Below are 115,343 nucleotides of genomic sequence, written 5' to 3'. Positions count from 1 at the left end.
GCGAGAACAGGATCGGATCTGTGGACATGAGTTGGAGCTGCTCTTCGCTGACATGTCCGCGCGAGAGTCCGATGAAAACGTCGGCTCCCATCAATGCAGATTCAATGCCGCCGGATAGTCGTTCCGAGTTGGTAATCCGCGCGAGCTCCTGCTTCACAGAATTGAGCGGGGTGCGGTCGGGGTGGATGATGCCACGGGAATCAACCATCACGATATTTTTCACACCGGCCGCGATCAGCATTTTCGCCGTCGCAACGCCTGCGGCACCCGCGCCGGTGATGACGACCTTGAGGTCAGGCAGTTTGCGTCCTAGTAGTTCAGCGGCGTTGCGCAATCCAGCTGTGATGACTACAGCGGTGCCGTGCTGGTCATCATGCATGATTGGAATATCCAAGGCCTTGATCAAACGACGTTCGAGTTCGAAGCAGCGCGGGGCAGAAATATCCTCGAGGTTGATTGCCCCGAAAGAAGGTGCGAGGCGGACGATGGTGTCAAAAAGCTCGTCGACGTCCAAAGTATCCAACACAATCGGCACGGCGTTGAGACCCGCGAAGCGCTGAAACAGCTGGGCCTTGCCCTCCATAACAGGGAGGGCCGCTTGTGGACCGATATCTCCAAGTCCGAGCACGGCAGTGCCGTCGGAAATGACAGCGACAGTGTTCGCCGTCCAGGTGTATTCGCGAGCTAGGGCTGGATCTTCGTGGATCGCTTCGCAGACCCGAGCGACACCTGGGGTGTACGCAATGGAGAGATCATGGGTGGTTTCGAGTGGGCGAGCCGATGCAACAGTCAGCTTGCCGCCACGATGGGCGTCAAAGATTTCTTGGTCGCTGATCATTTACTTAGGTTACTGCAGTTGAGCTAGCTTTTCGTAGTGTTTAAAGCGCTGTTCGCGGCCTACCCGCTGTGGAAAGTGATCAAGTTCCCACAATGTGTGGCTGATCGTGGTCAGAACGCGGTCAATGAAGGCCTCTGGTTCGTCAGCAGCGTCTGTGACCTCGGGAATTATGCCGTCCACTATGCCCGCCCGCAGCAGTGCAGCTGCGGAGACGTCCTGTTCCTCCATCATTTGTGCCGCGTGTTCCGTGTCACGGTAGATGATGGCGGAAGCCCCTTCCGGGGGCAGGGGAGAGAGCCAGGCATTGCTGGCTGCCAGGACCCGATCAGAAGGGAGCATCGCAAGTGCTCCGCCACCGCAGCCCTGGCCGAGGATGATGGACACGGTGGGAACATCGAGGTCCACGAGCTCGCCAAGCGTTCGTGCGATGGAGCCTGCCATCGCGTGTTCCTCTGCGTACTGGGAAAGCTCAGCCCCAGGCGTGTCGATGATGCTGACAAGTGGAAGCTGTAGTTGGTGCGCTAGATCGATGCCGCGGCGGGCGATTCTTAGTGCTTCGGTTCCGAGGGGAAACTCGCCGATCGGAGGCTGCTCATGACGGTCTTGTCCAATGATGACTACTGGCCGTCCGTCAATTTGCGCGAGCGCAACCGTTACAGCGGGAGAGCGTCGGCCATCACCACTGCCGGATAGCATAATTAACTTGGCACGCAGCTTCTTCACGATGTCTCGCATGCCCGGTCGCTCGGGGCGGCGGGTGCGCACAATTGCTTCCCACGCTGAGTGCATTGCGTGCTTTTCGACGGCGGGCAACTCCGGTTGCGAAGTCGCCACATCGGACAACAGCACCTCATGGATCTTCATCACGGCTTCGCGGAGCTTTTCGGGGGAAACTACCCCGTCGATGACACCACATTTTGCCAGGTTCTCACCGCTTTGCACCCCTTCCGGCATGGGCACACCAGTAGTGAGTTCAACAACGCGCGGACCGAGGAATCCGAGCAGAGCGCCAGGTTCCGCGAAGGTGAAGTGGCCTGCCGACCCCCAGGAGGCCATGACACCACCGGTGGTGGGGTTGCGCAGGTAAACCAAGAACGGCAAGTGCTGATCTTTATGCCGATACACAGCGGTGGTAATAGACACCATGAGCGCAAAAGCAGGGGATCCTTCCTGCATGCGAGTTCCGCCTGAGGATGGGGAAATCAATAACGGGAGACCTTCGGCGGTGGCTCGATGGATGCCGTCGATAATGCGACGGGCTGTGGCCGCGCCAATCGAACCGCCGAGGAAGCCGAATTCGGAGAGGATGGTTGCAACCCGTCGTCCTGCGATCCTGCCCTCACCAGTGATAACCGATTCGTCGCAGCCACTTCTCTCACGTGCCCGGGCGAGGGCAGCGCGGTAATCCTCGGAGATGTCGCCGTACGCGGGTGGAGTGTCCCAGCTGATGAAAGAATCCTGGTCAAGGACTTGAGAAATGAGATCATGTGCGCTCGTGCGGGTCATGGGTTTCAAGTTACCAAACCCACATTCGCCCATGATCGGATTTGGGGCTGCCGGAGCTTCCGGGGGTGGCTAGTCCTCGTCGGACTTGTTCCAGGCGAGAGCGAGTGCCGGATAACCGCCAACGGTCAAAGTGACTAGCAGTAGCAGGTAGCCGAGGGATACCCCCACGCGCGTGGGGGACCAAGAATCGGCAGCGATGCTGTCCCACATCATCGAGCCGAAGATCAAGATAAATGCGATGAGCGATGCGAAGAAGCCGTAGAGCTTGAAAGCGAAAGCTCGGTAGGCTTCCAAGCGGGCGAACTGGTATTCATCGAGCGCCGCGAGGGGGGCCATGTCCTCGGAATCGATGGTGATACGGATGATGGTCCACAAAATTGCGAGTGCGCCGAATCCGGACACAATAGCGAGCAGATACTTGGGGCTGGCTGGGATGAGCAGTGCCGAGATTGCGGTGAGCGCCGCGAGTACGAGGAAGCCTGACACTAGCAGCCGGCGTCGCTTTTGCGTTCGCCATCCACGAAGCATGCGGGAGTTCTGTTCCTGTTGTTTGTGAAAAGTTTCGAGTTTCATTACTGGTCTCCTGCGTAGATTTGGGTTGAGAGGGGGGTGAATTCGGTGCGAGAGAATATTGCTTCGATTGGCAAGCCGAAAGTCTCGGAGAGATTCAGTGCTAGATCGAGGCTGGGGTAGTGGTCGCTGCGCTCGAGGGCGCCGATGGTCTGTACATTGACGCCAATGGCGTCGGCAAGCTGCGCCCTACTGAGGTTGCGCTCGGTACGTAACAGTCGGATTCTATTGAAGATTGGTTTTGTAGGTTTCTTTGCTGGGCTCACGCAAGTAAGTGTTGTATAAACACAACAGTTTGTCAAGGGTTGGAATGTTTAAAGGATGTATATCCATGCTTAGCTGCGGTTTCCCTGCGGGGTGACGGCAAATTGCGTTTAATGGAAGTTATGACTAGCGCCACTGAGAACCCCACCCTTAGCTTTCGAGACGGCACAGAATTTCCACAATTTGGATTAGGTACCTGGCAGCTCCGCGAGGAGGAAGCTGAAGCCGCGGTCCGCGCTGCAATTGAGGTTGGTTATCGCCATATTGATACTGCGGCGATCTACCAAAATGAAGAAGCGGTGGGAAAAGCCATCAGGGACGCTATTAAGGCAGGCGACGTTACCCGAGACGAACTGTTTGTGACTTCGAAACTGTGGCATAACCAGCAAGGAGAGCAAACGAGTGTTGCCTTCAACCAGTCTCTGGAACGTCTGGGGCTGGAGTACTTGGATCTCTATTTGATTCACTGGCCGTGGGCTACTGCAGGGCTCTTCGTTGAGTCTTTCCAAGCCATGGCCAAAATGCAGGGGATGGGGAGGGTGCAATCCATCGGGGTTTCCAACTTTTATCCTGAGGTGCTGGACACTCTTGTACAAGAAACTGGCATCACCCCGGTGTGTAACCAAATTGAGCTACATCCTGGGTTTTCCCAACCGGAACTACGTCAATATCACCAGGAACATGGCATTGTGACTGCCGCCTGGTCTCCGCTCGGTTCTGGAAAAGTGCTCGATTTGCCGGAAATCTCTGAGATTGGACGCACATTGGGCAAGAGCAATGCCCAAGTAATCCTGCGATGGCAGTTGCAGCTAGGAAATATGGTTATTCCGCGCTCAAAGAACGCCGAGCGTATCGCCCAAAATTTTGAGGTCTTTGACTTCCAGCTTTCCCAAGAACAGATGCAGGCGATCACCCAGCTTGATGTCAGCGCTGGAATAGCTCGTATTGGTGGCGATCCGCTACATTTCCCAGAGCCAGTAGGAGAACACTAAATGAGTAGTCTGAGGCAGGAAGCTGATGGGAAGGTTCTCATCCTAACGATTGATCGTGATGAAAAGCGCAACGCCTTAAACACCGAACTATGCATGGCCATTGCTGATGCCGTCAATCACATCACCCTAGAAGATGAAGCCCCAATTCGTGCGGTACTCATCCGAGGCGAGGGGCGTGCCTTTTGCGCCGGCGCCGATCTGAGCGGCGAAGGCGGTGGTGTCTACGGGGATGGTTTCCTTGCCGCACTGCAGCACATGCTGACCTCACTTTTGCACTGCCCAGTGCCGGTGATTGCAGATATTCAAGGCCCTGCAATCGGGGCCGGAGCCCAACTATCCTTGGCGTGTGACCTGCGTGTTGTTGGCCCGGATGCGTGGTTTGCCGTCCCGCCAGCCAAGCTCGGGTTTGCGCTGGACAACTGGACTATTCGCCGAGCTGTGTCTTTGTTAGGAGGCTCTGTGGCCCGCGGCTTGCTGCTTGCCGCACAACGAATTGATGCGCAGCAGGCACACAATGTCGGCTATGTGCACGTGCAGGGAGACTCAGCTGCAGCACTTGATTTTGCGCACGAGGTTTCTGGCAATGCGCCGCTATCCATGCGCCAGCTCAAGAGTGTCCTCAATGATGAAGGCTTCGGTTTCGATCTCTCTGTGAAGCAACAAGAGGATTACCGGGCTGCCTGGAACAGTGAGGATGCGAAGGAAGCCCGAGCTGCTCGCAGCGAGAAACGGGCTCCGGAATTTAAGGCGCGTTAGCCAACTAGACTAAGCTCCCATGAGCTATGTGACCTCCCCCAACGGCCTGAATCAGGCTGAAGTAGCTGAACGTCTCGCCCGCGGCGCCACTAACAAAGTGGTTCGCAAAACTGGGCGCACCGTAGGGGAAATCGTACGCGCGAACGTGTTTACCAGGATCAATGCCATTTTGGGGATCCTGTTCGGCATCGTAATGTTCACCGGTAGCTGGATCAACGGTGCCTTCGGGCTGCTCATCCTTGCAAACTCTGCGATCGGAATCATTCAAGAGGTGCGGGCAAAGCGTACGCTCGACCGCCTCACAATTCTGAATGAAAGCCAGCCTCGAGTCATCCGGGAAGGGAGTTTGTGTCCCCTTCCGCAGGATAGCTTGGTAATAGATGAATTAGTGGAGCTCGGTGCGGGGGAGCAGCTCGTTGTTGATGGCGTCGTCCGATCCGCCATTGAACTTAAAATCGATGAGTCTATGTTGACCGGCGAATCCAAGCCGGTACTGAAGACGGTCGGTGACCAGCTACTCTCCGGATCGTTCGTTGTCGCTGGTTCGGGGACCTACCAAGCGACCGCGATCGGCTCTGATGCCTATGCGGCGAAGCTCATTGCTGCTGCGGGGTCTTTCTCTCTAACTGATTCGGAGCTGCAGCGAGGCATCGATAGGATTTTGAAGTTCATCGGCTGGCTGATGATTCCCACCGGTGCGCTTACCATTTGGACTCAACTTGGGCGCACCGAGGCGCCGCTCAACGATGCCATCCTGGCCATGGTTGCAGCCCTTGTGCCTATGGTCCCAGAAGGGCTGGTGCTGATGACCTCGATTGCCTTCGCAGTCGGCGTTGTGCGGCTCGGCCGACGTGGGGCTTTGGTTAACGAGCTTGCCGCCATCGAGGCGCTAGCGCGTGTCGACGTCGTTTGCGTAGATAAGACGGGAACGTTGACGGAAAACCGAATGGAGCTGGTGGACGTCGATATGCTCGCTAGTGGTGGGGGAAACGCCGAGCTTGAACAGGTGAAACGGGTGCTGGCCGCGATGGTTTCAGCTGACAAGCATCCCAATGACACGATGCAAGCTATCGGGGAATCCCTTGCCGGATACGCCGCCCCGTCAGTTACTCGTGTCGAGCCCTTCGACTCAACGCGAAAATGGTCGGGTGTCGCGCTCGGGGAGGAAGGCTCCTGGGTAATCGGTGCCCCAGACATGGTCACTACGGCGGAGGATGTGCTGCATAAAGTGCAGTCGTTGTCGGAACAGGGGATGCGTGTACTTTTGCTCGCTAGTGTGGCGGAGCTATCTGCCACTGTGAGTGATCCTCGGCCAGTAGCGCTGATAACGCTGCAACAAAAGGTGCGTGCTGATGCGGCCGAAACCCTGGACTTTTTCGAGCATGAAAATGTGAATGTCAAAGTGATTTCGGGCGATAACGCGGTGTCGGTGGCGGCCGTGGCGCGGCAGGTGGGCATCGATGGCGAGGTGGTGGATGCGCGGTCCTTAACGCCAGAAAATACGATGGAAAAGGTGACCGGCGCCTCCGTGTTTGGTCGCGTTACTCCAGAGCAGAAGAAAGAAATGGTGGAGGCGCTGCAGGTGGCAGGGCACACGGTGGCAATGACGGGGGACGGCGTCAATGATGTGCTGGCTCTTAAGGCTGCGGATATTGGCGTTGCCATGGGGACCGGAGCGCCTGCTAGTCGCTCGGTAGCGCAGGTAGTACTGCTTGACAATAAATTCGCTACTTTGCCACACGTTGTTGTAGAAGGACGACGAGTAATTGGCAACATTGAGCGAGTAGCCAACCTATTTTTGACTAAGACGATTTACTCGGTTCTGGTCGCGGCGTTCATGGCCTGTGCAGGGTTGTCTTATCCCTTCCAGCCCATCCATGTGACCATGATTGGCTGGTTTACGATCGGAATTCCGGCCTTCGTGCTTTCGCTCGGACCGAACGCGGAGCGGGCCCGGACAGGTTTCGTGCGACGTGTGCTGTGGTTGGCCATTCCTTTTGGCCTGCTTATCGCAGTGTTCACCATTGGATTCTGGCTATTGCACTATCCAAGCGAGCTTGGTGGGGTGGAACATCGCCAGGTATCGACGGCCACGCTGGCAGTTCTTCTCATCATGGCGATGTGGGTCCTGGGGGTTGTGGCGCGACCGTGGAATTGGTGGAAGCTAATCCTGCTGGGGACGGGTTGCGCCGCGTATGTGCTCATCTTCTTGCTGCCACAGATCTCTCATTGGTTACTGCTTGATGCCGGGAATAGCACGCTGCTTATCGACGCCGTGGTAGTAGGTGCCATCGGAGCTGGCAGTATCGAAATTATGCGTGTGGTCTTCAGCGCTGTGGAGCGTCGCCGATCGGTTAAGTAGGGCAACGCAAGATTGGCTTTTGTGGCACTTGTGAAGCCAAATTTTGCCATGTCTACAGCATTAACAACCTTTGCAAAACGGAAAACTGTGTGAATATGGGGGTACTTTTCTTTCATTCATATCCGCTGTTGAGGGGCGTTCTTGGGGGTGGGTGTGAAGTTGTGAAGCAAATATTTTTGCCAACTGCTTCGCAATTGCAATGTGAGCTGGGTAACTTTTCATGCATGCGGAAATTGTGACCATACGCACAGTTGCAAACCCTTGCCCTGTGAGTCACGACCGTAGTGACTTTTCAGCAATCAATAGAGAAAGCGAGATGACTTCTTCAATGAGCACAAGTCCTCACGCCCCAATCCGCCGTGAACCGACGGCAGCGGAGTTTCGCGCCATGCAGTCAAGCCCCCAGTTCCAAGAACTACGCTCGACTTTCCGTAGCTTTACGTTCCCAATGTCCATCGTCTTTTTCGTATGGTTCATCGGTTATGTACTGGTCGCAACGTACATGCCAGACCTCATGGGAAAGATCATCTTCGGCAACGTCAACCTGGGCATCATTCTCGGATTGCTGCAGTTCTTGACTACCTTCTTGATCACCTGGATCTACATCAAGTTTGCCAATAAGAATATCGAGCCGCGCGCTGCCGCGATTCGTCAAGCAATGGAAGGCTAGGTAACGGGATGAACAACTCTTACCTTCTGGCGGCCGAGTCGAATACCGGCAACCCAGTTCTAAACATCATCGTCTTTGTTATCTTCATTGTCGTCACCATGGCAATTGTGATGCGCGTAGGCAAAAAGACGTCTGAAGCTTCCGATTTCTACACCGGTGGCGCTTCCTTTACCGGCACCCAGAATGGCCTCGCTATCGCAGGTGACTACCTGTCAGCAGCTTCCTTCCTGGGAATCGTTGGAGCGATTGCGGTAACCGGCTACGACGGATTCTTGTACTCCATCGGATTCTTTGTCGCATGGCTGGTAGCCCTCCTGCTGGTGGCTGAGCCACTGCGAAACGTTGGCAAATTCACCATGGCTGATGTGCTGTCCTTCCGCCTGAAGCAAAAGCCAGTCCGCATGGCTGCAGCAATGGGTACCCTCTTTGTGTCGCTGTTCTACCTCATCGCTCAGATGGCGGGCGCCGGTTCCCTCGTCGCCGTGCTGCTGAACCTGCACGGTAAGACTGAACAGGCGATTATCGTTGTGATTGTTGGCATCATCATGATCGCCTACGTGCTCATCGGTGGCATGAAGGGCACTACTTACGTGCAGATGATCAAGGCAGTTCTTCTTGTTGGAACCGTGGTCATCATGACCGGATTGGTGTTCGTGGCCGTCAAGGGCGGCTTCTCTGAGCTATTCACCAAGGCAGTTGCCGCTCACGACGGCAATGAGGCACTGCTCAAGCCGGGTATGAAGTACGGCAAGACGGAGATTTCCAAGCTCGACTTCGTGTCCTTGGGCCTGGCACTGGTGCTGGGTACTGCAGGCCTGCCACACGTGCTGATGCGCTTCTACACCGTGCCGACCGCTAAGGAAGCCCGTAAGTCTGTGACTTGGGCGATCATCCTCATCGGCGCTTTTTACCTGATGACCCTGGTCCTCGGCTATGGTGCAGCTGCGCTGGTTGGACCTGATCGCATCAAGGCCGCGCCAGGTGGCGCGAACGCGGCAGCGCCGCTGCTGGCGCTGGAACTCGGTGGTTCCTTCTTTATGGCGATCATCTCCGCAATTGCCTTCGCTACTGTTCTCGCAGTGGTCGCCGGCCTGGCAATTACCGCCTCCGCCTCTGTTGCACATGACGTCTACCACTCCATCATCCGCAACGGTCAATCCACGGAAGAAGAGCAGGTGCGCGTCTCCCGCATCACCGTGGTTGTCATCGGCGTCGTCGCGATTGTCCTCGGTATCCTGGCCATGAGTCAGAACGTGGCCTTCCTGGTTGCCCTCGCCTTCGCTATTGCAGCGTCCGCGAACCTGCCAACCATCTTGTACTCGTTGTACTGGAAGAAGTTCAACACCACTGGTGCAGTGGTTGCGATTTACTCTGGCCTCGTTTCCGCACTGGTGTTGATCGTGTTTTCCCCAGCGGTTTCTGGTTCTGCCACCGCGATGTTCCCGAATGCGGACTTCGCATGGTTCCCATTGGCTAACCCAGGCATCGTTTCCATCCCGATGGGCTTTATCGGCGGCATCATCGGCACGTTGGTAGGCAAGCCAGACAACATGGATGACCTGCAGGCTGAGATGGAAGTTCGTTCCCTCACCGGTGTTGGCGTGGAAGCCCCCGTCGACCACTAAGCAATCGCTACAAGCGTGACAGCCCGGATGCAAGCTATGGCTTGCACCCGGGCTACACTGCTTTCTATGCTTTTTCGCGCTATTGTGCATCCGTTGCCGGTGCTGATGGTATCTGGGGTGGTGGCCTGCTTAGCGGGCTGCGCAGCGTCCGCGGAAGCGCCGGAACGGGCGTCGGCAAGCACTGCAGCGCCTGCGATCGCACTGCCAGAAGCCGATAATGACTACCTTTCGCCCGAACAAGTGGCAGATATTACGGGTTTTCCCGGCGGAGCGCAGTTGAGCTTTGAGCGGCTATCCGACGGCACCCATACCGGCAGTGCCAACGAACGTTTCCCACGTCCCGCACTCAGCCTGATCAAGCTTTACATCGCTGACTTCGTGCTGGCGCAGGATAACGAAGATGATAAAGACCTGGCAAGAATCATGATCTCAGATTCAGACGACTATGCTGCGGACACGCTCTATGCCAAGTATCCGGAGTCTATCGCCACCACGGTAGCGCACTACGGCCTGTGGTCCACCCATGACGCGGAACTGTGGGGAAATAGCGTGACGTCGACCTATGACGCGGTGAAGTTTATCCGGATTAAATTGCAGCGGGATCCGGATTCCCCAATTTTGGCCGCGATGCGGGAGAAGCATGAGGTTGCCGCGGATGGGTATGCGCAAAATTTTGGTACCTCGGTGCTGCCAAGGGCCGAGGGGACAAAATGGGGATGGTCCGATGACCTGATGTTGCATTCCTCCATTAGTTTCGGCGACGACTATGTGGCAGCCGCCGCCGTAATGGGCAGTGCGGAGGACCTCACTGCGCTAGTGGAACGCCAGCTAGGGCCGGCGCTCGCTGCACCCTAGCTAGATGCGATGCCTCGTACTTGGTTGACTAGGGCGATGGCATCGTTGATTTGTTGCTGGCTGGGCAACTGCACGCCCTTTAGATCGGCTGGCAGCAAAGCGGAGAGCTGATCGGTGTTAGGGATGGCTGGGATCGTCTCTGGTGTCGGGGAAGGGCCATAGCCGGGCTTCCATTGGCCCCAGTCGTGCGCGTAGACATTGTTGACGTCCACTTCGATACCGTTGATGGTTTCCTTCCAACCCGATTTTTGATGAATCGTGGTGCGGGGATGGATACGGCCGTCGGAGCCCCAGTCGTGCATCCAGAAGAACTCTCCCAGGCCATCCTGAACTGCCCATTCGATGGTGTTGTAGTTACCGTACACACCGAGCTTTAGGCCTGCGGATTCTAGGGCCGATTTGAATGCCTGCAGGTAGGGACGGATCTGGCCGTCGTACTGCTCACGAGACGGGTTGTCGTCGATAGCGACGTAGATTGGTCGTCCGGTTGCTCCGCCCGCGGCAGAATGAAGTGCTATGGCTTGGGGTGCGTGCAGTGCGGCTCCCGCAGCGCCTTGCAGCCAATCGGCGTTCGATGCGCGCCCGAATTGGTACACGGATGCTACCTCGAGGCCTGCGGCGGCAAAGGCCTTGGTTTCGGCAATTTTTACTGGCTTGCCCTTCATCCAGCTCGCCGCGTCTGGGCGTGCCTCGGAAACGTATCGGACAGCACCTAGGTGGCCCTGCGCTTGCACTGCCTTCGCATCAGGAACGCCACCGGAATAGTCAATAACGGTGCCGATCGGCGCGCTGAGTGCATGAGCTTGCGGCAGCTTTGCGACGGCATTAAGCGCAAGCGGGGCAACAGCGGCAAGCGCGCCAGCTTTGAAGCCAGCTTCCAAGAACGAGCGACGAGACAGTTGGGAAGACATACTACTCCAGAGGTAATTGTGAACTCATGAGTTATTTTGTAAAACAATTGTCACAATAGCAAGGATTTAAGGATTTGGGCGAGGGGGACCGCAATGGGGTACGGGTCACATCGCTAGCGCCTAATGAAAACAAGAAACCCGCCGCCAGTAGATTACTGGTCGGCGGGGTTAAAAGTGCCCCCGAGAGGAATCGAACCTCCGACACCGGCTTTAGGAGAGCCGTGCTCTATCCACTGAGCTACGAGGGCAATTGAATTGACTCCAAAAGTTTAGCCTACGCGTCCGCGAAGCCAAATAACCGGGCAGGGGGACACGTTTGGGGGACAAAAATACGAGTTTGCGAGCGAAAGAGGGGTAATCCCGCCTAGGCTATATAAAGAGACTTATTCGCAACTTAGAAGAGACAGGTGTTCGCCATGGCCGAACTCAAGCCAACCTTTACCGATGTTAACCGTCGCAACATCCAGGTACACGTTGTCACCAAGAACGACGTTCCTGCACTCGCTATTGAGGAGATTTTGGAAGACGGCACCACCAAGCGCCTCTTGCTGCTGAACAAGTATGATTCCAAGCAGCTTTCTGCCGCTTGCGATATGTTCCTGCAGCAGGTTTTCTCTGCGCAGTTCACCAACATGGTTAGCGGTTTGTCGCCACATGAGATGGCGGTGCTCTTCGCTGACGAAGACGAATAGCCTCATCTAGTTAATCGCGGCGCCACCATTTTTGGTGGCGCCTTTTTTGCGTGTTAGATAGGAATCATGCAGCACATTGAAGTCATTGGCATCGGCGCCGGGAATCCGAAACACCTCACCCTGCAAGCTATTGAAGCCTTGCAAAACTCTGACGCGGTGCTTGCTCTGGACAAGGGCGACACCAAATCGGATCTGCTCATGCTGCGGCAGCAGATCATTGATGCTCATGCTCTTGGCACTCCGCTCATCACCGTCGCGGATCCAGAGCGGGATCGAAACCCAGTTGACTATAAAGCTGAGGTGGAACGCTGGCATCAGGCGCGGGCTCAGCTGCTTATTGACGCCATGCCGGCCTCCGGCACCGTTGCTTTTCTGGTCTGGGGGGACCCCTCGTTGTACGACTCAACGCTTCGCATCATCGAGCGGATGCGTGGACTTGGTCTGGAAGCGACGCTAAGAGTCACCCCAGGTATAACGGCCGTACAGTCTCTTTGCGCTGAACATGGATTACTCATCAACCGGATAGGCGAGGATATCCGAATCACTACGGGAAGAGCCCTGCTTGAAGGTCCCATTACTAATGCCGTCGTGATGCTTGACGGGGGAGCCGCCTGGCTCGACGTATCGGAGGCTCACATTTGGTGGGGAGCCTACCTTGGCACCGAGAAACAAGTCCTGCGTTCAGGGCTAGTCTCCGAGATCGGGGAGCAGTTAGCAGCCGAAAAGGCCGCTTTACGCGCCCAAAACGGCTGGATCATGGACATCTATCTGCTGCGGCAATAGGAATTTCTCGGCAGCGTCGCTAGGAGGAGAGTTCCTCAAGCTTCCGGCGGACCTCCGAGGCTGGCGGATTAGTGGCGTAGGTGCCATCGGAATACTTCACGGTTGGCACAACACGGTTACCGTCGTTGACGGACTCTACCCAGGATGCGGCTTCAGCATCTTCCTCAACATCGATCCTCGTGAAGGGCGTCTCGGTACGATTCAAAGCCTTAACAAGACGCTGGCAGAAGGGGCACCATTCGGTGGTGTACAACGTGATGTGTTCCATGGTTTAAGTCCTTTCGTAGTACAAGAAACGATAGCGCACGGATTCCTTGTTTGGATCGCCTAGCAGGTGGCCGGCCTGCGATGTCTGCCAGTCAGTGGCGTCGACAAGCGTGAAGCCCGTGAGCGGAGGCGCGAACACTGCGTGCGGTATTCCCGCTAACTCAGCATCCACCTCGGTGATCACGGCCCGCTGTACCTGAGTCAACGTATCGGCGTAAACCCGACCGCCTCCCATGATCCAGGCATCAATGGCTGGGATTTCCTGGATTACAGTGGCCCCTGCGGACCACTGGCCGGGAGTACGATGGGACAGCACATAGTTCTCGCGGCCAGGCAAGGGACGAAACTTCTCCGGGATTGACTCCCACGTGGCCCGGCCCATAATCACCGGCTGCCCCATAGTCGTGTGCTTGAAATGTGCCAGATCCTCCGGCAGATGCCAAGGCATATCGACGCCATCGCCGATCACACCGTCGCGTGACTGTGCCCAAATGGCCTGCAGCACTAGACTGCCACCGCGCCCTTAATTGCCGGGTGCGGATCGTAGCCCTCCAGCTGACAGTCTGCAAAGGTGTAGTCGAAGAGAGACGCTGCCTTGGACAAACGAAGCTGCGGGTAGGGGCGTGGCTCACGCGAAAGCTGGGTGCGCACCTGCTCGACGTGGTTGTCATAGATGTGGCAATCACCACCCGTCCAAATAAACTCGCCCACCTCTAAGCCTGCTTGCTGCGCGAACATGTGGGTAAGCAGAGAATAAGAAGCGATATTAAACGGCACACCAAGGAACATATCTGCAGAGCGCTGGTACAGCTGACAAGACAGTTTGCCCTCTGCCACGTAGAACTGGAACAACAAGTGACACGGTGGCAGAGCCATGTTCTCCAATTCCGACACATTCCATGCGGAAACAATATTGCGGCGGGAATCCGGATTGCTCTTCAGCATCTCCAAGGCGCCGGAAATCTGGTCCACATGGCCACCATTAGGAGTAGGCCAAGAACGCCACTGGACACCATATACCGGCCCTAGTTCGCCGTCCGCTGCAGCCCATTCATCCCAAATGCGGATGTTGTTGTCTTGCAGCCATTTCACGTTAGAACTGCCCTGTAAGAACCACAGCAGTTCTCCGACAACTCCCTTCCAGTACACCTTCTTTGTGGTGATCAGTGGGAATTCATCGGCCAGGTTAAAGCGAATCTGCTGTCCGAACAGGCTCGTGGTGCCGGTTCCGGTGCGGTCCGATTTCTTAGAACCTTCGGCGAGGATCTTGGCCAACAAGTCTTCATATGGAGTGGCGATCATGCCTCATAGCGTAACCGAAGGCCTGCAAGTGGGCCTACTTTGGATCCGCGACACTGCAAGGTACTAGAGGTGCTTGAGAGCCTCGCGCTTGGAAAGCGGTTGCAGTTCATGTGAGCTCACAAATTCGCGCACCCACTCTGGGTTTGCCCGCGCGTAGTCGCGCAATGCCCAGCCGATAGCTTTGGCGATGAAAAACTCACGGTCGTGCAGATTCGGCTCAATACACTGCGTAAGTAGTGCTGTATCCAGCGAATCGCGGGCTTGTAATTGGTGGATAATCGCGTACCTGCGCACCCACATGTTCTTATCCACGGCCCAAAGGCGCATTACTCTTGCAGACTCCTCGGGAAACCGAGCACGCAAAAAAGACTGTACTTTCACCACGGCGTCCACTAGGTCCCACCAAGCGCCTTCGGTGACGATCTGCTTGATCAGCGGCATCACAGCCAATGAAAGGGTGCTGCAATACCGGGGGATAGTCAGGGTGAAAATAGCGCTTCGGCGCTCGTCACGAGTTTGGGCTCCAGTCCACAGCGCGCTGACTTCAGCGATCAGTTCCGCGTCCGAGGGGGCGGGCCCCAGCACTGCTAAGGCGTGGATATTGACCAAGCGCCTGAGATCCGCTGTCACCAGCCCGACCATCGCTTCGGTGGTCTTCAAGTAGCGCTGCTGGCCAGCAGCGCGCTCCGGGTCTGCGAGTTCCGCAAACGCCGGGCGCAAAGCCGTCGCTAAGCGGCTAGTAGGAACCATGGCTTTCCAGGTAGGCCGTTGCATGGCTAATGATGTCTTCAGCCAGCTCCGGGCGACAAACCAGCAAATCCGGCATGTAGGTATCGCGGTTGTTGTAGGTCAGCTCATCGCCATTCAAGCGAGAACAGTGCAGCCCTGCCGCCCGTGCGACACCCACAGGCGCGGCAGAGTCCCACTCGTATTGACCGCCGGCGTGGACATAAGCATCGGAGTCGCCGAGGAGAACGTGCATTGCCTTGGCTCCAGCAGATCCCATAGGGCTGAGTTCAAAGCCCATAGAATCAGCGATGTGCTGCGCAACCTTTGGGGCGCGGTTACGGGAGACAACGATCTTGTGGGACATCGGCCCCATCACAGCCTTGGTCTCTTCGGCGCTGAAGACAACTCCCAGGTCAGGCAGTCCGACGGCGGCGTGGATCGGCTGGCCGTTTTCCACGAGCGCAATGTGAACAGCCCAGTCCTGGCGACCACCGGCGAACTCTTTGGTGCCATCCAGCGGGTCAATGATCCAGACGCGCTCTTTGCTGAGACGGGATTGATCATCGGCGGCCTCCTCCGACAAGACGCCGTCTTCTGGCCGGTGCTGTGCAATAACACGGGCAATCCAGTTTTGCGCGAGTTCATCGCCAGCGTCGCCGAGCGCGCGGTCGCGCAGTAGTCCCACGCCACGGACACCTTTCAAAATCTCACCTGTTCCCAGGGCGAGTCGGTACGTGAGGCGGGAGTCATCAATCGAAGCAGTCATGCTTTTCATGGTAGTTGTTTGGTTACATGGAAGCATGACATCCACCATCCTTGATCGCTTCCGCCCGCAAGTGAGGACGTGGTTCGAGGACGTATTCGCAGCTCCCACGGCAGTTCAAGAGCAAGCTTGGCAGGAAATCTCCGCAGGATCGCATGCCCTGGTCGTGGCACCGACTGGTTCCGGTAAAACCTTGGCGGCGTTTCTGTGGGCGATTAATGCGCTCGTGGAAGAACCTGAGCAGCCCCCTTTGCCGGCGCTTATCGACGCCCCTTACACATCTTCCCGCAGCAATGCCAAAGTCAAAGTGCTTTATATTTCTCCGCTCAAAGCCCTGGGAGTGGACGTGGAAAACAATCTCCGGGCGCCGCTTGTGGGCATTTCGCGGGTGGCAGCTCGGCTCGGGTTTGCGGAGCCAACAGTGTCGGTTGGTGTGCGCTCAGGAGATACCCCGGCCGCAGAGCGCAACCGACAATTGCGACAGCCACCGGACATCCTCATCACGACGCCGGAATCGCTATATCTGATGCTGACTTCTAAGGCTGCTACGATCCTCGACCAGGTAGACACCGTCATCATTGATGAAATCCATGCCATGGCGGGCACAAAGCGTGGAGTGCATTTGGCACTTTCTTTAGAAAGGCTCGCGGCGCTGGCAGGGGAGTTCCAACGCATCGGTCTTTCAGCTACAGTCCGGCCGCTTGAGCGGGTGGCTGCGTTTCTAGGGGGATCTCGTCCCGTTGCGCTGGTTGCGCCGGAGAGTTCTAAACAATGGCAGCTGGATATTCACGTTCCGGTAGCTGATCTCTCCGATTTACCGACTGCTGAGCAAGGTTCACCGATTGGGGAAGCAGTGCTTGATGACCCATACGGGTTCGGCGGGGCGACTCCAGCGCAGGAATCGGCGTTGCCACAGCAAAAGTCCATTTGGCCTTTCATCGAGGAAGAGCTCTACGCGGAAGTGATGGCGGCGCATTCGACGCTGGTATTCGTCAACTCTCGGCGCACCGCTGAGCGTCTCACCTCTCGCCTTAATGAGTTGTACGCCTTAGAGCAAGATCCGGCAGCCTTGTCTCCTGAACTGCGACGCAACCCGGCCCAGTTGATGAAGTCCGTTGACGTCGCGGGGAAAGCTCCCGTCGTCATCGCGCGAGCCCATCACGGGTCAGTGTCCAAAGAGGAAAGAAATCGAACTGAAACGGCCCTCAAAGCTGGCGAACTCAAATGCGTTATCGCAACCTCCTCGCTGGAGTTGGGCATCGATATGGGTGCGGTCGATCTGGTTATCCAAGTCGAATCTCCGCCCTCCGTAGCTTCTGGTCTGCAACGAGTAGGCCGCGCAGGGCACTCCGTCGGTGCTGTCTCGCGGGGCAGCTTTTATCCTAAGCATCGCTCAGATCTCGTCCAATCAGCGGTGACCGTTGATCGGATGCGAGCGGGGCGCATTGAAGAGCTGCGAGTTCCGCAGAATGCATTGGATGTCTTACTTCAACAAACCATCGCTGCTACGGTCTTGCAGGATCTCAACGTCGAGGAATGGTTCGATACCGTGCGCCGGGCTTACCCCTATCGTGACCTTGCGCGTGACGTCTTTGATGCGGTCCTCGATCTGGCTTCGGGCAGTTACCCATCTACCGATTTCGCGGAGCTACGCCCGCGGGTAGTGTACGACCGTGCTGCGGGAGTTCTTTCAGCTCGTCCTGGCGCGCAGCGTGTCGCGGTGACCAGTGGTGGCACCATCCCGGATCGTGGGATGTTCGGTGTCTTTTTGACAGGATCAACGCAAGATCGAGCTCCACGCCGGGTGGGTGAGTTAGACGAAGAAATGGTCTACGAATCCCGCGTCGGTGATGTGTTTACCCTGGGCGCCACGAGTTGGCGCATCGAGGACATTACCCGTGACCAGGTCTTGGTTTCTCCCGCGCCGGGCCACACCGGGCGGCTGCCGTTCTGGACTGGTGACCAGGCGGGACGCCCCGCTGAGCTTGGTGTTGCGCTCGGAGAGTTCCGGCGGGAGGTGCGTCGCGACGCCGCGGTGTTGGACCACATCGGGCTGGATGCGCGAGCGCGAAACAACCTCATCCAGTTCCTACAAGAACAAGAAGCAGCGACCGGGCTCGTCCCAGATGAAAAGACCCTGCTCTTAGAGCGCTTCCGTGATGAGATGGGGGACTGGCGGGTAGTGTTGCACACGCCTTTTGGTCGCGGAGTAAATGCGGCTTGGGCACTGGCTGTAGGGGCTCGTATTGCGGCGGACACCGGCATGGATGCCCAAGCAGTTGCCGGAGACGATGGGATTGTACTGCGGTTGCCGGAGTCGGACTCAGAGCCTGGTGCTGCGCTGTTCAGCTTCGACGCGGAGGAGATCCGGGACATCGTCACCGAGCAGGTGGGCAATTCCGCCTTGTTTGCGTCGAGGTTCCGCGAATGCGCTGCCCGTGGTCTGCTGCTGCCACGTCGAAATCCGGGAAAGCGCGCTCCGCTGTGGCAGCAACGGCAACGGGCAGCCCAGCTACTCGACGTCGCTAGGAAGTATCCCTCGTTTCCCATCATCTTGGAAACCGTGCGTGAGTGCTTGCAAGACGTCTATGACTTGCCCGCCCTGCAGCAAGTGCAGCGTGATCTCGGGTTGCGGAACATCCGTATTGCAGAGGTGACCACCGAGCAGCCGAGCCCGTTCGCCTCGACTCTGCTGTTCAACTACACGGGCGCGTTCATGTACGAAGGGGACTCTCCGCTCGCGGAAAAGCGTGCCGCCGCGTTGGCTCTTGATCCGAACCTCTTAGCCAAGCTTCTCGGCACCGTTGAACTGCGAGAACTCCTCGACCAAGAGGTTATCGCGCAGGTGCATGCCGGACTACAACGCATAGCGCCAGAACGACGCGGGCGAACCCCAGAAGAGCTGGCTGACATTTTGCGCCTCATCGGCCCAATTCCCCTTGCAACTTTGGAACAGCATGTGAGCTTTCCTCGTCCCTTGGAATCCGCCCTAGGCAGCCTGGGAAATCGAGTGATGCAGGTGCGTATCGCTGGCCAAGAACACCTTGCCCAGAGCATAGATGCGCCTTTGCTTCGCGATGCGCTAGGAATCCCCGTGCCTGCTGGGGTTTCAGCACAATCCACTCCCATCACTGATGCCTTAGCCCAGTTGGTGCACCGCTTTGCGCGAAGTCGTGGCCCCTTCACAGTGGCAGAATTGGCGAATACTTTCGGCCTAGGGCATTCAACTGCACTAGTAGCTGTACAGACCGCCCTGGCGCAGAAAGTGGTGGTGGAGGGGCACTATCGCACGAGTGTAGTGGAGGTCGAATACTGCGCAGTTGAAGTGCTGAAGCGGATCCGGTCGATCAGCTTGGCCCGGGCTCGTGCCGAATCGGAGCCGGTTTCCGCCAGTACTTTCGGGCGGTTCTTACCCGAATGGTTGGGGGTTGCGGCCGTCGGCAAGCAGCCTGAGCTCAGTGGCGCTGATGGGGTATTTCAAGTGTTGGAGCAGCTAGCAGGGGTGCGACTTCCAGCCAGCGCCTGGGAGACTCTTGTGCTGCCTGCGCGCGTGGCAGATTATGCCCCTGCGCTGCTAGATGAGCTGACATCCTCTGGCGAGATTCGCATTCTGGGCGCGGGTGTTGCGGCAACAAAGGATCCGTGGGTGATGCTTTTGCCTGCAGACTACGCGGCAGAATTGGCCCCGCAGCTGCAGGAACCCGCGCTTTCTCCGCTCGAAGAACAAATACTAGAAATACTTCGGCGCGGTGGTAGTTTCTACTTTGCGGACTTGGTCACGGAGATCCAGGTGCCAGTCGCGGAACTGCGGGACGCGTTGTGGTCGCTGGTCGACCAAGGCTTAGCGACGCCGGATAGCTTCGCTGCACTACGCGCCAGGCTTTCCGGGGCAGGAAGCAAGGGAACTGCACATCGTGCACAGCGACGCCCTACCCGGGGACGACTAAGAATGGGGCGCACCTCCTTTGCCCAGAGCCAACAACAGGGAGTACCGCCAGACATGCTGGGCAGGTGGAGCCTGAGTGTTCAGCCTTCCAACGAGGCGACGGCGCGGTCTGTTGCCCACGGTGAAGCCTGGTTGGATCGTTATGGTGTGGTGACGCGTGGCTCGATTGTCGCGGAGGATGTCCTCGGGGGCTTCGCCTTGGCGTATAAGGTGTTGTCTCGTTTCGAAGAAAACGGCAAAGCACTGCGGGGTTATGTTATCGAGGGCCTGGGAGCCGCGCAGTTTTCCACGCCAGCCATCGTCGATAGGCTGCGTGGCCTTGGCGATAGTGCAGACCTGAGTGGTTGGCCCTCAGGGGCGAAGGATCCCTTGATGTATGTGCTCGCCGCCACTGACCCCGCGAATCCTTATGGCGCAGCATTGCCGTGGCCGGACGTTGAGTTGCGGCCCAGTCGGTCTGCGGGCGCGCTCGTGTTGCTTGTCGACGGCCTCCTCCTTGCACAGCTCAGCCGCGGTGGCCGCACTCTCAACCTGTTTTTTGAAAGCTTGCCGGATGGGATTGGCGAAAGCACCGTGCAACTGGTGGAACGAGTGGTGATTGCGCTGTCGAGCAGCATCGCTAGCGGCAGGCTCCAGCGCATCGTCGTCGAAAAAATCAACGGTGAGTCCGTTTTCGAATCCGATCTTGTTGCAGAGTTCAAACAGGCCGGTGCCACCATCACCCCCAAAGGCCTGAAAATCGGTGGGAGACCCGCAGATCGCGGTGCTGCTAGGAAAGCACCGCAGCGTGGCCGCTCGCTGAAAGATGCCGTGTCCTTTGATGACAATGAAGAAGACCGTTCCGAATGGTCTGAGGACCCACCGCCACTGAGCTTTGGGAACCCATTCAATCGAAAGGGGCAATAGGTGCCTGAGGGAGATTCCGTTTACCAACTCTCCAAACGCTTGCAGTTCTTGCGAGGCAGGGAGGTGCTCGCTACGTCTCTACGCGTACCGAGCGTGGCACTGACACGCTTCGACGGCGAGCGGGTACAGCGACTCTGGCCTTATGGCAAACACTTATTCATGCAGTTCAGCGGCGGGAATATTTTGCACACGCACCTGAAGATGGAAGGAACCTGGGCAATCCATCGCCTGGGGGATAAGTGGCCGAAACAGGGACACCTCGCCCGCGTAGTGCTGCAGTTCCGGGACGAGCCCCGGCCCATCGAAGTCATTGGTTTCGAACTAGGACTGGTCGAAGTATTTCCGGCCAGTAGCTACGCCGAAAAAATGGGGTATCTCGGCCCCGATGTCCTCTATCCCGATTGGGAAGAATACGGGAAAATGGCAGCGCTACGTCGAATTGCTGCGCGGCCCGAACGCCCCATCGGATCGGCGCTGTTAGATCAGAAGAACCTTGCTGGGGTGGGTAACGAGTACCGAGCAGAAATCTGCTTCCTTGCTGGCATTCATCCCGGTACACCAGTAGCTCATGTGGACGTGCCGCGAGTCCTAGCTATCACCCGGCGCGTCATGTGGGAGAACCGAAACTCGCCGATCCGGGTGACTACCGGAGTGAAACGCGCTGGGGAAAACAGCTACGTCTTTGGGCGGCACGGCCAACCATGTCGGCGTTGCGGTACTCCGATATTGAAAGACTCATTGCAGTGGGATCCGGATGAACTCGAAAGAATTGTGTGGTGGTGCCCCAACTGCCAGCTGCGTGGCTAGCCTTCGAGTTCGCGGAGGCGCTTTTCGGCGTCGATAAGCCGCTGCTGTTTTGCTTTCGCCTCTGCCTTTTCGAGCGACTCAAAAGCCTTTTCTTCGTGTTCGTCGAAGCGAAGCAGCGCACGGGATCCCACCATGCCTGCGCCGGCAGCCAACATGGCTACCCAAAAATAAGACCAGTCAAGAGCCATCCCGACGAAAAATACAGTCAGCCCCACGGCAGTGAAAACTAAATCGAGGACCTGGATCTTCCTGCCACGCGCCTTCAGATCATTCAGTTCTGCCACGTCAGGGGCAATGTCCGCTAGGGGAGTAGCTGCCGGAAGCTGAGCTTGCAGCCCGGTGGCTCCCACAGTGAAGGGGACGCCGCCGGGTAAGTCTTCGAACAGTTCCTTCAACTCGCTGAACGTTCGTGCGGTAGCTGCCTTCTCTGTGCGCTCGTTGAACTCAGTCATGTCGATGCGCCCCTCGGCGAAGTGAGTGCCAAGAGCCTGTAGCGCAACAGAACGCTCGGAATCAGAAAGTCGAATGTCATCGGTAGCCACAGACATATTCTAGATCACCCGTGTCGCCTAAGAGCGCGAAGCCATATGCTGGAGGCATGAAAACCATCCTGAACATCATTTGGGTCATCACCGGCGGAATCTGGCTGTCCTTGAGCTACTACTTGGCTGGCATCATTGCTTGCATTTTTGTGGTCACAATCCCGGCCGGGGTAGCAGCCTTCCGCATCGCAAATTACGTCTTGTGGCCATTTGGCCGCACTGTTGTGCAACCAACCTCGGGTAGCTCTCCGCTTGGTGCGCTGTCGAACGTCGTGTGGTTCCTTGTGGCTGGGCTGTGGTTAGCTCTTGGTCACGTCACCACAGCGGTCGCGCAAGCAGTCACGATTATTGGGATCCCGCTAGCCTGGGCAAATCTCAAGATGATACCGGTCACTTGCTTCCCATTCGGCAAAACTATTGTTGCCTCCGACCGCATCCCCTACGGTTACGAACCGATGGTGAAGATGTAAGCGACGAATGCAGCGCGTTCAGTCTTCCCGCCGCGGTCGGCGTGCGTGACGGCCCAGCCGCTAGGCTTTGTTTTCCGCCGCGCGCTTTGATTTGAGGTCGCGACGAATCAGATGCACCAGCAGCCATACGAGCACAACGGCGACGATGGCGTACACCACGCTGGAGTACTTGTCGATGACATCAGCGACGACGGTGTAGCGGTCTCCAAGCCAGAAGCCCAAGGCTACGAGGATCGCGTTCCAAATGGCCGAACCGATCGTGGTGTACAGACCGAACATGAACAGATTCATGCGGTCAATACCTGCCGGAATGGAAATCAGGGAACGAATGCCTGGAATCAATCGACCGAAAAAGATGGACCAAGGGCCATACTTGTCAAACCATTCCAGAGATTTGTCCACGTCTTCCCGAGTGGTCAGCCACATCCAGTCCGCGATCTTGCGTAGTCTCTCAGCACCAATAGCAGCGCCCACACCGTACAGGATGTAGGCGCCGACGACGGAACCGATGGTTGCGAAGACAAATGCCAGGTAGACATTCATCTTTCCTTGCGCAGCTGTAAAGCCGGCCAGCGGCAAAACAACTTCGGATGGGATTGGAGGAAAGAGATTCTCCAGCAGAATTGCGATGCCTACGCCGGGGGCACCGAGCGTGGCCATGAGGGAAACTACCCAGTCAACAATGGAAGAAAAAATTGCTCTAGTCCTTTGTGCAGTTCGATCAGAAAACGCTGGTCAAAGCTAAAGCGTATCATCCACGGGGCTGGGGATGAGGTTGACCACGCAGGGATTGCTACCCCTTGATACGAGGGCTGTTGAGAATAGCAAGCTCAAAAACGGCGTCGAAACGCGCATTGATCTGCTTGCGGAGCATCGCGAGCTTTTGGCGTTGCTCGCGCCCATGCAGCGACCTAGAAATCTGGATGCCGCGCTTAAAGGTCTCGCATTCCTGCAGCACCGTTTCACGATCCTTAAGGGGCAGGCGCTGGCCTTGTTCACTGTGAACCAACTCCGCCATAGCATCGAGTTTGGCTTCGAGGTCATCAAAGGGATCCCGCGTTTTCGCGGCTGCCAGAATTCGATTCGCTGCGTCCCCACCGGCGTGAACCAGGCGGTTCGCAACGTCCTTGACTTTGTCGTTTGCGGCGGCATCAGCCAAAACCTTCACCACCTCGGCCGCGATTTGAGCATTGCTTTGAATGCTTCTTCTCTTTTCGGCCATGAGCTACCTTCCGTTAGCTTGCTCGGGATAACCCGCCAGCTGGAGCCATCTTCGAAAATCAAGCATCCAACTGGCGGCTGACTCGCGTGGTGCCTACTTCTGGGATCGGTACCAGCCGATCAAGCTGTCAGTGGAGGAGTCTCCGGAGTCAGCCTTTGCCTCGCCAGTCACGGCGGGGAGCAGATCGCCGGCCTGCTTTTTGCCAAGCTCAACTCCCCACTGGTCGAAGGAGTTTATGTCCCAGATAACGCCCTGCACAAAGGTGATGTGTTCGTAGAGCGCGATGAGTGCGCCGAGCACAGCCGGGGTGAGCTCTGGTGCAAGGATTGTGGTGGTAGGGCGGTTGCCAGGCATGACCTTGTGGTTCACCAACTCTGCGGGGACGCCTTCGGCAGCGATCTCGGCAGCGTCCTTACCAAAGGCGAGCACCTTGGTCTGTGCGAAGAAGTTGGACATGAGTAGGTCATGCATGGAGCCTTCGCCGGAAGCGGTTGGCAGGTCTTCCTTCGGGCGGGCAAAGCCGATGAAGTCTGCTGGGATCATCCGGGTGCCCTGGTGAATCAACTGGAAGAAAGCGTGCTGGCCATTGGTGCCGGGCTCGCCCCAGTAGATCTCCCCGGTGCCGGTGGTGACCGCGGTGCCGTCTCGACGGACCGACTTGCCGTTGGACTCCATAGTGAGCTGCTGTAGATAAGCAGGGAAGCGGGCCAGATCTTGGGAATAAGGCAACACTGCGTGGGTGTCGGCGCCGTAGAAGTTGGAGTACCAGATGCCGAGCAGAGCCATGAGCACTGGGACGTTCTTCTCAAATGGGGTGGTGCGGAAGTGCTCGTCCATCGCATGGAAGCCTTCCAGGAAACGCATGAAGTCCATCGGACCGATGACAGCCATGAGAGATAAGCCGATGGCGGAATCTACGGAGTAGCGACCTCCTACCCAATCCCAGAAACCGAACATGTTCTTGGTATCGATGCCAAATTCTGCGACTTTTTCAGCGTTAGTGGAAACCGCCACGAAGTGCTTCGCGATGGCAGACTCGTCGCCTTCGAAAGCTTCCAGCAGCCAGCGCTTGGCGGCGTGAGCGTTTGCCAGCGTCTCTTGGGTGGTGAAGGTCTTGGATGCGATGACGAAGAGGGTGGAGCCTGGGTCGAGGACCTCCAGGGTGGCCACCATGTCAGCTGGGTCAACGTTGGAGACGAACATGGCGTCGATGCCGGCGACTGCGTAGTGACGCAGTGCCTTCGTTGCCATGGCTGGGCCGAGATCAGAGCCACCGATGCCGATGTTAACGATGGTCTTGATGGTGTGGCCGGTGTGTCCGAGCCATTCGCCGGAACGCAGGTCGTGGGCGAAGTCGCGCATCCGACCGAGGATCTCGTGGACATCTGCTGCCACGTCTTGGCCGTCGACCTCCAGAGAGTCTTCCACCGGCATACGCAGTGCAGTGTGTAGCACCGCGCGATCCTCGGTGTTGTTGATGTGCGCGCCCTTGAACATGTCCGCGGTGCGCTCTTTCAGCTTGACGGCCTCTGCGACTGCTACCAGGCGATTGATGACATCCTGGTCGATCAGGTTCTTGGACAGGTCGACGCGCAGGCCTGCGGCATCGAAAGTGAGCTTTTCAGCGCGAGATGGGTCGGCAGCGAAGAGGTCGCGCAGGCTGGAATTCTTGAAGGCTGCGTGCTGCGTGGCCAGTTCGTTCCACGAGGTGGTGCTAGTGATATCCATGGCGGTTGTGCTCCCAAATTGTCGCGGGTAAGTAACTTCCCTCCACAGTAGTTGGGGTTTGAGCTTCCCGCTTTTAACCCAGTTTTCCGCGCCCCATTCGGAGCAAGATTGCGGCTAGAGCTGGGCCTTCTTCGCCGATTTCCTCACGGAAGCGATTGATAATTGCTACTTCGCGGGTGTGGACGAGTCGTGTACCGCCAGCGCCCATTCTGGTGCGGCCGATAGCCTTGGATACTTCAGTTCGGCGTTTCACAGCATCGAGGATTACATTGTCCAGACGGTTTATTTCCTCCCGGCATTTTTGGATCTCCGCGTCTGAAAGGGGATCATCGGTGCCGGAAGGCATCCGGATTTCAAAGTCTTCGCTCATAGCTTTCTATTCTGCCACGTCACAGTCGGTGTCCGGGCCTAGCAGTAGGCTGTAGAGCATTATGAACAATAGCTTTGGACAATCCCATCCGTTTGGTGCGCGTCGGCCGTCGATAAGCGGCGCAGATGCGTTCGGTTCTACTTCGGATCTGCTGGAGGGGCTCAATCCCGAACAGCGCGCAGCGGTCGAACACCGTGGGGTGCCGCTGCTGATCGTTGCTGGCGCTGGTTCCGGTAAGACTGCTGTGCTGACGCGTCGCATTGCCTATCTGCTGCAACACGGGGTGCATCCAGGTCAGATTCTGGCGATCACCTTCACCAACAAAGCGGCCGCTGAGATGAGAGAGCGCGTGATGGGGCTAGTCGGCCCGGCTGCGGAACGAATGTGGGTTTCCACCTTCCACTCGACGTGTGTGCGAATTCTGCGGCAGCAGGCGGGGCTTGTCGACGGCCTGAACACCAACTTCACGATCTATGACAGCGACGATTCGAAGCGTCTGCTCACGATGATTGCTAAGGACATGGAACTAGACGCAAAGCGATTCAGTGCGCGCGGACTGGCGACGTCAATTTCTAACCACAAGAACGAGCTCCTCACTCCAGCAGAGGCGCTGGAGCAAGCAGGGGGAGAGCCCTATGCGATGACCGTAGCCCGGGTATACACCGAGTACCAGCGGCGACTTCGCAGCTCAAATGCGGTGGACTTTGATGACCTGATTGGCGAGGTAGTCGGTGTATTCAAGCGGCATCCAGAGGTGGCGGAGCACTATCGGCGTCGCTTCCGACATGTACTGATCGACGAGTATCAGGACACCAACCACGCTCAATACGTCCTGGTAGCGACGCTAGTGGGACGCCCTTCATCCGAACCGCATGCGGTCCCGCCGGCAGAGTTGGCAGTGGTCGGTGACGCAGATCAGTCCATTTACGCTTTCCGTGGCGCGACGATTCGCAACATTGAGGAATTTGAAAAGGACTACCCCGAAGCGCGCACTATCGTGTTGGAGCAGAACTACCGCTCCACCCAGACGATTCTGTCTGCTGCAAATGCGGTCATTGCACAGAACGAGAATCGCCGGGAGAAGAAGCTGTGGACGGCGTTGGGTTCTGGCGAGCCCATCGTCGGCTACGTGGCCGATAACGAGCACGATGAAGCACGATTTGTGGCCACAGAAATAGACCGGCTTGTCGATGGCGGCCTGAACTTTGGCGATATCGCAGTTATGTACCGCACGAATAACTCCTCGCGTGCACTGGAAGACGTGTTCATGCGCACGGGTATCCCGTACAAGGTGGTGGGTGGTACACGCTTCTACGAGCGCAAAGAAATCCGTGACATTGTCGCCTACTTGCGTGTACTTGAGAACCCTGATGACACCGTCTCGTTGCGGCGGATCATTAACACTCCACGACGCGGCATCGGTGACAGGGCGATTGCCTTCATTGGTCTGCATGCGGAGCAGCACAGCATTCCGTTTTCGCAGGCGTTGGCAGACGCGGCTGCTGGGGAAGTCAACCTGCTTGGTGGGCGAGGCCGGAACGCAGTGGCCAAATTTAACGACATGATGGCTGAACTGCGCAGTTCAGCGCTTGCCGACGTCGATGAGACTACCGGGTTGCCCAACATCGGCAATGTTGTTTCGGCAGTTTTAGACGTGACCGGATACAAGGCAGAGCTCGAAGTGTCCAATGATCCGCAGGATGGTGCGCGACTCGACAACCTTAACGAGCTAGTTTCCATTGCCCGCGAGTTCTCCTCCGAGGCCGCCAACGTTGTGGCCTTCGCTGAAGAAGAAGGCGTGGAACCTGCGGAAGGCGAGCCGGATCCCGGTTCGTTGCAAGCCTTCCTAGAACGGGTCTCTCTGGTCGCCGATGCGGATCAGATCCCGGATGGTGAACAAGGCGTGGTCACCCTCATGACGCTGCATACAGCGAAGGGGCTCGAGTTTCCGGTCGTATTTGTCACTGGTTGGGAAGACGGCCAGTTTCCGCACCTGCGGGCGCTGGGGGATCCGAAGGAACTCGCGGAGGAACGACGACTTGCATACGTTGGCATCACTCGCGCCCGGAAGCGTCTGTACCTCTCGCGTGCGATGCTGCGAAGCTCCTGGGGCAATCCGTTGACGAATCCTGCATCGCGGTTCTTAGCGGAAATCCCCACCGATCTCATTGACTGGAAGCGTACCGAGCCGGAGCGAGGCTTCGGCGGCTCGTCCTGGGGTTCCTCGGGGTCCTACTCGGGTGGCTCTGACTGGGGCGGCCAGAGCTATCGGACGCCGCCAAGCAGGTCGACGATTCCGGCAGCGCCGAAGCGCTCGCTCAACAACAATCTCCAGCTTGCAGTCGGAGATCGCGTCAACCATGAGAAGTACGGCTTAGGAAAGGTACTTTCGGTGGATGGCTCTGGGCCTCGCGCAACTGTGATGATCGATTTCGGGTCTGCTGGGAAGGTGCGACTCATGCTGATCGGCGGAGTGCCGATGGAGAAGCTGTAGGGCGTTGCGGTATTAGCTCACGCACGACCATGATTTCAGGATCATGATTGTCAGCGTTGTGCTGCGTTGCGGAAAGCAGAAATTGCGATGTTACTCGCACAATCATGATCCTGAAATCATGGTCGTGCTGGGGTTCCTAAAAACACAATGGCCTCCTGCAATTGCAGGAGGCCTAGGCGTCTTTTAGACAGAAGTTTTAGGAAATGTTCACACCGCGGGCTGCGAACCAAGGGATTGGATCCACTGGGGTCTTGCCGTCTGGGTGAATTTCGAAGTGCAGGTGGGAACCGGTGGAGAAGCCGCGGCTGCCCATGCCGGCAATCTTCTGGCCAGCGGTAACATGCTGTCCAGCGGTGACATCGAGGGTCTCCATGTGGCCGTAGATGGAGATAGAGCCGTCTTCATGCTGGATGCGAATCCAGTTTCCGTAGCCGGAGGCTGGGCCAGCTTCGAGGACGGTGCCGTCCATTGCAGCAACGATTGGAGTGCCGATGGAGTTAGCAATGTCGATGCCGTTGTGCGTGGTTCCCCAGCGTGCGCCGAAGCCAGAGGTGAATGCGCCTTCAGCTGGGCGAACTACCTGTGGTGCGCGGGCGGCGAGGTCAGCGGCAATGCGCTCCTGGCTGTACTGGATCGCTTTGTTGACCTGCTCATCAAGGTTCGCCAATGGCTTGAACTCGGCGATTGCGAGGATCTGCGGCGTCGCATTGGTAAAAGCAGCGTTGGTGTCTGCAGCGAGCTCGATAGCAGGCTGGGACTGGGCTTCAGTATGAGTAGCTTCTGCTACTGCAACTCCACCGGCACCTGCAGTGGAAACTGCGCCTGTGGCGACTGCGACAAGAGCGACGCGTCCTTTGGTCGTAGGCGAAACGCTTTGCTTGCGGTGGCGTCCGACGCCGTTCCGCGTTGCGCGCTGTTGCATGTAGCCTTCTTCCATCGTTACTCACAAAATCATTTTGTGACCGTCTTGTTACCTAACGAGAGATTACGATAGCGCTTCGTTACATTCGAGGCAAGCGCATTCGAAGAATTTCTAACAAAACCTTCTTCTGAGATTGAAAAAGTCTAAAGGTGCTGTTGAGGGTTCTAAATGAGGGACTCTCAAGTGGGGTGATAGGTCACACTACGCGTTTGGATACAAGCGCAATTTTTCCTTAGTTCAGACGTGCCTTTCCGCGCTTGCTAGGTTTTGCGTGGCACAGTGGTTGTGATGAGTAAAAACACAAGCCCACAGGCCCGCCCGGACCGAAAGTATCGCAGCCGAAGCCGGTCTTTAATTCGAAGCGCCGTGCAGCAGCGGGCACGGGCGACGCCGGTTCAACCGCGCGAGCGGCACAGTAATAGGGACCGGCTGCGGGAATTTCTTCCGCTCATCTTGATTGCTAATGTGATCATCGTCTCATTAGTGGTTGTGATGGCAATTGCGGCGATTTTGGTCTCCAGCTCCAGCTTTGTCGCTCTTCCTGCCACGGTTGCTCAGCTGTGGTTGGTGGCTAATGCTGCGCCGGTGGCTAGCAAAGGTACAGAGCTCGGTTATGTGCCGTTGCTGCCCGCTTGTTTCTTGATCGCCGTTATTGCCTGGCGGGTATATGCAGTGGTTAAAGACAAGGTCTCTCTTGCTGACCTTTATGTGCTGGCGGGTTGCGTGCTGGGCGTTCCTTTTTTGCTCACGCTCACGGCGTCGGCAATGCTTCTCGACGCCGGATCGGTCTATCCAGTTGCGGTGGCCTCCGTGCCAGGAATGCTGGGGCGGACTGTGCTTGTGCACCTCCTCGCTTTGCTGATCGGGATGGGGCCTCGGCTGTGGCGCGCACTGGAGCGTCGCTATGCGCCTGATGCGGACCTATTCGATACCGCAGTTCTCGCGCTCAAATATTGGGCCGGCTTGTTAGTTGCTGCGGGTCTGATCTTCCTCGCGTTGCTTGTTGCGCATTGGTCGACTGCGGCGGATTTGTATCGCAGTATGTCGCAGCCTGGCGCAGCGCTTGGGCTCAGCGGACTGAGCTTGCTGTATCTGCCGAATGTTCTCCTCGGCGTTGTTTTCGTTCTCACGGGCGGTGAGTTCACGCTCGGCGAGGGGGCACTAAGTCTATTTGGCGCTTACCTCGTGCCACTGCCACCTTTGCCGATACTCGCGGCAATCCCGGGGCATGTATGGCCCTATGCATGGGCACTACTTGTGCTGCCACTCTTCATTGCCGCATTTGTGTCCTATCGGCACCTGCGGTCTGCGCGTCGACCGTTTCGGACTGTGGGTTTGGCAGGCTTGTGGTCGGCAGGAATTTCTCTGATTGCTTGGATTTTTGCCTCCGGCACACTCGGCGGCTATGGGTTCATCGGTCCGGTGTGGTGGATGGCATTGTTGTCGGTTCCGCTGTGGCTGTGGGGGGCTGGCGCGCTCATCGCTGGCGTCGGATGGCTGCTGGACAGTCGGATGCCGGAGCTTGCCGACGACGACCTAAACGCTGCCACGGTAGTAGCGGACGATGCTGAGGAGTCCTCTGAAAGTGAGGCTGCCGATGATTCTGAACAAGACGCCGTGGCCGATATGCACTTGACCAGAGTCGTACCGGATGACGCGCCTTCCGAGGCTGAGGCTGCGGTAGAAGAGGTCGGAGATGACCCCGCGGTTGAAGCTGAAACAGAGACAGAACTGCAAGCCGAGGAGAAAGCGCAACCTGATGAAACATAAGAGCGTAGTGGTGCTGGCTTCTGGTACGGGGAGCTTGCTGGAATCGATCATCCGCAGTAGTGGTGATGGCTATGAGGTTGTCGGGGTAGTGGTTGATCGAGACTGCCGCGCAACAACTGTTGCTTCTGATGAAGGTGTTGCAGTTGAGGCTGTTATATATAAGGAATACTCCAATCGCGAAGATTGGGATCAAGCGCTGACGGCAGCGGTCGCGAAATTCGACGCTGACTTGATCGTGTCCGCGGGTTTCATGCGCATCCTCGGTTCGGCTTTCCTGTGCAGATTTGAAGGCTCAGTAATCAATACCCATCCTGCTTTGCTGCCATCTTTCAAGGGAGCACATGCTGTGCGTGACGCTTTAGAGTACGGCGTCAAAATCACTGGTTCCACCGTGCATTTGGTGGACGCCGGCGTCGATACGGGGCGGATCATTGCGCAGGTTGCGGTCCCTGTCGAACCAGGGGACACAGAGGGGAGTTTGCATGAGCGCATCAAGGTAGCCGAACGCGATCTCATAGTGCGCGTGCTGAATTCGTCTAATCCATGTGAAGCGCAATAGTATCGATATCAATCGGAAAATTTCCATTGAAAGGGTTGCTTTTTACATGAGCGAAGACCGTAAGGACATCAAGCGCGCCCTCGTCAGCGTCTATGACAAGACCGGACTCGAGGATTTGGCACGAGCACTGAACGAGGCGGGCGTGGAAATCGTGTCCACCGGCTCCACCGCGGCGAAGATCGCAGATCTCGGCATCCCGGTAACCCCCGTTGAGCAGCTCACCGGCTTCCCAGAGTGTCTGGAAGGCCGCGTGAAGACCCTGCATCCTCGTGTGCATGCTGGCATCCTCGCGGATACCCGCAAAGAGGATCATCTCAACCAGCTCCATGACCTAGGCATTGACGCATTCCAGCTCGTGGTGGTCAATCTGTACCCATTCCGCGAGACCGTGGCATCCGGTGCTGGCTTCGATGACTGTGTTGAGCAGATCGACATCGGAGGCCCTTCGATGGTTCGCGCTGCGGCCAAGAACCACCCATCCGTGTCCATCGTGGTAGACCCAGCTCGGTACGGCGACGTTATCGAGGCTCTGGGAGCCGGTGGTTTCACCCTGCAGCAGCGCCGCGAACTAGCTCGTGACGCGTTTTTGCATACCGCCGACTACGATGCCGCTGTTTCCAGTTGGCTCGTTGGCCAGCTTTCCGACCAGGAAGCAGCCACTTCGTTGCGCTACGGCGAGAACTCTCACCAGTCCGCAACGGTTACCCGCATCGGTACCAAGGGCCTCGCCAACGCCAAGCAGCTGCACGGCAAGGAAATGTCCTACAACAACTACCAAGACGCTGAGGCTGCGTGGCGAGCTGCATGGGACCACAAGCGTCCTTGCGTTGCCATCATCAAGCACGCCAACCCTTGTGGTGTCGCGGTCTCCGAAGAATCCATCGCTGACGCGCATCTCAAGGCACACGCTTGCGATCCAGTTTCCGCTTACGGTGGAGTGATCGCAGTCAACCGCGAGGTTAGCGTGGAGATGGCAAACCAGGTAAAGGACATCTTCACTGAAGTTATCCTTGCGCCTTCCTATGAAGACGGGGCGGTGGAAATCCTGGCCACCAAGAAGAACATTCGTATCCTGGTCGCGGAATATGAGGCACCGACTACCGAGAAAAAGTTCATTTCCGGCGGTATCCTCACCCAGGAGCCAGATCTTTACCAGGCTGAGGGTGATGATCCGGCCAATTGGCAGCTTGTTTCCGGCGCCGCACTTTCGGATGCTGACCTGGCCGAACTCGAGTTCGCATGGCGTTCTGTGCGTGCAGTCAAGTCCAATGCCATCCTGCTTGCTAAGAACAACGCTTCTGTAGGCGTCGGCATGGGGCAGGTCAACCGTGTCGACTCCGCCAAGCTCGCCGTCGAGCGCGCCAACACGCTTGCCGACGGCGAGGAGCGCGCACGCGGTTCCTACGCGGCCTCTGATGCGTTCTTCCCATTTGCAGATGGTCTAGAAGTGTTGCTCAACGCTGGCGTAAAGGCCGTGGTGCAGCCAGGCGGTTCGATCCGTGATGCTGAAGTCATTGAAGCCGCCAACAACGCTGGTGTGACGATGTACCTCACAGGCGTGCGTCACTTCTCGCACTAATAACACCTGGATACTCCGGCGCCAACCGATTTCGGTTGGCGCCGTCTACTTTGCTTGTATCAACCTGGCGCCGGCGAGCCAGTCGAATACGTGACGCTTTTTGGTGGAAACCAACAAGGTCAGTCCGATTAAGAAGTCTAGTTCGCTGGAGTCAGGATCATCCATGTGGGAGATGAACAGGGAATAGCAGAAGGGGATGAAGTACCAGCTGTTGCGTAGCAGCGGTCGCCACCAGCTGTATCGTTCATAGGTGACCATGATGTCGAGGCAAGCGTGGCCGAAGCTCTTGCGCCAAATCCACTCGCACACGAGCTTGTACAGGCCGAAGATCAAGCCAAACAGGCCAACGGGATTCGGCGGATTATTTAGAGAGAACGCCCATTGAATTAGCAGCGCGATGACGACGCAAGCTACCTGAAGGACGCAGTTGTCTAAAAAGTAGGCGAAAATCCTTCGCGTTCGGGAAGCCGGCATGATGGACAATGCCCGAAGTTCGCTATTCATAGGGGCATGGTAACAAACTTTCGAACTGTACTAAGGATTTTCTAATGGCCTCGAACCAGGCATATGTCACTGTCCTGGCTTCTTCAAGACGGTTGTTCCAGCCCAGCCGTCATAGATATGTTGGAATCTCTTGCTGCTGGAAAATGACACGGCACCGACGGCGAACATTATCGTGCCCATTACGCTGCCGACGGTAGGGGCGAAAGAAGCGCACATCATAGGAAGAATCAGCCATTGATTGCGAATGCATGCAGAGAGGAATCGGTTTCGATCTCCGAAATCAATTCGAAGTCCCGATTTCCTAACGTGGTGCCTACTAACGTCTCTGCGCCAATCTTGTACACCGCGAAAATCAGCTCTGAATGATCTACTACCTCTAGGCGCAGCAGCCACGTAGCGATACCGCACAGCGCACCGATAAAGAGGGAATCGAGAATAAGAGATAGAGCTCGCTCAACAAGAGTGGCGGGAACCGCAGTTGACACAGTGCTTCCTAGATCTGCCGGGGGTATTGTTAATGAAACTAGTATGCATGAAAAACTGGCCGGGCTGCTCGTAAATTGTGGAAACGAGCTGCCCGGCCAGTGCGCTGTCCGGGCAGAAAACTAGTCCTGTGAAGCGATACCAGCTTCCCATGTCAGGTAACCGCCGTCGAGGTTGATCGCTTCGATGCCCAGGCCGGCAAGGGTGCGGATTGCAATATGGCCACGCAAGCCAACGCGGCAATGCACTATCACGGGGCCGCCAGCAGCCAATTCGCGTACCTCATCGATGCGATCGCGGAGGTCATCCACCGGGATGTTCACCGCGCCCGGGATCGGCTCGGAAGCATATTCTCCGGGGGTACGCACATCGATGAGCGGAAGCTTGGATGAAGCCAGCTCATGCCACTGGATCGTCTTCTCGCCTGCGACCATGTTGTCATTCACCATGCCGATAAGCGCAACGGGATCCTTCGCCATGCCGAATTGCGGAGCGTAGGCCAGCTCTAGGTCGGCTAGATCAGAAGCCGTTAGGCCACCCGTCATGGCGGTGAGGATGACGTCGATACGCTTATCGACGCCGGCCTCACCCGCAGCTTGGGCGCCCAAAATCGCATCGGTAGCTGGATCGACCAGCAGCTTGATGGTCATTTGCTTCGCGCCCGGATAGTAGCCAGCGTGATTGATCGGGTGGGTATGGATCGCGCGATACTCGCGGCCCGCAGCCTGCAGTCGCTTCTCATTCCAGCCGGTGCCTGCGACTGCGAAGCCGAAAGCGCCGATGATAGAGGTGCCATACACCGGTTTGGTAGCCACCGAACGGCCAGCGATCACGTCGGCGATGACACGGCCATGGCGGTTCGCATTCTGCGCAAGCGGCAGGGGGTTATCGGAGCCATCGAGGAAGTCGCGCTTCATCACGGCGTCTCCTAAGGCGTAGACGTTCGCCACGTTGGTGCGGCCGAATTCATCGACGAGGATGTGCCCGGAGCGTGCCGTCATTATGCCTGCCTCGGCGATAAAGTCAGCATCTGGGCGCACGCCGATAGCTGCGATGACCACATCGGCGGGGAAGTGTTCCTCGCCGGCTGTCACGTCCTTTTCGCCGATGGCGGTGACCATGGCGTTGGTGCGCACGTCAATGCCGCCCGCTTCGAGACGACGCTGCAGTAGGATCGCTATCTCGGGGTCGAAGGGCGCCATGATCTGGGGAGCTGCTTCGATCAAAGTGACGGCCAGGCCACGGTGTTGCAGATTCTCCGCGACCTCAACGCCGATGAAACCGCCACCAATTACAACAGCAGTCTGTATGTCAGGGGAGACCAGGGATTTCAGGTGATCAAGGTCCTCTACGGTGCGCAGGCAGGCGGCACGCTCAATACCCGGGATAGGCGGGATGAACGGCTGCGCGCCGGGTGCGAGAACGAGATTGTCGTAGGGCTCCTCAGTGTCCACTCCCGAGTCGAGGTTGCGCACGACCACGGAGTTTGTGGCGGCATCAATGGACATGACTTCATGCCGCACGCGCACATCGATGTTGAAACGCTCGTGCAATGACTCCGGAGTCTGCAGGAGCAGTGCCTCGCGGTTCTCGATGACACCACCGAGGTGGTATGGCAGGCCACAGTTGGCAAAGGAGACGTAACCGGAGCGTTCAAAGACAGTGATCTCATGGTCTTCGTCGTTACGGCGCAAGCGCGTTGCGGTAGACATGCCACCAGCGACACCGCCGATGATGATGGTGCGTGCCACGTTAGCGACCCCCGAATAGCCGGCCCAGCATCCCGGCAGGTTTAGCAGCACGTGCTTCGGCCGTGGTCTGTGGCTTGCACTGACAGCGATTGGCGGGTGCGATGCCTGCCATCACCTGATCGACATGGTTTCCGCAACCGCTCCAGGTGGTCTTGTTGCACTTGGGGCATTGGACGGCTTGGCACATGAAAAGCTCCTTGACATAACTACTGGATAAGTTCACTTAAAAGAACATGTAACTGAATTTCATTATTCCAGTAATGTGCTACGCGGGGGTAACTGTTTTGTGAGAATCACATATCCTTGGGACATAGATTTCATCATCCAAGGAGTAGTTATGCGTTTCGACCATCTCATTGCGGGGCCAGCCATCCTTTTCGCACCCGCTGGGCGGGCTGAGATTATTCCTAAGGCGGCGGCGAAATCGGACATGGTCATCTTGGATTTGGAAGACGGGGCGGGGGACGTCGATAGGCGCGTGGCCTACCACAACATCCGTGACTGTGGCTTGGACCCGGCGCGCACCATCGTCCGTATCGTAGGGCCGGATTCTCCGCACTTCGCGGCTGACGTAGAGTTTGTGCGAACTACCGATTATCGGCTGGTAATGGTGCCGAAGGTGGGGGCTGAGGTGCCGGCACAGCTGCAGGGCCTGCAGCTCATCGCAATGGTGGAGACTCCGCAGGCTGTCGTTGCGCTGCCACAGTTGGCTGCCCATGAGGACGTGGTTGGGCTTTTCTGGGGTGCGGAAGACCTCACGGTGCTGCTGGGCGGCACTCACTCGCGCCTGCTTGTCGACGAAGGTGCTCCAGAATCGCGCCCCGGACCGTACCGTACACCGATGGCGCTGACTCGATCGCTGATGCACATCCATGCCGCAGCGCACGGCAAGTTTGTTATCGACGCCGTCCACGCCGATTTCCGGGACGAGGAAGGGCTGTATCTGGAAGCGGTTGATGCGGCACGCGCGGGATTTGTGGGTTTCGCTTGCATTCATCCGCAGCAAGTGGAGGTCGTGCGTCGGGCTTTCGCTCCAGATGCGGAACAGCTGGATTGGGCCCAGCGGGTGGTCGCGGAGGCAGAGCGTCATGCGGGCGCATTTAAGTTAGATGGGGAAATGATTGACGCGCCGCTGATTTCCCAGGCGTATCGGGTTGTGGCTCGTGGCAACCGCTAGGGAACAGGCTAAGCAGCGACGACGTGCTGAACTGCTTTCGGCAGCAGCTGTAATTATGGCGGATAAGGGCTTCCATCAGATGCGGCTGAGTGATGTAGGTGCTGCGGTGGGGATATCGGGCCCGGGCGTACTACGTCATTTCTCGAGCAAGGATGAATTGCTGGAGACAGTGCTGGTGGACATTTCGATTCGGCTGGTGGATGGCGCTCGGGAAGCGATTGCGCAGCATCAGGAGTCGGGTTCAGAGGATGCTGGCCAGCTGTTGCGGGCGTTGGTGCAGCGGCACGTGGACTTTGCCACTACCGAGCCGGACATTATTCGGGTGCAAGCGCGGGAGATTCACAACTTAGCGCCAGAGGCGATGACAAAGGTGCGTTCCTTGCAGCTGATGTATCTGCGACTCTGGACTGATGTGCTCCAAGAAACTTGTCCTGACCTTGATCGTTCGACTGCTCGCTTGCGAGTGCAGTTTGCTGCAGGGCTGATCAATTCTGCTCGGCACGTAATCCACTGGGCTGGTCCGGAACTGGTGAGCGAGCAGGCATATGAGATGGCCGTGGAGGCACTCACCGCTGGGGCTGGAGCTGCCTAGGGGGTATTTGCAAGGGGTGAATAAGGGGAATCAACATGGCGCTGGTAGCGCCATTTTTTCTGCCTGTTAACACCAGCAAATTGGTGTGATGCAAAATTAACACAGCAATAAAAGTGTTACGGGTCACACTGTGACGGTAGTCTCGCATTTAAGTTAATCGCCATTAACTGAAATGGGAAGCGAGCCAAATGACTGCACCTAAGAACAACCGTCAACGCCACGAAGAGCTGGTCGCTGAACTGCGCCACTTTGTGCATACCACCGCAGAAGGTGGCTCCGAACGTGCCCGCGAACGCCACGTCAGCCGCGGCAAATTGCTGCCACGCCAGCGTATTCAAGAACTGTTGGACCCCGGCAGCCCATTTCTAGAAGTGGCACCGCTGGCAGCTCATGACATGTATGACGGCAAAGTAGCTGCTGCAGGTGCCGTCGCCGGCGTCGGTTTGGTGCAGGGGCGACGCTGCATGATCGTGGCGAATGACGCCACCGTGTCTGGCGGAACCTACTACCCGATGACGGTTAAGAAGCACTTGCGAGCACAGGAAATCGCTGCGGAGAATCGCCTGCCGTGCATCTACCTCGTCGACTCCGGTGGTGCGATGTTGCTGAACCAGGATGAGGTCTTTCCCGACCGTGAGCACTTCGGCCGGATCTTCTTCAATCAGGCCCGCATGTCCGCCGCTGGTATCCCACAGATCGCAGCCGTCCTCGGTTCGTGTACCGCTGGTGGCGCCTACGTTCCAGCTATGTCCGATGAGGCGGTGATTGTTAAGGAACAGGGCACCATCTTCCTGGCAGGACCGCCACTGGTGAAGGCTGCCACTGGTGAAGACGTCACACCGGAGGACCTGGGCGGCGGTGACTTGCACTCCAAGATCTCTGGCGTCACTGATCATCTCGCATTAGATGATGCGGACGCCTTGCACCGTGTCCGCAAGATTGTGGAGACTTTCCCTCAGGATCGCCAACCAGACTGGGACTTGAGCGAGCCAAAGGATGCAGTCCGCCCACAAACGGATCTTTATGACATCGTGCCAGTCGATGCCAAAGTCCCCTATGACGTCCATGAAGTCATCGAGGTAATAGTCGATGGTGGCCAATACCAGGAATTCAAGTCAGAGTATGGCACCACCCTGGTCACTGTTTTCGCCCGCATCTTTGGGCACCGGGTAGGCATCATCGCCAATAACGGCATCCTCATGGGAGAGTCCGCAGTGAAAGGTGCGCATTTCATTGAGCTTTGCGATCAGCGCGGCATCCCGCTCGTGTTCCTCCAGAACACCACCGGATTCATGGTAGGCCGCGAGTACGAGGCCGGCGGCATCGCAAAGCACGGCGCGAAGATGGTTAACGCCGTCGCCACGGTGCGCGTGCCCAAGTTCACCGTGGTTATTGGTGGCGCGTTCGGCGCCGGCAACTACTCCATGTGTGGTCGCTCCTACAGCCCACGCTTCTTGTGGATGTGGCCCAACGCCCGTATCTCCGTCATGGGTGGCCCACAAGCTGCAATGACCATGTCTACTGTCCGCCGGAACCAAATTGAGCGTGGCGGTGGCACCTGGTCAGCGGAGGAACAAGAGGAGTTTGAAAAGCCTATCCGCGAGAAATTCGAGCGAGAATCCAGCCCCTATTACTCAACGGCTCGCCTCTGGGATGACGGCGTGATCGACCCTGCCGATACTCGCCGTGTTCTCGGCTTGGCATTAGAAACCGCTGCTGGCGCACCACTGACTGACACCTCTTTCGGTGTCTTCCGGATGTAGGAGAAAACGCATGATTGATACAGTTTTGGTTGCAAACCGTGGTGAGATTGCTTGTCGCGTCATCCGGACCCTCAAACAACAAGGTGTCACTGCCGTAGCGGTGTACTCCGACGCTGATGCTGACGCGCCGCATGTGCGCGCAGCGGACGTTGCGATCCACATCGGTCCGTCACCCGCCCGCGAGTCATATCTAGTGATCGACAAGATCATCGATGCAGCCAAGCGCTCTGGCGCGCAGGCGATTCACCCCGGTTATGGGTTCCTCTCCGAGAACGCTGAGTTCGCTCATGCCTGCGCCAACAACGGCATCGTATTTATTGGCCCGCCCGCCAGCGCGATTGAAACGATGGGCGATAAGATCTCAGCCCGCGCGGCTGTGGAGGCGCGTGATGTACCCACTGTCCCAGGTATCTCTCGCCCTGGTTTATCCGATGAGGACATTATTGCTGCGGCTCCTGAGATCGGTTTCCCTGTACTGATTAAGCCTTCTGCAGGTGGCGGCGGTAAGGGCATGCACCGGGTTGAGAAGATCGAAGACCTTCCGGAGGCACTGAAGTCGGCGCGTCGAGAAGCAGGGGGTGCCTTTGGCGATGACACGCTGTTCCTGGAGCACTTCGTGGACACCCCGCGCCACATCGAGGTCCAGATCATGGCTGATACCCACGGCAACGTGATCCACCTCGGTGAGCGCGAGTGCTCTTTGCAGCGCCGTCACCAGAAGGTCATCGAAGAAGCGCCATCGCCGCTTCTCGACGCCGAGACCCGCGAGCGCATCGGCCAGGCAGCCTGCGATGCCGCCCGATCGGTGGGATACCACGGTGCCGGCACCGTCGAGTTCATTGTCCCGGCTGCGCGCCCGGACCAGTTCTTCTTCATGGAGATGAATACGCGACTCCAAGTGGAGCACCCAGTGACGGAAGAAGTCACCGGCCAAGACCTGGTTGCTCTCCAGCTCGCTGTTGCTAGGGGAGACGAACTCCCGGTAAAGCAGGAGGACATCACCCTCACCGGGCATGCCATCGAGGCGCGCATCTACGCCGAAGATCCCGCCCAAGGCTTTCTGCCAACCGGCGGTTCGATTGCTAAGGTCACGATCCCGACTGGTCCTGGGGTCCGGGTAGATAGCGGTATTGCGGACGGCTCCGAAGTCTCTTCCCTGTATGACCCAATGCTGATGAAGGTCATTGTGCATGGTCGGGATCGCGCAGAGGCGCTGCATCGCCTAGACAAAGCGCTCGCAGAGACAAATGTGGCTGGGATTACCGTAAATACCGATTTCTGTCGCTTCCTCATGCAGGTCCCCGCGGTCGTCGCCGGCGATCTTGATACGGGACTGCTTGATAGCGTTAGTGACGAGTACCAGGTGTCCACGGTTTCTGATGGAGCATTGGCGGTTGCTGCGATGATTTGGCTGGCCAAGCGCTGGCCAAGCGGTCCCGCCTCCCCATGGGCGATACCCGATGCCTGGCGCCCCGGTCGCACGGCCGCGCAGCAAATCCGGCTTGCGCACGGCAATGACAGCACTCTAGTCAGCATCACCGGAACCCCTGCCCAGGCGGAAGTCGTGTTGCACGACACCATCGCAGGAACCCCAGAGGATGAGGGGGCCACTCCGAAAACAGTCACTGCTTCCGTGCACGCGGGCGGTAGCGAAGAAGACTGGCGAGTCAGCATCGATGGCACATCTGCTCACTGGCATCTGGTGGACATCCGGGGAGACTACTCACACTTCATCATCTCCGGACCTGGAGGCTCAAGCGAACTGCGTCGCGCCGAAGTAGTCCGGTCCGCTGAAGATGATGTGGATGGGGACCTCAACCTGGTGTCGCCGATGCCGGGCACTGTGATCGCACACGCCGTGGCAAACGGTGCAGCTGTGGCTGCAGGCGATGCGGTGATCATCGTCGAGGCCATGAAGATGGAGCACACGCTGCGCGCCGCAACGGATGGCGTGGTCACGTTCCACGCAGAACCGGGTGAACAAGTGCCGGCCGGTAAGTTGCTCGCCTCCGTAGAACCAACGTCCTAACACCAACTCACAGCAAAGGATTTTCGCCATGACTGATATCAACATCTCCGATTTGCCAGAAGAGTACCGCGAGCTGCAGAGCGTCGTTCGCGAGTTTGCCAATGAAGTGGTCGACCCAGTGGCCTACAAGCACGATCAGGAGCATTCCTTCCCCTACGAAATCGTGGCCCAGATGGGCGAGATGGGACTGTTCGGACTGCCATTTCCTGAAGAGGTCGGTGGCATGGGGGGCGATTACCTCTCCTTCGGCATTGCCCTCGAAGAGCTCGCCCGCGTAGATCAATCCGTTGCCATCACCCTGGAAGCAGGCGTTGGTCTCGGCGCGATGCCCATCTTCCACTTTGGCAATGATTCCCAGAAGCAGCAGTGGCTCCCAGAACTGACTGCTGGTACCAAGCTTGCCGGATTTGGGCTCACCGAGCCCGGCGCAGGTTCCGATGCTGGTGCTACCCGCACGACCGCGCGTGAGGATGGATCCGATTTCATCATCAACGGTTCGAAGCAGTTCATCACCAACTCTGGCACCGATATCACCAGCTTAAACACGGTCACCGCCGTGACAGGTGAACGGGACGGTAAGAAGGAAATTTCCACCATCATCGTTCCCGCCGATACCCCGGGTTTCGTAGCAGAGCCCGCTTACGACAAGGTTGGTTGGAATGCCTCTGACACCCACCCGCTAACCTTCGCCGATTGCCGCGTGCCACAGGAGAACCTGTTGGGGGACCGTGGACGTGGCTTCGCGAACTTCCTTTCCATTCTGGCGGAGGGGCGCGTTGCAATTGCTGCCCTGGCTACCGGCGCCGCCCAGGGGTGTGTTGATGAATCCGTGAAGTACGCCAAGGAGCGCACTTCTATGGGGCGTGCGATCGGCGAATACCAGGCCATCTCATTCAAAATTGCGCGCATGGAGGCCCGTGCTCACACGGCCCGCTTGGCCTGGATGGCCGCTGCTGCACGCATGGCCAAGGGCTTGGACTTCCGCAAGGAGGCTTACATCGCTAAGTTGATTTCCTCCGAGGCAGCGATGGACAACGCGCGGGATGCGACCCAGATTCATGGTGGCTATGGCTTCATGAACGAGTACCGAGTCTCCCGGCACTACCGCGACTCGAAGATCCTGGAAATCGGCGAGGGCACCTCTGAGGTCCAGCTCATGCTGATCGCGCGGGAACTGGGGCTGTAACCATGACAGATATCATTCAGCGTGGGTTGTGGTTCGAAGAGTACGAAGAGGGAGCGCGCTATCTGCATCGGCCGGGCCGTACCGTCACGGAAACCGATGACGTGGTGTTTAGCACCCTCACCATGAACACACAGCCGCTGCACCTTGATGCTCATTGGTCTGCTGCACAACCGGGATTCGATGGTCAGCGCCTTGTCAATTCCATGTGGACCATTTCCACGGTGGTGGGGCTATCCGTTTCGCAGCTGACTCTGGGCACTATCGTCGCCAACCTGGGCTTTAAGGAAGTGAGCTTCCCGAAGCCGATGGTCCACGGCGACACCCTCTACGCGGAGACTGTTTGCCTTTCCAAACGCTTGTCTAAGTCGCGTCCGAGCCAAGGAATCGTGGAACTAGAGCATATCGGACGTAATCAGCATGGGGATATCGTCTGCAAGGCGGTGCGCACCACCTTGGTGCAGTGCCAGCCGGAGGGACAGTCATGAGTGCCTGGACCCCGCTTGGGCCTGCGATCCTGTTCACCCCAGCTGACCGCGAGGATCGCTTTGCTAAGGCCGCTGAGCGTGCCGACATGGTCATCCTCGACCTCGAGGACGGCTGTCAGCCAGGCAATCGGGAGCAGGCACGCGCGGCCATCGAAAGCTGTGATCTTGATCCAGCGAAGGTTATTGTGCGGATCAACCCAGCAAACTCTGCCGATGGAAAGCTGGATCTCCAAGCTGTAGCTCGAAGTGCGTTCCGCCAAGTCATGATCCCTAAAGCGGAAGGGGCGGCCGACGTTTCCGCAGTAACCGCAGTGCTTAACGACGCCCAGCTCATCGCACTCATTGAGACCCCGCTGGGGGTACTGCGGGCGGATGAAGTAGCTGCCTGTGACAGTGTGGTGGCCATGTTCTGGGGCGCCGAAGACCTAGTGGCTGGGCTCTCGGGGACGTCGTCACGGCACGCCGATGGCACTTACCGGGGCGTCGCACAGCATGCGCGCTCGCGCGTGCAATTGGCTGCGGCGGCCTTTGACAAGGCAGCCCTAGACGCCGTGTTTGTTGATATCCCGAACACGGAGGGGCTTAAGGCAGAAGTAGCGGACGCCGCCGCACTGGGCTACGCCGCCACTGTGTGCATTCACCCATCTCAAGTGGATGCCATTCGCGCTGGTTACCAACCTTCAGAGGAACAACTCGACTGGGCTACCCGCCTATTGGCCGAGGCAGAACACAACCAAGGAGCCTTCCGCTTCGACGGCCGCATGGTAGATGAACCTCTCTTCAGACAAGCACAAGCAATTCTCAGCCGAGCAGGGCGTTAATCCTTCAAGAGAAAGTTGACCACCGATATGAGCACCGCAGCACCATTCAAATTTCAGTCCACCTCATATGGCAGCATCGCTACCGGCGAAGACGGAAAGCTTTTGTCCCACGTGATTGGGGCTACCGTGGACCAAGGCGCACCACCGCTGCGTGAAGAAACCCTCGGCCAGATTTTGCGTGCAATGGTGGAAAAGTACCCGTCCCGGGACTGCATCGTTGACGTTTACGCTGATGTTTCCTTCACCTATGAACGCTTCTACAACCGAGTGCTACGCCTGGCCAGCGAGTTGGTACGAAAGGGCTATCGCCAAGGCGACCGGGTGGGCATTTGGTCCACTAACCGGTGGGAGTGGCTCGTCGTACAGTGGACCTGCCATCACCTGGGTCTGGTACTGGTGAACATCAACCCTGCGTACCGTCAGTCTGAGCTCAACTATGTGTTGGAGAAGGCCGGCGTGAAGCTGGTCTTTGCTGCCCGTCGCTTCAAGGACTCGGAATACCGCACGATGCTCAACGAGGCGCGTAAGCAGCGTGGTTCCCAGCTGCAAGAAGTGATCTACTTCGGCTCTTCCGATTGGTATGACGCTATGCATGGTGACATCGATGATCTTTCCGAGCACACGGCAGACATCAAGAACACCGATGCCATCAATATCCAATTCACCTCCGGGACCACCGGTTTCCCTAAAGGGGCGACCCTGACTCATCGCAACATCCTGAACAATGGCTTCTTCGTCGGGGAAAACCTGGGATACACCGAAGAAGACCGCGTGTGCGCACCAGTGCCGTTTTTCCACTGTTTCGGCATGGTGATGGCTACCATCGGAATCTTCAGCCACGGTGGTTGTCTCATCGTCCCAGCACCGTCCTTCAAGCCTCGCGAGACCCTCATGGCCGTGCAGGCTGCGAAAGCGACGTCCCTCTACGGTGTGCCGACGATGTTCATTAAGGAACTTGATGAGGCGCACGATCACGAGGAATACGGCTCCCCATATGGCCTGGAAACGCTGCGCACCGGCATCATGTCTGGCACCTCCTGCCCGTCCAAGACGATGCGTGAAGTCATGGAGAAGTTCAACATGGAAGGAATTTCCATTTGTTACGGCATGACGGAGACCTCCCCGGTGTCCTTCCAGACCCGCTCGGACGCGCCGCTGGAAAAGCGCGTGAATACCGTTGGCCAAATCATGCCGCATATTGAGTGCAAGCTGGTCAATGAGGAAACTGGGGAAACTGTCCCGGTGGGGACCCAAGGTGAAATTTACGTCCGTGGCTACTCAGTCATGCAAGGCTATTGGGAGCATCCGGAGAAGACTGCTGAGGCCATTGACGAGGACGGCTGGATGCGTTCGGGCGATCTCGGCACCTTCGATGAAGACGGCTACTTGATGGTTACCGGCCGACTTAAGGACATGCTCATCCGCGGTGGCGAGAACATCTACCCACGTGAGATTGAAGAATTCCTGTTCACCCACCCAGACGTGGTGGACGCTCAAGTTATTGGTGTGCCAGACGATAAGTATGGCGAAGAGATCATGGCCTACGTCATCGTCCATGATGGCGTAGAGGATCTCTCCGTGGATGAAATCGCCGAATTTGCCCAAGGCAAACTCTCGCGCCACAAAATCCCGAAGTACGTCCACATCGTTGACTCATACCCGATGACCGTCTCGGGCAAGGTCCGTAAGGTTGAGCTGCGCGAGATGGCTCCGCGAGTCTTGGGGTGGGTGTAACGCATGGATAAGATTCGTTCCAACGCTGTCGAGTTAATCGGGGACCTCGTCAAAGATGGCGACACTATCGCCGTCGGTGGCTTCGGGCTCTGTGGTGTGCCATTCATGCTCATCGAGGCGCTGCGCGACGTTGGTCGCCGCAACCTGACGGTGGTGTCGAACAACATGGGTGTGGATGGCAAAGGCCTGGGCATCCTGCTGGAAAACAATCAGGTCCGCAAGGTGCTGTCCTCCTACGTTGGCGAGAACAAGGAGTTCGCCCGCCAGTTCCTTGCCGGGGAGCTCGAGGTGGAGTTCAACCCGCAGGGCACCCTTGCTGAAAGACTCCGAGCAGGCGGTGCTGGCATTCCAGCGTTCTACACGGCTACGGGCGTCGGCACGCTGGTGGCGGAAGGAAAGCCGACCGCTGAGTTCGACGGCCGCACCTATGTACAGGAGCGTGGCATCGTCGCAGATGTCGCGCTGGTGCATTCCTATCAGGGCGATGAGGCCGGCAACCTGGTGTACCGGCGAACGGCTCGGAACTTCAATCCCTTGTGCGCCGAATCTGGTCAGGTCACCATCGCCGAGGTGGAGCAATTGCTTCCGCGTGGTGGGATCGACCCGGATCTCGTGCATACCCCGGGCGTTCACATCGACTACATTTTGACCACTTCGCTTGAAAAGCAGATCGAACAGCGAACCGTGAGGAGCAGGTAATGCCTTGGAGCAGAGATGAAATGGCGGCGCTCGCTGCTAGTGAACTAAACGACGGCGACTACGTCAACCTGGGCATCGGGATCCCAACGATGGTGGCTAATCACCTGCCGGAGGGCGTACACGTGGTGCTGCAGAGTGAGAACGGCATTCTCGGCATGGGGCCGTTCCCCTACGAAGGTGAGGAGGACGCCGACACTATCAACGCCGGCAAGCAGACCGTCACGCTTATCGACGGCGCCGCCACCTTCGATTCCGCAACCAGCTTTGCCATGATCCGTGGCGGCAAAGTCAAGATGGCCGTGCTTGGAGCAATGGAAGTGGCCCAGAACGGGGACCTGGCCAACTGGATGATCCCAGGGAAGATGGTCAAAGGTATGGGCGGCGCGATGGACCTGGTGGCGGGCACCCCGCGCGTGGTGGTGATCACCGAGCACGTGTCTAAGAACGGCACCCCGAAGTTGGTGCGCGAATGCTCTTTGCCGCTGACAGGCGTAGGAGTGGTGCAGCGCATCATCACTGACCTGGGTCTTTTCGATGTGGAGGACGATCACCTCGTACTCCGACGACTCGCGCCGGGCGTGACACTCATGGATATTGAGAAAAACACAGCAGCAAACTATCGCGTGGAGTTGGAAGACATAGCCACGCGGTAGCGGCCAGTCGCCACTACCGGAAAACCGCCCCGTGAAACCGTGAAAAACACTCCGGAAAACCGGCTATTTCGCGGTTTCACGGGGCGGATTTCTTGTCCCGATCCGAAAGGACTAATCAACATGGCCCAAAACAGCTTCTTTACTCGCATCGGCGAGGATATTTATGTCCCGACGATCCACGCCGAAGGTGCCTGGTCCAAGGAGGACTATCACTTCGCCAGCCTCGCCGGACTGATGACGCATGTGATCGAGCAACACCGAGCGCAGCACGACGGCGGACTGCTCGACATGAGCCGCATCTCTTTTGACATCCTCGGGCGCCTGCCGTTCCAAGAAGTTGCCATCGAGGTTGAACTTAAACGACCAGGTCGGACGATCGAGTTGGTGGAATCCACTGCCACAATCGGTGGGCGAACAGTGATCATCGCGCGAGCCTGGTACCTGTGTACCTCGGATACTTCCGCGGTAGAAGGAATCGAGTATGACACTTTGCCTGCACCGCAGGATTGCCCCGAACGGCCGTTCAACCAGGAATGGGGTGGCGGTTACATCGCTCAGATCGAGGCGCGACAGGCCGTCGATAAGCGGGCCGGCAGGGGAGCGACGTGGTTGACCTCGCCGAACACGCTTGTCGACGGCGATGAGCCCATCGCTCTGGCGGAGTTCATCTCGCGTGTGGATGCGGCCAACGGTATTAACCCGCGCCAGTCGCCGGAGGACTGGGTTTTCCCGAACGTTGACCTGACCATCCACCTGTTCCGGCAACCGGCAGGCGAGTGGACTGGCCTGGACACCGCTGTGACCTGGGGTGCGCATGGCATCGGGCTGACCTCCTCGGTGCTGCATGATGTGCACGGTCCGGTCGGGCGTGCGGAGCAGTCGCTTACGGTGCGGAAGACGTAAGTGACTTAATCCTTAATGATCGGTGAAGACCTCGTGTAAAGAATTGATGAAATCTGTGCAGGAGGATTAAGGAAAAGAGGAATCTGTATTTTTTTACCTCTCCTTATCCAGGATGAAAACAGAGCCGATATTTCGAGATCCGTTGAAATCGTCTTGAATATCATTTTTATCTATAAAGGCGGATCGTGGAATTTTTGTTAATGCGTTAGATTCATTGGGCTTGGAGATTCTAAAAGTTGCAATATTGGTTTCCCCATCTTGCGGGGTGATGAAGTCGATTGATACAAGTGGGTCATCGAAAGTGGCCGAAATGACCATACCTTCACCAATGTTGAATTTTCCTTCAATTGTTGGGACTGTGGGCTCGGTGTCGATCAATTGGAATGAACCGTCCCTCTTTACTGTGAGGAGACCCTGGCCCAGCATCTGGGACCCTCTTGGTACCTCAAGCGGCCAAAGCTTATCCACAGTCTCACGAAACTCGAGCTGCGGAGAATCTAGTGGATTAGCGATGCGTACCTTTTGTGTTGCTGGTCCAGATTGAATCACAAGATCGAGGGACTTGCGATTACAATCAAAAATACCGTCGATAGTCTCGGATGGTTGTAAAGGGATTTGCATCTCTGTTTGTCGGCCATCAATTGACAGTGATTTTGCTAGAGCTTGGTTCGCGTCCCGATCGACCCAGAACAGATTTCCATCGTCGCACACCGTCAAGGCCAACGGAAAATAGTTTGACTCTGCCCTTGCTTGCCGATCCTGGGTTTGGAGATACAGAACATTGCCTGCCTTTAGAGGACCGAAACCTTCATTGAAAACGATCGCAACGGCTTGGTTGTTTTCTGAACTTTTGATATCAGTGAGGATGGAATGGTCTGAGTGCGGAATCCGATCAGTCTCAGATCCACTCTTGCTCAGGAGAATGAAATCAGTACGTGTCGTTGTGAGAAAACCGTCCTGAAATCTGACGGCCTGACCATTATATACTGATTCCATTTCTTCGGTAACAACACTTTTCCCTTGCTCATCAATTAATCGGACCCTAGTGGAAATGTCTGGTTGAAGAGTATCGGTGTTCTGGCCTAGCAAAGACCAATACTGTGGAGACGAGATCGATTCATGTTCTGCTGTATTATTGTTGTTCGAATCTGTGGCACAGCCTGCTATGAGAAATATGATTGTCAGGCTGGCGATATACCGCAGCGCGCTAGAAGCGTTCATCTATTGAAACTCTCGTGTATTGATAGAATTGGCGATGTCGATCGGGAAGACCGAGAACCGAGCGCCTGATTTTGGAAAATATTTGTTATCTCCAATGTCTACGCTCCCATCTGAAGCTGACATGTATGCGGCCCACAGCAGGGAGGCGCAATTGAATGCCTTCGTATCTCTCGTTACATAGCGACTGAAAGCGAAGCTTTCCGGACGAGCGTCATACGCTGAGCCTACTTTCGATTCTGCGAAGGATGCCGCCTTCAATCTGGTGTTTTGATCTGTGTTGACCGAGAAGTATCTTGGTGAACAGATCGGCCTTCGTTTAGATCCAAGAACCCTGTCAACTCCGCGTTCAGGGTTGAGTGCTTCAACTGTGTCGATCCGCGTTGCATCTGAATCGCCGTGATCAGTAACGAATATTCCGTTGTGTCCGTGGTTTACGTTCACATTTTTAACGGTCGTTGTTCCACCCGAATAGAAGATATCCCCACGGTTTGTGCGTTCATTTCCGGGTAGCATCTTGAACTCGTCGCTGCAGTTATTGGTTGGGCCAGAATCGATTTCCCGCGCTGTGGCACTCTCTTTATCCAAAGCCACTAATGGTGTGCTCGGCGAGCCGTTCATTGAATCTATCTCTTTTTGAACTTCATCGGCAGAGTATTTAGCATGGTCATGCAAACTGTTAAATCCATCTACAACATCAATATTGTGCTCATTGAGTGCCTGGACGTACCTATCGTAAAACTCGCCAGTTTCATTTGAAGGAACATTAAGAAGCCGTGCAAGGTTGGGGATTGGAGGGAGGAAGTAACGAATTTCTTGATGCTCAAATCGTTGCAGGACAGCCAACTGGCTTGGCGGACGTGGATCTTCCACCGGGTAACCGAAGTGACTTTTCTCGTAGCCTGCATTTGCCCATTGTAGGAGAATAGCCCCCATCACCGGATGCGCACCATATTGTGGGTGCCAGTAGATCATGCCGAGGGCGAAGCGGTTGAAGCGGCCTTTGCCGTCGGGGGTTCCTTCTTCATCGGTGGCGGGGTAGCCGAGGGGTCCTTTTTCTTCTCCGGTTTCGATCCACTTCTCCAGAATCTTGCCTTCGATGGAGACGTGTCCGGACAGGGTGCCGTAGATGCGTCCGCGTTGGAAGGATTGTTTGCGGCCAACTCCGTCGCCGGTGCCGATTTCATCGCTGGTGGGGTAGCCAAGGCGTCCTGCTTCCCAGCCGTTGCGCGCCCACACGATGGAGTTGTGGGTGGTTACCGACCATGCCCCGGTGTCGGGGTGCCAGTAGATAAAGCCGTTATCGAACTCGGTTCTTTTTCCTACTCCGTCGGGGTTGGTGAGTTCGCCGGAGCGGGGTAGGCCGAGGAAAGATATGGGGTTATTGCCTGCCCATGTGGTGGCTAGGGCTTCGTATTTTTGTCGGATGGCTCCGCAGACCTGGTGGGTGGTGGGCCAGTAGGATCGGCAGTTATCGGCGGCCAAGGTGTTAACGCGGGGTTGTTCGCCTGCTGGGTAGATGCCTAATTCGTGTGCTTCTTGTATTTCTGCTTCGTCGGCTTCTTTTTTGTCCACTTCGCCTGGAATCTCCATGCGATCCGAGCGCATCTGTCCTTCGATAATCTCCGGCTTTGGATCGTCGATGGGGAGTTTGTCTTCGTAGTAGTGGTTGTCGATGTTGTTTTTGTTCATGCCGGGCTCTGAGAAGTCCCAGTCAGAGGTGTCGACATCGTAGATGTCCCGTTCGGAAGGATGTCGCAACTGGGATATCTGAGGTGCTAACTCGTCCTCGGTGGTGGTCTCAAGTGCGGGTTGCGCGCCTGCTGGGATGGGGCTCATTACTGCGGTGGCAGTAACGGCCAATGCTGCCGCGATTTTTTTTAGGGTGGTCTTCACTTGTGCGTCCTTGCAACTTTGAATGTGGATTAAAGCCGACCTGCAACGGGTTGTGTTATAAGTCTAAGTTGAATTAAACCGATCACAGTCACAAATTGCTATTATTTGAGTGGAAGATCACAGACAGTGAAAGTTGATCGAACGCGAGAAAGGCTGGCTTGGCGAGTGGGTGATGCCGCGTTGGTTAGGCCCAGCAGTGACATGAGGCGGAAGATATCAACCAAGAAAAAGCCCCCACTAGTCGGAAACTGATTTCTCAGTCCAACTAATGGGGAGCAGTTCAGATCGGAAGCGGGGGCAGTTGAGTCTCAGCTAGCGGTTCGTTACCTTTCCGAAGATGCGCGCGATCGGCGCGATCAGCATTGGGCGAGCTGCGAACACTGCGCCAACTGTGACCACGACGGACACGAGGAACAAAATGACGCCCATCCAGCCGCCGTCCGGGGTAGCGGCGAACATATGGCCGAGGTTCTTCTTCGCACCAGTGGCAAACACCAGGAACACATGCCCGAAGATGAACAGTACAAAGTACAGCATCGTTGGGAAGTGAACTTTGCGGGCGAATTCAATTGGGTAGAACTTCCATTGCTTCGGCCACCAATTGCTCATGCGGTAGCCAGTGATAGCTGCCAGCGGCGCGGCAATAAACACGGTGACGAAGTAGGCCACCTGTTGGAGTGCGTTGTAGTGGATCCAGCCGTTCTCGGACGGCCAATCCAGCGAGAGATACTGGATTGCTGCCGAAGTCATGTTTGGGAAGATATCCAAGCTGGTCGGCACGATTCGCATCCACTGACCGGTGGCGAACAGCAAGATGAAGAAAACAACGCCGTTCAGCAGCCACAACAGATCAAGCGAAGTGTGGAACCAGATAGTCAGGGACACTTTTTTCCCGGACTTTGAGGTGAAGTACGCCGGTGGTTTGCGCTCGCCGCGGATTTGCAGACCGGTGCGAATGATCATGACCATCAGGAACATGTTGAAGAAGTGCGACCAACCGAGCCATGCCGGAAGTCCTACCGGGGTGCTTGCCGGGGTCGGAGCTACGCCGGTGTACTTGGCGATGAACTCCGCACCGGACTCGCTACCCACGAAAGCACGCGCCGCGAACACGAGGAGTGCCAGTAAGATCACGCCACCGACGCCGGCGCCGATGGCCTTTCCGAGCCACGCTGGACGCTCGGCAGGCTGCTTTTCAACGCTCTGAGCCTTCGTCTGCGACTTCTTTTGCGTTGCGCTTGCAGCAGCACCCGCCGCGCTTGCGGCTACCGTGGGTACAGCTGCGCTAGGAGGCGTGGCTGCGGGTGGTGTCGCGGTTGGTGCGGCAGCAGTAGGAGGTAGGGCCGCTGGCGGAGCTGCTGCCGGTGGAGCTGCTGCCGGTGGAACCGCCGAAGGGGGCGCGGCGGCTGGCGGTGCCGAAACCTGGGCAACATCTTGTTGCGGCCACGGCTGTCCACCTGGGGTGCGTGGCAATCCCTTACGCAGCTCGACTTCCGTTTGCGATGCTGCCGAGGACGCGGCGGCGGCAGCTGGAGGTGCGGCGATCGGAGGCGCGGCGATCGGAGGTGCTGCGATCGGAGGTGCTGCAACTGGAGGTGTCGCTACTGGCGGGACTGCTACTGGAGCGGCACCTGTTGGGGGCGCTGCAGCCGGCGGAGTCGCAGCCACGTCAGGCCAAGGATCTCCACCTGCCACCCGTGGCAGTCCTTTGCGTAGTGGCTGTTCGGTTGCTGCAGCGGATGGCTGCGCTGGCGCGGTGTGCTCAGCGGTGTTAGCTGTATCAGCATTAACGGATGCCGCAGGCGCTACTGCCTGATGCGCCGGTTGTTCCGGCGCGGCATCTGTTGCTGGCGTGGCGACACCTTCTGGCGGCCAGGGGTCGCCGCCTGGCACGCGCGGCAGGCCGCTACGTATATTTCGTGCGCTCATGGCTTATCCCTTGCGCTTCTGGATCTCTTCAATGAGTTGCGGAATGATTTCAAAGACATCGCCTACGATACCGAAGTCAGCAATCTCGAAGATCGGCGCCTCCTCGTCTTTGTTAATTGCCACGATATTCTTTGAAGTCTGCATGCCTGCCAGGTGCTGGATTGCCCCAGAAATACCTAGAGCAACATACAAGTCTGGGGAGATCGAGACACCGGTTTGGCCTACTTGGGCTGAGTGTTCGATGTATCCGGCGTCGACAGCCGCGCGGGATGCGCCAACCGCAGCTCCGAGCTCATCAGCGAGCTTGCCGACGAGCTGGAAGCCTTCCTCAGAGCCGAAACCACGGCCACCGGACACAACCTTCTTCGCGCCCACTAGGGATGGGCGGCCACTAGCGGTAGCGGCAGGGGAGGCGTTGAGCACTGTAGCCAGCCTGCGCTCACGTGGTGCTACGTCTACCGCTGAAACGGTTCCGGCGGCAGTGACAGCGCGCTCAGAGACGGCACCTTTGCGGAGCGTGACAATCGGGGAGCCGAATGTTGGCGCGGAGGTGACGTTGTAAGCCCCTCCGAAGACGGAATGCTTGATGATGACACCTTCGTCGTCGCGAGCAACCCCGATGGCATCAGTGGCAAGGGCCTGCTTAAGTCGCACCGACAGGCGAGCGGCCACGTCGCGACCGGCAACGGAGTGCGAGAGCAGGACCACGGCAGGGCTTTCGGATTGGAAGACGTGCTCGGCGGCGTCGACAAGCGCGTCAGGAGTGGTGGTGAAGATCTTTTCCGCGCCGAGCTCTCCCAGGTTGCCAGCCTCGCCGGCTACGAGTGTGATCGGGGTGCCCAGCTCGGCTGCAACCCCAAGTAGCTCTGCGGCGGATGGTGCGATAGTCCCGTCCAGGGCGGTATCGATGATTACGAGAACAGTCATGATGAGCTCCTTAGATGAGGGAATTGGCGGCCAGGAAATCGGCTAGTTGGGCTGCGGCGGTGCCGTCATCGGTGATCTTGACACCTGCATCTCGTGGCGGCTGCTTGCCAGCCTCCGTCATGATCAGGCGAGGATGAGAGAAATCAGCTGCATCAACACCGATCTCATCGAGGTCAAGCGTGGTGACGGGCTTCTTCTTGGCCGCCATGATGCCCTTGAAGTTCGGGTAGCGCGGGTCGGGGAAAGACTCAGTGATGGAAACTACCGCAGGAAGCTCCGCCTTAAGTTGGTAATCGCCTTCGTCGGCGCTGCGGGTGCCAGAGACCTTCCCGTCAAGCTTAAGCTCAGTGAGCTGGGTGAGGTGTGGCCAGTTCAAATGCTCCGCGATCATCGTGGGAAGTACTCCAGCGTTGCCATCGGTCGAGAGGTTGCCCGCGATGACCAGGTCATAGCCCTGCTTCTCGACGGCCTTTGCCAGCACTTCCGCGCTGAGGGTCAAGTCCGCTCCGCGTAGTCGCTCGTCTGAGATGTGGACGGCCTCATCGGCGCCCATGGCCAGGCCCTTTCGGATGCTCGTCAGCGCAGATTCGGGACTCATCGAAAGAACGTGGACCTCGTCTCCGTCCTGTTTGAGAGTCAATGCGGCCTCGATCGCGCGCTCGCAGATCTCATCGAGGACATTGTCGCAATTTTCGCGATCGGTGAGGCCGGTTTCGAGCGTCAGGTCACGTTCTCCGTAGGTGTCGGGCACTTCCTTCACCAAGACAACAATTCGCATTATGCTTCCTTTCCGCAGGTGGGTGGGGCCTGACGGGCAATTCAGTTAACGGTCATTAACTAACTTAGTGTACGAAGTGTGATCTGGGCAACGTTTATAGGGAGATTGTTGTGTTTTGAGTAAAAGGGTAGGGGCTCCGCGAGCATGATTTCACGATCATGATTATGCAAGTAGTGAAAGTGATACCTCGGCGTACTTCAAGGCTTCTCTCTCGCAATCATGATCGTGAAATCATGGTCCCCGAGTGCCTAACAAAACAAGCAGAGGCCCAACCAATAAAGGTTGGGCCTCTGCTAAGAGTTGTGCCGTGTCACGATTGCCAGCGGCACAAGCTCGCTGTGTTATCGATTAGCCCCGCTAGCGGGGCAGAGCGTTTTGCGTTTACTCAGTCGACTTAGCGGCTGGTGAACGGCAGGAGAGCCATCTCGCGTGCGTTCTTCACAGCGGTAGCGACTTGGCGCTGCTGCTGTGGGGTCAGGCCCGTGACGCGACGAGAGCGGATCTTGTGGCGGTCGGAGATGAAAAGGCGAAGGGTGTTGATGTCCTTGTAGTCGACCTTCTCAACGCCTGCGGCCTTGAGTGGGTTCTTCTTTGGGCGGCGGGACTGCTCGATCCGCGCCTTCTTCATGTTGGTGCGCTTCATTTTAGGCATATCTCCTACTACCAGCTGGACTTACGGACGCCCGGCAGCTCACCGCGGTGAGCCATTTCGCGCATGCGAACACGGGACAGGCCGAACTTACGAAGGAAGCCGCGTGGACGGCCGTCAGCTGCGTCGCGGTTGCGAACGCGTGCTGGGGAAGCGTCACGTGGCTGACGGTTCAGTTCGAACTGAGCGTCAAGACGCTCTTCGTCAGTGGAGTTAGGGTTCTTGATGATTGCCTTGAGCTCGGCACGACGCTCCGCGTAGCGGGCGACGATTTCCTTGCGCTGCTCGTTCTTGGCGATCTTAGACTTCTTAGCCATAGATTATCGCTCCTCGCGGAATTCGACGTGCTTGCGGACTACCGGATCGTACTTCTTCAGAGTCATACGGTCTGGATTATTGCGCTTGTTCTTACGGGTGACGTAGGTGTAACCGGTGCCAGCCGTAGACTTCAGCTTGATGATTGGACGAATGTCATTACGTGCCATCGGTTAGATCTTCTCCCCACGTGCGCGGATCTGTGCAACAACGGACTCGATGCCGTCGCGGTCAATGACCTTAAGACCCTTGGTAGATACGGTCAGGGTGATGGAACGGCCCTCAGAGGGCAGGTAGAACTTACGACGCTGCACGTTGGGATTCCAACGGCGAGACGTGCGTCGGTGCGAGTGAGACACAGACTTGCCGAAACCCGGCTTGCGTCCCGTTACCTGGCAAATAGCCGACATAACTTTCTTTCTCCTAGCCGCCCACATAACAACTAGACGAAAGGTGCCGCACCTAACTAGCAGGTTAGGGGCACAACAATGTCAGCTGAGGAGGGCGAAAACGAATAATTCGACAACAGCAAGGGGAAACCTTACCGCGTGAAAGGTAAAAAACCTAATCCCCTAGTGGGGCACGCTTATCGACGCCACATGCGCCACAATCACATCGCCTGTGCCAGCTTAAGGGCCAATTGCGTGCGGTCAGCGACATGGAATTTTCGAAGCAACTGGGACACGTGGTTCTTGACCGTCCCTTCAGCAAGGACAAGTTTATCTGCAATATCGCGATTATTCATGCCGAGCGCCACCAACTTGGCGACCCGAGCTTCTGCCGGTGTCAGAATGGACAGCTCCTCGTGTCGAGCAAAGCGCGCTACGCGTGGATCGAGCACCAAGCCTCCCGAGGCGACGGCCTTGATTGCTTCGACGAGTTTGTCCAATCCGACATCCTTCAATAGGTAGCCAGCGGCGCCGGCATCGATAAGCTGCGAGACCGCCTGGGCGTCCTCAAATGTGGTCAGGATGATAACGGGAATGTTGGGGTGTCGCGCACGGGCCACCCGGACAAGCCCGAGGCCATCGAGTTCGGGCATGCGCGCATCGCTGACCACTACGTCTGGCTGTGCAGAGTTTATGACTGCGAGCGCTTGGTTGCCGTTATAGGCGGTGCCGACGACATCGATGTCGGTCACCTCTTCGAACATCAGCTGCATGCCTCTAAGGAGAAGATCATGATCATCTACCAGGACGATGCGCATCAGACTGTCACCTCCGCTGCTGGTAGGGAGAGGGATATTGTGAATCCGTTGTCAACGGAGTAGTTGAGGCTCGCGCCGAGTTCGCTGGCACGTTCACTTAAAGAGCGGATTCCAAAGCCTGGTGTGATCTGGCCAGCGAAGTTCCCATTGTCTCGGATTTCAAACTCGATTGGATCGCCGGAGCGCAGGCGCATGTGGACTCGCGTCGCATCAGAATGGCGTACCACGTTGGTCAGTGCTTCTTGAGCAAAACGAAGAACCAGGAGGGCCTGGTCCTCTGGGAGGGAAGCGACATCGGAATGAAAGCGCACATCTAAGTTAGTAGAGGCGAATGACTCCGCAAGAGCGGAAACGGTGGTGAGAGGGTTGTTGTCAATGGCAATCGGGTTCATCGCGCGCACGACTTTGCGCATGTCATCGATGGCCTCCGAAGTCAAGGACCGGGCGACCTGAGTTTCTTGGGTCGCACGTTCCGGACGAGTAGCGATAGTTTTTCCCACGTAATCCAAACTCATACAGACCGCGGTCAATTTGTGTCCGAGGCCGTCGTGCAAAGTGTTTGCGATGCGTGCTCGTTCTTGGCTAATTGCCAAGTCCTGGCTCTGCTCCAGCTGGCGTTGCAGCTTTAAGTAGGCACCAGCTCGCTCCTGGTCGAGTTTCACAGCGCGTTGAAGTAGCTGCGCAAAATTGAGACCGACCGCCATCAACAGTGCCAACGCGGTGGATTCCCAAATGCCTCGGAGCAGATCCTCTCCCACGATGGCGTGCAGCACAAAAGTGATGCTGGACAGGATAGCTACGTAGCTCCACGCCCACTGGCTGTTTAAGCTGAAGATGAGTTGGGTCAATGCCAGCCAGAGCAGCGCCAGCCCCAGCAAATTTCCAATGAGGATGAACCCCACGGTGCAAGCGAGCGTAAAGACTACAGCCGTAACGGGAGAATCCTGTGGCGCTTTTTTCCAGCGGTGCCAGGACACGATCATCACAACGAGCGCGCTCATAGAAAGCACCCATCCGGCGGTGTCCTCAACGTAGCCGAACACTCGTAGGTACAGCGCAATGGTGATGTAGAAGAAGGCGTCGAAAAGCTTGGGATCAATGACGCTGCTGTCAAAGGAACGGCCAGTCATACTCTCAAGTTTAGGCAGCTTGGGCATGAAAAACCCGTGACTGTGGTCATGGGTTGTCGTGACCGTGGGGCATAGTTTTTGCCATCAAACGAGCCGAAACTAAAAGCATGACAACGAACTCTTTCCCCAAACCCCTTATCCCACTGACCTGGTGGGGCATCGCTATCCGGAGCGCCATCGCGGTAGGGATGCTGTTGGGAGCCAACCTCCTCGCCGGCGCTCTGCTGGAGGCGGTGGTCCCCATGGAAACACTGAGCAATAATCAGCAGTTGTGGGCAGTCCTGGGATTGTTCCTAGGGGTGTTCCTGCTAGTACTGGGGGCAGTCGCGCTATGGATGAAAACCATCGAGCGACGCCCGCTTTCTGCAACAGGAATGACTGTGCACTCCAAGTGGCTGACAGGATTGTTGCTCTCCACCGCACTCAGCGTCGTCATCGTCGTGACCACGCGTTTGATCACGACTGGACTCTTTCCGGAAGCCCCGCGCGAAGCCATCGACGCTTCCCAGTTTGGCGAACTATCCTGGTTTACTTTCACCATCTTCATTTTGGGGCGAGCCTTCTTCTTGCAGGGGATTCCAGAAGAGCTGCTGTTTCGTGGCTGGCTGTTTCAGCTCTTGCCACAGCGACCCAAAATCACACTTGCCTTCACGACGGCTGTCTTTACTATCATCCACCTGACCTCGAATGGCGGTCAGCAAAGCGTCCTCGACCGTTTCCTCTATCTGATGATCCCGCTCGGATTCGGTCTCCTTGCTGGCGTCCTAGTATTGGCGACGGGCAACTTCTGGCATGCAGTCGGAATTCATGGCGGATTCCATATCGGAACAGTGCTCGCAGCGGTTGTGCTCCCAGAAACTATGGTGTCAGTGGACTGGGTAATTATCGGCGCAGGATATATTGCGGTTGCTGCCGGGATTGGCTGGTTCGACTCTCGGCGTCGACAAGCGAGTGCGATTTCTTCACAGGCCCGCCAAGGGGTATAGTCTTTGCGGTGCTGGCTTTAGTCGGCCTATTTTGTCAATCCCAACTCAGGCACGATCGGCAGCCGCCGCATAATGGCTGCGCAGAAGCGACCTGAAGTTCAATCCTGAGGGAATTAATACGTATGAAGAAGGATATCCACCCTGATTACCACCCAGTGGTATTCCAGGATGCAGGCACTGGCTTCCAGTTCCTGACCAAGTCCACCGCCAAAGGCGATCGCACCATTGAATGGGAAGACGGCAACGAGTACCCACTCATCGTCGTCGATGTGACCTCTGAGTCTCACCCATTCTGGACCGGTGCACAGCGTGTCATGGACACCGCCGGCCGCGTCGAGAAGTTCAACCAGCGTTACGGTGCACTCGCTCGCCGTAAGAAGAACAAGTAAAGAAGGAGGGAAAGTACCATGGCAGTTCCAAAGCGTCGTATGTCGCGTGCAAACACCCACGCACGTCGTTCCCAGTGGAAGGCTGACAATGTCGCCCTCCAAACCGTCAAGATCGACGGCCGCGAGGTTCAGATTCCTCGCCGCCTCGTCAAGGCAGCTCAGCTCGGTCTCGTAGACGTAGAGCAGTTCTAGGACGTTCTTAAGCTTAGAATTAACAGCCGACTCGATTCTGGTATTAGTTTCTCAGGATCGAGTCGGTGTTTTTGTATCTTCATGCACTAGGATTAGGGGTTATAGTCGGTGAAGTTACCGACGTTCCACTTTGGGCTGGTCATGCCGCTAATGGAAGTTAACCACCCTTTAAGCCAGACAGTTGGTGCACATGAAGCTCCTTGTAGTTGATGACGAGCAAGCCGTCCGCGAATCTCTGCGCCGTTCCTTATCTTTCAATGGTTATGAGGTGCTGTTGGCCGATAACGGCGCTGCAGCGCTCGAAGCGATCCACAAAAACCAACCAGATCTCGTGATCTTAGATGTCATGATGCCGATCCTGGATGGTTTGGAAGTGTGTCGCACGCTGCGCAGCGGTGGCGACAATCGACCAATCCTCGTACTAACCGCGCGGGACGGGGTGTCTGATCGTGTCGCCGGCTTGGACGCCGGTGCCGACGACTACCTTCCAAAGCCTTTCGCCTTGGAAGAATTGCTGGCCCGAGTTCGTTCTTTGCTACGGCGCTCCTTCAACGAGTCTGGTGGCAACGCCGAGATTTCTGCAGAACTTGAGTTCGAGGATCTGCGTCTGAATACTGAAACCCGCGAAGTTTTCCGCGGTGAACGCCAGATCAGCCTGACTCGAACTGAATTCGCTCTCTTGGAATTGCTGCTAGCAAACCCACGTCGCGTGCTCAGCCGTACCCTCATTCTGGAAGAGGTATGGGGATATGACTTCCCAACCTCCGGCAACGCCCTCGAGGTATACATCGGGTACTTGCGTCGAAAGACTGAAGCAGAAGGGGAGAGCCGGCTGATCCACACTGCTCGTGGTGTCGGCTACGTGTTGCGTGAGAGCGCGCAGTGATTCTGAAAGATCCTGCCGCAGCGAAACCAGATTCGGCGCAGAATAGTTGGCAACGCAGTTCCTGGAGCAAAGCTCCACTGCGCTGGCAACTCGCAATAGTTACCGCCGTCATGGTCGCGGCGGCGGTGAGTGTGATGACCATCGTCGCCTATTGGACTGTCTCAACCTCCTTGAATCGCACGGTGGATCAAGAATTGAAGGCCACCGCGCATTCGGTGCTGGACCGAAGTGAAGCGCCTGGTTTCCGAGACTCGATAGAAGATGAGATCGGGATTTTTAAGACGTATAACCCCGATACTCAGATTCAGTTCTTTCCTAAGGACGCGGTGCGCGGTACGGGGGACAATATCCCCTTGAGCGTTGAGGGGAAGGTTGTTCGTGGTGAAGTTCAAACTACCCTCCGGAACCAGGGTGACCAGCGGGTAATCGCATTGCGTAATGATGCCGGGTCCACTGTGATCCTGTCTCAAGACCTCGGACCGACCTATGCGCTCGTTAGCTCGCTGGGGATGGTGTTGCTCATCATCGCAGGACTGGGAACACTGATGGCTATCGCAGCCGGCATGGTGGTCTCCACCACGGGGCTGCGGCCAGTAACCAGGTTGCAGCGGGCGGTGGAACACGTGACCGCCACGGATTCGCTTGAGCCGATTGAAGTTTTCGGTCGCGACGAATTGGCGCAACTCACCCGAAGCTTTAATGACATGCTTGCCTCGCTAGAGGCGTCGAGACGCAGGCAGACGGAACTGGTCGCAGATGCCGGCCACGAGTTGAAGACCCCGTTGACCTCGCTACGCACCAACGTTGAGCTGTTGATGATGGTCAGTAACTCGCCGACAGCCACCATTTCCGCGGAAGATCGTCGAGACTTGGAAAACGACGTTGTTGCGCAAATCGACGAACTATCAACGCTCATTGGGGATCTCGTCGATTTGGCCCGCGAAGATGCTAAGCAGGGCGAGATGGAACTGGTCGATTTGGAGGACACCATGGCAGGTTCTCTGGAGCGGGTGCGACGCCGCCGACCGGACGTTGAGTTCACGTTCAATCGCGCAGACTGGTACCTCAACGGTGACTCTTTCGCTCTTGGCCGGGCGACCGTCAACTTGATGGACAACGCTGCCAAATGGTCCCCGCCTAACGGGGTCGTTCGTCTAACCATGACACCGGTCGGGAACCGTTCCATCCGGATCGGAATTGCAGATTCTGGTCCCGGTATTCCAGCAGAAGAACGGGAAAAGGTCTTTGAAAGGTTCTTCCGTTCGGTGCAAGCGCGCTCAATGCCGGGATCGGGTTTGGGGCTTTCGATCGTGAAACAAGTGGTGGAACGGCATCACGGCACGATCGAGGTACTCGGCTCTGACGATGGTGGCACGCTGATGCAAATCACCTTGCCGGGAGGCCCGACACCGGAGCTCGGTGCCGCCAATACCACCCTCGACGGTGCCCGTTGAGTATATCGCCCCCAGCTAGGCTATTGTGCCAGCTTGGGGGCTTTTTGAGCTTGCTGAACCTTGCGAAGCCGTTGAAGAAGCGGGTACAGCTAACTTACAGTTAGTGTTCAGCTAGGTACTGGATCTGACACAGAACACGGACAGCGCGGAAAGGTTCAATTGATTCATGAACGAAAATACGGGTTCGAACCCACACCAGCCCCCACAGCAACCGCGTGAGAATCAGAGCAACAATCCTTATGCCCAGTTGGGTGGAGCAGGGCAGTCTGCTCCTGTGGGAGGCTTGCAGTGGCAAGCAGATTCGGGAAGTCCCGCAGGCTCAGATGCCAATGCACAAACGCAGCAATTTTCCCAAGCAATACCTCCGCAAGGTGATAGCCCTGAGCCGTATGCGACTAGCGCTGAGTCGAAGCCGAAGCGCACAGTGGGCCTCGGCACTGCGCTGGCGCTCATGCTGGCCGCATCAGTAGGTACGGGCGTAATTACTGGAGTGGCGCTCTCCGGAGACGGAGCGGGAAAAGGCACCGTTTATAACTCCCTGAATGAGTCACCGGTTTCCCGAAAAGAGCCCGCAGCGGCCGGATCTGTTGAAGATGTGGCCAATAAGGTGCTACCGACGGTTGTCTCAATCCAGGTCGCAACTCGAAACGGTTCCAGTGAAGGCTCCGGCTCAATTATTTCCTCCGACGGCATGGTGCTGACGAATAACCACGTCGTGGGCGATGCCAAATCCAACGGTCTCATCGAGGTTTCCCTTGCCGATGGCACCATCCACGAAGCCGATCTGGTGGCTGGTGATGCCAGCACGGACATCGCTGTGATCAAGATCCGGAACATCTCGGGCCTGCCTGCCATCAACTTCGGCAATTCTGATGATGTTGCCGTGGGACAAGAAGTTGTCGCGATCGGATCGCCACTTGGGCTTTCTGCAACCGTGACCTCGGGCATCGTTTCTGCGCTCAATCGTCCGGTGCGCGCCTCCGGTGGCGGCGGCGGGGAGAGCTCGCTTATCGACGCCGTCCAAACCGATGCCGCGATTAACCCCGGCAATTCAGGTGGACCACTCGTCGATATGCAAGGCAACCTGATCGGTATGAATTCGGTAATCGCGACCATGAGTGAAGGGGCATCGGGGCAGTCCGGGTCCATCGGTCTTGGTTTCGCAATCCCGGCGAACCAGGCCAAGCGTATCGCGCAGCAGCTCATTGACACTGGGGAAGTGAAGCAGCCCATGATCGGTGTCAAGGTCTCTCAAAACAGCAACTACCGCGGCGCGCTGATCGCGGAAGTCGACGCCAATGGGCCAGCTGGCAAGGCTGGAATAACTGCAGGAGACTTGGTGACCAAGGTCAACGACAGGACTATTGACAACGCTGACGCACTCATCGCCGCAGTGCGTTCCCATGATTTTGGTGAGAAAATCACTCTGGAGGTTACCCAGCCTGATTCTGATCAGCGACGCAGCGTAGAGGTGACACTACCTGCGCAATAGGTAAATCTGCGCTATCGGTATCATTTCTGGCTATCGCGCATTATTCTTCGTATAACGGACGTAACTACCAAAGTAGGGAAACTTCAGGAGATATGGACACCACCCTAGACCCCGCATCCTCGGCGGAATACCCCAACGACTTGATCGAACGAGAGGTATTGGCGCGGGGCGGAAGAAATTCCGGATTGCTCGACGGCCTTGATGAGCCGGATCCTGATTTTCTCATTGCGACCGAAAAGGAGGAGTCCTCCAGGAAGGCTATGCGACGCGCATTAGTCGTGTTGGTAGCCGATCATGCGCTGCCCGCCGGACATGATGCGGACCGCTTGGTCACTGAGCTGCTGGCAGAAGACGGTTTTGCTGTCGATGCTGTGGTGGAAGTGCGCGCCAAGAAATCCGCGATTCGGCAAGTTATTGAAACAGCCGTCGTTGGTGGCGTGGATCTAGTGCTGACGGTGGGGGGCGTCGGAGTCGGGCCACGGGATAAGACCCCGGATGCCACTCGCGCTGTCCTAGATCAGCTTCTTCCTGGAATCTCGCAGTCTTTGCGATCCTCTGGCTTGGCTTGTGGAGCAGTTGATGCTTGTACCTCCCGTGGTGTTGCGGGTGTATCCGGCTCCACTGTCATTGTCAATATGGCTGCTTCTCGCGCGGCGATTCGAGATGGCATGGCGACCCTTGGTCCGCTGGTGCACTTTGTCATTGACCAGCTGCAGACTGTCTCGGTTGATTAACATGACTGGCCCGCAGCGCCCGGCACGTCGACGCATTCAGCGTCCTACCGATGCCGAGAATATCGATCGAACGTGGGACTCCGCAGAGGCCGCAGCGGTTTTCACTGGCTCCGGTGAGGCAGTAGATCCGAAGGATCCGAAGCAGGCTGATGACTTCGTTGTCATCCTCGATGAGGGGCCTACTGACGAAGACGAAACTGGGGCCTTGGATGAAGAGTTTTGGCAGCAGCAACGGCCACCTCACTTCGGCCAATAGCTTGCCGTCTTACTGCACTACAAAAAAACTGCCCTGAATGCGCTCGCATTCAGGGCAGTTTAGATTTAGCTAATCACTAAGCGTTGCGGGCCTTGAGCAGATCGCGGATCTCTTCGAGGAGCTCAGCTTCGATGGAAGCTGGGCTCTCTTCGTCTTCATCAACGTTCTTGCGGGCAGCCTGGATTTGCTTGATCTTGTTCATCGGAGCAACGAGCACGAAGTAAACGACGGCCGCGATGATGATGAAGTTCAGTGCAGCGGTGATCACAGCGCCGAAGTCAAGGAACGTAGCGTCGTTGCCATTAATGAGCTGGAAGCCGAGCCCGTTGACTTCCGCGCCACCGATAGATGCAATCATCGGGTTGATCAAGTTATTGGAAAATGCGGTGACGATAGCGGTGAAAGCACCACCGATAACCACGGCGACTGCCAGATCAATAACGTTGCCACGGAGAATGAAATCTCTGAATCCCTTAAGCATGTGAACTCCTAGTTTTGTTGGGGTAAATGAACATTGCACATGTTAGGGCCATGTACCTAACAACGCGCGACAGTTGTACTGTAGCCAATCCCCATGTGGAGATGTAAACAAAAATTCAAGAATAAAATGTTAGATTGGGTCAGCTGCTTCAACACTGTGCGGGAAGTCACATTGCAGGATTTGAACCTGCTCGCGTCCCTGCCATGACGATGGTCATGGGTTGACTAAGGGCGGCAGCGGCCACTTGTTGGGCTTGTGCCTCTGCCATCGCAAGCAGTACGGTTCCTGCCTCAGTACTATCGGATGCCTTCGCCGTTCCAAAGACAACTCGAGCGTTCTCGGCGATCACTTGTGACGCACCCGTGTCTGTCTGGGTCACAATGGATACTTGCGCCCCGCGTACTGCCAGCTCGGCTGCTGCGGGGTCAGCAAGCCTCACTGGAACCAAGCTGCTTCCGGTGCCGGTAAAGGCACGTGCAAGCTCTGTTCCAAGTATTGAGCGCTCGGTGAGAATATCGCCAGATGTTAGTGGCGCTGCGGCCACCTTGCCAATGGCATCCTCCGTGGTTGGTACTGGATTGGCAACGCGAAGGGTATTAGGGAAAGCAGCAGTTTGGATATGCTCCGCGGTGAGTATGGTGCCCGGGCGGATGTCAGTCCGTGCGACTACATAGTGGGATTGTGCCGCTAGTTGATCATGCAGAAAGCTTCCTGCAGCGAGGAATATCAGGGCGAAAGCTAGCGCTCGTCGTAGCAGCCAGCTGCGTCGCCAGCCAGGTGTTCGGAGGATAGTCGGGATTCGGTCATGAAAGCTGGATAGTTTTGAGTCCATACCTAAATAGACTGCAATCCGGCATTAAAAGGTTGCATTAATTGCGGAAGATGCGGGTGGGGGTAAGAACGATGCTGGTGGGGTGGTCGTGCGGCTGGGTCGGTATTTCGGGTAAGACCTCGGAATCGTAAACCAAGGCAATGGTGGTTGCTTCCTGCTGGGATGCAAGCGCGCGGTCGTAGTAGCCGCCGCCCTTTCCGAGTCGAAAGCCCGCAGGGGTGGCCGCCAACGCAGGTACGAGCACCAAGTCGCACTGGCTTAGCGGGTCGCCGGCGATGTGTGTGCCAACTGGCTCGGCGATGCCAAAAGCGCCGGGCTTGAATTTGGTTTCCTCGCGCACCAAGATCCATGACATAGTGCGATCCGGATTGCTGATCGGCACGATCACCTCTAAACCGCGGTTGCGGAGGAAACCAACGAGGTCAGCGCCCCCGGGTTCGGTGGGGAGCGGATTGTAAGCTGCGATGCGCCGTGGCTGGAATTCGTCGATGAGCTGCGACAATTGTTTGCGCAATCCCGCGTCGAGGTCGGCTTTGGTTGCCGCGGAGAGCAGGTTGCGGGCGTCGAAAAGCGCGGTGCGAAGTGCAGATTTCTCGGCTGCGGTAGTCATAAGGGTCACACTAGCGAACATGTATGTCGAGTCGCTCCCTGGGGCGGGGGAGTCGCCGGGTATCCTGATCACTTATGAACTTCCCTATCGACGAGCACAAGCATGCAGTGAAGACAGTGATCGTTCCTGCAGCGGGTATGGGCACCCGTTTCCTGCCTGCTACTAAGACAGTGCCAAAGGAGTTGCTCCCGGTCGTGGATACGCCGGGCATCGAAATGATTGCCGAAGAGGCTGCCAACCTCGGGGCCTCCCGGCTTGCCATCATCACTGCCCCGAAGAAGCAAGGCGTGCTCGCACACTTTGACGCGCACCCGGAGCTTGAGGCCACCCTGGAAGAACGCGGCAAGATGGATCAGCTGGGCAAGGTACGACGCGCCCCTGAACTCATCAAGGCTGTGGCAGTACAGCAGGAACATCCTCTTGGGCTGGGGCATGCCGTTGGTCTCGCCGAGTCGGTCCTAGATGATGACGAAGACGTAGTCGCAGTCATGCTGCCTGATGACCTCGTGCTGCCCATGGGTGCCATGGAAAAGATGGCCGAGGTGCGGGCAAAGTTCGGTGGCAGTGTCCTGTGCGCTGTCGAGGTCCCGCGTGAAGATGTTTGTAACTATGGCGTGTTCGACGTGGAAGAATGCGCCGAAGACTGTGCCGATATGAAGGTTAAAAAAGTCCGTGGCATGGTGGAAAAACCTGATGTTGAAGACGCGCCATCCAACTTTGTTGCCACTGGTCGCTACTTGCTTGACCGGGAAATCTTCGCCGCTCTCAAGCGTATTACGCCTGGTAAGGGTGGGGAGCTGCAGCTTACCGACGCCATCGAGATGCTGATCCTAGAAGGGCACCCAGTTCATATTCTGGTTCATGACGGCGTGCGCCATGATCTCGGCAATCCGGGTGGTTACATCCGGGCTTGCGTAGACTTTGGTTTGAAGCACCCTACATATGGCAAGGGACTGCGTCACTACATCACCGAACTGCTTAACGAGGGATAGCTCCCCGCAAAGCCTCAACGCACGAAAGGGGAACCACGCGCGTGCGCTCTGTAGAACAGCAACTTGCAATGGTCACTGACGCAGTGATCACACCTCAGCCGGTCCGAATCGCGATCGCAGAAGCCCTGGGGCTGATGTGCGCAGAGGAAGTACAAGCCACCCGTGCGCTTCCTGGTTTCCCGCAAGCTGCTATCGACGGCTACGCTGTGCGTGCCGTCGACGTGGGCGGTGCCCGTGCGCTGACCAACCGGAACCCGACTGTAGAAGTACAGCCTGCGCCCGTGAACGAGAAGTCCTTGCCGGTGGTGGGCGAGGTCGCCGCTGGCTCGCAGCAACCCTTGCGTTTGCAGCCAAAGCAAGCTGTGCGGGTCCACACCGGTGCGCCGTTGCCCACGCTTGCTGACGCCGTGCTGCCATTGGAATGGTCTGACCGCGGTGTTAAGCGCGTAGTGGCACATCGCCCGGTGAAGTCCGGCGAGTTTGTCCGCAGAGTCGGGGATGATATCCAACCTGGCGATGTTGCTGTCACCCCTGGTTCCGTACTGGGAGCAGCCCACATTGGATTGTTGGCCGCCGTCGGCAGAAACAAAGTGCTGGTCTATCCACGCCCGCGGATTTCCATCGTCTCCATCGGCCCTGAGCTGGTGGATATTGACCGCGAACCAGGGCTTGGGCAGGTCTACGATGTCAATTCCTACGCGCTCGCGGCAGCAGCACGAGAAGCAGGAGCTGAAGTACACCGAGTCGGCGTGGCCGCTGGTGAACCGCGACGCCTGCGCGAGATCATTGAAGGTCAGCTGATGCGCAGCGAGTTAGTGGTGATCTCCGGCGCAGTTGGCGGAGCTGCCTCTACACGCGCTCGTGACTTGCTGGGGGAGTTGGGGGAACTCGATATCACCCGAGTTGCTATGCATCCGGGCTCGGTGCAGGGATTCGGCTTGTTGGGGGACGCTCGCATCCCTACATTCCTGCTGCCGAGTAATCCGGTAGCAGCCCTGGTGAGCTTTGAAATTTTCGTGCGCCCCTGCATTCGGGCAGCGTTGGGGAAGAACTCTACTCGGCGTCGTCACGTGCGAGCCCGTGCGCTCGCTCCGATTGCCTCAAAGGAAGGACGTCGCGGCTACGTGCGCGCTCGTCTCATGCGAGATTCCGAGACCCAGGACTACCTCGTCGAGGGGCTGGGCGGCGCAACGGGAGCCCCTGCGCACCTCCTGGCCGGTATGTCAGAAGCCAATGCGCTGATCCGCATTCCGGAGGCAGTAGCTGAAGTGCGTCCCGGAGATGTGGTGGACGTGTTGTTCTTGGCACAGGGCAGCTAGTGGGCCCACTGCAGTTCGGACGCAATTTCAAGGTTGCAGGTGCAGGTGTTGCGCGTCATCATCGCCACCCCGGCTGGCCAGAACAAAGCCAACCAGTTCGGCTTAATGACGGTGAAGAGTTGCTGCTTCGCCCGATCATGCGACGAGATGGCGCGTCGTGGCGCTCACTGCGTTTGGCAAATCAGCCCGTGTTGCAGCCGGTAGAGCCGACCGTCCTTGGAACTTGGGAGGACGCGCACTCCTCGGAAGCATGGCGATTGACGTTTGGCTACCTGAGAAGTTCCGCCAACCAAGGGAACTTGGTGCCACTCGTCATTGAGCTAGCTGGTCAATTTGTAGGTCAGCTCACCCTCGGCAATATTCAACGCGGTGCCGTGTCGGAAGCTTGGATCGGATACTGGGTAGATCAGGAGGTCAGTGGCCGAGGCGTCGCTAAAGCGGCGGTTGCGTTGGGGATTGACCTTGCATTTGAGAGCGTCGGTCTGCATCGCCTAACGGCGACTTATCTTCCCAACAACCCTGCGTCCGGCGCGGTACTGGCGGCCAATGGCTTTCAACAAGAGGGAGTGCTGCGGCGCAGCCTGCATATCGACGGCGATTGGCAAGACCACGTCTACATGGCGCTGCTCGAGGATGATTTCGCAACCGGCGCTGTAGAGCGGCTGCGGCAGCGCGGCGCAATTCAGTGATTTCTTCGCCTCTTGTTTCGGCGTGGCGCTGCTGAGAAGTGCAGTTCGCTGGATAATCTCGGGAGGAAGAATACCGCGAAGCTTAAACATTAGGAAAGGCAGGGTGCTCTCCGCGTGTCCGGAACTCTTCCCATCGTTCTGATCGTGGTGGTATGGCTGTTTGTGCTGGCACCCATCGCGTTGCGGGGCCGTAAGCCCATTCGCCACACCAACGAGGCGTTTGAAGAAACACGCCTGATCCATTCGGGCGGTGATGATATCGCCCCGCGTCGACTTAAGCCCCGCGTGTCTACTTCTGATGTGCATGTCACCTCGGAAGATGAGGACTTTGAGCTTGTTGAAGTCGACGACGTTCTCGTCGAGGATCCAGACAGTGAACCTGGCCGTGGACTAGGCGATCGTTTCGGGCAGGCGTTTTCGCGTCGGGTTCGACGCAATAACTCGGATGACGCTGAGCGCATCGACTCTTTCGCTGTCGTCGATGGCTCGGTGGTAGCTGAGCTTCCGGAAGCAGAGCCCAGCGCAGCGGCAGCAGACCTGGAAATCGACGAGGACTTTGAGCTTGTCGACGACTATGACTACGAGTACGAAGACGCATACCCCTACGACGATGCCTATGTTTCCCCAGCCGACTACCTGCATGAGAGCGCGGACTACGGTGAAACTGGCGAATTTGATGAGATCGAACCTGACGTGGCGGCCGACTCCGTACCAGTGGATGAGCTCAGCGAAGAAGATCTCGAATTCGCTGCCAAGCGGCGTGGTCGTGGTGGATATGACCCGGAAGCAGATGCACTAGCAACTTCTAATCGCTTCCAGCGTCGTCAGCGTACCTTGCTTGCGCTCGTGGGTTTTGCGGTAGTTAGCGTGATCCTGGCAGCTGTATTCCGCGGATTCTTGTGGCTGCTGCCGGTTGTTGTTTTAATGCTGACCGTCGGATACCTCGTGGTCCTGCGCCAGCAGGTACAGCAGGAGCGGGCACTACGTGCCCGTCGTATCCAGCATATGCGCCGCGCTCGTTTGGGTGTACGCACAGTCGAAGGCGCCGAACTTGGTGTCCCGGCGCGGTTGCGTCGCCCCGGTGCAGTGGTTCTTGAGCTTGACGATGAGAGCCCTGATTTCATGGACTTGCCTGTCGCTACCGCTCAGTTCGACCTTGAAGAACCAGTGGAATTTACTCGGCAGCCTCGCCGGGTGAGCTAGTATCCAGGCCGGCGGGGTAATCTATTTGCCATGGATAAACCCGTTGTCAGAGACATCACCTTGTTCCTGCTGCGCGCAACCCTAGGTTTTGTGTTCATCGCACACGGTTGGGACAAATTCTTCCTCACCGGCATAGTAGAAACGACCGGTCAGTTTAGCGCCTGGGGCATTCCGCAAGCTAAGACCTCTGCATATCTAGTGGCAGGGGTGGAACTCATTGGTGGCGCGATGTTGGTGGTAGGTCTGCTGACTACCCTCGTTGCCGGCGTGCTGGCGTTATTTATGGCCGCTGCGCTGTACTTTGTGCACCTGGAGAACGGTATCTTGATCAGCCAAGGCGGCATCGAGTACGTGGCAGTTTTGGTGGTGTCACTCTTGATAGTGGTGGTCTTTGGCTCCGGTCGTGCCAGCATTGATGGGGCGTTGTCCTGATGCTCAACTGTGCTCAAGTACAGGCTGCCCTGTCCGCGCGCCTGGACGGTGAGGATTCGGGCGTGCCGGATGACATTCTGGACGCACATTTATCGGGGTGTAGAGAATGCCAGCGATATTACGACAAAGCAGCAGCTCTCAATCGAGTGCTTGCTTTTCAAGACGTGGGTGCTGATACGGATCTGGAGGCACCGGATTTGTCTGCCAGCATTTTGGAGGGCCTCGAACCTGAACGCCGTAAACAAGTGGCCCGCTTCGTCCTCAGCGACGCGCTGGTGCGGATGCTGCTAGTCCTGTTCGGCTCAGTGTACGTAGCGTGGGCCATAGCACTGCTGACTAATGTTGCCGCCCTGCCAACTTCTGGGCTACCTGCTGGCACTCTGGTGGCAACTGATGACCCGCTGCTCGCTGGACTACTCTTTGATGCCGCAGCGTTTCGTTTCGCCATGGCTTTCGGTCTTTTTTTCGCTGCATGGCGCCCGCAGGCCAGCGGCGGCCTTTTCCCTGTCTTTGGGGCATTGTTCACCTTCAGCCTAGGCTTCGGGGTGCGTGACATGGTGCTCGGATTTGCCACCGCGGGAGATCTGGGCGGTTTGGTCCTGTTGCTGGCAACTGCGGCGCTCGTGTTGGTCGCCTGGATCAAGACAATGCAAGAAGGGACCGTGCCACGGCTCTTGCGGTCCCTTTCTGCTAACCCGCTCACTGAAAGCTGAGATTACTTCCAGCTGCGCAGCCACATCATGCTCTGATAGTGCTGATCTGTAATGAGTGTGCCGTAGAAAATCGGGCTGAAGTAGAAAAACGCGATGATAACTAAGGCGAGGTAGCTGATGACAATGAGGCTTCCTGCCCGCACCGGTCCGCTAAAACCTGGAATCCGAATGGGACGCGCGAACCCTGCGATTAGACCGAGCGTGAGCGCCAGCATGATGATGATGAACGGTGCCAGCGGGATGGCGTAGAAGAAGTACATTTGTCGGTCATAGGTCAGCACCCACGGGATAAATCCAGCTGCGAAGGCGAGCAATGGGATTGCATAGCGACGATCCTTCAAAATGATGACGCACCAGAGTGCCCACAGGACTACCGGGACAGTGAGCCACCAAATGGGTGGAGTGCCGAACAGATAAATCATGCGGCGACATTGAGCCAAGCCATCACACGTTTGACCAGTTTCGGAGTAATAGAGGACCGGGCGAGCAGCAACTAGCCATGACCATGGCTTGGAATCCCAGGGATGGGAATGCCCGCTGGAGCTGGTCAGGGAGGCGTGGAATTTCAGCACGGAATCGTGGTAGTAGAACCAATTCGCAAGGGAATCGGGTAAATCGTAATACAACTTTTCAGCTGGCAAAGTGCCGGTTTCTTTAGCGTGGCGGTACACCGAAGTTTCGTTTGCAAACCAAGCGCGCCAGGACCAGGTATAGAGCAGTATCGGAAGAATCACGATGCTCGCGAAGGCCGGGAGGCAATCTCTTAAGAGCGTGCCTAAGAAGGGCCTATCCACGCGGTATAGTCGCCGAATCGAATAGTCCATAGCTACCGCAAGTGCGCCAAAAAATGCCATGTAGTACAGGCCGGACCACTTAACGGCAAGCGCTAGGCCCAGGCTGACGCCTGCGGCGAACCGCCACCAACGGAAGCCAAAACGCGGCCCGAAAACGCTCAGGTGCGTTAGCCCGGCTATATAGCCGCGATACATCCGCTCCCGCATTTGAATGTGGTCCCGGGTTAAAAAGTAGGCGGCCGCCACCACGAAAAATGTCAGAAAGATGTCAAGCATGCCGAAGCGACCGGCGACGAGGAGGACTCCGTCGCAAAGCGCGATGATGCCGGCGAACGCTGCAACCACAGTGGATCGGCTCAATCGACGGGTGATAGCAACGATGAGCAGGACCGTAGCGGTGGAAAATAGTGCCGTCATTACTCGCCACCCCATAGGGGTGTAGCCGAAAAGCATTTCGCCGAAGGCTAGCAGCTGTTTGGCCAGCGGCGGATGCACTACTAATCCGTAGGCAGGATTTGACTCGATGCCACCGATGATCGGGTTGGCTGTCGAAGTCACGATGTCCCAGGCTTGGGGAGCGTAGTGCTTCTCATCGAACACTGGGGTGCCATTATCTGTAGCTTGGCTCAGAGCCCAAAACCGGGAGATGAAAGCAAGGAGTCCAACCGTGGCATAAACCAGAAAATCCAGTGTTGTCCAGGGCTGTTTTAGGGGTTCCGCCACTGATAGCGCGCGCGGATTGTGCGACACGGGGTGCGCTGCAACAGGGGAGTGTGCGTCATCTACTAGTTGGGCCACGAACTTCATATTAAGTAAAGTCACCGCAGTTTGTGCAATGCTTGGGAATTATGGAACCACGTTCAGCCCTGCCACACGGGATTATCATCGCCGCAACCCCACTCGGAAATGCTCGTGATGCGTCACCGCGGCTCGTGCAAGCTCTGGGCGAGGCGACGCTAATCGCGGCTGAGGACACCCGGCGTACGCGCAACCTTGCTGCAGCGCTCGAAGTAGAAATAACTGGCCAAATTGTTTCCAATTTTGACCACAATGAAGTCAGTCGTATTGAGCAATTAATCGCTCATGCACGTGCTGGGACAGTCCTCGTGGTCACGGATGCAGGCATGCCGTCAGTGTCGGACCCAGGGTTTCCGTTGGTGGAGGCCGCGCATGATGCGGGCATCCCGATCACCTGTTTTCCTGGGCCGTCAGCAGTGCCCACGGCGTTAGCGCTCTCCGGTCTGCCTGTTGGCCGTTTCGCCTTTGACGGTTTTGCCCCTCGCAAGCAAGGGGCTCGGCGTTCCTGGCTGGAAAAGCTCCGCTCCGAAGAACGCGCCGTCTGCTTCTTTGAGTCGCCACACCGCATTGCCGAAACGCTGCTCGACGCCGCCGAGGTGCTTGGTGATCAGCGTCGTGCAGCGGTGTGCCGGGAGTTGACCAAAACCTACGAGGAAGTGAAACGAGGCACGCTGCCGGAACTCGCCGAGTGGGCAGCCGAAGGCGTTCGGGGGGAAATCAGCGTGGTCATTGAAGGAGCTACTGAAGTCGAAGTTGATCTAGAGCAGCTAATTGATATCGCAGTGGAACGAGTTGCTGCCGGGGAAAGAGTCAAGGCCGTCGCCGCAGATTTGAGTGCCCAGCATGGGGTCTCTAAGAAGGAGATCTATGACGCGGTCGTTTTGCGCAGATAGCTAAATAGATAAACAAGCTTGCATCGTTATCGAGTTGTTATTTATGGTAGCCAATACCACACCCCTACTGCACAGGTACGGGTCACGATTGAGTAACTAGTAGGTGAAAACCGGCTGATCTGTCTGGCGAAATCGTCGTTTCAGTTTGAGAATCTGCAGCGTAAGCGCAGAAGCTGGAGTAATGACACCACCAGAAAGACCCCAAGACCAAGACGTTAAAATCGTCGAAGCAACGGAGCCTACTGGCACCGAGTCCACTGAAGTCGCGGATGGTTCCGCGACCGCAATGCTCGCAGGAATGATCGAGCGTGGCGACGATTACGACGCGACCGTCCTCGACCGAAACATTGAGTACGCCTTTGAAGACGAATCGGCAGGAATCAACTGGCCGGTTACACTCACCGCCATTGTTTTTGCGATTCTTGCAATCGCCTGGGGCCTACTTGCGCCCAATAACCTAGCTTCCTTTGCCACTGGTGGCCTTAATTTTGTGGTTACCAACTTCGGGTGGGCGTTCATTTTGTTCGGCACCATCTTTGTAGCATTTGTTCTCGTGATCGCGGCTTCCAAATTTGGTTCCATCCGCTTGGGGCGCGATGACGAAGCCCCCGAATTTAGCACGCCATCCTGGGTAGCCATGATGTTTGCTGCCGGTATGGGTATCGGCCTAATGTTCTTCGGCGCCACTGAGCCGTTGACCTTCTACCGAACTGGCGTCCCTGGGCACGAGTCTCACGAGGTGGACATAGCCTTTGCCACTACCTTGTTCCACTGGACCTTGCACCCATGGGCGCTCTACGCCATCGTCGGCCTGGCGCTCGCGTATGCCACTTTCCGTATGGGACATAAGCAGTTGCTGAGCTCCGCGTTCATACCGCTCATCGGCAAGAAGGGCGCAGATGGCGTCTGGGGGAAGCTCATCGACATTCTGGCCATCGTTTCCACCCTTTTCGGCACGGCATGTTCCTTGGGCATTGGTGCCACTCAGATCAACGCCGGCCTGTCTGCCAGCGGATTGATCGATAATCCGAGCCAGAAGACGGTCATCGGAATTGTTTTGGTTCTGACGCTAGCATTCTTGCTCTCCGCAATGTCTGGCGTGGGGCGCGGTATTCAGCTGCTGTCCAACACGAACATGGTGTTGGCTGCCTTGCTCGCCATTTTCGTATTCGTACTTGGGCCAACCGTGTCCATCCTTAACCTCATCCCGGGAAGCGTCGGCGCTTACCTCGCTAACTTTGCCGAGATGGCGGGACGTACCGCAGAGTCCGCGGACGGCACTGCTGGGGAGTGGCTCAGCGGATGGACCATCTTCTACTGGGTGTGGTGGATGTCTTGGAGCCCGTTTGTTGGCATGTTCATCGCCCGTATTTCTCGTGGCCGTACCATTCGGGAGTTCATCCTGGGTGTGCTGCTGATCCCTTCCGCAGTGACCGTAGTGTGGTTTGCCATCTTCGGTGGCACCGCAGTGATCTTCGAGCGAGACGGTCGTTCTGTCTGGGGCGAGGGCGACTCCAAACGCATCCTGTTTGACATGCTGCATGAGTTGCCGGCAGGACAGATCACTTCTGCTCTTGCCATGGTGTTACTCGCAGTATTCTTTATCACCTCTGCGGATTCGGCTTCCACGGTCATGGGCTCGATGAGCCAGAATGGCCGTCTCGAGGCAAAGCCATGGATCACCGGCGTATGGGGTGTGCTCACGGCTGTGATTGGTTTGACCATGCTGCTCGCTGGAGGAGAAGACTCCCTGGCCAACTTGCAGAACGTCACAATCGTGGTGGCGAGCCCCTTCCTGATCATTCTGGTAATGCTGATGTTTGCCCTGGTAAAGGGGCTAAGTGAGGATCCGAACTACCTTGAGCAAAAGGAACACCAGCGCTTCCAGCGTCGCCTAGCGCGGGAGGGCCGGATTCACCGAGAAATGGAGGAGCGCGCCAAGCGCAGCCATGGGCGTCGAAAAGCACCGCGAGCCTAACTCACAACAAGCCAGCCAGTCTTAGTAAGGTAATTCCCATGACTAAGTCTGTGCTCGTAGCTGTTGCCTGGCCCTACGCCAACGGACCCCGTCACATTGGACATGTGGCGGGTTTCGGCGTTCCTTCTGACGTTTTTGCGCGATTCCAGCGAATGCGTGGTTCGAATGTTCTGATGATTTCCGGTACCGACGAGCACGGAACGCCACTGTTGGTGCAAGCGGAAAAGGAAGGCGTTCTGGTCCAAGAGCTTGCAGACCGCTACAACCGCCAGATCGTCGAGGACCTTGCTGGACTTGGATTGACCTACGATCTGTTCACCCGTACTACCACTCGTAATCACTACCAGGTGGTGCAAGAGTTGTTCCGCGGGCTGCATGACAACGGATACATGATCAAGCAGACCACGATGGGGGCTATCAGCCCCTCGACTGGGCGTACGCTCCCAGACCGCTACATCGAGGGCACCTGTCCCATTTGTGGGGCTGCAGGCGCACGAGGAGACCAGTGCGATAACTGTGGCAATCAGCTGGATCCCGCCGATCTCATTGATCCGGTGTCCAAGATTAACGGCGAATCCCCCAAGTTCATCGAAACCGAGCACTTCCTTCTTGACCTGCCCGCAATCGCCGAGGCACTCGCGGAGTGGCTCAAGGGGCGCGAGGATTGGCGCCCGAATGTTCTGAAATTCTCGCTCAACCTGCTCGAGGATATTCGCCCGCGTGCGATGACCCGTGACATTGACTGGGGCGTCCCAGTGCCACTGGATGGTTGGCAAGATGATAACGCTAAGAAGCTGTATGTCTGGTTCGATGCCGTTGTCGGCTACCTTTCTGCCTCGATCGAGTGGGCCTATCGTTCCGGCAACCCAGAGGCTTGGCGCGAGTGGTGGAACAACTCGGAGGCCCAGTCCTTCTACTTCATGGGCAAGGACAACATCACTTTCCACTCCCAGATTTGGCCAGCGGAGTTGCTCGGTTACCGCGGAGAAGGCGCTCGTGGGGGAGAATGGGGCTCATTGGGTGCGCTGGAGCTACCAACAGAGGTAGTTTCCTCGGAATACCTAACGATGTCCGGCTCCAAATTCTCTTCATCTAAGGGCGTGGTCATCTATGTCAAGGACTTCCTGAAAGAGTTCGGTCCCGATCCGCTGCGCTACTTCATCGCCGTCGCCGGCCCTGAGAACAATGACACCGATTTCACCTGGGACGAATTTGTCCGCCGCGTGAACAACGAGTTGGCCAATGGTTGGGGCAACTTGGTGAATCGAACGGTGTCCATGGCTCACAAGAACTTCGGCGCGGTGCCAGAGCCGGGTGAGCTTAAGGATGCGGATCGTCAGATTCTGCAATTGGCATCCGACGCTTTCGACATTGTCGGCGAGGCGCTGGAGCATAACAAATTTAAGGCCGGTATCACGCACGCAATGCACGTGGTGGGTGAAGCCAATGCATACATTGCAGAGATGGAGCCGTGGAAGCTAGCCAAGGACGAGTCGCAGCGTGAGCGTCTGGCCACTGTGCTGCACACTGCCTTGCAGGTGGTGTCTGACTGCAACACGCTACTTACGCCGTATCTGCCACATATTGCGCAGTCTGTTCATGAGACGCTGGGACGTACCGGTGTTTGGGCGGCTACTCCTTCGATCGAAGAAGTGCAGGATGATATGCCGGTAGCCCCAGTGGGAGTGAACCTGCCGGAAGCAGGGCGCACGTATCCGGTAATTACTGGCGACTACACCCAGCAGCAAGCTGTGTGGCAGCGAGTTGAGGTAGTGCCAGGCACTGAGCTGTCTAAGCCTAAACCGCTCATCGCTAAGCTCGAGTCCGAATTGGGTCAGACTGGGCCGGAATGGGCACCGGTCGCACAATAGTGTTGTTTTCAGTTCGGGTGTTGCGGGATGTGGAAGTAGGTTGTCTGGTCGCTAGGATGGAGTGCCGTGTCTAAGAAAAAGCCTCGACCAATTCCAGAACCCGCCGAATTCCTGCCGGGGCTGGTAGATGCCCACACCCATCTCGCCTCCTGCGGCGCGGTGTCTGAGGACGAAGTTCGGGACATAGTGGACCGTGCCGTTGCCGCAGGCGTGGACCGGATCTGTACTGTTGGAGACGGTCTCGCCGAGGCGGAGCTGGCGCTGCAAGCGGCGCAGCATCATGAGCGTGTGTATGCCGCATGCGCCATCCATCCCACCCGCGCCCTCGAGCTTGACGACGTCGCCAAGCAACGCCTCACCGAGATGGCGGCCGATCCCCGTTGCGTAGCTATCGGAGAAACCGGGTTGGACAGCTATTGGATTGGAAAGTCAGAAGAATGCGCGCCGTTGTCCGCTCAGGAGGAGGCGCTACGGTGGCATATTGACCTAGCGGTATCTTCCGGCAAAGCACTGATGATTCATAATCGCGAGGCAGATGCTGATCTGATGCGGATGCTCGCGGATTCACCGACTCCTGTGGCTATCATCTTGCACTGCTTCTCTTCTCCGCTTGACGTCGCTAAGCAAGCGCTCGATCGAGGCTATGTGTTGAGTTTCGCGGGAAACGTGACCTTCAAACGCAATACCGAGCTTCGTGAAGCTGCCCGATTGGCGCCTGCCGGACAATTCCTCATTGAGACTGATGCGCCGTATATGACGGCCGAACCGTTCAGAGGGGCTCGCAATGAGCCGGCCTTTGTCGGACACACCGCCTACTGTTTGGCTGAAGCCCGGGGAGAAGATCCGCGGGAGGTTGTCGCTGCGGTGAATGCGGCGTTTGACCGAGTATATGGCTTAGCCCTTTAGTCTGATTGTGGCCTGCGTAACAGCTCGGGGATTTTTAACGTAATTCACAGCTCTGGAAAACCCCAGCTCGGTTGTGATGTGTGTGATGAATTGTTATTTGGCGTGTTTTTCTTACACTGGCGTGATTTGGGCGCGGCCGCAAATGTGCTGGACTTCAACAACTTGTTACCGTACCGTGACAAAGCATGAAGTTGGATCCCTGCAATTGAGAAGATCGCTCGATTGTATGGGTGTCGCACTGTACTGTTCCCGAGTTTTAAGATTTGAGTTGTAGCAATCGTGGGTATGCACCAAAAGTCTCGAATTAACCGGCTGAACTCCGCACATTCAATTCCACTGCGCATGGCAACCGGTGGCATGTTGGCAACTCTGCTTGTCGGCGGTGTCTCCGCCGTCGGGATGAAGAAGGATGTCACGCTCGACATCAACGGTGAGCAGATCACCCTTGCCACCTTTTCCGGCGACGTGGCCGGGGCGCTTGACCAGGCCGGTGTGAAAGTACAGGCGCAGGATTTGGTTGCGCCAACTCCGGGCCAAGCGTTGAACAATGGGGACCGTATTACCGTCCGTTCTGCGCGCCCAGTGGCAGTGGTTATTGACGGCAAGCCACAGCAGATGATGTCCACCGCCCTCACTGTCGACGAACTGGCCAAGCAGCTAGACATTAAGGCTGCGGACAAGATTTCTTTGCCAGCCGACCAGGAAATCCCACTCGATGGGCTGACCGTCGATGTCACCACCCCAAAGATTCTGAAGCTCAACAATGGTGGCCAGGTTACATATACCCAGGTGGCGGCTGCCACAGTCGCTGACGTTCTTGCGGACAAGGGCATCGCGGTGGATGGTGACGATAAAGTCACGCCAGCTCTGGATGAGATTGTGGACCATAATGCAGAAATCAATGTTGTCCATGTCGATATGGATGAAGTCAGCGCAGTTGAGGATTTCAAAGCAGCGCCGGAGTTCATCGACGATCCAGAATTAGCCAAGGGTGAAGAGAAGGAAATAACTCCTGCCGTTCCGGGAAAGAAGGACGTTACCAAGAGCGTCGTCAAGGAAAACGGCAAGGTTGTTTCCGAGAAGGTCATCAAGGAGACCGAGGTTAAGGCACCGGTCCCAGCCAAAGTTAAGCGTGGCATTAAGGAAAAGCCGTCAGCACCTTCGGTGGCTGGTGGCTCAGTCTGGGACGCTCTCGCGCAGTGTGAGGCTGGTGGCAATTGGGCTATCAACACCGGCAATGGTTTCTCCGGCGGTCTTCAGTTCACCCCGTCTACTTGGCTAGCTTATGGGGGCGGCGAGTACGCACCACAGGCGCACCTAGCGACCCGTGAGCAGCAAATTGCAGTGGCCGAGAAGGTACAGGCGGGTCAAGGCTGGGGAGCATGGCCAGCGTGTACGTCAAAGCTCGGCATGCGTTAGATTCTGGAAGAGTGGCAGTTTCTGTTCCAGAGTCGCTGAGCGATGGGACAGATTTTCCCGCATTGGGATACTCTTTATTCTTATGGAATCCCACCCCACAGCCAGTCTTTTAGGACCAGTAGAAATCCGGCAGCTTGCCGAGAAACTGGATGTCACCCCGACGAAAAAGTTGGGGCAGAACTTCGTGCATGATCCCAATACCGTGCGCATGATCGTTGCTGCTGCGGACGTTAATGAAAGCGATCATGTGGTTGAGGTGGGGCCAGGCTTGGGCTCGCTGACACTGGCGCTGTTGGATGCCGTAGCTGATGTCACTGCGGTGGAAATTGATCCGCGGCTTGCAGCAGAGCTCCCGAACACCGTCGCGAGCCGGGCATCGGAATACCAAGAGAATTTGCGCATCATTTTGAAGGACGCGCTGCATATCAGTGCCCAGGATTTCCGGGATGCGGGTGCGCCGGAGCCGACTGCCTTGGTAGCAAACCTCCCCTACAACGTTTCTGTCCCCGTGCTCCTGCACCTGTTGGCAGAGTTTCCTTCCATCAAGCGTGTTTTGGTCATGGTGCAGGCGGAAGTCGCGGATCGATTGGCGGCACAGCCTGGTTCCAAGATCTACGGGGTACCCAGCGTGAAAGCAGCGTTTTACGGTGATGTTCGCCGTGCAGGGTCAATCGGAAAGAACGTGTTCTGGCCTGCGCCGAAGATTGAATCGGGCCTGGTGCGTATTGATCGTTTTGCGCCAGGAACTGAACCTTGGCCTCTCGACGATGCCACCCGGAAGCAGGTATTCCCAGTGATCGATGCGGCCTTTGCACAGCGACGCAAGACGCTACGCGCAGCGCTGTCCGGGTATTTCGGTGGGGGAGAGGCCTCAGAGCAGGCACTCCGGTCAGCAGGTATAGCGCCGAGCCTGCGGGGCGAAAAACTCAGCGTGACTGACTTTGTTCGGCTTGCGGGGGTTGCGCGATGACATCGGTACGCGGACGCGGGCATGCCAAGGTGAACCTGCATCTTGGTGTCGGTGATGCCCGCGAGGATGGCTTCCACGAACTCTGCACCGTATTCCAGTCGCTTTCCCTCGCGGATGAACTCACCGTGACCTCAATTGATGGTGATTCTCCACCCCAGTCGGGCAGCGTGGTGCGCGGGCTGGAAGTCATTGGTCTTGGAGCCGCGGAGGTTCCGACCACTCCAGATAACCTGGTGTGGCGGGCGGTCGACATGGTCGTCGAAAAGCACCGTGCACGTGGCGGCGCCCCAGTGCCGATGCTAGAGCTCACCCTAAACAAGGGCATTCCCACTGCGGGCGGCATGGCAGGCGGTTCCGCTGATGCGGCGACGGCACTATTGGTCATGAACAAGGTGCTGGAATCCTACGGCACGCGCCTCAGCCAAGAAGAGCTCCTCGAGATTGCGGCGCAGCTCGGATCCGACGTTCCGTTTACTCTGTTAGGTGGAACCATGCTGGGTACTGGGCGGGGCGAGCAGTTAGTTCCGATGCTCAGCCGCGGAACTTTCCACTGGGCATTGGCTTTCAATTCCGCGGGACTTTCCACCCCGAGGGTATTCGGAAAACTCGACGAAATGCGGGCTGCTCGGCCGGACTTGGCTCGGGCCGGTTCCGTGGATGCATTGAGTACGGCGCTCTTGAGTGGTGATGCGCGCGAAGTGGCACAACATTTGGCGAATGATCTCCAGGCTCCGGCACTTTCACTGCTGCCGGAGCTGCGGCGCACGCTGCGAGTAGGGGTGGATGCGGGCGCCTTGGCCGGAGTCGTATCCGGCTCGGGTCCTACCTGCGCATTTTTGTGTGAATCGCAGACACAGGCTGCCGAGGTTGCCGAGGCGCTTATCGACGCCGGAGTCGCCACTGCCACCGCTATCGCACAAGGGCCGGCGGCAGGGGCAGAACTGGCATGACGCCTAATGGCGGTGTGGTGCGCGCGCTTCCTCTAGGTTCGGAGCCTTGCCAGTTGCGATGGACATTTCCACTGGAGCAACTTCAAGCTGGATTTGCTTTTCCACTTTTCCGCTCACTAGGTCAATAACTACAAGCTTCTTGTTGGCAGCGTCGGTGACGTAGGCTTTCTCACCTGCTACCTGCAAGATTGGTCCTGGCTCCTGCCAGTTTTCCTTTTCTTCCCACGCTGAAATTGCCGGGATCTTCTTGGTTACTTCACCAGTTTCCTGATCGATGACATTCAGCTCACCGTTGTAGGTCAGTACTAGTGCTTCGCCTTTCGGGCCCCGTGCGAGCGAGCGGAACCAATAGGAAGACCCAAGCTCGACGCTACGGTAGCTGCTGTTCTCTGAGTCAATGAGAGCTACTTTGGTTGGGTGTTCCGCATCAGCATCTTTGTCCACTTTCTCATCACTGAGAACGATCGGCGATACCGGACTGCCAGCAAGGTTGCCGTTGCGTTGATATCCCGCGGCAGGAATCTTGTGGAATTGTCCGTCACGGAAAATGATGGGTCCATTTGTGCAGCCGAAGACTACGGTGTCTCTCATCGTGGTTGCTTCGCCGTGGACGCCGGGGCAGTCAGTGGTTACCGCGCTCTCTTTCCCATCTTTGATCTGAACGATGGTGTGACGTTCCTTCTCAGTGCCCTTGGTATGGAGCATGCTGCCGTCAGACAGCGGGACGGCGACGCCGTGGTGTGCCTCGCCGACCGAGGATTTCACCGCTTGTGGCTTCGCGTCCGCCAATGTCATCGGATCAAAAGTCTGCACCTCTCCTGAGCCGTCGGCAAACAAGGCCGTCTTGCCGGCATGGGTGACCACGTGGCCCGCGTGGGCTGCCGTGAAGGAAGCTGAGGTGAGCGCCGGGGTGCCAGCGTAGTAGTGGGAATGGTCGCCATGTGGCTGTTCTGAAATGGCTGCGTCATAGACCTGGAATTCGTTGCCATTCGTCACCATGATGTGTCGTCCGTCCCCTGCGCCAGCGAGCCGGTAGAACCCGGGTTGATCTACCTGGTGGAGGATTGTGCCGCTCTTTTCATCGAGGGTGATTAGCCCGCCTTGGTGGCTGATGAGGATGCGGGGCGAGGCTGACATGGTTTCGCTGAGCGGCTGCCCCAGTGCAGGTAGCTCTGCGGTAGGGCTGTCGACTTCTGGAGCCGAGCATGCGGTGAGCAAAGTCGAGAGCGCAAGCGCGCTTCCGAATGCTTTCATATTAGTGGTAGTCATGATCATTAATGTAACTGAAAAGAAGTTGCAATAGCGAATCGGGGGTGCCTATGCACTAGAATTGGCTGTCACCATGGCAAACCTGATCAATCTCGAAAATGTATCCAAGTCCTTTGGCTTGAAGACCCTGCTTGATGGGGTATCGCTGGGGGTTCAATCTGGTGAGCGCATAGGCGTCGTCGGACTCAATGGTGGTGGTAAAACCACCTTGCTCGAAGTGCTTACCGGCATCGAACCGCCAGATCAGGGGCGGGTCTCGCACAATAGTGGCCTAAGAATGGCCGTCGTTACGCAGCGCGCGGAGCTGGACCCACAGCACACGGTGGCAGAAGCGGTGCTCGCACCGCTGGGATTGCAGACCTTCGAATGGGCATCCAATGCTGCGGTGCGCGAGGTGTTGGGCGGGCTAGGGATCGTCGACCTCGGGCTGGATACGCTGGTATCCAATTTGTCTGGTGGTGAGCGGCGACGAGTGAATCTGGCCGCTGCGCTTGTGCAGGAACTGGACCTCATTATTCTGGACGAGCCGACCAACCACCTGGATGTTGAGGGTGTGCAATGGCTGGCATCCTATCTGCTGAACGCAAAGATGGCGCTCGTGGTAGTCACACACGACCGCTGGTTCCTGGACACGGTGGCAACCAAGACTTGGGAAGTACATGACGGCGTTGTTGATACCTATGAAGGTGGCTACAACGATTGGACCTTCGCCCGCGCCGAGCGCTCCCGTCAGGCGGATGCCATCGAACAACGTCGGCAGAACCTGGCCCGCAAAGAACTCGCGTGGCTGCGTCGCGGTGCCCCAGCGCGTACCTCCAAGCCTCGCTACCGTATCGAATCGGCAGAAGCTCTGATCTCAGACGTACCGGCCCCACGCGATTCGGTTGAACTCATGGCTTTTTCTAAAAAGCGACAAGGCAAGGTAGTAATCGAGCTCGAAGATGCGACTGTGAGCGCACCGGATGGTCGGATCCTTGCAGAAGATCTAACCTGGCGCCTCGCGCCGGGCGAGCGCATTGGTCTGGTCGGCGTTAACGGTTCCGGAAAAACTACCCTGCTGCGCACGCTTGCGGGGGAGCATCCGCTGAATGCCGGCCGGCGTATTGAGGGGAAGACCGTATCCTTGGGGTGGCTGCGTCAGGAACTTGATGACCTGGACCCGACACTGCGGCTTCTCGACGCCGTGGAGCAGATAGCTAGCTACGTGACCATCGGCAAGAAGGAAATTTCCGCCTCACAGCTGGCAGAGCGTCTCGGTTTTTCCGCTAAGCGTCAGCGCACCCCAGTCGGGGATCTTTCTGGTGGCGAACGACGCCGGCTGCAGCTGACTCGAGTGCTCATGGCGGAACCAAACGTGTTGCTCTTAGATGAACCGACGAATGACCTGGACATTGACACCCTGCAGGAGCTGGAATCCCTGTTGGATGGCTGGCCAGGCACCCTCGTAGTGATCTCCCACGATCGCTATCTTATCGAGCGGGTATGTGACTCCACCTGGGCGTTGTTTGGTGACGGCAAGCTCACCAACCTTCCGGGTGGTATTGAGGAGTATCTGCGTCGGCGTGCAACGGCTGCCTCTTTAGAAGGTGGCGTGATCGACTTGGGTGAGAAGTCCGAGGTGGTGCGGGAGGCTCCGAAGGTCGATTCGGCCACTCAGCGCAAAATACAGAAGGAAATGAATGCGCTGGAAAGAAAAATGGATAAGCTGCGCTCACGCGTAGCGTCACTGAATGATGACATGGCTGTGGCTGCTGCGGACATGGAAACCGAGAAGCTCACCGAGCTCAGCACAGCGCTGCAGGCGGTTAACGCTGAGCTCGAAGAGCTGGAGATGCAGTGGATGGAGCTCGGGGAGGAGTTGGAGTAACTGCCTAAGGTGCTAGGTTATCCACCGCATACTGAGCTTCTTCCGCAGTGAACTGCTCACCGTACTGGGAAGTTAGCTGGTCGTAGATTGCGCTTGGTGACATGCTCATCTGAGATAGGTAAGTCTTTGCTTTCTCCAAGGCATTCTTCTTGTAGTCTGCCTGTAGGTTCTCCACTGCGTATTGTGCGGCCTCCGGAGAGAATTGTTCTCCGTACTGGCTCGTCAGCTGATCGTAAATACCAGCCTTAGACATGTGCATCATCTTCGAATAGGATTCCGCCTTCCGGAGTGCAGAACGTTCCTCAGCGCTGGCTTTCGGGGTTTCCTGCTGGCGGGAAAGAGGCTTGGCTGGCGCAGGAACGGCGCTAGCGGGATCGTCCTTCGCTGGCTTGTCGACGACGGCCACCTCCGTGTTTTCAACGGGTGTTGTTTCCTTGCTTGGCGCTTGGGCAATTTGTGCTGGCGTATACACAGCGACTGTGCTGCTGGTGGAGGTGGGACTCGTTGTGTTTTCTGCGCCGCCCATGACCGCGTTGCAGGCAGCGGCAAGGAAGAGCACGCCGCCAACAATCGCTCCCCATCTCAGGCAGCCGCCCTTCTTCTTGGGAGCAAGTTTGTTGCCTGATGGTACGCCTTGCTGAGGATGGTACTGGTTGAATGATTCAATTGGTTGCTGTGGCTGGGAGAAAGTCATGATGCTCAGTGCTCCTTGGGTAGTCCGGGCGGCGGAATGCGGCCTCTTTTTGGAATAGCGATAACACTAAAGATGGCAACAGACATCTTTTGAGGTCATTCGAAAATAGGAGTTAGAGAGTTCTAATTCTTTGCAGTCTGAACCCGCGCTATGTTGCAGCGTATTGCGGTTCTTCGAATACTTAAGCGAGGCCATGGCTTCGACGTGTCAACGATTTGTCGCTACGCTTGAGCGCATGATCCTAATCAACGTGGAATACAAAGTGCGCCCAGAATTCGTCGATAGCTTCCGTGATGAGGTCGCAGCGTTTACCAACGCCACCCGCGCCGAGGCAGGTTGCCTCTTCTTTGAGTGGTACAAGTCCACCGATGAACCGGATGTGTTCATCCTCGTGGAAGGATTTGAAGATGATGCCGCGGAGGCCCATGTAGGCTCCGAGCACTTCAAACAAGCCTGCGTGGATATGCCGAAGCTGCTGGCGAAAACTCCGACCATTATTAACACCGCTATTCCGGGCAAACGGGAGTGGGATGAAATGGCCGAGTTTAAGGTCGAACGCTAGCCTTTCCCAGAATTTCAGATGCGGTGTGCTAGGCAAGTAGGCTGGTAGTTATGGGAAAAAAGGACGCAGTCAAACCACCGAAGCTTTCCAAAGAAGCCTACGAAGCCGAACTGAAGCGCCTGCAAGCTGAGCTTGTTGAGATGCAGCAGTGGGTTGTTGAAACTGGCGCCCGCGTGGTCATCATCATGGAGGGGCGAGATGCTGCTGGCAAAGGCTCCGCAATCAAGCGGATCACCCAATACCTCAACCCACGTACCTGTCGCATCGAGGCGCTCCCAGCACCGAACTCCCGCGAGCAGGGACAGTGGTACTTCCAGCGGTACGTAGAAAAGCTTCCTACTGCCGGCGAAATCGTCATCTTTGACCGTTCTTGGTACAACCGAGGTGGCGTGGAACGGGTGATGGGGTTCTGCACCTCCCAGGAATACCGACGCTTCCTGCACCAAGCACCCATCTTCGAGCGACTCCTCGTCGAGGATGGCATCCTGCTGCGCAAGTACTGGTTCTCAGTCTCAGACGAAGAACAAGTAAAACGCTTCAAGTCACGGCTTAATGATCCACTGCGCCGCTGGAAGCTGTCCCCCATGGATCTGCAGTCTATTACTCGTTGGGAAGATTACTCCCGGGCTAAGGATGAAATGTTCATCCATACGGATATCCCGTCCGCGCCTTGGTACACAGTGGAATCCGAAGATAAGAAGCGATCCCGCATCAACGTTATCAATCACTTGCTATCTTCAATTCCTTACGAGAAAATCGAGCGCCCACTGCCCGAGATTCCGGACCGACCTGAGTCCACCAACGATTATGTTCGTCCGCCACGCTCAGATTTCCGATACGTCCCAGACGTGGCCGCCAAGCTGGAAGCCGAGCGAATCGAAGAAGAGACGAAGGCCAAGAAGCCAAAGAAGAAAAAGAAGTAGTTGTTCGAAGCGAATGCCCGCCCTGGTGGCGGGCATCGTGCGTTTTACGGCGAATCGCGGAACCCCTTTTGCCGAGGTTTGCAGGTCGCTGTTATTGGAAATCAGCGACATCCAGGTAAGTTCGGCAAAAGGGGTTCGCGGAGGGGGAAGCGGAGCGGAGTAGGAGCGGAGCCGCGCCGGCGCCACAAACAACCCGACCCGTAATCTTCACCTCTCAAGCCCACTGCCCGAGGCTCCCTGATGTGGCAAACTTTGGGATATGGACAACATCGAACGCGCACCTCATGCTTTGACCTACACTCGTGCCTCCACGGGGGTTATTGAGCTCAATCGGCCTAAGGCGCTCAACGCCATTGATTTTGAAATGGTTGAGATCATTTCTGCTGCGTTGGAAGAATGGCGTGAGGATCCTGAGGTGCATCGAGTGGTGCTGATTTCTGGGTCTGAGCGAGCATTCTGTGCTGGTGGAGACATCAAACTGGTACGTGACAAAGCGGTAGCTGGCGATCACGACTGGGGAGATCGATTCCTGCAACTCGAGTACACGATGAATGCGCAGATTGCGAACTTCCCGAAGCCTTATGTTTCAGTGATCAATGGCGTGGTCATGGGCGGTGGCCTGGGGCTCAGCGTGCACGGCAGCCACCGGGTTATCAGCGAGAAAGTGGTTGCCGCGATGCCTGAGGTGACAATCGGCTTCGTGCCAGATGTCGGGGTGTCCTATATGAGCTTGAATGTGGAGAGCCAAGAGGGGCGGCCACTGCCTGCCGTCGCTAAGTTCATCGGTGTGACGGGCTACCGGCTGAGCCCAGCAGACTTGCTGTTTACTGGGCTAGCAACGCATTTTGTGCCGAGCGGAAACATCACAGATTTCAGTGCCATGGTCATTGCTGAGTCGATTGATGAAGCACTGGAAAAGTACGCCGAGCCATTCGAGGAGGCTTCTCAACTCAAGCGCTTCCTGCCGGAAATCGAGGATTGTTTCGGACATGACACGTGGGAGGAAGTCGAAGCAGCGTTGGAAGCATGTGAAAACGCCGAATTTGTGGATCTGGTGCGAGAGAACATGAGCAATGCGAATCCTGCATCCGTCGTAGCAACTACCGAACTCTACACGGCGAATGAGCAGGCAGTGAGCCTGGAGAAGGGCTTGCACAATGAATATGCCATTGGTTCGGTGTTGCGCCGTCAGCCGAACTTTGTGGAAGGCGTGCGCGCAGTGCTGGTGGACAAGGATCGAAACCCACAGTTCACACCGGAGCGTGCCTCCCATGTGGACCCGACTCAGTACCGGGAAGTTCTGTCCTAAGCCGAGGCAACGGGAGTGCCAGCGACCGTGAGGTTGTCGCCGCTTCGACCTAACCCGCGTGCATGCGCATAGGCTGCCAACGCACGTTCCTTAGCTATCCGCGCGGGCAGGGTGGTGTCCAACACGGCACGAACTGCCTCCGGGGTAGGTGGCGGTAGCTGCACAGCAGGGTGGGAGATTAACGCCACTGCGTAGGTGTCGGCAGTTAGCGGAATGAATGAATGCGTCCAGACGCCGAGAATCGGTTTGACCACGCTTTCTAACCCCCAGGCCTGCGCCCGTTCCACCGGAAGGGAGGCAGTGCACAATGCCGGAATCCGGTTAGCGAAGCCAAAGGCGCGCACGTTGTTGGCAGCGCCAAGTGCAGAAAGCGGCAGGCGGGTGTCAGCCCACGCCCACGTCCATGTTCCACCAGTGACGGTAGCTACCACGCTTGCGGTCGCGGTGAGTGGACCGCGTGGCGTGGTGAATTCGGCAGTGTTGTTGGGGAAATGAAGATTTCCTGGTTGATGCGGGACGAGGGCATCGAAAAGCAGTTGGTTCTCTATTGAGAGGTACGCGGCATCGGCGCGGATGTCGTCGAGAAGCATGCCGCCGAGCAGGTCGTAGGGAATTTCCATGTCGAGCAGGAGGCTGGAAACATCTGCATGAGAGGTGACAGCGTAGGCGGTAATAGCGCGCGCAGCAGTGGTAGCGGGCAGTCCCGCAGCGAACAAGAAGGCATCTGCTGGTGGGACGGCCGGGAGTTGTGGTTCCAGCGCCAAAATCACCTCTCGGCCGTCGGGCAGGGGAGCGCGCTGGACCGGGGCGCCGTCATGGAGGGTGCGGGCTGCTCGAACGAAGCTTGGGTGTTCCGCGGGCTGCTGTCCCCACAACTCCGGAATGCCGAAGGCTTCCGCTGCTGCCTGCATGCGTGGCGACGTCCATAGCCATCCATCAGCAGCTAGCTCCGCTACTTTGAGGGCTGGGAAAGTCATGTCGGATCGGCCGGAAGCAGCGTAGCGCACCTCGAAGCCTAGCTCGCTGACCTGTGCGACCTCGGTGGCGGTAACTGGGCCCAGGAGTGCGCTGAACTGGGCGTCGATCAGCGCCTGCTTCACAGCGCCATCAACCGCGATGTCTGCGAGGGAGGTAGGCGACTCCAAGTGGTTCATTACTTGGAGTGTAGTGCTTCCGCGAAACCAACGCGCAAAATGTTCACGCAGTCTTTAATGAGTCGCTCGGCGTTGGCGGTGCTTCGTTCCAGGAGTCCACCATGTAGGAACTGGATGAGCAAGGCAGCTAGCGACTGGGTAGAAATGATGGTGATCAGGTCGACTTGATAAGGGGCCATTTCCGGGTAGCGCTTACGGTAAAGCGACTGGACACAACCGGTGATCTCCGCGATTTCCGGGTCATTCGGGTTGAACTTGAGTAGTTCATACTGCTGACCGAGGGCGAATAGCTTGGCGACGCTTTCCAAGTTTTCGTCGTCTTCACGGATAGAGTTGAGCATGATGTATTCAACCGTGTCGAGGAGATTAAGTTCTTTGGGAGCACGCTCGATGGCTTCGCCATACTGATGGATCGCGCACTGCATGTAGAAACGCAGAGCGTCGTCTCGAGTGTCAAAATAATTGTGGAAGGTTCTGGTGGAAACGTGGGCGTTCTTCGCAATTTCCGCGACTGTTGCGCCATCGATTCCGGACGCAATGGTCAGATTAGCTGCAGCCCGCGCCAAGGCGAATTTGGTTTCCGCCTTTTTGTCTTCTCTCCTGCTCACTTTATTTCCTCAATATTGTGTTCTTTGGGGTCGTTTGGTGAAAACCATATCAGTAGCGGAGTCGCTACATGCGGGGTGGGTAGAATCAGTTTCAATAGTTTAGTTTCTCCTACAATTCGGAGCGTGCCTTAGTGCTTCATGCGTTGAGTTTTGCCTTGATGGATTCCGTCAATGTGCTGCTGATCGGGGTCATTGTCGCCATCGGTGTGGTGCTCGGCCCCAGAGCGAAATACCCGCAAGTGGCGGCGCTACTCGTTGGCGGCGACTGGTTGGGAGTCTTTGTGGCGTCCATCCCTACCCTGCTTCTTTTCAACTTGGTGGAGTCTAAGGTCAAGAACATCCTCGATTCTCCCGTTTTTGGTATTTTGCTGATCGCCACTGGCGTGCTGGGTGCGGTTCTGACGATGCGGGGCGGAGACTCCTCCGGGTTGATTCAAAAGATTCTGGATCCGCTGCGAGCACCCTCCGTGAAAACGGTCCTGACTGGCTTTGTGCTCGGCGTAGTGCAGTCTTTCACCTCGGTGCCGTTTTTCGGCGGGTTAGCGTATCTGAGCGCGAGCGGTTTTTCCTCGCTGATCAAGTACACCACGCTAGTGCTGTATGCAACGCTTGCGCTGAGCTTGCCGGCGTTGACCGCGATCCTGGTGGGATTTGTGCGTAAGTACCCAGAGAGCCCGGCGGGCCGCGGATTTGAATGGGCCCGCGAACATCAGACGCAGGTGTCAGCTTTTGCTGGGTACTTTGTGGCTGTGGTGCTCATCCTGATGGGCGTTTTCCACCTTTAGCTGCGGGGGACGAGCTTCTTGAGCTGCCAAGGGAAGCCGCCAAGCGCGTTCGCCAAGTAGGAACATCAGTGCTGGGATGATAGTCATCCGGACGATGAAGGCATCAAAGAATACAGCGACGGCTAGGGCGAAGCCCATCGTTTTGATGAAGACAGCATCGTGGAACATGAACGAAGCGAACACCGCGATCATGATGAGGGCGGCCGAAGTAACCACACGGGCGCTGTGCTTGAAACCGTTGGATACGGCATCAGCTGCAGATTTTCCAGCTTCCCAGCCCTCACGCATACGGGACACCAAGAACACCTGGTAATCCATCGCGAGGCCGAAAACCAGACCTATCAGGATGATCGGCAGAAACGAGATGAGCGGCTGGGGGTCGTCGACAAGCCCAAACCACCCCTCTTGGAACAACGCCACTGTGATGCCAAAGGTGGCGGCGATGGAGAGTAAAAAGCCAGCCGTGGCGATGAGCGGCACCCACAGCGAACGAAATACTGCGATGAGGGTGAGGAATGCCAACACCAGCACCAGTGAAATGTAGGGCAGAAGCGCATCCGAAAGACGCTGGGAAAGGTCAACGAACACAGGCGTCATACCGGTGATTCCATAGCGCACGCTTGTCGACGCCTCCTGCGCCCGCAATCTGTCCAGCGTCTGCGCCGCGCGGTGGTCAGTCGCGGAATACTGGGTGGTGATCAGCAGCTCCACCGCCGCAAGATTCGAGGTGGCGCGGGTCGGCTGGACGTGTGCCACGCCCTCGACCTTCTTGATGGATTGGGCTGTGGAGAGCAGGGCTTGTTTGCGCTCCTTTTCCGGCAGCATTGACGCATCGACAAGGGCGAGCATGGGAAAGTCGCGGCCTGGGCCGAAACCAGATTCCACCATGTCCGCAGCGCGTCGGGTCGGCGTGTGTAGCGGGGTGGAAGAATCCGTGGGCATGGCTAGCTGCATGCCCACCGCTGGGATCGCACACGCCAGCAGAAGGAGCACGCTGGGTGCTAAGAATCGCAGCGGATAAGCCCTGATCAGACGGATCCATGACAGCCCTAGTGTGGGTTGTTCATCCTCGGGGTCTGGAGCCTTGAAGAAAGGAACCCGGCCAGCGAATGCACGTTTACCCAGTGCTCCGAACAGCGCCGGGAGCAGGGTTAGCGCCACGAGGACAGCGAGCGCGACGGTAGCAGCAGCAGCGTGCGCCAGGGCGGTCAGGAAAGGGATTCCAATGACGGTGAGCGAGGCAAGCGCGATAAATACGGTGAGCCCGGCGAATACAACGGAGCGACCAGCAGTCGAAGTGGCGATCCCCATCGCATGTGCGCGTTGTTCCTTTGAGAGCAGCTTCATGCCGGATCGAAGCTGATCCGGGGTGAGGTTATTGCCAATCTGTCTAACCAGCTCGCTCCGGAACCGTGCTGCGATGAACAGTGCGTAATCGACTCCCACCGCGATGCCGATCATGGTTGCTAGTGAAGGCGTCAAAAAGTTGATGGCGCTGGTGAAATGCGAGGCGATCATGACACCGGATAGGCCAAGAATGACGCCGATGAAAGCGGTGATCAGTGGCATTCCCGCTGCCAGCAGGGAACCAAATGTTGCCATGAGGACCAAGGCCGCCACCGCGAATCCCAGCAGCTCGGAACTCATGGAAAGAGTGTCGTCGCCAGTGAATGCATCGCCGTAATAAGCCACCTGAAACTCGGGAGCATCGTAGGAGTCTAGGATCTTGCGCGCCTGTTTCAGATCGGCGCCAGGAGGATAGTTGAGCTCGAAAATGCCGGTGTCTTTGCGGCTATTTACTGGGCTAGCTGCACGGAAATCGCCCTCGATCATGCTGGCGGGATAGCCGAGTTTCGACTTCTCCTCGTACATGCGTGAGCGCAACTTGTCAGCGGACTGCTGCGGGCTTGCAATTTCGAAGGAATCGTTGAGGGCGGGGTCAGCCTGCAACTCAGCGATCATACGGCGCAAGGTGTCCTGGCTGGCGGCGTCGTCAAGCGTGCTGCCCTCAGGTACCTGCACGACCACCTTGCCAACCAAGACAGGCTCGCCTATCGACGGCGGGAAGTGCACATCAGTCTCTTCGCGTGTAGCCACGCTGGGCATGTCGGGAATATCGAACGCGCGGGAGAGAGGTTGCGCGCTCAGACTGGCGATGCTGACCGCGCCAACAGTAACGATGAGCCATACAGTGCACACCAACCACCGGCGCAGGTACGCGAAATGACCCGCCGCATAAAGAAAACCGTGCATGCCCTTGTTTAAGACTCCTTCATTTACTCCAGTAATCGCTTAATAACGATACGTTGCTGAATCGTTACGAACATGCGGACAGGGGTAGCCAACGGGGCATGCCCGTGGGGCGAAGACAGTGAACCTCGTCCCTCAGCGGCACTGCCGTTATGTCGTAGCGTGCAAGATCTTAGCTTCCCGCCTTGGGACAGTATCGCGGACTGCGTCGCCACGCATTTTGACTTCCCTTGCGGGCTTTGCATCCGGGAATGGCGGTGGTGCTAGCGTGCACACCCAGCGAATCTGTACTATAGGGGGTGGTACAGATTGGAGCGAGTGATGATGTACATCAATCCCGAGGAAGCAACGCCGGTTTATCAACAATTGCATGATCAAATCATCGTAGCCATCGCCTGTGGCGAGCTGCGGCCAGGGGACAAACTTGATTCAGTGCGTGGGGTAGCCATGAACTTCGGTATCAACCCAGCGACAGTGAAAAAAGCCTATGACTTGCTCAAGGAAGAAGGAGTAATCTTCACAACAGGTCGATCCGGCTCCGTCGTTGCTCACCCTAGCGGCAATACCACTTTGCTCGAGCGTGACGTGCGGGGACTTGTTGCTAAGGCCAAGACGGCCGGAGTGGCTCCAGAAGAACTGCATCAGCTTATCGATGCTGCGATCGATGAACTGGAGCTGCCTGCGTGACCGCCTTCATTGCCCTACTGAACCTGTTGTCCGTGGCATCCTTCCTTATCGTTCCTTATGCCACGCCCAAGGAAATCGCATTCGGCGTTCGGGTGCCGGAATCATATCTCGGCGAACCTATTTTGGAAAAGGTCCGCCGCGAATTCGTGGCGTCGGTCGGCGTGCTGGCGGTTGTTGCTGGCGGACTTAGCTTTGCGATCCCGAATGAGGATGCCGCTGCCCTTATTTCGCTGTGTGGTCTCCCGTTCGGGCTAGGGCTATGGTTACGTGCTCGTGCACAGCTGAAGGCGGCGAAACAGGAAGGGGAGTGGTTCGCCGGTGTTGATACTGCGTTGGCGGGAAGCGTGACTGGGGTTGGCGGCAGCCGAATTCCGCGCTACCCGGTGAGTTGGTTCGGATTCGTCATCGAAACGGTAGTGATCCTCGCGGGAATTGCGGTCATTTCGGCGCATTGGCCAGAGATCCCGGATAGCTTCGCGACGCATTTCGATGAGAAATTCCAACCTGATGCCTGGAGCGAAAAATCCTTAGGAACCGTCTTCGCGATGCCGCTGTTGGCGCTCGCGTTAGAAGTGCTATTTGTTTGCATCGCACTCCCGATGACAGTTTTTCCGGTGTATGCCCGCAGCGGAAACAGTGAACGCAGTAAGCACCGCAACGGTGCCGCCATTGCAGCTTCGGTTACTAGCATGGGCTGGTTCTCCGCAGTCCTGAATATTGGGCTCGTCTGGGGCGGGATTGCGATGGTCGTTCCGAGCTACAGTAGCTGGATAAAGCCAAGCATCATTGTGACTCTGCTGGCTACAGTGTTCGGAAGCATCGGAATGCTGGTCTACATTGTTGTTGCGGCTGATCGTGCAGGAGAGAAGTTTCCTAACGATCGCAGAGGGGTACCGCAGGGGACTGATAATGACCACTACTTCAAGATGGGCATGTTTTATGTCAACAAGGATGACCCGGCAAAGCTGATCGATAAACGAGCAGGCTTAGGCGTGGGCTTTAACTATGCGCACTGGCCGGGGCAGCTCAATATGGCAATTCTAGTGCTAATTCTGCTTGCATCCGTTGTGTCCATGATGATCGCCATAAGCTAGCTGACCTTATGCTGAGGCCCGTGCCCGTAAAACTACGACCTTGAGGAGGGGCCGTGTCGCCTCGTTTTCCGATGACATTCATTGAGAAGATTGCCGGCATGGCCTTTAGCGCAGCGATGCTAGGAGTGCTGAACGGGGCATACAACATGCACCGACACGCAGCTAATGCCCAGCAATTATCCTCGCAGTACATTGGCTCCGCGACGGAGCGCCTGTTGCTGTATGGAGTAATAGCATTCCTAGCAACAGGGGTTATCGTAGTCTCACTTCTTGCGCAGCGGAATGAGCAGCCAAAAGAGCGCACCTCCGGCGTGGTTTGAGGACGTGAGTTCGAAACCTCGCAGGCTTCCACTGCTTGTCGACGCCAACCGGATCGGCGACCTAGTCCGCTACCAACGTCTCCATCGTGAGCTCTGGGTGCTCCTTTTCCACGAAGGCGAGCTTCCACTTGTCACCGAAGAGCGCAATCAGCTCGCCATCGGTGCGGGTGAAAATCTCCACGCCGCGTTGACGGCCAAGTTCTTCAGCTGAGGCCGCATCGGTGCGTCGGGCAACGGAGTACGGGATGGGCTCGGTGACGGTCTCCACGTTGTACTCGTTTTCCATCCGCGCCTGCATGACCTCGAACTGCATAGGACCGACGGCTGCCATGACTGGGGCGGCGTCGCCACGCAAGTCATTGCGCAGGATCTGAACGACACCTTCGGCGGCGAGTTGGTCGAGTGCTTTGCGGAACTGCTTGTACTTGCCCAGGGATTTCGCGCGGAGGGTACGGAAGTGCTCTGGGGCGAACTGAGGCATTGGCGGGAATTGCACCTTGTTGCCCTCGTAAATCGTGTCACCAGGTGCCAGGGAGCCAGCGTTCACTAGACCGACAATGTCACCTGGGAATGCGGATTCAACGGTGGAGCGGGTACGGCCGAAGACAGTGAGGGCGTACTTCGTGGAGAAAGTGCGCCCGGATTGTGCGTGGGTGACCTGCATGCCGCGGTCGAACTCTCCGGAGACAACACGCATGAAAGCCAGGTTGTCGCGGTGATTCTTATCCATGCCTGCCTGCACTTTGAACACGACGCCAGAGAAATCGTTTTCAATATCGCGACGTTCGTCGAAAGTGCCGGTTGCGGCCGCGACCACGGCAGGATCTGACTCCCGTCCGCGTGGCGATGGAGCCAGCGTGCATAGCGTGTCCAGAATCTGGTGCACGCCGAAGTTGAGCATCGCAGAGGCGAAGATGGTGGGCGAGGTGGTGCAGTTTTCGAAGAGCTCCTGGTCGTGGACAGCACCGTCCATAGTCATCAGCTCGATTTCTTCCACGCATGCATCCCACGCGTCGCCCTCCCGAGAGACTGCCTCGTCAGGGGAGTAGTGCTCTTCGGGGGCGATGGTAGAGCCGCCCGCAGTGCGCAGGAAGTGGATGTATTCGTCTACTTCGCCATCAGGTGAGATACGTGCGAGGCCACGGAAGTCGCCAGCTTCACCGACTGGCCAGAACATTGGCGTGGGTTGCAACTGAATTTCGGAGACGATTTCGTCGACAAGCTCCAGTGGAGTGCGGCCGGGGCGGTCCCACTTGTTGATCACGGTGACGATCGGTAAACCACGCGCCTTACAGACCTTGAACAACTTGAGGGTTTGCGGCTCGAGCCCCTTGGAGGCGTCGACAAGCATGACGGCGGCATCGACGGCGGTGAGTACGCGGTAGGTGTCTTCGGAGAAGTCGGCGTGACCCGGCGTATCCACCAAGTTGATCATGTATGGCTCACCGGTGTGCCCCTCGGGCGCGTACTCGAACTGCAGTGCCGAGGAACCGATAGAGATTCCGCGCTCCTTCTCCATATCCATCCAGTCCGAGACGGTAGCTTTACGTCCGGCCTTGCCATGAACAGCGCCGGCCTCAGAGATTACATGTGCGTGGAGCGCCAGCGCCTCAGTCAGCGTGGATTTACCAGCGTCGGGGTGGGCGATGACGGCGAAGGTGCGACGGCGAGAGGCCTGGGTGGCAATGGAGCTCATGGGGTATAAGGATAGCGGTTTAGCTGGATCATCACTAAAAAGGAACCCATGACCATCCTCGAAGCCCTTGAAGTGCCCATTATTGCAGCGCCAATGGCAGGCGGACCGTCCTCGCCCAAGCTTGTCGACGCCATCGCCGCCGCCGGCGGGTTCGGATTTCTCGCCGCCGGCTACCTGAGCCCCGAAAAGCTAAGAGAACAACTGGCAGCGGTCACGGCTCCGCGATTCGGCGTAAACCTGTTTTACCCGCAGGAGCCGCTGGCAGAATTCCTGGAGGTGGATGCCTACGCTGAACGGCTCGCACCCATCTTTGCGGCACATAACGTGCAATTTCCCGACTATCGCGGCGCAGACGAAACGGATGGGTTCGCCGCGAAGCTCGACGTAGTGTGCGAAGAACAACCTGCCGTTGTCAGCTGCACTTTTGGACTCTTCTCCGAGGAAGAAGTGGCTCGGCTACACGAGGCAGGAATTGAAGTATGGATGACTGTCACCAACCCGGAGGATGCGCGTGAAGCTGCGCGCCGGGGAGCAGATGTCCTGGTTCTCCAGGGGCCAGAAGCCGGCGGGCATCGTGCAACGCTCACTGTGTCGGAAGAGCCCGACGGGAGATCTTTGCTGGAGCTATTGGCAGCAGTGGACGTCGAGAAGCCCCTGGTTGCGGCAGGTGGTCTGACCTCTGCTGCAGCGGTCCGAGCTGTCCTCGATGCGGGAGCGCGGGCCGCAGCGTGCGGAACTGCCTTTTTGCTCGCGGACGAAGCCGGTACCGGGCAGCTGCAACGAGAGATTGTTACCCGAGGTGGGAAGACCGCAACTACTCGGGCATTTTCGGGGCGAATCGCCCGCGGAATCGAAACTGAGTTCATGCGGAACAATATTGACGCCCCCGCGGCCTACCCCCATGTGAACACCTTGATGAAGCCGATTCGGAGCGTTACTTCGGACACAAATTACATCGCTGCTTGGGCAGGTAGGCAGGTTGAACATGCTTTCGCGGGTAGTGCTGCTGAAATTGTGGCTGCCCTGTGTGAGGGGGAGCCAGACACGGCAAGCAAAACCCGGTAAATTCGACTGTGTATGTCATCAGTGCACAGCTGATTTTTAACCTTGAACCGTGGAGGACCCAATGACGGAGCAGACCCCGATTTCTCAGCAAGACTGGAACGAGCGAATTGAAATCGCAGAGAAGATGATCCCGCTGATCGGAAAGCTACGCCGCGAGAGCAACGTGGTCACCTCCATCTTCGGTCGTCTGCTGGTCACCGCCACGGAAATCGACATCATCAAGGCACACCGCTACGCGCGTCGCATCACGGACCATGAGGTTCCGCTCACCCGCACCCTGCCGATTCTGGAAGAGCTGGTAGAGATGGACTTGGGCACCGTGTCCATCGATCTCGGCGCCCTGGCCACCAAGTTCGAAACAGAGGGTGGCGATCTGCGCACCTTCTTGGAGCGCGAGCTTGACGACGTCATCGGCACCGCTGACAAGACCCCGCAGACCGACATCGTGCTGTACGGCTTCGGCCGAATCGGTCGCCTGCTGGCCCGAATCTTGCTGGCGCGCCAAGCAATGTACAACGGCCCACGGCTTCGGGCGATCGTGGTTCGCAAGAACGGCGATCAGGACCTTGAAAAGCGCGCATCTCTGCTGCGCCGTGATTCCGTCCATGGTGCCTTTGAAGGCTCGATCAATATCGATCCGGAAAACAACATCATTTGGGCCAATGGCACCCCGATCCAGGTAATCTATTCCTCCGATCCTGCTGCAATTGACTACACCGAATACGGCATTAACGAGGCGATCGTGGTGGATAACACCGGTCGCTGGCGCGATCGTGAAGGCCTGGAGCAGCACCTGAAGTCCAAGGGTGTCTCCCGGGTACTGCTGACTGCGCCAGGTAAGGGCGACATCAAGAACATCGTCTACGGAGTGAACCAAAAGGACATCACCCCAGCTGACCAAATCCTTTCTGCGGCATCATGCACCACTAACGCCATCACCCCAGTACTCAAGGTGCTGGATGAGAAGTGGGGCGTGAACTACGGACACGTCGAAACCGTGCACTCCTTCACCAACGATCAGAACCTGATCGACAATTTCCATAAGGGAGCGCGCCGTGGCCGCGCCGCAACCTTGAACATGGTGATCACTGAGACGGGTGCCGCGAAGGCTGTCTCCAAGGCACTGCCACAATTTGAAGGCAAGCTGACCGGTAGCTCCATTCGCGTCCCTACCCCAGACGTTTCCATGGCAGTGCTGAACCTGAACATGGTCAACGATGTAGCCGTCGATGAGGTGAATGATTACCTGCGCCAGGTTTCGCTGGTTTCAGAGCTGCGTCAACAGATCGACTACATCAAGTCCCCGGAGGTGGTTTCCACAGACTTCGTCGGTTCTACCCACGCGGGTATCGTGGACGGCTTGGCCACTATTGCAAAGGGCAAGCAGCTCGTACTTTACGTGTGGTACGACAACGAGTACGGTTACTCCAACCAGGTGATCCGTATCGTTGAAGAGATGGCGGGGGCGCGCCCGAAGGTTCGCCCGATGCGACTCGAGTTGTCTGAGGTTTAAGCAGGAAACTGCAGCGCAGTTAGCCCGCCTGTGAGGTCAAGGGGATGAACACCCCGGCCTGACGGCGGGCTATTTTGCGTGAATTGTATTTTGCGCGAATTCGAGGCCACGCTCCACTATTAATGTGGCGCCCTCTGCAGCATCGGCACAGATCGCGCCGAGAGCGGCGGCCTCTTGCAGACTGAAGGGTTTGAGCACATAGGAAGCTGGGTCTTGCCGTCCAGGTGGGCGACCTATACCTACTCTGATCCGCAGGTAGTCCTTGGTTCCTAAAGAAGCAGAGGTAGAGCGCAAGCCGTTATGGCCGTTTTCCCCGCCACCTTTTTTTAGCCGTACGGTGCCAAAATCCAGGTCTAATTCGTCATGAATGACGATGACGTTCGTGGGAGGGATTTTGAAGAAATCGCACAGCGCCCGAATAGGGCCACCGGAAAGGTTCATAAAAGTGCGTGGTTTCGCCAGTACCACCTTGGTGTCACCGATGCGGGTTTCAAGAATTTCGGCGTTCGACTTCTTATGGACACTAAAGCTGCCCATGTGGTTTTCAGCGACCTCGTCGATAGCCATGAAGCCAACGTTGTGGCGAGTGGCTTCGTATCGTGCGCCGGGATTGCCAAGGCCGACGATCAAAAAGGGTTCGGACATGTAACCCATTGTTTCATAACAAAAACCGGCCGGGGAACCCCGACCGGTTAAGGTATTCGAACAGTGTTACTCAGAGAGAAAGATTACTCTTCGTCTTCAGCTGCTGGTGCTTCCTCAGCTGGAGCGGACTCTCCACCAGCTTCAACGTCTGCGGCAGCCTCGTCAGCTTCTGCTTCATTGTCCTCTGGAGCAACGAAGTTGACGATGAGCAGCTCAGGATCGTCGGTCAGGGTTGCGCCGGCTGGCAGGACGATGTCAGCAGCAGAGATCTGGTCGCCGACAACCTTGCCGTTGATGTCCACGGTGATTTCTTCTGGGATGGACATAACGTCAGCTTCGATGCGGATGGTATCTGCATCCTGCATGACCATGGTGCCAGGGCCAGGCTCACCTGCAATGACTACAGGAACCTCAACCTCAACCTTTTCGCCCTTCTTGATGGCGAGCAAGTCAGCGTGGTCGATTTCCCAGGTCATGACGTTCTGATCGACGTGCTTGATCATGGCCAGCTGCTTTTCGCCTTCGATGTCCACGTTGATCACGGTGTTAACGCCGTGGTTACGGACGATCTTGGTGAGCTCGATGCGGTCCACGTTGATGTGGAGTGGCTCGAAGCCGTTTGCGTAGATGACAGCAGGAACCAGGCCGGCCTTGCGTGCACGACGTGCGAAGCCCTTACCGAATTCCTTACGTGGGGTTGCTTCGATAGCAATTGCCTCGTTAGACATGTTGTTGCCTCCAGATAGTTATGGTGAAGGCCGCTAGACAAGCAAAAAGCCTGCGGCCAACTCGCGGTAGTGTGTCATCGTCGAGTTTTCGCAGGCGTAAGTGTGAAAACCATCGCGTCGATAACGGCCCCTATTAGGTGCCCTCGCCGAGACTGCGAAAGCATATCACGCGCGGAGGTTACCGAGCAATTTCAGCGTGCGCAACTGGCCGTCGAGATGCGGCGACGCCAGTGTGGTGATGATTTCATCTGCGCGGACCTGCTCTGCAAAGCTGCGGTGGTAGTCCGCGACTTGCTCCGGAGTGCCAACAGCGGAGTACTGCAGCATCGAACGGACTTGATCCGCCGCAGGGGAGGACAACAGCAGTTGCTTGTCCGTGGCGCTGAAGCGACGATTGCGTCCTACGAGGGCTTCAACGCGTAGTTGGAAGGCTTCCTCGGCTTCCTGGGTGGCTACCGCTGGATCTTCGGCGCAGATCGTGTTCAGTGCTGCAATGAAATAGGGCTCAGGGTGCTGTTCCGAGGGCTGATAAGCCTCGCGGTAAATTCCTGCTGCGTGCCGGAGATGCGTGGGGGCGAAGTGGCTGGCAAATGCATATGGCAACCCCAGTTGGGCGGCGAGGTTCGCGCCAAAGAAGCTGGAGCCGAGGATATAGAGTGGCACGTTAGTGCCGTGGCCGGGATATGCGTTGACTTCGCGAGGCTGGGAGCTGAGGAGTTCTTGTAGTTCAATGACATCGTCGGGGAAGGTTTCCGAGGCGTTGGGGGAACGACGCAGTGCCCGGAGTGTGGTTTGGTCAGTGCCTGGGGCGCGACCGAGGCCGAGGTCGATGCGTTCGCCGTGCATTTCTTGTAACGTGCCAAACTGCTCCGCAATCACAAGCGGAGAATGATTCGGCAGCATGACGCCGCCTGCACCCAAGCGGATCGTGCTGGTGTGGTCGGCAACGTGTCCGATGAGTACCGCGGTTGCCGACGACGCAATGGTTGGCATGTTGTGGTGCTCCGCGTACCACACGCGTTTGAATCCCTGTTTCTCCGCCTCCTGAGCGATCTTGACTGAGTTACCGATCGCTTCGCTAATCGACGCGCCTTGGCGCAGATGGACGAGGTCGAGGATTGAGACGGGGACGTTCACCGTTACAGACCTTTCTTTCAGCAACTCGGAGCTTTTCTATTCAGCCTATGCCTTTCTCAGCATGAGTGGATGTGATATTCACATCGGACCCGCCTTATGGGCTTCTTCCTAGGGGCAGAGTGGAAAAAATGATGAACTGGGCTGCGAAGACAGAAAACCCGGCTGCCACGCGTTCTGAATCGAACGGGGACCGCCGGGTTTGATGTTGAGAGCAGCTACTAGGCCTGGCCCTCAAAGAGGGTGGTTACAGAGCCGTTCTCGAAGATCTCCTTGATGGTGCGAGCGAGCAAAGGCGCGATCGACAGCACGGTGAGGTTGTCCCAGCCTTCAGTGGACTGCGGCAGAGTATCGGTGGTGATGACTTCCTTGGCGCCACACTGGGAGAGTCGCTCACGGGCTGGATCGGAGAACACGCCGTGGGTGCAGGCGATGATTACATCGGTTGCCCCGGCTTCGCGGAGGACGCCGACGGCGCCGGCGATGGTGCCGCCGGTGTCGATCATGTCGTCGAGAAGCACACAAGTTCTACCTGCGACATCGCCGACAACACGGTTCGCAACAACCTGGTTGGCAACCTCGGTTGAGCGGGTCTTGTGGACGAAAGCCAGCGGGGCATCGCCCAGGGTGTTTGCCCACTTCTCAGCGACCTTCACGCGGCCAGCATCTGGGGAGACAACGCAGATGTTTTCAAGGGAGTAATTTGCCTTGATGTAATCCGTGAGGATCGGCATTGCGTGCATGTGGTCGACCGGGCCGTCGAAGAAGCCCTGGATTTGGTCAGTGTGCAGGTCAACAGACACGATGCGGTCTGCGCCAGCAGCCTTGAGCAGGTCTGCAACCAGCCGAGCGGAAATTGGTTCGCGGCCGCGGTGCTTCTTGTCCTGGCGTGCGTAAGGGTAGAACGGCAGGATTGCGGTGATGCGTTTGGCGGAACCCCGCTTGAGGGCGTCGATCATGATCAGCTGTTCCATCAGCCATTTATTGAGTGGCTGAGTGTGAGACTGGATCACGAAGGCATCGGAACCACGTACCGATTCCTCGAAGCGGACAAAGATCTCGCCGTTAGCGAAATCGCGGGCGGTCATCGGGGTGAGTTCAACACCCAGTTCATCAGCCACAGCTTCGCCGAGTTCCGGGTGTGCACGCCCGGTAAACAGCATCAGGTTCTTATGGCTTTCAGTCCAATGTGCGGTCATAATGACGCAGCTTAGCCTTCCTGCTCGGATTCTTTGGCATCCCGCAAGGCCGCTTCAGCTGCCTCAGCTGCTGCGGTGCCTGGACGCTTCTTCTGGACCCAGCCCTCAATGGTGCGCTGGCGACCTCCGGAAACGACGAGAGCTCCTGGCGGGACATCGTCCTTAATTACTGTACCCGCACCGGAGTAGGCACCATCACCCACGGTCACTGGAGCGATAAACATGGTGTCAGAGCCGGTTCGGACATTGCTACCAACGGTGGTGTGGTGCTTGTTTACGCCGTCGTAATTGACGAAGACAGAAGAAGCGCCGATGTTGGAGTTTTCGCCGATAGTGGCATCACCAACGTAAGTCAGGTGTGGCACCTTAGAGCCGTTTCCGATCTGAGCATTCTTGGTTTCCACGAAGCCGCCCAGTTTGCCCTTCTCACCGAGCTTGGTGCCAGGCCGCAAGTAGGTGAATGGGCCGACCGTTGCTGCTGCGCCGATCTCGGAATCGAAGGCGTGGGTACGGACGACAGCTGCCCCCTCGCCGACGGTGACGTTGACCAGGGTGGTGTCGGGGCCGATCTCGACGTTGTTGCCGATCACAGTCTTGCCGCGGAGCTGTGTGCCGGGGTGGATGATTACGTCTTGGCCAATCTGGACGTCAACATCAATAAACGTGGTCGCCGGATCAATCAGGGTCGCGCCGCCGCGCATAGCGGCGTCGCGGAGACGGACATTCATTTCTGCGTTCATGGCAGCAAGCTGCACGCGGTCGTTCACGCCGGCGATGAGCATGGCGTCGTCAAGCATGTGGCCGCGCACGATCTTGCCCTGGCGGCGTGCAATGCTCACTACGTCGGTGAGGTAGAACTCGCGCTGGGCGTTGTTGGTATCCAGCTGGGTTACGGCCTCGCGCAGCACAGCAGCGTCGAAAGCGTACACGCCCGAGTTGATCTCAGTGATAGCGCGTTGCTCGTCGGTGGCATCTTTCTCCTCCACGATTGCGGTGACGCCCTTAGCATCGCGAACGATGCGACCATAACCCTTCGGAGCGGCAATGTTGGCGGTCAGTACCGTAACGGCAGCATCGTTTCCGTGCTTATCGACGAGTCCGGCTAGGGTCTCCCCGTTGAGCATCGGTACGTCGGAGGTAGTCACCAGCACGGTGCCCTGGAAATCGGCAGGTAGAGCCTCTAGACCGCAAGCTACGGCGTGGCCCGTACCATTTTGTTCTTCCTGAACCGCGGTCTTGACCTCGGAGACACCCAACGCGGGGGTCTCAGCTTCAATGGCCGGCAGGACCTGGTCACGGCAATGCCCAACCACAGCAATCAAGTGCTCGGGATTGAGCTCGGATGCAGCGTGCAATGCATGCGCTAGCATCGTGCGACCTGCAACTTCATGCAGCATCTTCGGCTTAGCGGACTTCATGCGCGTGCCTGCGCCTGCAGCAAGGATCACTACCGCTACCGGATTAGCGTCGGTCATGGGTCTCCGATCTAGGGAAGGGGATTTTATACCCCAATGAATTTACCTTAGACGCGCGCTGGTAGTGGCCTTAACGCTAGAGACGGTGGTTGAGGAATCCAATTAATTGCTGGTAGGAGAACCTGGCTGCGGCAATTAGTGGCCTTGTAATGCGTCTGGGCGGCTGACGTCGGCAAGCGTGCGGGCCGCGAATGCGCCGATAAGCCCTAGTGCGGCCAAAAACAGCAACGCAGCGTGCGGGCCCCAATGGGAAATACCGCCAGAAACCGCGCCGGTGAGCAGCAATACAACACCCATTGCGGTGTTTGCGACAGCCACATAGCGAGTCCGCTTTTCGCCTTCCGCCATGTCAACAACATATGTTTTGCGGCCCACACGAATTGCAGTGTGGATTAGATGGATGAGAAAGAATCCGGCCGGAATGATCCATGAGTTCCAGTCCCGACTTAGCCACAACGAGCTGGCCACAACCGCTGCTAAGACTAAAGACGCAGCGAACGCCCCATGACGCATGACATCCTTTGCGGATCGGTCTGCCCATTTGCCAGCGATTCGCCCGCCGGCAACGGCAGCCACACCCGAAGCCAGCAGGAATGAACCAAGGCTGCTGGGGGCGAGCAAAACCAGAAATGTTGGTGAGAGTGCGGAAACCAAAAGCAATGAGCGGACGATGACGAAGCGCCGAAACGGTGCGTCGTCTTTGAGTAGCTGCCAGGCGTCAGCTATCCAATTGTTTGGAACGTGTTCTGGCGCATTTGACGCGGGCTCGAGAATTGAGTTAAACACCACGCCCGCCAGTAGCCAAGCAACCGCGGAGGCAAAAATGAGCCCTACTAGAACTGAAACCGGTGGCTGCTTGCCTAAAGCCAAAAGCGCTGCTCCGATGGTGAGTACGGCGATTCCACCGGCCATAGTGGCAGTGCCCGTAAGTTGCCCGCGGCGCCCCTTGGCGATGGTACGGCCCTGCACATCCTTTGAAGCTATGGAGCACAACGCGCGACCATTTGCCAGCAATCCCAGGAGCACAATCACCGCGATGCCTAAGCTGAGTCCGGAAAACGCAAGAACGCTCAGCCCGATACCGACGGCAGCCACCCCTTGAATGACCGAGCCTGCGGTCCACACTGTCGTACGGCTTCGCTGCCTTAATACCCACGGGGTGAGTGCGGCTTGCGGAAGCATGGAACCGGATTCCCGGATGGGTACAAGGAGAGCGGAGAAGAACGCCGGCACCCCGGCGGTATGTAAGAGGAAGGGCAATACCGTTTTGGCTGCCACGACTTCGTCTCCAATGCTCTGCAAGCCGTTGGCGAGCACGAATCGACGAGAGTTATGGCGTTCGTTTTCCACGTGAGACATAGTTGATCCATCATAAAACCTGGCATGCGAAAAGCCCCAGCCGAGAGGCTGAGGCTTAGCGCTTAGCTTTAGGGCTGATTATGCGTTGCGACGGCGGATAACCAGGCCTGCGCCTGCTGCGAGCAGCAGTGCGAAGACTGCTACGACCGGAGCTACTGGAAACTCAACGCCGGTGGAAGCAAGCATGCCACGCTTGGCAGGGGCAGCCTTTTGCGTTGGCTGCTGTGCCTTTGGTGCCTTCGGGTCGATACCCTTCTGCGGAGCGTTTGGATCTACACCCTTTTCCGGAGCAGTTGCAGGGGTTGGGGCTGGAGCCGGAGCTGGGGCCGCTTGGCCAGCTGGTTCGGAGGAGCCGCCCGAGCTGAGTGCAGCGGAGCCCAAGGCGAGTGCACCAAGGCCCAAACCGGCGGCAACTGCGCCATCGGAAGATCCAGAAGAACCTGGTTCAGGGGTGGCGGTCGTCGTTGGAGTCGCCGTTGGGGTGATGGTTGGGGTTGGCTCAGCCGTTGGGGTGGCAGTTGGCTCAGCCGGGTTTGGAGCTTCCGTGATGATGATGACGCCCGTAGCGGAAACCGTGCCGACGACAGGGGCCTGACCAGTAGCGGTGACAGTGTAGGTGCCAGGGGTGGTTGGGGTGCCGGAGATGGTGTAAGGCTTAGATCCGGAGAAAGTCATGCCCGCTGGCAAGCCAGATACGGTCACATTGTCTACTGTCTGGACCGACTCGGGGAGAACTACGGTCGCAGCGGTGCCAGCAACGAAGGTCTGAGTGCCGAGGCTAAATTGAGCCTGGGCTACGGAGGTGCCGGTCAAGGCAGGGAAAGTGGCCCCTGCGACGGTCGCAGAGAGGGCTAGTGCGGTTGCGGCGAGTGTGCGGCGTGCGAAGAGAGAGCGAGCGGTCATACGAGTAACTCCTAAATGGAAGGATCTATTTCACTGCTTATTGTCAATGATTTTGTCCTCAAAAGAGCCAGTTGTCTCGGTATTGTTGCAAAAACTTTATATGTCACCAAAGGTGATTGGCGGGAGCAATAATGAGCGCGCTAGCTGGAAATGCCTGGTGGCTTCGGCTGTGGAAGGCCGCAAAAAGGCTGACCCCCTATCCATCCGGAAATGGGAGCCAGCCTATTTTAAAAAGCTTCCCCACCAGGACTCGAACCTAGAATGACGGTACCAAAAACCGTAGTGTTGCCGATTACACCATGGGGAAACGCGGCTTAAAGCTGCTCTAAGCACTCTACATCATCAGGTTTCAAAACCTGAAAAATGGGCCCTAGCTAATGGGATCATCCGGTGCTCACAGGCGCTTCTCCTGGGGGTTCAGCTACAGTCTCTTCTATGAGGAAACAGCGCATGACGGGCAAGGAGCGTCGCGAGCAACTCATTGAGGTCGGCCGTGTGGTGTTTGCGGAGCGTGGGTTCGAAGGAACCAGTGTTGAGGAAGTTGCCGCGCGGGCGCACGTATCCAAGCCGCTCATCTATGAGCATTTTGGTGGTAAAGAGGGGCTCTACGCAGTAATCGTTGATCGGGATATGCAGCTCCTGGAGCAAACGATTACGGAGTCCTTGGTCTCAGGTGGTGCGCGCCAACGTATTGAGCAGGCAGTGATGGCGCTGTTGGGCTTCATTGAGCAACACCCCGACGGATTCCAAATCTTGGTGCGAGATATGACTCCGGGGGACAATCACACCTACTCGACATTGCTCAATGACATTGTGGCCGAGGTTTCGCATATCTTGGCCAATGCGTTTGAGCGCTTAGGCTATAACCCTGATCTTGCAGTGTTGTACGGTCAGGCACTCGTCGGCATGATCTCCATGACGGCGCAGTGGTGGTTGGATGTGCGCGAGCCGTCCAAAGAAGTGGTGGCCAGCCACATTGTTAACCTGTGCTGGAACGGACTGGCGCATTTGGATACCGATCCACAACTTGAACTAGGAGCAAAGTGAGCAAGCTGCATCCCCCGGCATTAGCAGGCCTGTTGAAGGTTGCTGCTCGGGACCCGAAGATCAAAGGGCTCTTGGAGAACGTCGGGGCGCAGCGGCTGCACCTTTCCGGGATAGACCAGGTTCGTCCCTGGGCGTTGGCTGCATTGGCACAGCGTGCCCCGATTCTTGCGGTCACGGCAACTGGGCGTGAAGCGGAAGACCTGGCTGCAGAGCTCAAGGCAATGCTGGGCGATAAGGTGGCGTGGTTTCCGAGCTGGGAAACGCTGCCGCACGAGCGGCTTAGCCCAGGGGCGGACATTATCGGCCGCCGGGCAGAAGTCCTGAGCAGTGTGGATAACCTCCAGATCGTTGTTACCGCAGCTCGTGGCTTCTGCCAACCGATTTTGGAAACCGCGCAGGGGAGAGCGCCCTTAGTCATTGAAACGGCTAAGGACTATGACTTCGAGGAATTGACTCGAGAATTGGTGTTCCGTGCCTATAACCACGTGGACATGGTGGCGCGCCGGGGAGACTTTGCCACTCGGGGCGGCATTATCGACGTCTTTCCTACCACTGCGGAAAACCCCGTGCGCCTGGAATTTTGGGGTGATGAGGTCACCGATATCCGGCAGTTTACTGTCGCGGACCAACGCGCGATCCCGGACCTGGAGCTAGCGAGTGTCCAGATTTTTCCGGCGCGAGAGCTGCTCATTACTGATGACGTCGCAAAGCGCGCTGGCGAGCTTGCGGTGGTACACAACGGTAACGCCGCGCTGGCAGAGCTACTCACCAAGATTTCGGAGAAGCAGCCGGCCGACGGCATGGAGGCGCTGATCCCAGCACTCGTGGACACACCACTGGTGGCTTTACCGCAGCTGATGCCACCGGGCACCCACGTGGTACTGATGAACCCCGAAAAAATCCGCACGCGTGTGACAGATTTGCAGGCTACTGATGCTGAATTCCTGGCGGCAGGATGGGAAGCCGCAGCCATGGGCGCAGATGGGCCGATCGCTGCAGAAGGCCTAGACCTGGCGGCGAGCTCATACCGAAGCTTTGAGTCGCTGATGACCGGCGACATCGTGTGGACTTTCGCTCCGCCGGGAATGGTCTTTGCAGCCGATGAAGATACCCTCCCGCTGGATTTCGAGGCTGCACCCGCCCCTCGGGGTGACGTGAAAGAAATTGACACCCTGATGGCGCTGCTACTTTCGCACACCACATCCGGTGGTAGAGCCGCTTTTATCGCCCCGGCTTCGGGCGCGATCAAACGCATGCAGGAGCGTTTCAAAGAAAAAGGCATCCCAACGAAAATCGCCACACCTGGCTGGCAGCCCTCTGCAGGGGAAGTCACGCTTTATCAGGCGATGTCCCATGCCGGTCTCGTGTTCCCGGGGCCCGAACTCGTGGTGATCACTGAAACTGACCTGACGGGTAACCGCGTTGGGGATATCGCAGGTGCTAAACGACGTCCTGCCCGCAAACGAAACAGGGTAGACCCGCTGGCGCTTAAACCCGGCGACATGGTCGTGCATGAAACCCACGGCATCGGTCGTTTTCTGAAGATGACGGAACGCACGATCAAGACTCCGGATGGCTCGACCTCGCGGCGGGAGTACCTCGTACTCGAATACGCCCCATCACGTCGTGGCGGCCCAGCCGATCAACTGTACGTGCCAATGGATGCGCTGGACATGCTGAGTCGCTACGTGGGCGGCGAGAAACCGACGCTTTCCAAAATGGGTGGCTCGGATTGGAAGAATACGAAGAAGAAAGCTCGCGCAGCAGTTCGTGAGATCGCGGGCGAACTGGTGGAGCTCTATGCCAAGCGGCAGGGCGCGCCGGGGCATGCTTTCGCCCCAGACTCGCCATGGCAGGCCGAGATGGAAGACAATTTCCCCTTCGTGGAAACCGAAGATCAAATGCTAGCGATTGACGCGGTGAAAGGGGACATGGAGAAAGCCGTCCCGATGGACCGTGTCATCGTGGGAGACGTTGGATACGGCAAAACGGAAGTGGCTGTCCGCGCTGCTTTCAAGGCAATCCAGGATGGCAAACAGGTCGCTGTGCTCGTACCCACTACGCTGTTGGCGCAGCAGCACCTTTCCACCTTTGAACAGCGCATGGATGGGTTCCCCGTGACAATCCGGGGGCTATCGCGGTTCACCTCCACCAAAGAGTCACGCGAAACAATCGCAGGTTTGGCCTCTGGTGAAGTGGATATTGTGATCGGCACGCACCGCCTCCTGCAGACGGGCGTGCAGTGGAAAAACCTTGGCCTGGTCATTGTTGACGAGGAGCAGCGTTTCGGCGTGGAGCACAAGGAGCACATTAAGGCGCTGCGGACCGCGGTCGACGTGCTCACTATGTCGGCGACCCCGATCCCACGCACCTTGGAAATGTCCATGGCCGGGATCCGCGAAATGTCCACCATTTTGACCCCACCCGAAGATAGGCACCCAGTGCTCACATACGTGGGGGCGCAGGAAGAAAAGCAGGTCGCGGCTGCCATCAAGCGCGAGCTGCTTCGCGACGGCCAGGTGTTCTTCGTCCACAACAAAGTCTCCACCATTGAGAAAAAGGCCCGTGAGATCCGCGACTTAGTACCCGAAGCCCGCGTGGTGGTAGCGCACGGCCAAATGTCCGAAGATCTGCTAGAGCAAACGGTACAAGGATTCTGGAATCGGGAATATGACGTGCTGGTGTGTACCACGATCGTGGAAACCGGCCTCGACATCGCCAACGCAAACACTCTCATTGTGGAGAATGCGCACCACATGGGACTCTCCCAGCTGCATCAGCTCCGTGGCCGCGTGGGCCGCTCCCGTGAACGCGGCTACGCGTACTTTCTCTATCCGAAAGGATCGACGCTCACTGAAGCTTCTTACGACCGTCTTGCCACCATCGCTCAAAACAACGACCTAGGTGCCGGTATGGCGGTGGCGATGAAAGACCTCGAAATGCGCGGTGCAGGCAATGTCCTCGGTGCGGAGCAATCCGGACACATCGCGGGCGTGGGATTCGACCTCTATGTTCGTCTGGTCGGCGAGGCCGTGGAGGCTTTCCGCGCGATGGCAGATGGCCGGGTCCTCGATGCGACCGACAAAGAACCACGCGAGATTCGCGTCGACCTTCCCGTAGATGCGCATATCCCGGAGAGCTACATCAACTCAGAACGCCTGCGACTTGAGGTCTACCGCAAGCTTGCCGCCTCGACCTCTGAGTCGGACCTAGTGCTCGCGGTAGAGGAAATGGAAGATCGCTACGGCCCAGTCCCCGTGGAGGTCTCCCGGCTGCTCGCGGTTGCACGCCTTCGGCATGTCATGCGATCAGCAGGACTGACGGATATCGCAGTCCAAGGCACCCGCATCAAGGTGCATCCGGTGGAGCTACCTGATTCGAAACAGATTCGGCTCAAGCGCATGTTTCCCGGCGCGACATATCGTGCGGCAGCCCAAGCAATCCAGCTCTCCTTCCCCAAAGCTGGCCGCAACATCAGCGATCCACAGCTACGCGACGTCGAATTAGTTCAGTGGGCAGCAGACTTCATCTCAAAGATGTTCGATGTGCCGACAGTGGACGTCAGCGGAGGAAGTGGCGCGGCATCACGGGTGATTTCTATTAGCTAGTTTGGGTTGGTTGGTCGGTTGAATCTGTCACTTGGTGAGGTTGTTTTCAACGCTTTTTGCGACCTTCCGGAGTGTGAAATTCAGCAGCACAGCCCCGCAACCTAAGACACTACGCCGGCTCTAAAAGCCCAGATCACCAACTGCACTCTCGAAGTCACCCCGACTTTTGCCATTGCGGAGGAAAGATGCGTCTTTACCGTGGATGGCTCGAGAAATAGCTTTTGTCCGATCTCGATGTTGCTTAGTCCTTGTCCAAGGGCGCGAACGCAGTCGATTTCTCGGGGTGTTAGTTCTTTAGGGTCGGTCACCGCTCTGGTTTTCCGGCGCCCGAATTCGGCAATCACCCGGCGAGTGAGCGCTGCGTCGACGAGTCCTTCGCCCGATGCCGCGCGGGTGACTCCTTCGACTAAAACATCCATGGGGGAGTCCTTGAGTAAGACCCCACAAGCGCCGGCTTCGAGGGCCCCGAACACGTACTCATCGAGGTCGAAGGTGGTAATCACGATGACAGCCGGGGGGTCGTTGAGCTTTTGGATTTCAGAAGTCGCCCAAATGCCGTCGCCTTCCGGCATACGAATGTCCATACAAACGACGTCTGGGTTGAGACGAAGTACTGCGGTGAGGGCTTCCTTTCCGGATCCGGCTTCTCCGATGACCGAGATTTTTCCCGTGGCTTCGAAGATTGCTTTGAGGCCTTGGCGGATGAGGGGTTGGTCGTCGACAAGCAAAGCACGGATCATGGTGCGCTCCATTCGAGGGTGACTTCCCATCCTTTGTTGGTGGGGCGGTTGCGGAGCTGCGCGCCGATGGCGGTGGCGCGTTCTGACATACTTCGGCTGCCGCGACCAGTGAATCCGGGGGAAAAGGTGCCGCGGGTGATCACCTGGAGAGCGTTCTGATGCCAGGCGACTTCGACGGGAGCATTCGGTGCGTGCTTGCGCGCGTTTGTTAGTGCTTCTTGGAGGATTCGGTACACGCTGGTGTGGATCTCCGCAGGCAGTTCGGGTGGGGTTCCGGAAACGGAGAGATCCATACCGAGGTCTCGGGACGTAAGTAGCAGCGCAGGAACATCGGCGAGCGTTGGCTGAGGAACGAGGTCTCGCTCAGCGTCGGATGTCACTTCGGAGAGCTGACCGACAGTTGCTCGCACATCGGAAAGGGCTTGAGAGATGCTGGTGGAAACTTGTTCCAAGTGTTCTTCGGCAGCCGCTGTGTTGGATTTGAGCAACGCGCGGGCAGCATTGGTTTGTATCGTGTAACTCGCGAGCGATGCGACTACGTTCCTCCGCAATGGCGTTTCTTTCGGCGAGCTCTGCTTGGGACCTCAGGGATTCATTCAGTTCACGGTTGTTGCGAATCGCTAGGCCGACACCGTAGGCGATCAGTAGCGGAACCACCCAACCAAGCACAGTGAGTACGTTAAATACCGTTGGCGAAAGCTGAGTCATCGGCGGTGTTACCGACGCGCGGAGCATTCCTACTATGAGGCTGAACAGCGCTAACGTCGTGAAATCCCGTGTCTTATGGCGAGAATGCAATGCCAAGGAGACAGCAGCGGCACTCGCAGCGATCCCGTTGAAACCTATAGATGACTCCTGCATAAGCAGGCAGTAGAGCGGCACAGCTGCTTCTGCCAGGGAAATCCCGAGCATCACCCCTAGCGGGAATCGTCGGCGTAGCAGCAGTAGCCCGCATTTGGCAATGATGAAGCACAGAATCAGCACCTGCTGAATTGGGGAGAATGGGAGCTCCACCATGGCTGGCGCCACCGAGCTGGAGAACAAGAACCCAAACAGATCCATGCCCAGGACGATGGCGAACAACACGATGTCCCTCGTGGCGGGACGGAAGTGAGGCTGCATGGTTTTAGCTTAGAGGTTGGCGCGGGCGAACCTGCTCAGTCCGATGCCCAAGCTGAGCACAGCCCACCCCATTAGGGAGGCAATGCCGATCCAAGGGTCGACGGCATGGGCTAGGCTTTGGCCGCCTGCCGTCGTGACTGCCGACGTCGGCAGCCAAGCGTAGCTCATGGGGTCCCAGCCCGCCATAGCGCCGATGGTGCCCACGATCACGCCGAGCATCACGACGCCCACAACAATCCCAATCGCAAGGCCAACTTTGCGTACCGCCAGCACAACTCCGATGATCGCGGCTGAAAACGACAGGATGGCAATGGTGCCCCGAAGCCATGTCAGGGCTAAGTCGCCGGCAGGAACGCTTAAGGAAACGCCGTGCATCTGTGCGGCAATAGCGGCGATGACGCTGGCGAAGAGGCATGCTGCAATGCAGACTACGAGCACCATCGCGAGGACCGCAGCGATCATGCTGAACGCCCAACGTAGTCGGCTGCCCGATCCGATTACTTTCCAGACAATCGCGCCCGAAGAAAATGCAACACTCGCTGCGGAGATGCTGAGGGCGACCATCGTGATTAGGAAAATTGAAATGCCAGAGGACTGGCCCGATCCGGTGATGTCCAAGGCCGCGAGCTGAAACCCAGAGAAAGCAGGGTTTGAGGCATCGATGAGTGCTTGCACCTGCTCGCCAACGGCGCCTTCGCCGACTTCTGGCGGGTCGATCTTCAACAGGAATGGTAGCGCCCACTGCAGTGATGCGCCGATACCGGTGGCGAAAAGCGCGAGGATTGCGATGAGGAACACGCTGGGCAGCATGCGCAGAGTGTAGAACTCGGACTTCAGACACTTCATAGTGTTGCTCCTTTGGTGGTGTGGGAAAAGTAAGTGGCCTCTAGGTTCCGGATTTCTGAACGAGCTCCGCTGAAGCAGGTCTCTCCGCGCGCGATGATGACGATGTCATCGGCAATCGCTTCAGCTTCAGCCAAATGGTGAGTGGCCACGATGACAGCCTTTCCGCGCTGAGCTTCGGCGCGCATGAGTTGTCCAAACCAGCGGATGCCATCGGGGTCTAGGCCGGAGGAGGGCTCATCAAGGACGAGGATTTCTGGGTCTTGGAGGAGCGTGCCTGCTAGTGCGATACGTCGCTTCATGCCGAGAGAGTAGGTTTTGATACGCCGATCGCATCGGCTCGCCATGTCCACCAACTGCAGCACTTCTTGGACTCGTTGTGGTTGCACTCCAAGGAGCTTTGTCATTGCGGTGAGGTGTTGCCTGCCGCTGAGCGCGGGGATAAGCCCGCCGTCGTCAAGCAACAGCCCGATCCG

General features: G+C 57.3%; 110 protein-coding genes, 1 tRNA gene and 1 pseudogene (2 of these 112 only partly in view). 59 read left to right on the top strand and 53 right to left on the bottom strand.

The genetic code is table 11. The features are described from left to right. From WG915_RS03280 to WG915_RS03265, 4 genes are all read right to left on the bottom strand, one after another. On the bottom strand, positions 1–838 hold the 5' portion of the coding sequence (locus WG915_RS03280) for an NAD(P)-dependent malic enzyme (RefSeq protein WP_339563929.1). The gene continues 311 nt to the left of window position 1, outside the view; only the first 838 of its 1,149 coding nucleotides appear in the window; it begins with the start codon at positions 836–838; the stop codon falls past the left edge of the window. A 9-nt stretch (positions 839–847) separates the two neighbouring features. After that, positions 848–2,344, bottom strand: a complete 1,497-nt coding sequence (locus WG915_RS03275) for a carboxyl transferase domain-containing protein (RefSeq protein WP_339563928.1) — start codon at positions 2,342–2,344, stop codon at positions 848–850. A gap of 69 nt (positions 2,345–2,413) precedes the next feature. After that, positions 2,414–2,917 (bottom strand): hypothetical protein, encoded by a 504-nt coding sequence (locus WG915_RS03270; RefSeq protein ID WP_339563927.1) that lies wholly within the window; start codon positions 2,915–2,917, stop codon positions 2,414–2,416. Next, complete coding sequence (locus WG915_RS03265) at positions 2,917–3,180, bottom strand: helix-turn-helix transcriptional regulator (protein WP_339563926.1); 264 nt, start codon at positions 3,178–3,180, stop codon at positions 2,917–2,919. Before WG915_RS03265 ends, WG915_RS03270 begins: the two co-directional genes overlap by 1 nt. Positions 3,181–3,300: 120 nt before the next feature. Between WG915_RS03265 and WG915_RS03260 the strand changes: the two genes are divergently transcribed. The 6 genes from WG915_RS03260 (at position 3,301) to WG915_RS03235 (ending at position 10,438) form a co-directional block, all read left to right on the top strand. Next, positions 3,301–4,170, top strand: coding sequence for an aldo/keto reductase (locus WG915_RS03260; protein ID WP_339563925.1), 870 nt, complete (start codon positions 3,301–3,303; stop codon positions 4,168–4,170). Beyond that, entirely contained in the window at positions 4,171–4,926 is a 756-nt protein-coding gene (locus WG915_RS03255; RefSeq protein WP_339563924.1) for an enoyl-CoA hydratase, read from the top strand. Positions 4,927–4,945: 19 nt separating this feature from the next. After that, a complete protein-coding gene (locus WG915_RS03250) occupies positions 4,946–7,288 on the top strand; it encodes an HAD-IC family P-type ATPase (RefSeq protein WP_339563923.1) in 2,343 nt (780 codons plus the stop codon). Positions 7,289–7,616: 328 nt separating this feature from the next. After that, positions 7,617–7,958, top strand: a complete 342-nt coding sequence (locus WG915_RS03245) for a DUF485 domain-containing protein (RefSeq protein ID WP_339563922.1) — start codon at positions 7,617–7,619, stop codon at positions 7,956–7,958. 8 nt (positions 7,959–7,966) lie between these two features. After that, positions 7,967–9,583, top strand: a complete 1,617-nt coding sequence (locus tag WG915_RS03240; protein WP_339563921.1) for a solute symporter family protein — start codon at positions 7,967–7,969, stop codon at positions 9,581–9,583. Between the two features lie 66 nt (positions 9,584–9,649). Next, complete coding sequence (locus tag WG915_RS03235; RefSeq protein ID WP_339563920.1) at positions 9,650–10,438, top strand: hypothetical protein; 789 nt, start codon at positions 9,650–9,652, stop codon at positions 10,436–10,438. On the opposite strand, the gene WG915_RS03230 is transcribed toward WG915_RS03235, so the two are convergent. Both WG915_RS03230 and WG915_RS03225 read right to left on the bottom strand, forming a co-directional pair. Beyond that, the gene (locus WG915_RS03230) at positions 10,435–11,349 is read right to left on the bottom strand and encodes a DUF1906 domain-containing protein (protein ID WP_339563919.1); all 915 of its coding nucleotides are present in this window, start codon (positions 11,347–11,349) and stop codon (positions 10,435–10,437) included. The genes WG915_RS03235 and WG915_RS03230 overlap by 4 nt on opposite strands. 175 nt (positions 11,350–11,524) lie before the next feature. Beyond that, a tRNA-Arg gene (locus WG915_RS03225) sits at positions 11,525–11,597 on the bottom strand. Between the two features lie 168 nt (positions 11,598–11,765). Here WG915_RS03225 and WG915_RS03220 point away from each other — a divergent pair. Together WG915_RS03220 and cobF are read left to right on the top strand one after the other, a co-directional pair. Next, the gene (locus WG915_RS03220) at positions 11,766–12,041 is read left to right on the top strand and encodes a hypothetical protein (protein ID WP_339563918.1); all 276 of its coding nucleotides are present in this window, start codon (positions 11,766–11,768) and stop codon (positions 12,039–12,041) included. 66 nt (positions 12,042–12,107) lie between these two features. Continuing rightward, positions 12,108–12,824, top strand: a complete 717-nt coding sequence (gene cobF / locus WG915_RS03215) for a precorrin-6A synthase (deacetylating) (RefSeq protein ID WP_339563917.1) — start codon at positions 12,108–12,110, stop codon at positions 12,822–12,824. Positions 12,825–12,843: 19 nt separating this feature from the next. Here the strand turns inward: cobF and WG915_RS03210 are convergent, their stop codons facing one another. From WG915_RS03210 to WG915_RS03190, 5 genes are all read right to left on the bottom strand, one after another. Continuing rightward, the gene (locus WG915_RS03210) at positions 12,844–13,092 is read right to left on the bottom strand and encodes a mycoredoxin (RefSeq protein ID WP_339563916.1); all 249 of its coding nucleotides are present in this window, start codon (positions 13,090–13,092) and stop codon (positions 12,844–12,846) included. A gap of 3 nt (positions 13,093–13,095) precedes the next feature. Then, entirely contained in the window at positions 13,096–13,596 is a 501-nt protein-coding gene (locus WG915_RS03205) for a dihydrofolate reductase (protein WP_339563915.1), read from the bottom strand. Then, entirely contained in the window at positions 13,596–14,393 is a 798-nt protein-coding gene (locus WG915_RS03200; protein WP_339563914.1) for a thymidylate synthase, read from the bottom strand. The genes WG915_RS03205 and WG915_RS03200 overlap by 1 nt, the downstream gene beginning before the upstream one ends. A gap of 63 nt (positions 14,394–14,456) precedes the next feature. Then, positions 14,457–15,143 carry a DNA alkylation repair protein gene (locus tag WG915_RS03195; protein WP_339563913.1) on the bottom strand — a complete coding sequence of 229 codons (687 nt, stop codon included), beginning with the start codon at positions 15,141–15,143 and terminating at the stop codon, positions 14,457–14,459. After that, positions 15,130–15,888 (bottom strand): 3'(2'),5'-bisphosphate nucleotidase CysQ, encoded by a 759-nt coding sequence (locus WG915_RS03190; protein WP_339563912.1) that lies wholly within the window; start codon positions 15,886–15,888, stop codon positions 15,130–15,132. The genes WG915_RS03195 and WG915_RS03190 overlap by 14 nt, the downstream gene beginning before the upstream one ends. Positions 15,889–15,922: 34 nt before the next feature. Between WG915_RS03190 and WG915_RS03185 the strand changes: the two genes are divergently transcribed. Both WG915_RS03185 and WG915_RS03180 read left to right on the top strand, forming a co-directional pair. Beyond that, entirely contained in the window at positions 15,923–20,737 is a 4,815-nt protein-coding gene (locus WG915_RS03185; protein WP_339563911.1) for an ATP-dependent helicase, read from the top strand. Then, positions 20,738–21,544 (top strand): DNA-formamidopyrimidine glycosylase family protein, encoded by an 807-nt coding sequence (locus tag WG915_RS03180; RefSeq protein ID WP_339563910.1) that lies wholly within the window; start codon positions 20,738–20,740, stop codon positions 21,542–21,544. On the opposite strand, the gene WG915_RS03175 is transcribed toward WG915_RS03180, so the two are convergent. Then, on the bottom strand, positions 21,541–22,086 hold the full coding sequence (locus WG915_RS03175) for a DUF1707 SHOCT-like domain-containing protein (protein WP_339563909.1): 546 nt from the start codon (positions 22,084–22,086) through the stop codon (positions 21,541–21,543). The two genes, WG915_RS03180 and WG915_RS03175, sit on opposite strands and share 4 nt — an antisense overlap. A gap of 56 nt (positions 22,087–22,142) precedes the next feature. Here WG915_RS03175 and WG915_RS03170 point away from each other — a divergent pair, with 56 nt between their 5' ends. After that, on the top strand, positions 22,143–22,556 hold the full coding sequence (locus tag WG915_RS03170) for a YccF domain-containing protein (RefSeq protein WP_339563908.1): 414 nt from the start codon (positions 22,143–22,145) through the stop codon (positions 22,554–22,556). A gap of 60 nt (positions 22,557–22,616) precedes the next feature. Here WG915_RS03170 and WG915_RS03165 read toward each other — a convergent pair whose 3' ends face one another. The 4 genes from WG915_RS03165 to WG915_RS03150 all read right to left on the bottom strand — a co-directional run bounded on the left by WG915_RS03165 (position 22,617) and on the right by WG915_RS03150 (position 25,876). Then, positions 22,617–23,216, bottom strand: coding sequence for a DedA family protein (locus WG915_RS03165; RefSeq protein ID WP_339563907.1), 600 nt, complete (start codon positions 23,214–23,216; stop codon positions 22,617–22,619). A 133-nt stretch (positions 23,217–23,349) separates the two neighbouring features. After that, positions 23,350–23,778: a hypothetical protein gene (locus tag WG915_RS03160; protein WP_339563906.1), complete on the bottom strand. Its 429-nt coding sequence runs from the start codon at positions 23,776–23,778 to the stop codon at positions 23,350–23,352. Positions 23,779–23,871: 93 nt separating this feature from the next. After that, positions 23,872–25,506, bottom strand: a complete 1,635-nt coding sequence (gene pgi / locus WG915_RS03155) for a glucose-6-phosphate isomerase (RefSeq protein ID WP_339563905.1) — start codon at positions 25,504–25,506, stop codon at positions 23,872–23,874. A 73-nt stretch (positions 25,507–25,579) separates the two neighbouring features. After that, positions 25,580–25,876 (bottom strand): chorismate mutase, encoded by a 297-nt coding sequence (locus WG915_RS03150; RefSeq protein WP_339563904.1) that lies wholly within the window; start codon positions 25,874–25,876, stop codon positions 25,580–25,582. Between the two features lie 61 nt (positions 25,877–25,937). Here WG915_RS03150 and WG915_RS03145 point away from each other — a divergent pair, with 61 nt between their 5' ends. Next, the gene (locus tag WG915_RS03145) at positions 25,938–28,370 is read left to right on the top strand and encodes a UvrD-helicase domain-containing protein (RefSeq protein WP_339563903.1); all 2,433 of its coding nucleotides are present in this window, start codon (positions 25,938–25,940) and stop codon (positions 28,368–28,370) included. Positions 28,371–28,566: 196 nt separating this feature from the next. Here the strand turns inward: WG915_RS03145 and WG915_RS03140 are convergent, their stop codons facing one another. Beyond that, positions 28,567–29,292 (bottom strand): M23 family metallopeptidase, encoded by a 726-nt coding sequence (locus tag WG915_RS03140; RefSeq protein WP_339563902.1) that lies wholly within the window; start codon positions 29,290–29,292, stop codon positions 28,567–28,569. A 465-nt stretch (positions 29,293–29,757) separates the two neighbouring features. On the opposite strand from WG915_RS03140, the gene WG915_RS03135 reads away from it, so the two are divergent. The 3 genes from WG915_RS03135 to purH are packed head-to-tail and all read left to right on the top strand — an operon-like array spanning position 29,758 to position 33,200. Continuing rightward, complete coding sequence (locus WG915_RS03135) at positions 29,758–31,062, top strand: cell division protein PerM (RefSeq protein WP_339563901.1); 1,305 nt, start codon at positions 29,758–29,760, stop codon at positions 31,060–31,062. Continuing rightward, positions 31,052–31,621: a phosphoribosylglycinamide formyltransferase gene (gene purN, locus WG915_RS03130; protein ID WP_339563900.1), complete on the top strand. Its 570-nt coding sequence runs from the start codon at positions 31,052–31,054 to the stop codon at positions 31,619–31,621. The genes WG915_RS03135 and purN overlap by 11 nt, the downstream gene beginning before the upstream one ends. A gap of 46 nt (positions 31,622–31,667) precedes the next feature. Further along, complete coding sequence (gene purH / locus WG915_RS03125) at positions 31,668–33,200, top strand: bifunctional phosphoribosylaminoimidazolecarboxamide formyltransferase/IMP cyclohydrolase (RefSeq protein ID WP_339563899.1); 1,533 nt, start codon at positions 31,668–31,670, stop codon at positions 33,198–33,200. A gap of 45 nt (positions 33,201–33,245) precedes the next feature. Here purH and WG915_RS03120 read toward each other — a convergent pair whose 3' ends face one another. The 3 genes from WG915_RS03120 to WG915_RS03110 all read right to left on the bottom strand — a co-directional run bounded on the left by WG915_RS03120 (position 33,246) and on the right by WG915_RS03110 (position 35,938). Then, on the bottom strand, positions 33,246–33,704 hold the full coding sequence (locus tag WG915_RS03120) for an RDD family protein (protein WP_339563898.1): 459 nt from the start codon (positions 33,702–33,704) through the stop codon (positions 33,246–33,248). Between the two features lie 227 nt (positions 33,705–33,931). Next, positions 33,932–34,189: a hypothetical protein gene (locus WG915_RS03115; protein ID WP_339563897.1), complete on the bottom strand. Its 258-nt coding sequence runs from the start codon at positions 34,187–34,189 to the stop codon at positions 33,932–33,934. A gap of 120 nt (positions 34,190–34,309) precedes the next feature. Next, positions 34,310–35,938 (bottom strand): FAD-dependent oxidoreductase, encoded by a 1,629-nt coding sequence (locus tag WG915_RS03110; protein ID WP_339563896.1) that lies wholly within the window; start codon positions 35,936–35,938, stop codon positions 34,310–34,312. Between the two features lie 337 nt (positions 35,939–36,275). On the opposite strand from WG915_RS03110, the gene WG915_RS03105 reads away from it, so the two are divergent. From WG915_RS03105 to WG915_RS03055, 11 genes are all read left to right on the top strand, one after another. Continuing rightward, positions 36,276–37,115: an HpcH/HpaI aldolase/citrate lyase family protein gene (locus tag WG915_RS03105; RefSeq protein ID WP_339563895.1), complete on the top strand. Its 840-nt coding sequence runs from the start codon at positions 36,276–36,278 to the stop codon at positions 37,113–37,115. Further along, positions 37,102–37,707 (top strand): TetR/AcrR family transcriptional regulator, encoded by a 606-nt coding sequence (locus WG915_RS03100; RefSeq protein ID WP_339563894.1) that lies wholly within the window; start codon positions 37,102–37,104, stop codon positions 37,705–37,707. Before WG915_RS03105 ends, WG915_RS03100 begins: the two co-directional genes overlap by 14 nt. 188 nt (positions 37,708–37,895) lie before the next feature. Next, positions 37,896–39,470: a carboxyl transferase domain-containing protein gene (locus tag WG915_RS03095; protein WP_339563893.1), complete on the top strand. Its 1,575-nt coding sequence runs from the start codon at positions 37,896–37,898 to the stop codon at positions 39,468–39,470. Positions 39,471–39,480: 10 nt separating this feature from the next. Beyond that, positions 39,481–41,499: an ATP-binding protein gene (locus tag WG915_RS03090; RefSeq protein ID WP_339563892.1), complete on the top strand. Its 2,019-nt coding sequence runs from the start codon at positions 39,481–39,483 to the stop codon at positions 41,497–41,499. Between the two features lie 28 nt (positions 41,500–41,527). Beyond that, the gene (locus WG915_RS03085) at positions 41,528–42,685 is read left to right on the top strand and encodes an acyl-CoA dehydrogenase family protein (protein WP_339563891.1); all 1,158 of its coding nucleotides are present in this window, start codon (positions 41,528–41,530) and stop codon (positions 42,683–42,685) included. A gap of 2 nt (positions 42,686–42,687) precedes the next feature. Continuing rightward, a complete protein-coding gene (locus tag WG915_RS03080) occupies positions 42,688–43,170 on the top strand; it encodes a MaoC family dehydratase (RefSeq protein WP_339563890.1) in 483 nt (160 codons plus the stop codon). After that, positions 43,167–43,991, top strand: coding sequence for an HpcH/HpaI aldolase/citrate lyase family protein (locus WG915_RS03075; protein WP_339563889.1), 825 nt, complete (start codon positions 43,167–43,169; stop codon positions 43,989–43,991). The genes WG915_RS03080 and WG915_RS03075 overlap by 4 nt, the downstream gene beginning before the upstream one ends. A gap of 27 nt (positions 43,992–44,018) precedes the next feature. Continuing rightward, positions 44,019–45,725 carry an AMP-binding protein gene (locus WG915_RS03070; RefSeq protein WP_339563888.1) on the top strand — a complete coding sequence of 569 codons (1,707 nt, stop codon included), beginning with the start codon at positions 44,019–44,021 and terminating at the stop codon, positions 45,723–45,725. A 3-nt stretch (positions 45,726–45,728) separates the two neighbouring features. After that, positions 45,729–46,424, top strand: a complete 696-nt coding sequence (locus WG915_RS03065; protein ID WP_339563887.1) for a CoA transferase subunit A — start codon at positions 45,729–45,731, stop codon at positions 46,422–46,424. Further along, positions 46,424–47,077: a CoA transferase subunit B gene (locus WG915_RS03060; RefSeq protein ID WP_339563886.1), complete on the top strand. Its 654-nt coding sequence runs from the start codon at positions 46,424–46,426 to the stop codon at positions 47,075–47,077. Before WG915_RS03065 ends, WG915_RS03060 begins: the two co-directional genes overlap by 1 nt. Positions 47,078–47,197: 120 nt before the next feature. Next, positions 47,198–47,980 (top strand): thioesterase family protein, encoded by a 783-nt coding sequence (locus tag WG915_RS03055; RefSeq protein WP_339563885.1) that lies wholly within the window; start codon positions 47,198–47,200, stop codon positions 47,978–47,980. A gap of 93 nt (positions 47,981–48,073) precedes the next feature. Here WG915_RS03055 and WG915_RS03050 read toward each other — a convergent pair whose 3' ends face one another. From WG915_RS03050 to WG915_RS03000, 11 genes are all read right to left on the bottom strand, one after another. After that, entirely contained in the window at positions 48,074–49,201 is a 1,128-nt protein-coding gene (locus WG915_RS03050; RefSeq protein WP_339563884.1) for a hypothetical protein, read from the bottom strand. Beyond that, entirely contained in the window at positions 49,202–51,094 is a 1,893-nt protein-coding gene (locus WG915_RS03045; protein ID WP_339563883.1) for a hypothetical protein, read from the bottom strand. It abuts the gene before it with no gap. Between the two features lie 312 nt (positions 51,095–51,406). Continuing rightward, the gene (locus WG915_RS03040; RefSeq protein ID WP_339563882.1) at positions 51,407–53,023 is read right to left on the bottom strand and encodes a cytochrome b/b6 domain-containing protein; all 1,617 of its coding nucleotides are present in this window, start codon (positions 53,021–53,023) and stop codon (positions 51,407–51,409) included. A gap of 3 nt (positions 53,024–53,026) precedes the next feature. Continuing rightward, entirely contained in the window at positions 53,027–53,953 is a 927-nt protein-coding gene (locus WG915_RS03035) for an electron transfer flavoprotein subunit alpha/FixB family protein (RefSeq protein WP_339563967.1), read from the bottom strand. Between the two features lie 7 nt (positions 53,954–53,960). Further along, entirely contained in the window at positions 53,961–54,728 is a 768-nt protein-coding gene (locus WG915_RS03030; RefSeq protein WP_339563881.1) for an electron transfer flavoprotein subunit beta/FixA family protein, read from the bottom strand. 394 nt (positions 54,729–55,122) lie between these two features. Beyond that, a complete protein-coding gene (gene rpsR / locus WG915_RS03025; protein ID WP_047239834.1) occupies positions 55,123–55,371 on the bottom strand; it encodes a 30S ribosomal protein S18 in 249 nt (82 codons plus the stop codon). Positions 55,372–55,388: 17 nt separating this feature from the next. After that, a complete protein-coding gene (gene rpsN / locus WG915_RS03020; protein ID WP_156192869.1) occupies positions 55,389–55,694 on the bottom strand; it encodes a 30S ribosomal protein S14 in 306 nt (101 codons plus the stop codon). A gap of 3 nt (positions 55,695–55,697) precedes the next feature. Further along, positions 55,698–55,862 (bottom strand): 50S ribosomal protein L33, encoded by a 165-nt coding sequence (gene rpmG, locus WG915_RS03015; RefSeq protein WP_020975864.1) that lies wholly within the window; start codon positions 55,860–55,862, stop codon positions 55,698–55,700. Positions 55,863–55,865: 3 nt separating this feature from the next. Then, entirely contained in the window at positions 55,866–56,102 is a 237-nt protein-coding gene (rpmB, locus tag WG915_RS03010) for a 50S ribosomal protein L28 (protein ID WP_339563880.1), read from the bottom strand. A 200-nt stretch (positions 56,103–56,302) separates the two neighbouring features. Next, on the bottom strand, positions 56,303–56,899 hold the full coding sequence (locus tag WG915_RS03005; RefSeq protein ID WP_339563879.1) for a response regulator transcription factor: 597 nt from the start codon (positions 56,897–56,899) through the stop codon (positions 56,303–56,305). Then, entirely contained in the window at positions 56,899–58,029 is a 1,131-nt protein-coding gene (locus tag WG915_RS03000) for a sensor histidine kinase (RefSeq protein ID WP_339563878.1), read from the bottom strand. Before WG915_RS03000 ends, WG915_RS03005 begins: the two co-directional genes overlap by 1 nt. A 107-nt stretch (positions 58,030–58,136) precedes the next feature. Between WG915_RS03000 and WG915_RS02995 the strand changes: the two genes are divergently transcribed. From WG915_RS02995 to WG915_RS02960, 8 genes are all read left to right on the top strand, one after another. Continuing rightward, positions 58,137–59,015: a CPBP family intramembrane glutamic endopeptidase gene (locus WG915_RS02995; protein WP_339563877.1), complete on the top strand. Its 879-nt coding sequence runs from the start codon at positions 58,137–58,139 to the stop codon at positions 59,013–59,015. Between the two features lie 122 nt (positions 59,016–59,137). After that, positions 59,138–59,404, top strand: a complete 267-nt coding sequence (locus WG915_RS02990) for a type B 50S ribosomal protein L31 (RefSeq protein ID WP_339563876.1) — start codon at positions 59,138–59,140, stop codon at positions 59,402–59,404. A gap of 18 nt (positions 59,405–59,422) precedes the next feature. Continuing rightward, entirely contained in the window at positions 59,423–59,596 is a 174-nt protein-coding gene (gene rpmF / locus WG915_RS02985; protein WP_156192858.1) for a 50S ribosomal protein L32, read from the top strand. Positions 59,597–59,786: 190 nt separating this feature from the next. Further along, positions 59,787–60,482 carry a response regulator transcription factor gene (locus WG915_RS02980; RefSeq protein ID WP_339563875.1) on the top strand — a complete coding sequence of 232 codons (696 nt, stop codon included), beginning with the start codon at positions 59,787–59,789 and terminating at the stop codon, positions 60,480–60,482. After that, entirely contained in the window at positions 60,479–61,936 is a 1,458-nt protein-coding gene (locus tag WG915_RS02975) for a HAMP domain-containing sensor histidine kinase (protein WP_339563874.1), read from the top strand. Before WG915_RS02980 ends, WG915_RS02975 begins: the two co-directional genes overlap by 4 nt. A 166-nt stretch (positions 61,937–62,102) precedes the next feature. Continuing rightward, positions 62,103–63,428, top strand: a complete 1,326-nt coding sequence (locus WG915_RS02970; RefSeq protein ID WP_339563873.1) for a S1C family serine protease — start codon at positions 62,103–62,105, stop codon at positions 63,426–63,428. A 92-nt stretch (positions 63,429–63,520) separates the two neighbouring features. Then, a complete protein-coding gene (locus WG915_RS02965; protein WP_339563872.1) occupies positions 63,521–64,162 on the top strand; it encodes a MogA/MoaB family molybdenum cofactor biosynthesis protein in 642 nt (213 codons plus the stop codon). Position 64,163: 1 nt separating this feature from the next. Next, positions 64,164–64,418 (top strand): hypothetical protein, encoded by a 255-nt coding sequence (locus WG915_RS02960; protein WP_339563871.1) that lies wholly within the window; start codon positions 64,164–64,166, stop codon positions 64,416–64,418. Positions 64,419–64,494: 76 nt separating this feature from the next. Here the strand turns inward: WG915_RS02960 and mscL are convergent, their stop codons facing one another. The 3 genes from mscL to WG915_RS02945 form a co-directional block, all read right to left on the bottom strand. Beyond that, positions 64,495–64,899 (bottom strand): large conductance mechanosensitive channel protein MscL, encoded by a 405-nt coding sequence (mscL, locus tag WG915_RS02955; protein ID WP_339563870.1) that lies wholly within the window; start codon positions 64,897–64,899, stop codon positions 64,495–64,497. A 166-nt stretch (positions 64,900–65,065) separates the two neighbouring features. Then, positions 65,066–65,731 carry an SAF domain-containing protein gene (locus WG915_RS02950; RefSeq protein ID WP_339563869.1) on the bottom strand — a complete coding sequence of 222 codons (666 nt, stop codon included), beginning with the start codon at positions 65,729–65,731 and terminating at the stop codon, positions 65,066–65,068. 37 nt (positions 65,732–65,768) lie between these two features. Next, positions 65,769–66,341 carry a 5-formyltetrahydrofolate cyclo-ligase gene (locus tag WG915_RS02945; protein ID WP_339563868.1) on the bottom strand — a complete coding sequence of 191 codons (573 nt, stop codon included), beginning with the start codon at positions 66,339–66,341 and terminating at the stop codon, positions 65,769–65,771. Positions 66,342–66,415: 74 nt separating this feature from the next. Between WG915_RS02945 and WG915_RS02940 the strand changes: the two genes are divergently transcribed. The 6 genes from WG915_RS02940 to WG915_RS02915 all read left to right on the top strand — a co-directional run bounded on the left by WG915_RS02940 (position 66,416) and on the right by WG915_RS02915 (position 71,689). Further along, positions 66,416–67,333 carry a UTP--glucose-1-phosphate uridylyltransferase gene (locus WG915_RS02940; RefSeq protein WP_339563867.1) on the top strand — a complete coding sequence of 306 codons (918 nt, stop codon included), beginning with the start codon at positions 66,416–66,418 and terminating at the stop codon, positions 67,331–67,333. A gap of 41 nt (positions 67,334–67,374) precedes the next feature. Continuing rightward, the gene (gene glp / locus WG915_RS02935; RefSeq protein ID WP_339563866.1) at positions 67,375–68,652 is read left to right on the top strand and encodes a molybdotransferase-like divisome protein Glp; all 1,278 of its coding nucleotides are present in this window, start codon (positions 67,375–67,377) and stop codon (positions 68,650–68,652) included. Further along, positions 68,652–69,341 (top strand): GNAT family N-acetyltransferase, encoded by a 690-nt coding sequence (locus WG915_RS02930; RefSeq protein WP_339563865.1) that lies wholly within the window; start codon positions 68,652–68,654, stop codon positions 69,339–69,341. The genes glp and WG915_RS02930 overlap by 1 nt, the downstream gene beginning before the upstream one ends. Positions 69,342–69,455: 114 nt before the next feature. Then, positions 69,456–70,544 (top strand): divisome protein SepX/GlpR, encoded by a 1,089-nt coding sequence (gene sepX / locus WG915_RS02925; RefSeq protein WP_339563864.1) that lies wholly within the window; start codon positions 69,456–69,458, stop codon positions 70,542–70,544. Between the two features lie 30 nt (positions 70,545–70,574). Next, the gene (locus WG915_RS02920; RefSeq protein ID WP_339563863.1) at positions 70,575–70,976 is read left to right on the top strand and encodes a DoxX family protein; all 402 of its coding nucleotides are present in this window, start codon (positions 70,575–70,577) and stop codon (positions 70,974–70,976) included. Further along, complete coding sequence (locus tag WG915_RS02915; protein ID WP_339563862.1) at positions 70,976–71,689, top strand: zf-HC2 domain-containing protein; 714 nt, start codon at positions 70,976–70,978, stop codon at positions 71,687–71,689. The genes WG915_RS02920 and WG915_RS02915 overlap by 1 nt, the downstream gene beginning before the upstream one ends. 2 nt (positions 71,690–71,691) lie before the next feature. Here the strand turns inward: WG915_RS02915 and WG915_RS02910 are convergent, their stop codons facing one another. Then, a complete protein-coding gene (locus tag WG915_RS02910) occupies positions 71,692–73,290 on the bottom strand; it encodes a dolichyl-phosphate-mannose--protein mannosyltransferase (RefSeq protein WP_445227768.1) in 1,599 nt (532 codons plus the stop codon). 41 nt (positions 73,291–73,331) lie between these two features. Between WG915_RS02910 and rsmI the strand changes: the two genes are divergently transcribed. The 7 genes from rsmI to WG915_RS02875 all read left to right on the top strand — a co-directional run bounded on the left by rsmI (position 73,332) and on the right by WG915_RS02875 (position 82,268). Next, on the top strand, positions 73,332–74,174 hold the full coding sequence (gene rsmI / locus WG915_RS02905) for a 16S rRNA (cytidine(1402)-2'-O)-methyltransferase (protein WP_339563861.1): 843 nt from the start codon (positions 73,332–73,334) through the stop codon (positions 74,172–74,174). Between the two features lie 181 nt (positions 74,175–74,355). Then, entirely contained in the window at positions 74,356–76,152 is a 1,797-nt protein-coding gene (locus WG915_RS02900; RefSeq protein WP_445227767.1) for a BCCT family transporter, read from the top strand. 38 nt (positions 76,153–76,190) lie between these two features. Continuing rightward, positions 76,191–78,023 (top strand): methionine--tRNA ligase, encoded by a 1,833-nt coding sequence (gene metG / locus WG915_RS02895; protein WP_339563860.1) that lies wholly within the window; start codon positions 76,191–76,193, stop codon positions 78,021–78,023. 66 nt (positions 78,024–78,089) lie between these two features. Further along, entirely contained in the window at positions 78,090–78,929 is an 840-nt protein-coding gene (locus tag WG915_RS02890) for a TatD family hydrolase (RefSeq protein WP_339563859.1), read from the top strand. A 279-nt stretch (positions 78,930–79,208) separates the two neighbouring features. Beyond that, a complete protein-coding gene (locus WG915_RS02885) occupies positions 79,209–80,348 on the top strand; it encodes a transglycosylase family protein (RefSeq protein ID WP_339563858.1) in 1,140 nt (379 codons plus the stop codon). Between the two features lie 82 nt (positions 80,349–80,430). Further along, positions 80,431–81,318, top strand: coding sequence for a 16S rRNA (adenine(1518)-N(6)/adenine(1519)-N(6))-dimethyltransferase RsmA (rsmA, locus tag WG915_RS02880; RefSeq protein ID WP_339563857.1), 888 nt, complete (start codon positions 80,431–80,433; stop codon positions 81,316–81,318). Then, the gene (locus WG915_RS02875; protein ID WP_339563856.1) at positions 81,315–82,268 is read left to right on the top strand and encodes a 4-(cytidine 5'-diphospho)-2-C-methyl-D-erythritol kinase; all 954 of its coding nucleotides are present in this window, start codon (positions 81,315–81,317) and stop codon (positions 82,266–82,268) included. Before rsmA ends, WG915_RS02875 begins: the two co-directional genes overlap by 4 nt. A gap of 3 nt (positions 82,269–82,271) precedes the next feature. Here WG915_RS02875 and WG915_RS02870 read toward each other — a convergent pair whose 3' ends face one another. After that, positions 82,272–83,537, bottom strand: coding sequence for a hypothetical protein (locus tag WG915_RS02870; RefSeq protein ID WP_339563855.1), 1,266 nt, complete (start codon positions 83,535–83,537; stop codon positions 82,272–82,274). Between the two features lie 73 nt (positions 83,538–83,610). On the opposite strand from WG915_RS02870, the gene WG915_RS02865 reads away from it, so the two are divergent. Then, positions 83,611–85,404 (top strand): ABC-F family ATP-binding cassette domain-containing protein, encoded by a 1,794-nt coding sequence (locus WG915_RS02865; protein ID WP_339563854.1) that lies wholly within the window; start codon positions 83,611–83,613, stop codon positions 85,402–85,404. A gap of 4 nt (positions 85,405–85,408) precedes the next feature. Here WG915_RS02865 and WG915_RS02860 read toward each other — a convergent pair whose 3' ends face one another. After that, positions 85,409–86,098: an Ltp family lipoprotein gene (locus WG915_RS02860; protein WP_339563853.1), complete on the bottom strand. Its 690-nt coding sequence runs from the start codon at positions 86,096–86,098 to the stop codon at positions 85,409–85,411. Between the two features lie 235 nt (positions 86,099–86,333). On the opposite strand from WG915_RS02860, the gene WG915_RS02855 reads away from it, so the two are divergent. The 3 genes from WG915_RS02855 to WG915_RS02845 all read left to right on the top strand — a co-directional run bounded on the left by WG915_RS02855 (position 86,334) and on the right by WG915_RS02845 (position 88,892). Further along, on the top strand, positions 86,334–86,660 hold the full coding sequence (locus WG915_RS02855) for a putative quinol monooxygenase (RefSeq protein WP_339563852.1): 327 nt from the start codon (positions 86,334–86,336) through the stop codon (positions 86,658–86,660). A gap of 41 nt (positions 86,661–86,701) precedes the next feature. After that, positions 86,702–87,583, top strand: coding sequence for a polyphosphate kinase 2 (ppk2, locus tag WG915_RS02850; protein ID WP_445227773.1), 882 nt, complete (start codon positions 86,702–86,704; stop codon positions 87,581–87,583). Positions 87,584–87,842: 259 nt separating this feature from the next. Then, positions 87,843–88,892, top strand: coding sequence for a 3-hydroxyisobutyryl-CoA hydrolase (locus WG915_RS02845; protein WP_339563850.1), 1,050 nt, complete (start codon positions 87,843–87,845; stop codon positions 88,890–88,892). On the opposite strand, the gene WG915_RS02840 is transcribed toward WG915_RS02845, so the two are convergent. Both WG915_RS02840 and WG915_RS02835 read right to left on the bottom strand, forming a co-directional pair. Then, positions 88,889–90,046, bottom strand: coding sequence for a DUF6882 domain-containing protein (locus WG915_RS02840; RefSeq protein ID WP_339563849.1), 1,158 nt, complete (start codon positions 90,044–90,046; stop codon positions 88,889–88,891). The two genes, WG915_RS02845 and WG915_RS02840, sit on opposite strands and share 4 nt — an antisense overlap. Further along, positions 90,046–90,654 carry a TetR/AcrR family transcriptional regulator gene (locus WG915_RS02835; RefSeq protein ID WP_339563848.1) on the bottom strand — a complete coding sequence of 203 codons (609 nt, stop codon included), beginning with the start codon at positions 90,652–90,654 and terminating at the stop codon, positions 90,046–90,048. The genes WG915_RS02840 and WG915_RS02835 overlap by 1 nt, the downstream gene beginning before the upstream one ends. 131 nt (positions 90,655–90,785) lie before the next feature. On the opposite strand from WG915_RS02835, the gene WG915_RS02830 reads away from it, so the two are divergent. After that, entirely contained in the window at positions 90,786–91,439 is a 654-nt protein-coding gene (locus WG915_RS02830; RefSeq protein ID WP_339563847.1) for a hypothetical protein, read from the top strand. Here the strand turns inward: WG915_RS02830 and WG915_RS02825 are convergent. After that, positions 91,377–93,692, bottom strand: coding sequence for an MMPL family transporter (locus tag WG915_RS02825; protein ID WP_339563846.1), 2,316 nt, complete (start codon positions 93,690–93,692; stop codon positions 91,377–91,379). The two genes, WG915_RS02830 and WG915_RS02825, sit on opposite strands and share 63 nt — an antisense overlap. 318 nt (positions 93,693–94,010) lie before the next feature. Between WG915_RS02825 and WG915_RS02820 the strand changes: the two genes are divergently transcribed. From WG915_RS02820 to WG915_RS02810, 3 genes are read left to right on the top strand one after another with little or no spacing between them, the layout of a single operon-like run. Then, positions 94,011–94,376, top strand: a complete 366-nt coding sequence (locus tag WG915_RS02820; protein ID WP_339563845.1) for a GntR family transcriptional regulator — start codon at positions 94,011–94,013, stop codon at positions 94,374–94,376. Continuing rightward, entirely contained in the window at positions 94,373–95,470 is a 1,098-nt protein-coding gene (locus WG915_RS02815) for a DUF1648 domain-containing protein (RefSeq protein WP_339563844.1), read from the top strand. The genes WG915_RS02820 and WG915_RS02815 overlap by 4 nt, the downstream gene beginning before the upstream one ends. A 53-nt stretch (positions 95,471–95,523) precedes the next feature. After that, positions 95,524–95,790 carry a hypothetical protein gene (locus tag WG915_RS02810; RefSeq protein ID WP_339563843.1) on the top strand — a complete coding sequence of 89 codons (267 nt, stop codon included), beginning with the start codon at positions 95,524–95,526 and terminating at the stop codon, positions 95,788–95,790. A gap of 61 nt (positions 95,791–95,851) precedes the next feature. Here the strand turns inward: WG915_RS02810 and WG915_RS02805 are convergent, their stop codons facing one another. Then, positions 95,852–97,486: a peptide chain release factor 3 gene (locus WG915_RS02805; protein WP_339563842.1), complete on the bottom strand. Its 1,635-nt coding sequence runs from the start codon at positions 97,484–97,486 to the stop codon at positions 95,852–95,854. A gap of 48 nt (positions 97,487–97,534) precedes the next feature. Here WG915_RS02805 and WG915_RS02800 point away from each other — a divergent pair, with 48 nt between their 5' ends. Both WG915_RS02800 and WG915_RS02795 read left to right on the top strand, forming a co-directional pair. Beyond that, positions 97,535–98,551, top strand: coding sequence for a nitronate monooxygenase (locus WG915_RS02800; protein WP_339563841.1), 1,017 nt, complete (start codon positions 97,535–97,537; stop codon positions 98,549–98,551). 61 nt (positions 98,552–98,612) lie between these two features. Next, complete coding sequence (locus tag WG915_RS02795; protein WP_339563840.1) at positions 98,613–100,064, top strand: glyceraldehyde-3-phosphate dehydrogenase; 1,452 nt, start codon at positions 98,613–98,615, stop codon at positions 100,062–100,064. A 69-nt stretch (positions 100,065–100,133) separates the two neighbouring features. On the opposite strand, the gene pth is transcribed toward WG915_RS02795, so the two are convergent. The 7 genes from pth to WG915_RS02760 all read right to left on the bottom strand — a co-directional run bounded on the left by pth (position 100,134) and on the right by WG915_RS02760 (position 107,507). Continuing rightward, positions 100,134–100,718: an aminoacyl-tRNA hydrolase gene (gene pth / locus WG915_RS02790; RefSeq protein WP_339563839.1), complete on the bottom strand. Its 585-nt coding sequence runs from the start codon at positions 100,716–100,718 to the stop codon at positions 100,134–100,136. 74 nt (positions 100,719–100,792) lie between these two features. Further along, on the bottom strand, positions 100,793–101,437 hold the full coding sequence (locus tag WG915_RS02785) for a 50S ribosomal protein L25/general stress protein Ctc (RefSeq protein WP_339563838.1): 645 nt from the start codon (positions 101,435–101,437) through the stop codon (positions 100,793–100,795). Between the two features lie 165 nt (positions 101,438–101,602). Continuing rightward, entirely contained in the window at positions 101,603–102,574 is a 972-nt protein-coding gene (locus WG915_RS02780) for an LLM class flavin-dependent oxidoreductase (RefSeq protein ID WP_339563837.1), read from the bottom strand. Between the two features lie 218 nt (positions 102,575–102,792). Continuing rightward, complete coding sequence (locus WG915_RS02775) at positions 102,793–103,770, bottom strand: ribose-phosphate diphosphokinase (RefSeq protein WP_339563836.1); 978 nt, start codon at positions 103,768–103,770, stop codon at positions 102,793–102,795. 11 nt (positions 103,771–103,781) lie between these two features. Then, positions 103,782–105,245: a bifunctional UDP-N-acetylglucosamine diphosphorylase/glucosamine-1-phosphate N-acetyltransferase GlmU gene (gene glmU, locus WG915_RS02770; RefSeq protein WP_339563835.1), complete on the bottom strand. Its 1,464-nt coding sequence runs from the start codon at positions 105,243–105,245 to the stop codon at positions 103,782–103,784. Between the two features lie 135 nt (positions 105,246–105,380). Continuing rightward, the gene (locus tag WG915_RS02765; protein ID WP_339563964.1) at positions 105,381–106,595 is read right to left on the bottom strand and encodes an MFS transporter; all 1,215 of its coding nucleotides are present in this window, start codon (positions 106,593–106,595) and stop codon (positions 105,381–105,383) included. 87 nt (positions 106,596–106,682) lie between these two features. Beyond that, complete coding sequence (locus WG915_RS02760) at positions 106,683–107,507, bottom strand: hypothetical protein (protein ID WP_339563834.1); 825 nt, start codon at positions 107,505–107,507, stop codon at positions 106,683–106,685. A 435-nt stretch (positions 107,508–107,942) separates the two neighbouring features. Between WG915_RS02760 and WG915_RS02755 the strand changes: the two genes are divergently transcribed. Together WG915_RS02755 and mfd are read left to right on the top strand one after the other, a co-directional pair. Further along, positions 107,943–108,554 carry a TetR/AcrR family transcriptional regulator gene (locus WG915_RS02755; RefSeq protein WP_339563833.1) on the top strand — a complete coding sequence of 204 codons (612 nt, stop codon included), beginning with the start codon at positions 107,943–107,945 and terminating at the stop codon, positions 108,552–108,554. Next, positions 108,551–112,162 (top strand): transcription-repair coupling factor, encoded by a 3,612-nt coding sequence (gene mfd / locus WG915_RS02750; RefSeq protein WP_339563832.1) that lies wholly within the window; start codon positions 108,551–108,553, stop codon positions 112,160–112,162. The genes WG915_RS02755 and mfd overlap by 4 nt, the downstream gene beginning before the upstream one ends. 101 nt (positions 112,163–112,263) lie before the next feature. Here mfd and WG915_RS02745 read toward each other — a convergent pair whose 3' ends face one another. The 5 genes and pseudogenes from WG915_RS02745 to WG915_RS02725 form a co-directional block, all read right to left on the bottom strand. Further along, positions 112,264–112,902 (bottom strand): response regulator transcription factor, encoded by a 639-nt coding sequence (locus tag WG915_RS02745; protein WP_339563831.1) that lies wholly within the window; start codon positions 112,900–112,902, stop codon positions 112,264–112,266. Next, positions 112,899–113,282: a sensor histidine kinase gene (locus tag WG915_RS02740; RefSeq protein ID WP_339563830.1), complete on the bottom strand. Its 384-nt coding sequence runs from the start codon at positions 113,280–113,282 to the stop codon at positions 112,899–112,901. The genes WG915_RS02745 and WG915_RS02740 overlap by 4 nt, the downstream gene beginning before the upstream one ends. 60 nt (positions 113,283–113,342) lie before the next feature. Then, positions 113,343–113,390, bottom strand: a pseudogene (locus tag WG915_RS11580) (hypothetical protein); the annotation flags it as partial. 643 nt (positions 113,391–114,033) lie between these two features. Continuing rightward, complete coding sequence (locus WG915_RS02730; RefSeq protein WP_339563828.1) at positions 114,034–114,870, bottom strand: hypothetical protein; 837 nt, start codon at positions 114,868–114,870, stop codon at positions 114,034–114,036. Then, on the bottom strand, positions 114,867–115,343 hold the 3' portion of the coding sequence (locus WG915_RS02725; protein WP_339563827.1) for an ABC transporter ATP-binding protein. Its footprint extends 192 nt past the window's final position; only the last 477 of its 669 coding nucleotides appear in the window; its start codon lies off the right edge, out of view; its stop codon occupies positions 114,867–114,869. Before WG915_RS02725 ends, WG915_RS02730 begins: the two co-directional genes overlap by 4 nt.

The organism is Corynebacterium sp. H128 (genome assembly GCF_037482625.1).
GTDB lineage: Bacteria > Actinomycetota > Actinomycetes > Mycobacteriales > Mycobacteriaceae > Corynebacterium.
The sequence above is the reverse complement of the archived record's forward strand: the minus strand, read 5'-3'. Positions and strand labels throughout refer to the sequence as shown.

Coding starts and splice junctions, on each gene's coding strand:
- WG915_RS03255 (WP_339563924.1), top strand. CDS start 4,171: ATGAGTAGTCTGAGGCAGGAAGCTGATGGGAAGGTTCTCATCCTAACG.
- WG915_RS02980 (WP_339563875.1), top strand. CDS start 59,787: ATGAAGCTCCTTGTAGTTGATGACGAGCAAGCCGTCCGCGAATCTCTG.
- WG915_RS02800 (WP_339563841.1), top strand. CDS start 97,535: ATGACCATCCTCGAAGCCCTTGAAGTGCCCATTATTGCAGCGCCAATG.
- WG915_RS02760 (WP_339563834.1), bottom strand. CDS start 107,507: ATGACCGCTCGCTCTCTCTTCGCACGCCGCACACTCGCCGCAACCGCA.
- WG915_RS03065 (WP_339563887.1), top strand. CDS start 45,729: ATGGATAAGATTCGTTCCAACGCTGTCGAGTTAATCGGGGACCTCGTC.
- cobF (WP_339563917.1), top strand. CDS start 12,108: ATGCAGCACATTGAAGTCATTGGCATCGGCGCCGGGAATCCGAAACAC.
- WG915_RS02920 (WP_339563863.1), top strand. CDS start 70,575: ATGGATAAACCCGTTGTCAGAGACATCACCTTGTTCCTGCTGCGCGCA.
- rpsR (WP_047239834.1), bottom strand. CDS start 55,371: ATGAAGCGCACCAACATGAAGAAGGCGCGGATCGAGCAGTCCCGCCGC.
- WG915_RS03075 (WP_339563889.1), top strand. CDS start 43,167: ATGAGTGCCTGGACCCCGCTTGGGCCTGCGATCCTGTTCACCCCAGCT.
- WG915_RS03245 (WP_339563922.1), top strand. CDS start 7,617: ATGAGCACAAGTCCTCACGCCCCAATCCGCCGTGAACCGACGGCAGCG.
- WG915_RS03080 (WP_339563890.1), top strand. CDS start 42,688: ATGACAGATATCATTCAGCGTGGGTTGTGGTTCGAAGAGTACGAAGAG.
- WG915_RS02840 (WP_339563849.1), bottom strand. CDS start 90,046: ATGAACCACTTGGAGTCGCCTACCTCCCTCGCAGACATCGCGGTTGAT.
- WG915_RS03095 (WP_339563893.1), top strand. CDS start 37,896: ATGACTGCACCTAAGAACAACCGTCAACGCCACGAAGAGCTGGTCGCT.
- WG915_RS02860 (WP_339563853.1), bottom strand. CDS start 86,098: ATGACTTTCTCCCAGCCACAGCAACCAATTGAATCATTCAACCAGTAC.
- WG915_RS03050 (WP_339563884.1), bottom strand. CDS start 49,201: ATGAACGCTTCTAGCGCGCTGCGGTATATCGCCAGCCTGACAATCATA.
- WG915_RS03105 (WP_339563895.1), top strand. CDS start 36,276: ATGCGTTTCGACCATCTCATTGCGGGGCCAGCCATCCTTTTCGCACCC.
- WG915_RS02845 (WP_339563850.1), top strand. CDS start 87,843: ATGGACAACATCGAACGCGCACCTCATGCTTTGACCTACACTCGTGCC.
- purN (WP_339563900.1), top strand. CDS start 31,052: ATGAAACATAAGAGCGTAGTGGTGCTGGCTTCTGGTACGGGGAGCTTG.
- rsmI (WP_339563861.1), top strand. CDS start 73,332: ATGGAACCACGTTCAGCCCTGCCACACGGGATTATCATCGCCGCAACC.
- WG915_RS02990 (WP_339563876.1), top strand. CDS start 59,138: ATGAAGAAGGATATCCACCCTGATTACCACCCAGTGGTATTCCAGGAT.
- WG915_RS03090 (WP_339563892.1), top strand. CDS start 39,481: ATGATTGATACAGTTTTGGTTGCAAACCGTGGTGAGATTGCTTGTCGC.
- rpsN (WP_156192869.1), bottom strand. CDS start 55,694: ATGGCTAAGAAGTCTAAGATCGCCAAGAACGAGCAGCGCAAGGAAATC.
- WG915_RS03070 (WP_339563888.1), top strand. CDS start 44,019: ATGAGCACCGCAGCACCATTCAAATTTCAGTCCACCTCATATGGCAGC.
- purH (WP_339563899.1), top strand. CDS start 31,668: ATGAGCGAAGACCGTAAGGACATCAAGCGCGCCCTCGTCAGCGTCTAT.
- WG915_RS02995 (WP_339563877.1), top strand. CDS start 58,137: ATGACAACGAACTCTTTCCCCAAACCCCTTATCCCACTGACCTGGTGG.
- WG915_RS03235 (WP_339563920.1), top strand. CDS start 9,650: ATGCTTTTTCGCGCTATTGTGCATCCGTTGCCGGTGCTGATGGTATCT.
- WG915_RS02965 (WP_339563872.1), top strand. CDS start 63,521: ATGGACACCACCCTAGACCCCGCATCCTCGGCGGAATACCCCAACGAC.
- WG915_RS02865 (WP_339563854.1), top strand. CDS start 83,611: ATGGCAAACCTGATCAATCTCGAAAATGTATCCAAGTCCTTTGGCTTG.
- WG915_RS02855 (WP_339563852.1), top strand. CDS start 86,334: ATGATCCTAATCAACGTGGAATACAAAGTGCGCCCAGAATTCGTCGAT.
- WG915_RS03185 (WP_339563911.1), top strand. CDS start 15,923: ATGACATCCACCATCCTTGATCGCTTCCGCCCGCAAGTGAGGACGTGG.
- WG915_RS02825 (WP_339563846.1), bottom strand. CDS start 93,692: ATGCACGGTTTTCTTTATGCGGCGGGTCATTTCGCGTACCTGCGCCGG.
- WG915_RS02915 (WP_339563862.1), top strand. CDS start 70,976: ATGCTCAACTGTGCTCAAGTACAGGCTGCCCTGTCCGCGCGCCTGGAC.
- WG915_RS03230 (WP_339563919.1), bottom strand. CDS start 11,349: ATGTCTTCCCAACTGTCTCGTCGCTCGTTCTTGGAAGCTGGCTTCAAA.
- WG915_RS02775 (WP_339563836.1), bottom strand. CDS start 103,770: ATGACCGCACATTGGACTGAAAGCCATAAGAACCTGATGCTGTTTACC.
- WG915_RS03275 (WP_339563928.1), bottom strand. CDS start 2,344: ATGACCCGCACGAGCGCACATGATCTCATTTCTCAAGTCCTTGACCAG.
- WG915_RS03085 (WP_339563891.1), top strand. CDS start 41,528: ATGACTGATATCAACATCTCCGATTTGCCAGAAGAGTACCGCGAGCTG.
- pgi (WP_339563905.1), bottom strand. CDS start 25,506: ATGGATATCACTAGCACCACCTCGTGGAACGAACTGGCCACGCAGCAC.
- WG915_RS03150 (WP_339563904.1), bottom strand. CDS start 25,876: ATGAGCGAAGACTTTGAAATCCGGATGCCTTCCGGCACCGATGATCCC.
- WG915_RS03040 (WP_339563882.1), bottom strand. CDS start 53,023: ATGAGCGCACGAAATATACGTAGCGGCCTGCCGCGCGTGCCAGGCGGC.
- WG915_RS02745 (WP_339563831.1), bottom strand. CDS start 112,902: ATGATCCGTGCTTTGCTTGTCGACGACCAACCCCTCATCCGCCAAGGC.
- WG915_RS02950 (WP_339563869.1), bottom strand. CDS start 65,731: ATGGACTCAAAACTATCCAGCTTTCATGACCGAATCCCGACTATCCTC.
- mscL (WP_339563870.1), bottom strand. CDS start 64,899: ATGCTTAAGGGATTCAGAGATTTCATTCTCCGTGGCAACGTTATTGAT.
- WG915_RS02820 (WP_339563845.1), top strand. CDS start 94,011: ATGATGTACATCAATCCCGAGGAAGCAACGCCGGTTTATCAACAATTG.
- rsmA (WP_339563857.1), top strand. CDS start 80,431: ATGGAATCCCACCCCACAGCCAGTCTTTTAGGACCAGTAGAAATCCGG.
- WG915_RS03250 (WP_339563923.1), top strand. CDS start 4,946: ATGAGCTATGTGACCTCCCCCAACGGCCTGAATCAGGCTGAAGTAGCT.
- WG915_RS03220 (WP_339563918.1), top strand. CDS start 11,766: ATGGCCGAACTCAAGCCAACCTTTACCGATGTTAACCGTCGCAACATC.
- WG915_RS03200 (WP_339563914.1), bottom strand. CDS start 14,393: ATGATCGCCACTCCATATGAAGACTTGTTGGCCAAGATCCTCGCCGAA.
- WG915_RS02805 (WP_339563842.1), bottom strand. CDS start 97,486: ATGAGCTCCATTGCCACCCAGGCCTCTCGCCGTCGCACCTTCGCCGTC.
- WG915_RS03210 (WP_339563916.1), bottom strand. CDS start 13,092: ATGGAACACATCACGTTGTACACCACCGAATGGTGCCCCTTCTGCCAG.
- WG915_RS02785 (WP_339563838.1), bottom strand. CDS start 101,437: ATGTCTAACGAGGCAATTGCTATCGAAGCAACCCCACGTAAGGAATTC.
- WG915_RS03160 (WP_339563906.1), bottom strand. CDS start 23,778: ATGGCCGAAAAGAGAAGAAGCATTCAAAGCAATGCTCAAATCGCGGCC.
- WG915_RS03145 (WP_339563903.1), top strand. CDS start 25,938: ATGAACAATAGCTTTGGACAATCCCATCCGTTTGGTGCGCGTCGGCCG.
- WG915_RS02910 (WP_445227768.1), bottom strand. CDS start 73,290: ATGAAGTTCGTGGCCCAACTAGTAGATGACGCACACTCCCCTGTTGCA.
- metG (WP_339563860.1), top strand. CDS start 76,191: ATGACTAAGTCTGTGCTCGTAGCTGTTGCCTGGCCCTACGCCAACGGA.
- WG915_RS03165 (WP_339563907.1), bottom strand. CDS start 23,216: ATGGCCACGCTCGGTGCCCCCGGCGTAGGCATCGCAATTCTGCTGGAG.
- pth (WP_339563839.1), bottom strand. CDS start 100,718: ATGGGTTACATGTCCGAACCCTTTTTGATCGTCGGCCTTGGCAATCCC.
- WG915_RS03000 (WP_339563878.1), bottom strand. CDS start 58,029: ATGACTGGCCGTTCCTTTGACAGCAGCGTCATTGATCCCAAGCTTTTC.
- WG915_RS02755 (WP_339563833.1), top strand. CDS start 107,943: ATGAGGAAACAGCGCATGACGGGCAAGGAGCGTCGCGAGCAACTCATT.
- WG915_RS02900 (WP_445227767.1), top strand. CDS start 74,356: ATGACACCACCAGAAAGACCCCAAGACCAAGACGTTAAAATCGTCGAA.
- WG915_RS03240 (WP_339563921.1), top strand. CDS start 7,967: ATGAACAACTCTTACCTTCTGGCGGCCGAGTCGAATACCGGCAACCCA.
- rpmF (WP_156192858.1), top strand. CDS start 59,423: ATGGCAGTTCCAAAGCGTCGTATGTCGCGTGCAAACACCCACGCACGT.
- rpmB (WP_339563880.1), bottom strand. CDS start 56,102: ATGTCGGCTATTTGCCAGGTAACGGGACGCAAGCCGGGTTTCGGCAAG.
- WG915_RS02940 (WP_339563867.1), top strand. CDS start 66,416: ATGAACTTCCCTATCGACGAGCACAAGCATGCAGTGAAGACAGTGATC.
- WG915_RS03195 (WP_339563913.1), bottom strand. CDS start 15,143: ATGGTTCCTACTAGCCGCTTAGCGACGGCTTTGCGCCCGGCGTTTGCG.
- WG915_RS03270 (WP_339563927.1), bottom strand. CDS start 2,917: ATGAAACTCGAAACTTTTCACAAACAACAGGAACAGAACTCCCGCATG.
- WG915_RS02945 (WP_339563868.1), bottom strand. CDS start 66,341: ATGACTACCGCAGCCGAGAAATCTGCACTTCGCACCGCGCTTTTCGAC.
- rpmG (WP_020975864.1), bottom strand. CDS start 55,862: ATGGCACGTAATGACATTCGTCCAATCATCAAGCTGAAGTCTACGGCT.
- WG915_RS02875 (WP_339563856.1), top strand. CDS start 81,315: ATGACATCGGTACGCGGACGCGGGCATGCCAAGGTGAACCTGCATCTT.
- WG915_RS02960 (WP_339563871.1), top strand. CDS start 64,164: ATGACTGGCCCGCAGCGCCCGGCACGTCGACGCATTCAGCGTCCTACC.
- WG915_RS03140 (WP_339563902.1), bottom strand. CDS start 29,292: ATGCAACAGCGCGCAACGCGGAACGGCGTCGGACGCCACCGCAAGCAA.
- WG915_RS03030 (WP_339563881.1), bottom strand. CDS start 54,728: ATGCGAATTGTTGTCTTGGTGAAGGAAGTGCCCGACACCTACGGAGAA.
- WG915_RS03055 (WP_339563885.1), top strand. CDS start 47,198: ATGGCCCAAAACAGCTTCTTTACTCGCATCGGCGAGGATATTTATGTC.
- WG915_RS03005 (WP_339563879.1), bottom strand. CDS start 56,899: ATGCGCATCGTCCTGGTAGATGATCATGATCTTCTCCTTAGAGGCATG.
- WG915_RS02870 (WP_339563855.1), bottom strand. CDS start 83,537: ATGACTACCACTAATATGAAAGCATTCGGAAGCGCGCTTGCGCTCTCG.
- WG915_RS02970 (WP_339563873.1), top strand. CDS start 62,103: ATGAACGAAAATACGGGTTCGAACCCACACCAGCCCCCACAGCAACCG.
- WG915_RS03120 (WP_339563898.1), bottom strand. CDS start 33,704: ATGAATAGCGAACTTCGGGCATTGTCCATCATGCCGGCTTCCCGAACG.
- glmU (WP_339563835.1), bottom strand. CDS start 105,245: ATGACCGACGCTAATCCGGTAGCGGTAGTGATCCTTGCTGCAGGCGCA.
- WG915_RS03190 (WP_339563912.1), bottom strand. CDS start 15,888: ATGACTGCTTCGATTGATGACTCCCGCCTCACGTACCGACTCGCCCTG.
- WG915_RS02795 (WP_339563840.1), top strand. CDS start 98,613: ATGACGGAGCAGACCCCGATTTCTCAGCAAGACTGGAACGAGCGAATT.
- WG915_RS02730 (WP_339563828.1), bottom strand. CDS start 114,870: ATGAAGTGTCTGAAGTCCGAGTTCTACACTCTGCGCATGCTGCCCAGC.
- WG915_RS03260 (WP_339563925.1), top strand. CDS start 3,301: ATGACTAGCGCCACTGAGAACCCCACCCTTAGCTTTCGAGACGGCACA.
- WG915_RS03170 (WP_339563908.1), top strand. CDS start 22,143: ATGAAAACCATCCTGAACATCATTTGGGTCATCACCGGCGGAATCTGG.
- WG915_RS03060 (WP_339563886.1), top strand. CDS start 46,424: ATGCCTTGGAGCAGAGATGAAATGGCGGCGCTCGCTGCTAGTGAACTA.